Raw genomic sequence first — 113,991 nt, forward strand, 5'->3', positions numbered from 1 at the left:
GCCCCAGCCGATGTGCGAGCCCACATAGACATCCGCCGCGCTGAAGGCGTCACCGGCGATAAAGGGCTTGCCCGCCACGGCACCGGCTAGGGTATCCACCAGCGAGTAATAGTCGCCGCTGCCCAGGCGCATCGCCTGCTCCGGGGTGGGCATGACGCCCAGGTCGTTGAGAGCGATGGCGCTCTCCAGTGGACCGGCGGCAAGAAACAGCCAACGGTAGTAGTCACCCCGCGCGGCGGGCGGCGGGGCCAGTCCAGCCTCGGGGAAGGCATCGGCCAGATAGGCGCAGATCGCCGCGGCCTCGGTCACCACGGTGCCGCCGTGGCGGATGGCGGGTACCTTGCCAAGCGGATTGATGGCGAGGTACTCCAGCGACTTCATGGCGTTGCCGTACTCCAGCGTGACCGTGCGGTAGTTGATGCCGAGCTCTTCCAGCATCCAGTGCACGATGCCGCCACGCGACAGCGGGTTGGTATAGAAGATCAGCTCCGCGGCCTTCGCCTGGGGTGAGCCCCCTTCACCCTGTCCGACCCCTTGGGGTTCCTGCAGGGCCGGTGGTGGCAGCACGACCTCTGGGGGCAATAGATAGCCCTGGCCGGGTTCATTGACCACCTCGACCCCCACCGCGCGCAGCACGGCAACCTCCTGGTAGAGGGTGCGCAGCGAGATCCCCAGGGCCTCGGCAAGGGCGGAGCCAGGCATCGGCTCCTGGCGATGGCGCAGGAGCCGAATGAGCGCCTGCAGGCGGGTGGAACGGGTCATGCTGGCCTCCCGGCGCCCTGGGCGCGCGTCGATACGACGTGTATATCACGCATGATGCCTGCCCAGCCCCGCCGGCACCAGCAGTCCCATCAAGAAAGGTTCATCACAAGAAAGGCGGCGAGGTTGCCCTCGCCGCCCATCGATCGTTGTTGCCAGGGAAATCTGGCGTCAGATCTCGAAGCCGAGTCCGAAATCTTCGGCGCTGATGGCCATCAGCGGCTCGGCTCCAGCCTCGAGCGCGCCCTTGTGGGCACGGGTGCGCGGCAGCAGGCGCTGATAGAAGAAGCGCGCGGTATCCAGCTTGGCCCGGTAGAAGGCGGCCTCGTCGGTGCCCTCGGCAAGTGCGGCGCGAGCCTGCCGGGCGGCACGGGCGAACAGGTAGGCCAGGGTCACGTAACCTGAATACATCAGATAGTCGACGCTGGCCGCCCCCACCTCCTCTCGATCGGCCATCGCCTTCATGCCGATTGCCATGGTCATCTCGCCCCACTCCTGGTTGAGCTTGGCCAACGGGCGGACGAACTCGGCGAGCTCGCTGTTGCCCTCCTCGGCCTGGCAGAACTTGTGGATCTCCCTGGTAAAGGCCTTGAGGCTCTCGCCCTGGCTCATCAGCACCTTGCGACCCAGCAGGTCGAGGGCCTGGATACCGGTCGTGCCCTCATAGAGGCGAGTGATGCGCGCATCGCGCACCAGCTGCTCCATGCCCCACTCCTGAATGAAGCCGTGCCCACCGAAGACCTGCACGCCTTCGTTGGTCGCCTCGAAGCCCACCTCGGTAAGGAATGCCTTGACGATAGGCGTCAGCAGGCCCAGCAGGGTCTCGGCCCGCGCCTTCTCGTCGGCATCGGTGCCCTGCTCGACGATATCGATCATCTGGGCGGTATACAGCACCAGCATCCGGCCGCCCTCGGCGAAAGCCTTCTGGGTCAGCAGCATGCGCCGCACATCCGGATGAACGATGATCGGGTCGGCGACCTTCTCGGGCGCCTTGGCACCGGAGAGTGCACGCATCTGCAGGCGATCGCGAGCATAGGCCAGCGAGTTCTGGAAGCTGGCCTCGGTGAGGCCCAGCCCCTGGATGCCGACCCCGATGCGGGCAGCGTTCATCATGGTGAACATGCAGGCCAGGCCCTTGTTGGGTGCCCCGATCAGAAAGCCCTTCGCCGAGTCGAAGTTCATCACGCAGGTCGCGTTGCCATGGATACCCATCTTGTGTTCCAGGGAGCCGCAAGTGACGCCGTTGCGCTCACCGGGGTTGCCGTCGCTATCGGGCAGGTGCTCATTGGGTAAATACTTCGGCACCACAAACAGCGAGATGCCTTTGGAGCCTTCGGGCGCGTCGGGCAGCTTGGCCAGCACCAGATGGACGATATTCTCGGCCAGGTCATGTTCACCGGCGGAGATAAAGATCTTGGTGCCCGTCACCGCGTAGCTGCCATCGTCATTGGGCATCGCACGGGTCTTGATCAGGCCCAGATCGGTGCCACAGTGAGGCTCGGTCAGGCACATGGTGCCGGTCCAGGTGCCCTCCACCAGCTTGGTGAGATAGGTGGCCTGCTGCTCCTCGGTTCCGTGATGACGCAGCGCGTCGGCGGCGCCATGGGAGAGCCCCGGGTACATGCCCCAGGCCAGGTTGGTGGAGCAGACCATTTCGTTGAGCACCATGGCCAGCGAGTGAGGCAACCCCTGACCACCATGGGCGGGGTCGGCGGCCAGGCTCGGCCAGCCACCCTCGACATACTGGGCATAGGCCTCCTTGAACCCCCTGGGGGCCTTCACCTCGCCACCCTCCAGCAGGCAGCCCTCGCGATCGCCACTCTGATTCAGTGGCAACAACACCTCGCGTGAGAAGCGCGCCCCCTCCTCCAGGATGGCGGCGACCACGTCGGGCGTCGCCTCTTCCCCACCGGGCAGGCGAGCATAGTGGCCCGGGTAGTCCAGCATCTCATCCATCACGAAACGAAGGTCACGCAGGGGGGCCTGATAGTCGGGCATCTCGAACTCTCCAATGTCTCGGTGAACCACAAGAGTGGCGCCAGTTGTCAGTTGCAGGTAGGCAATGGCAACCGCTTTCAAACATGTGTTTGAAATTAGCTGTCACACGACCGAGAGTCAAGCGTTCGATTGAAAACTCGAACGACACGGGCTCTGCTGCCACTCCCCATGCCCCCCCCGAAAGAGCCCCACCTCGAAAGAGAAAACACCCCGAAAGAGAAAACACCCCGAAGGTTGGATAGAGTGTCCAGCCTTCGGGGTGCTATTCAACGGCACCGCGGGCATTTTCTAGAGCTGATAGCTTATGGCTTACAGCTCCAGGCGACGCCCGGTCACTGCATGCGAATCCCGCCGTCGAGGCGAATCACCTCGCCATTGAGCATGGTATTGGTGATGATCTGCTCGGCCATGCGGGCAAACTCCTCGGGCCGGCCGAGGCGCTTGGGGAAAGGCACGGCGGCCGCCAGGGCCTGGGCGGCCTCATCGGGAATTTCGCTCATCATGGGGGTCTCGAAGACCCCCGGGGCAATGGCCATGACCCTGACGCCGTGACGCGAGAGTTCGCGCGCTGCCGGCAGGCTCATGCCTACCACCCCAGCCTTGGAGGCGCTGTAGGCGCACTGCCCCACCTGACCGTCGAAGGCGGCGATGGAGGCGGTATTGATGATCACCCCACGCTCGCCATCCTCGCCCGGTGCATTCTTCGACATGGCGGCGGCGGCCAGGCGCATCACGTTGAAGGTTCCCACCAGGTTGATCTGGATCGCACGGTTATAGGCCTCCAGGTCGGCAGGGTTGCCCTCGCGGTCGACCAGCTTGCCCACACTGACGACACCGGCACAGTGCACAACTCCCGCAAGACCGCCCTCACCACCGAGTTCGACGGCGGCATCCACCGCGGCCTGGATCTCCTCTCCCGAGGTGACATCGCCACGCACCGCCCGGGCCGCTTCCCCCAGGCGCTCGGCATGGTCATGCACGGCATCGCTCAGGTCACAGAGCACCACGCGGCCACCCGCGGCCACCAGGCGTTCGGCGGTGGCCGCACCCAGCCCGGAGGCGGCCCCGGTAATCAGGAAGGTGCTGTCTTTGATCTGCATAGGAACTCCTCGAATTACTCGCTTGCGGCCTTGTCGACGGCATCGGCACGCAGCTTGAAGCGTTGGATCTTGCCACTCGGTGTCTTGGGCAGCTCATCCACAAACTCGACCACCCGCGGGAAGGCGTGGGTCGAGAGGCGCTCGCGGACCTGCTGACGGATCTCGTCGGCCAGGACATCGCTCGGTTCAAAGCCATCGCGCAGCACCACATAGGACTTGATGATCTCGCCGCGGATCTCATCAGGCTGGCCCACGGCGGCCGATTCGGCCACCGCCGGGTGCGTCATGACACTATTCTCGACATCGGTCGGCCCAACCCGATAGCCGGCGGTGGTGATGATATCGTCATCGCGGCCGGCGAACTGGAAGGTGCCATCCTCGTTGCGGACCACCACGTCACCGGTCAGGTAGTAGCCCTCGGCGAAGGGGTGCTTCTCCTGCCAGGTATAACCGGGGAAGAAGAAGGCCGGAGAGTTCTTGATATCCACCGCCAGCACCCCCGGCTCGCCCGGCGGCAGCTCGTTGTACTCGGCATCGAGGATCGCCAGGCGATAGCCGGGCATGGGTACCCCCATGCCACCGGCATGCTTGGGATGCTCGAGGGCCTGATGGTTGTTGCAGGTCATGCCGGTTTCGGTCTGACCATAGTGGTCCGTTACCGGGCACCCCAGGGAGCGCTCCACCCAGTTCACCACCTCGGTATTGAGCGGCTCGCCGGCAGAGCTGGCCGCGCGTAGCTCGAGAGTCTCATGGGCATCATCGAACAGGCCGGAAGCCTTCATCAGGCGATAGGCGGTGGGGGCAGCGGCGAAGTTGGTAAGCCGGTGACGGCGCATGAAGGCCAGGGCGCCTTCGGCCGTAAAGCCGGCCTCACAGAAATGCGTGGTCACACCCAGCAGCAGCGGTCCGGTGATGGCGTAGTAGAGGCCGTAGGCCCAGCCCGGATCGGCCATGTTCCAGAAACGGTCGCTGTCACGCAGCCCGACGGCCAGCTCCATGTAGAGCGCGAAGGCTGGCATCGCGGCGAGCGGGACGGCCACGCCCTTGGGCTTGCCCACGGTGCCGGAGGTAAACATCTGCAGGAAAGGCGCCTCGCGCTCCAGGCGCGGCGGCTGGGTCTCGACCGGTGCATTAGCCAGCGCCTGGTGCCAGTCTAGATCGTCGGCATGCTCGCTGCTGGGGCCTCCCACCGCCAGCACCGGAGGGCACTGGCTCAAGCCGTCGAACTTATAACGATTGGCATGATCGGTTATGACCAGCTTGGTATCGGCGCGCCCCAGGCGGTAGTCGACGGAGTCGGGGCCGAAGGCGGTGAAGAGTGGCTGATAGACAGCACCGATCCGCCAGGTGGCCAGTATGGCGACCAGTAGCTGAGGCGAGCGTGGCAGCATGCAGGCGATGCGGTCCCCCACGCCGAGGCCACGCTCGGCGAACCAGCCGGCGAGCCTGGCGCTTTCGGCCTCGAGCTCGGCGTAGGTCATCCGGTTGACGTTGCCCTGGGTGTCCTCATGGACCAGGGCCAGAACGTCGCCCCGCCCGGCTCGAAGGTGGCGACCACAGCAGGACTCGAAGGCGTTGAACTTGCCATCGTGATGGTCGTCCAGGCGGGCGATGACGTCATCGATGGAGAATCGCTCCAGGTAGTCACGGTAGTTGGGCAGGCTGGCTTGCGTGCTCATGGGCTGTCCTCATGGGTTGTTTTGTGATTGTTATGGTTAGCAGTTAACGTAAGCGTAAACCTAACAAGCGCTAGGTCTAACCTAGCGAGTCGGACCGCACAGAACAAGAGCAGGAGCAGAGAGAAGCGCCTAGACGATGGTCGAGGCGGCGCCGAACAGGCGCCGAATTCAACGAGTTGAGGCCGAGTGAGTGATCATGGCCACCAGCTCATCGGCCAGTTCGTCGGGGGTACGCGTGCCTTCCGGGTCATACCAGCGTACCGTCCAGTTGAGCGCCCCCATCACGAAACGGGAGACCAGGAAGCGATCACCGTGGACCAGGTCTTCTGCCAGCGCCTCGTCGATCACCTCTTCCCACAGCGCCTCGTAGGCGTCGCGCAGGTGGCTCAGATGGGCACGCGCCTCGGTGTCGAGTCGGCGCCACTCGTAGAGGGCAACCACATGGGCATTGCGATCGGTGAGCAGGGTCTCGAGGTGGGCACGCGCCATGGCATGCAAGCGTGCCGAGGCACTGCTGTCACAGCGGGCAAGCGCGTCTCGAGCGATGACCAGGGCATTCTCGGTGCCCTCTTCGATTACCGCGGCCAGGATCTCCTGCTTGTCGCGGAAATGGTGAAAGAGGCTACCGGACTTGATGCCCATCTCCTGGGCCAGCATACGCACCGTGGTACGATCGAAGCCCTCCTGGACGAACAACTGGGCGGCCAGGCGGGTCAACTCCTTGCGGCGTGGGGACGCATTCATTACATTCATCGGCATTCACACTAGCGCTTGCTTGGTTGAATGTGAGAGAACCACAGCCCCGCCAGTCGGTCAACGTGACACAGGGCAACCTACAACCATAACGACCATCACAGCCATAACGACCATTACAACGCGGCCCCATCGGGTACCGCTCTCCACATCGGGAGAACCATCATGAGCCACTCCAACGATATCGTCTTCCTCTCCGCCGCTCGCACCCCCATGGGCGGCATGCTTGGCAGCCTCTCCAGCCTCACCGCTCCCGAGCTCGGTGCCGTGGCCATCCGCGCCGCCATCGAACGCGCCGGCATCGACGCCGAGAGCATCGATGAGGGCATCATGGGGTGCGTGCTGCCGGCCGGCGTCAAGCAGGGGCCCGCGCGTCAGGCCATGCGCCAGGCGGGCATCCCCGATGCCATCGGTGCCACCACCATCAACAAGCTGTGTGGCTCGGGCATGAAGGCCACCATGCTGGCCCATGATCTGATTCGCGCGGGTAGCGCCGAGGTCGCCCTGGCCGGCGGCATGGAGTCCATGTCCAACGCCCCGCATGTGCTGCCCAAGGCCCGCGCCGGGTATCGCCTGGGGCATGGCGAACTGAAGGATCACATGTTCCTCGACGGCCTCGAGGATGCCGAGACCGGCAAGCTGATGGGCGTGTTCGCCCAGGATATCGCCACCCAGCGCGACTACAGCCGCGAGCGCCTCGACGACTTCGCCATCGCCTCGCTGGAGCGTGCCATGGAGGCGACCAACGCCGGCCACCTGGATGCCGAGATGGCACCGGTCACCGTCACCAGCCGCAAGGGCGAAAGCGTGGTCAGCCATGATGAGCAGCCCTTCCAGGCCAAGCTCGACAAGATCCGTTCACTGCGCCCCGCCTTCGCCAAGGAGGGCACCATCACGGCGGCCAACGCCAGTTCCATCTCCGATGGCGCATCGGCCTTGATCCTGGCAAGCGGTGCCGCCGCCGAGCGGCTTGCCGCCAAGCCTCTGGCACGCATGCTGGGCCACAGCACCCACTCCCAGCACCCCAGTGAGTTCACCATCGCCCCGGTGGGCGCCATCGACAAGCTGATGAAGAAGCTCGACTGGAGCGTGGACGACGTCGACCTGTTCGAGATCAACGAGGCCTTCGCCGTGGTCACCCTGCTGGCCATGGACGGACTCGATATCCCCCATGACAAGGTCAACGTCTTCGGCGGTGCCTGCGCCCAGGGCCACCCCATCGGCTCCACCGGCTCGCGTATCATCGCGACCCTGATCCACGCCCTGCGCACCAAGGGTGGCAAGCGCGGCATCGCCAGCCTTTGCATCGGCGGCGGTGAAGCCACGGCGGTGGCCGTCGAGCTGATCGATTAAGGACAAGCGGGCGACATTCATGTCGCCCGCTGGCTACCTTACCCTGACAGGGCCACTACCACACGCCCACGAACCCTTCCGGCCAGCAGGTCGTTGGCCGCCTCAATGGCGTCCTCCAGGGGTGATGGAGCGGGTGATGATATCAATCTGATGGGGGACCAACGGACACCCGACTTGAAAAGCTTCGCCAGTCACCAACGACCACGTAGCGATGACATGACAGCCTATGGGTTGCTGATTAAACTCAAAAAGTGACAGCCCAGGACTCATCTATCAGATAAGGCGAAGCTAATGACCAATATTGCGCTGCTAATTGCGGGTATTACGATCGTGCTGGTGACGCTATATGACCTGTGCAAGTCGACCCTTTCCCTGGCAGGTGCCGGTCCCATCACGAGAGGAGTTTCCGGAGGTGTATGGGGAGTAGCGAGACGGCTTGGCTATTCTCTTGACATGCCCCTGCTATTACGAGCACCAGGCCCCACCTTGGTCCTGCTACTGCTACTGAGCTGGGTTCTCTTGTTCTGGTCCGGCTGGTGGCTGATCTTCACCGGCAACCCTTATTCCGTCGTGAACAGTACCACTTACCAACCGGCCAGCCTGGCCGAGCGTGCCTACTTCGTCGGGTATACCCTGACTACGCTTGGGTATGGCGACTACACACCACTGCAGACGCCATGGAAACTGGCGTCTATCCTCTGTGCCATCAATGGATTCACATTGTTCACCCTGGCCATCACTTACTGGTTATCGATCGTTTCTTCTGTCGTCAAAAAGCGAAAATTAGCCCTCATGGTCAGCCGACTAGGAGAGACCCCAATAGAGATATTGGAGAATACTCGTGGCTCCGGAGATTTTTCCATTCTCGGCAACAAGCTGGAAAATATACTCGAAGATATTACCGAGATCGGGCAACAGCAACACGCCTACCCTATCCTTCATTACTACCATACTTCAAACGTAAAAGAAGCTCTTCCCGTCTCCCTCACCAAACTATATATTTCCCTACAGGTAGTGAACTTTGGGTGTTCCTCTCTATCTTGCATGACCCGATTTGAAGTCACTTCGGCCATCGCAACACTGGATGACTTTCTCGCCTCTTCCTCAGGAAAAGTAAGCACGAGGCGGAGTGCCAGAGTCACAACCCATGTCGACGACAAGCTGGGCTTTGTGGGCTTCGACAAATCCCATAGTGACATACTGGATCATCTTGAAACGTTGCCTCTTGTTCCCGCGCTCACTGCCTACCTAACAAAAGAGGGTTGGCAGTGGAAAGAGGTATGGCGGCGAAAGACCTGCACCAGCTGACGTCTATCAAAGACGGAATACCCAAAACTCTCGCCACGGACTACATACTGAACCCAGTGTCTTCACTATGATCGCATCGAGCCGCTCGATGACCAGCAGCCCATAGAGTGGCTATCCCCTGGGGCGAGACAGGCGATCCAGGCGCAGTCGCTGACGGTCATCGAATAACCGGCGACTTCCCGCTGCCACCGCGGCCAGGGTGCCGAAGCCGGTACCCAGCGTGATGGTGAACATCACCAGAATCTGGTACTTCACCGCCAGCGCCGGCGACGTGCCGGCCAGTATCTGACCAGTCATCATCCCCGGCAGGCTGACCACCCCGGCGGCGGCCATGGCGTTGATCATCGGCATCAGGCCGCTGCGCATCGCCTCGCGGCGAATATCGCCGACCGCCAGCTGCCAGGGCTCCCCGAGCATCAGACGGTTCTCGATCACGGCTCGCTGGCGCCAGGCAGTATCGGTGAGCCGGTCCAGTGCCAGTGCTACACCGGTCATGGTGTTGCCGAGCATCATGCCGAGCAGCGGGATGGCGTACTGGGGCCGGTACCAGGGCTCCGGACCGATGATCAGGGTCAGGGTAAGCACGGTGACCGTGAAGGAGGAGAGGAACATCGCCACGGTGCCAATACCGAAGGTCCAGCCGTTCAGCAGACGGCGCTGTTGGCGCGCCGTCACCTCGCGCCCGGCGATCAGGAGCATGGCGAGCGCCATCAACGCCACCCAGTGCAGACGTGCCGAGGCGAACAGCGCCTCCAGCACCAGGCCGACCAGTGCAAGCTGAATGATGGTACGTGTTGCGGCGATGATCAGGCTCTTGCCCATGCCCAGCCGGGCAATGGCCGTACAGCCGGCCAGCGCCACCACCAGCAGGGCCGCCAGGGCCAGCTGCCACCAGCCAAGCGCAATCACATCCATGCCGTCACCTCTATCAGCTCGCTGCCCGCGATGCGCCAGTGGCGTTGTGCCACCCGGGCGATCTGGTCAGGGTCGTGGGCGACCCAGATCACCGGCCAGCCCCGGTCCCGGATGCGCTGAATCAACCAGGTCTCAACCCGCCGGGTGGTGGCGTCGTCCAGGTTGGCGGTGGGCTCGTCGAGTAGCAGAGTTGCCGGCTCACGCCAGACCGCCCGCAGCAGCGCCAGGCGCTGCTTCTCCCCGGAGGAGAGCCGCGCCACCTGCCAGTCCAGCACTTCTGGGGTAAAGCCCAACGCCTCCAGGTCCGTGTCACTGGGCCGGAGCATATGCTCGCCCACCCGCTCCGCCCACCACTGGCTCTCTGCAGGCACCAGCATCACCCGCCCCCGCCACGCATGAGCCGGCAATGATGACTGGGCAATATCGCCAAGCCACACCTCACCGGCGTGGGGCTCAAGGTCAGCCACGGCACGCAGCAGGCGGCTCTTGCCGGAGCCGCTGGGGCCCGTGAGACAGTGGATCTCGCCAGGGGCGATGTCGAGGCTTGCCTCGATGAGGGTACCGACGCCGACACGCACCAGACTCAGTGAAGGGTATCCGACCAAGGCGACCTCCAGAGTAACAATATCGACGCCATCAAGGGCGGCTGATTACCCGCCGCATTGGGAATATATGAAATTCCATATATTATCAACGAGAGCAGAGCCAAAGCCAACGGGCTGCACTGAGTCACCGACTCCCGGTGCCCATGGCATTCAAAGAGACGCGCCGTCTGACAGGAGCCACGCCATGACCCAGCAACCACACGCCCCATCACCCAGCATCGCAGACGGCATGGGGCTATTCGAGCGCTTCCTATCCCTTTGGGTGGCGCTGGCCATCATCGTCGGGGTGCTGCTCGGCCAGCTCGTCCCGGCGGTGCCTGAGACGCTGTCACGCTTCGAAGTCGCCCAGGTATCGATCCCCGTAGCCATCCTGATCTGGGCGATGATCTTTCCGATGATGGCCCAAATCGACTTCTCGGCGGTGCTCGGTGTGCGCCGCCAGCCCAAGGGGCTGATCATCACCACCACAGTGAACTGGCTGATCAAGCCCTTCACCATGTTTGCCATCGCCTGGTTCTTTCTGATGGTGGTTTTCCGTCCTTTGATCCCGGAACCTCTGGCCAGCCAGTACCTGGCCGGGGCCATACTACTGGGGGCGGCCCCCTGCACCGCCATGGTCTTCGTGTGGAGCACCCTGACCCGGGGCGACGCCGCCTACACCCTGGTTCAGGTCGCCCTCAACGACCTGATCATGCTGTTCGCCTTCGCGCCCATCGTGGTCTTTCTGCTCGGGGTCTCCAATATCCAGGTACCCTGGGACACCGTAGCGCTGTCGGTGGTGCTCTATATCGTGATCCCGCTTACCGCGGGCGTCGTGACCCGGCGCGCCTTGATCGCCCGCCGCGGCGACGAGTGGTATGACAACGTCTTTATGAAACGTATCGGCCCGGTGACACCGATTGGCCTTATCGTGACCCTGGTGCTGCTGTTCGCCTTCCAGGGCGAGGTGATCCTCGGGGCGCCGCTGCATATCGTGCTGATCGCCATCCCGCTGATCCTTCAAACCTTCCTGATCTTCTTCATCGCCTACGGCTGGGCCAAGGCGTGGCGAGTGCCCCATAGCGTGGCTGCCCCAGGGGCGATGATCGGCGCCAGCAACTTCTTCGAGCTGGCCGTCGCCGCCGCCATCGCTCTGTTCGGCCTGCAGTCCGGCGCGGTCCTCGCCACGGTGGTCGGCGTGCTGGTGGAGGTGCCGCTAATGCTGGCCCTCGTGCGCATCGCCAACAAGACCCGGCACCACTTCCCCGAGGACGAGGCATAGGCCACTACCGTACCTGTGGGCGATGCCGAGAGACGCCAAGACTAATCAGCACAGTGCCGCTCGCCGCTCCGGGCGGTTGCCCATGCGCGCCAGGCGCTCCTGCAAGGTGGCAAGGGCGCCTGCGTGCCCTTCGGCGGCGGCCTCCAGTGCGGCCGCCGCCCACTGGGGCAGTGCCGGTGCCAGGCCGTAGTAGACCCACTGGCCCTCACGTCGGTCGTTGAGCAGTCCGCAGTGGCGCAACTGAGCGAGATGACGGGAGACCTTGGGTTGCGAGGCTTCCAGGGCATGGGTCATCTCGCAGACACACAGCTCCCCTTCGCGCAGGATCAGCAGGGTGAGCATCAGGCGCGTCTCATCACTCAGGCACTTGAACAGGCGCAGCGGGTCCAGCGTCATCGGGGGTTCCTTGTCGAGGCTCTCGACCATTCTACGCCAAGGCCCGAGCCAAGTTCAGGCTCGCGCTCCCCTGGGCAGGGCCAGGGCCATCAGGGCGCTGGCCACCACCAGGGCCGCCGAGATCCACAGGCAGGCGGCCAGGCCATAGGCTTGGTAGACCCAGCCGGAGAGCAGGGTGCCGGCGAGGCGCCCCATGGCATTGGCCATGTAGTAGAAGCCCACGTCCATGGAGACGCCATCGGCGCGCGCATAGTGGACGATCAAGTAGCTGTGCCAGCTGGAGTTCACGGCGAACAGCACGCCGAAGGCCAGCAGGCCCGCCACCAGCCAACCCACCTCGGCCAGTGGCAACAGCGCCAGCAGGGCCGGCAGTCCGGCCAGGGCGAGAGCCCAGAAGACCGTAACGCCTCGCGCCCCGCCCTTGACCAGGCCGGTCAGCCGTGGCGCCTGGGTCTGAACCCCGCCATAGCCGATGACCCATATCGCCAACAGCCCGCCCACCGTCCAGTGACTCCAGCCGTGTTGCTCGAAGAGAAACACCGGCAGGGCCACCACGAACCATACATCCCGGGAGGCAAAGAGGCAGAGCCGGGCCGCCGAGAGCACATTGACGGCCCTTGAGGAGGAGAACACCTCGCGGAACTTCGGCTTGCGAGTCTGACGGCCCAGATCGGCGGTAAGCCGCCAGAGTGACAACATCAGTACCCCGCAGAGCATCAACGCCATCACCAGCACCGCGGCTCGAAAACCGATCAGCGTCAGCAGTGCACCGCCCAGAAAGAAGCCGGCACCCTTCAGCGCATTCTTGGAGCCGGTAAGGATCGCCACCCAGCGGTAGAGGGCACTGCCGGCGCTGACGCTCTCCCCGGGCACCAGCACCTTGACCGCGCTCTTGGCGCTCATCTTGTTGAGATCCTTGGCGACTCCTGAGAGCGCCTGGGCCGTCATCACCCAGGGCACGCTTAGCGCCGTGGCAGGCACCATCAGCATGGTCAGGGCCAGGATCTGCAGGCCGAGCCCCAGGTTCATGATGCGATTGAGTCCCAGGCGCGCGCCCAGCCAGCCCCCCACCAGATTGGTGACCACCCCGAAGGCCTCGTAGAAGAGAAACAGCAGCGCCACTTCCAGCGGCGAGTAGCCCAGCTGGTGAAAATGAAGCACCACCAGCATGCGCAGCGCGCCGTCGGTGAGGGTGAAGGCCCAGTAGTTACCGGTGATCAACAGGTACTGACGCACCGCGAAGGGCAGTACCTTGACGCGAGAGGCGAGGGAATCAGCCACGTCCCACCCGCTGGGTGCCTACCCTGAGGACCAGCTCTGCGGTGCGGTTGGCGTAGCCCCACTCGTTGTCGTACCAGGCGTAGAGCTTGAGCTGGGTGCCGTTGATGACCATGGTCGAGAGCGCATCGATGATCGAGCTGCGGGGGTCGGTGCGGTAGTCGATGGAGACCAGCGGGCGCCTTTCAAAGCCCAGAATGCCGGCGAGCTCGCCCTCGGCGGCGGCCTCCAGCGCCGCATTGACCTCCTCCACCGTCACCTCACGAGCGAGCTCAAACACCATGTCGGTGAGCGAGGCATTGGCCAGCGGCACACGCACCGCATGGCCGTTCAGCTTGCCCTCGAGTTCGGGGAAGATGGCGGTGATCGCCTTGGCCGAACCGGTGGTGGTGGGAATCAGGCTCATGCCGCAGGCTCGCGAGCGGCGCAGGTCCGGGCTGCTCGGCGAGCTAGGGGTATCGAGGATGACCTGGGTATTAGTGATATCGTGCACCGTGGTCATCGAGCCGTGACGAATACCGAAGGTCTCGTGGACCACCTTGATCACCGGTGCCAGACAGTTGGTGGTGCAGCTCGCCGCGGTAACGATGCGATGCACACCGGGGTCGTACTGATGATCATTGACGCCCACCACCACATTGAGCACACCCTCCGCCTTGACCGGTGCGCTGACCACCACCCGCTCGACGCCCTGGTCGAGATAGGCCTGCAGGGCCTCCTTCGTCCTGAGCTTGCCGGAGCACTCGATGACCACCCGACAGCTCGACCAGTCGCTCTCTTCAGGCGCCTTGCTGGCACCGAAGGTAATCCGTCGGCCGTCGATCACCAGCGCCTCGGATTCCGCCTGAATCCCCTGCCCCGGCGACCACTGACCATGGACCGAGTCGAACTCCAGCAGATGAGCGAAGGTCGCGGCGTCACCGCCCGGGTCGTTGAGGTGGACAAGCTCCACCTCACCGGCCTCCACACGGGGCCAGAGACTGCGCAGCACCAGGCGACCGATGCGCCCGAAGCCGTTGATGCCGATTCGTAGGGTCATGATGCTCTCTCGCCGGAGGAAACTGATATCTGAAATTCCATATATAAACCGCCGCGATGTCAATCGCATGACACGCACTGACGACGACGGGAAGGCCAAAGCCTCCCCGTGATGCTGCTCAATCTCCGATATCCAGCCTCTGACGTCCCCTCAGCCATAGCGGCCGGTGATGTAGTCCTCGGCCTTCTTGGTGGCAGGGTTGGCAAACATCGTCCTGGTATCGTTGTACTCGATGATCTCGCCGAGGTGGAAGAAGGCCGTGTAGTCCGCCACGCGTGCCGCCTGCTGCATGTTGTGGGTCACCGTGATGATGGTGAACTGCTCCTTGAGGCGGTCCATCAGGTCCTCGATGGTGGCGGTGGAGATCGGGTCAAGCGCCGAGGTGGGCTCATCCATCAGGATCACGTCGGGCTGCACGGCGATGGCTCGAGCGATGCACAAGCGCTGCTGCTGGCCGCCGGAGAGCGAGGTGCCGGGCTGATGCAACTTGTCCTTGACCTCCTCCCACAGGCCGGCATCGCGCAGTGCCTTCTCCACCAGTTCGTCCTGCTCCGGCTTGCGGCTGACCAGGTCGTGCATGCGCGGGGCATAGGCGATGTTCTCATAGATCGACTTGGGGAAGGGATTGGGCTTCTGGAATACCATGCCCACCCGGCGGCGTAGCGCCACCTCGTCCATCTTCACCTGGTTGACGTCACGCCCATCCATCTCCACCAGACCCTCGATGCGCACACCGGGTATCAGGTCGTTCATGCGGTTGAGACAGCGCAGGAAAGTCGACTTGCCACAGCCGGAGGGGCCGATCAACGCGGTGATGTTCTTCTGGAACAGGTCGATATCGAGGCCCTTGAGCGCCTGACTCTCACCGTACCAGAGGTTGAGGTCACGCACGCGGATGCTGAGGTCATGGCAGGCGTCCTCGTTGCGGGTATGGGGCTGCCCCACCCGGGGTGTGGAACCGGCAAGGTGACGGGGATTGGCTTGGAAAGTCATATCGGTGGTCTCCATGGCGCGCCGGTTTACCAGCGACGCTCGAATTTCTTGCGCAGGATGACGGCGGTGGCATTCAGGAAGATCAGGATGGCCAGCAGTACCAGGATGCCCCCGGCGGTCTTCTCGACGAAGGCCTTCTCGGGCTCCCCTGCCCAGGTGAACACCTGTGCAGGCAGCACCGTGGCGGCCTCTGTAAAGGAGGCCGAGACATCGGGGATAAAGGCCACCATGCCGACGATGATCAACGGTGCGGTCTCTCCCATGGCCTGGGCCAGACCGATGATGGAGCCGGTCATGATGCCGGGCATGGCCAGCGGCAGCACATGGTCGCGGACCACCTGCCATCGCGAGCAGCCCACGCCGAAGGCCGCGTGACGGATGGCGTCCGGCACGCTGCGCAGCGCCGTGCGGGTGGCGATGATGATCACCGGCAGGGTCATCAGCGCCAGGGTCATGCCGCCCACCAGCGGCGAGGAGCGCGGCACTCCGAAGAAGTTGATGAAGATCGCCAGCCCCAGCAGCCCGAACAGGATCGAGGGGATTGCCGCCAGGTTATTGATATTGATCTCGATCAACTGGGTGAATCGGTTGTCGGGCGCGAACTCCTCGAGATAGACCGCCGTCATCACCCCGATCGGAAAGGCGATGGCCAGGGTCACCAGCATGGTCATGATGGTGCCGACCGCGGCGGAAAGGATGCCCGAGGCCTCCGGCATCTTGGAGTCGCCGGTGGTGAAGAAGGTGGTATTGAAGCGCAGCTCGACCCGTCCCTCGGCCTCCAGCTCGTCAACCAGGGCCCGCTGGGCGTCGTTGAGCTTGTGACGGTGCCCCTTGAGGTACTGGTCGACCTCGCTGTCGGCCAGCACCCAGCGCGTCTCCTTGCTGCCCAGCAGCTCGGGGTTCTCGCGCATCTGCACGGGTATCATGCGCTCGAAGGTGCGGCTCACCAGGCGTGACAGGTCACGGTCGAGGGCGGCCCGCCCCATGCGGGCGGCATCCTCGTTGTAGTCGATCTCCACCTGGATCTGCGCCTGCTGAAAGGCCGGCAGCCCCTTGCTCAGCATGTCGGAGAAGAACCACAGGAGGAACAGGCCGGCCAGCCCCAGGGCGCCCATGGAGACCCACTTGAGCCGCGCCGAGCGTCGATGGCGGCGGCGCAGCTGGGCGCTGATCTCGTCGAAGGTTTGACTCATCTCGGCGATTCCTCGGCGTTACAGGTTATTGACGCGATACTTCTCGCGGAAGCGACGGATCATCAGCACCGAGACCAGATTCAGGCTCAGGGTGACGGCGAACAGCACCAGTCCCAGGGCGAAAGCCGAGAGGGTCTCGGCGCTCTCGAACTCCAGGTCACCAGTCAGCGCGGCGACGATGCGTACCGTCACCGTGGTCATGTCCTCGAAGGGGTTGGCGGTAAGGTTGGGGCGCATGCCCGCCGCCATCACCACGATCATGGTCTCGCCCAGCGCCCGGGAGACCGCCAGCAGCGAGGCGGAGATGATCCCAGGCAGCGCCGCGGGGAGGACCACGTCGCGAATGGTCTCGCCCTTGGTCATGCCCAGCGCCAGTGCCCCCTGGCGCATGCTGTCGGGCACCGAATTGATCACGTCGTCGGAGAGCGATGAGATAAAGGGAATGATCATGATGCCCATCACGATCCCCGGCGCCACGGCGTTGTTGAAGGCGGCGTCCAGGCCGAAGGCATTGGCGATGGAGACGATGATCGGCGCCACGGTGATGGCAGCGAAGAAGCCGTAGACCACGGTGGGGATGCCGGCCAACACCTCCAGGGTCGGCTTGGCCAGGGTCCTCACCCCCCTGGGGGCGAACTCGGCCATGTAGATCGCCGCCAGCAGGCCAACGGGAATGGCGACCAGCATGGCGATGGCGGTAATCATGAAGGTGCCGGCGAATAGCGGCAGCGAGCCGAACTGGGCGGCGCTGGCGCCCTCCTCGGCACGCCCGGCGGCGGCCAGGAAACTCGCCCCGGGATTCCAGACCGTGCCGGTGATGAACTCCCAGAAGCTGTGCATCTGGAAGAAACGCAGGGCCTCGAAGACGATGGAGATCAGGATGCCGAAGGTGGTCAGGATGGAGATCAGCGCCGCGGTGAGCAGCGCACCACGAATCACCCGTTCGATCGCCTTGCGGGCATGGAAGTCGGGCCTTACCTGACGCATCCCCAACCCCAGCCCGATGGCGGCCACCGCCAGGCTGCCGGCCAGCAGGCCGAGTTCGGGAATCTCGACCTCCAGCAACAGCAACAGGAAGGCCCCCACCGCGCTTACCGCGATGGCCGGACCGGCGGTGGCGAGCACCGCAAACCAGGCATACTGGTCAGGCTGTGCATGCATGGTCGTGCCACCGGCGCGCACCCGCGCGGCCTTGGCACGCCCCAGGAAGAAGGCGATCAGACCCAGCAGCAGCAACACGCCGCCGAACAGGGAAAGAAGTTGATCGGTCTGCATAGGGATCTCTCGATGGCTTTCATCGACAGTCGGGCTGTCGGAAGGTGCAGCGGCCGGCAACCAGGGCTGCCGGCCGGGTCAGGCATCCTTGCCCGAGTACTGCTCCCTTACAGATCGGCGACCTGCAGTGCGGCGCGGTTGGCGACCTTCTCGCGGGTCTGCTCGCGCTCCCCCTCGGGCAGCGGGATCAGCCCCAGATCACCCAGATAACCACCCTCACCGATCATCATCTCGGAGACGAACATGTCGACGTACTCATACAGCGGGGGTACGGCGTCGGCGTGCTGGTTCTTGACGTAGAAGAACAGCGAGCGCGCGATGGGGTAGTCGCCGGCGCTGATCGCCTCGGGCTCGGCCTCGACACCGTCAATATCCGCGGCGATCAGGGCGTTGGGGTTCTCTACCAGGAAGGAGTAGCCGAAGATACCGAAGGCGACGGTGTCCTCGGTGAGGCGCTGAACGATCAGGTTGTCGTTCTCGCCGGCATCGATATAGGCGCCATCGGCACGGATATCGGTATAGCCTTCGCCGCCATAGACATCGATCTCTTCGGAGACGGCCTCCATGACCAGCTCCTCGAAGGCATCACGGGTACCGGAGGTGCTCGGCGGACCATAGATGGAGATCTCGCGCTCCGGCAGGGAGGCGTCGATATCGCTCCACTTCTGGTACGGGTTGTCGACCAGCTCGCCCTGTTTGTCACCCTGTCCGGGCACCTTGGCGGCGACGGCCAGGAACAGCTGCTCCAGGGTCAGGTCGACACCCTCGTTGGTACTGGACTGGGCGAAGACGATGCCGTCCGAGCCGATCTTGACCTCGGTCACATCGGTCACGCCATTGTCGATGCAGCGCTCGAGCTCGGCGGCCTTGATGCGACGCGAGGCATTGGAGATATCCGGCGTCCCCTCGCCCACCCCATTGCAGAACAGACGAATGCCGCCACCGGAACCGGTGGACTCGATGACCGGTGTCGGAAACTCGGTCACCGCGCCGAATTCTTCGGTCACGTAGCTGGCGAACGGATAAACGGTGCTGGAGCCGACGATGCGAATCTGGTCACGGGCATGGGCCACGGTGGCCATGCCCATGACGGCGGCGGCGATCGCCGTGGTCTTGAGTGTGCGGCTGGTGAGGATGCGATTCATGGAGCGATCTCCTGATGGGTACGGTGTGCAACCTTCGCGACACACACCTTGCCCCACACAGATGACAGCTTTATGACATCGCTGGGCCCATCAGAGAATCCACGCACCCCATGGTTCTCGCTAGACAGAACTATCGTGGAGGCAGGGCCGTTCAAGGCTATTCCGGCGACAGGCCCCGGCCCCCCTCTCCGACCTGTCCCCGGCGCCTCCCATTATCACCCTGTCGATAACTGCGATAGCCCTGCTTCGCTAGAGCAGCAGCCCCAGCGCCGCCAGAGTGCAGAGTGACAACGAGGCGCCCTGCAGCAGGCGGCGATCGACGCGGTGGGCGACGCGGTTGGCCAGCCAGGTGCCGAACAGCACCGCCGGGATAAAGCTGAGGGCCATGCCCAGCTGCCAGGCCGAGACCTGCCCGACCAGCGCCAGGGTGGCCAGGGTCATCAACGAGGTGACCACGAAGAAGGCCGAGAGGGTTCCACGCAGGCGATCGGGTGAAAACCCATGCAGCAGCAACACCATCGGTGGCCCACCGATGGCCGCCACCGTGCCGAAGAGGCCGGATACCACGCCGGCGCCGAACAGGGTGCCGCGGTTGACCGGCAGGCGCAGGCGGAACAGCGTCACCACGACGGTAAACAGCACGCTGGCGGCGATCAGCTTTTCCAGTACTGCCATCGGGGCGGCCAGCAGCAGCCAGGCGCCCAACCCATTGCCGGGCAATCGCCCCACCAGGGCCGCGCCTATCTCGCCAAGGCGTACCTCATGGTGGTAGTGACGCAGGGTCAACAGCGAGACGGTAAAGCCGAACAGCACCAGCACCACCGGCACCAGGCGTGGTTCCAGCAGCAACAGCAGAGGGGCCCCCACCACCGCCAGGCCGAAGCCTGTGGCACGCTGCACGAAGGCCCCGAGCGCCAGCACCAGGGCACAGCCCAGCCAGGTGGCGCCGCTCATATCGAAACTACCAGGCCAGAACTGCTCAGCCATGAGCCTGCGGCTCCGGCTCTGCCGTGCCTGCCAGCACACGAATACCCAGGTTCGCCAGCAGCGTCGCCCCGAGCATGGTGCCCACCATGGGCCAGGCACTGTCGATCTCGAAGGCTCCGACCAGGACCCCGGCCAGTGCACCGCAGGAGAACTGGATGCTGCCCTGCAGGGCAGCCGCCGTGGCACTCATGTGCGGGAAACGATCGAGCAGCGAGGTAATCGCATTGGGCGCCACCAGACCGATGGTGCCGGCAAACAGCATGATCAGCGGCACCATGGTGGCCAGCGACTCCAGTCCCGTGGCCACCACCAGCGCCAGCCCAAGACCCGCCACCAGTTGAATCCCGAGACCCAGGCGCAGGTTCTGCAGCGGCGTATACCACCTCAGCAGACGGATATTGAGGCGGTTGGCGGCCACCATGATCACCACGTTGACGCCAAATACCAACGGATAGAGAGAGGGCGTCAGGCCGAAGTGCTCCAGATAGAGAAACGGCGAGGCGGTGACGAAGGCAAACAGACCGGCGAATGTCATCGACGCGGCGGCAATAAAACCCATGGCACGGCGGTCGCGCAGCACCGACACGTAGTTGCCCAGCACCTGTCGTGGCGTGGTCGCGAAGCGACCGGGGGCCCGAGTCTCGGGAAGGCGCGTACCCAGCAGCCACATCAGGAAGCCCGCGTAAACGGCCAGGAACACGAAGATCAACCACCAGTCGCCCAGATAGAGCAATGCACTGCCGACCACCGGCGCCGCCAGCGGCGCCATCAGCATGATGATGGCCATGGTCGACATCACCTTGGCTGCCTCACGCCCCTGGAAGCAGTCGCGCACGATGGCCGCCGAGTTGACCACGGTAGCGCCACCGCCCAGGGCCTGGACGAAGCGCCACGCCAGCAGTTCAGGCAGCGATCCCACGGTGGTGATTACCAGGCTGGCGAGCAGGAACACCACCAGGCCACCGAGCAGCACCGGCTTGCGCCCCACCCGATCGGAGACGGGCCCGAAGATCAGCTGGCCCAGGGCAAAACCGGCCAGAAAGGCCGACAGCGACAGTTCGGTATGATGAATGCTGGCGCCGATATCCTCGGCCAGGGCGGCCATTGCCGGCAGGTAGGCATCGATGGCGAAGGGTGCAAGCGCGGTATTGGCCGCAACCAGCAATGCCAGGCGGCGGGCGTTGAGCGTCAAGGCGACTCCTCGCGGAAAGCATGAAAGGGTTAAATAGCCTGCAAATAATAACCGATAACGCCGCGGCCTGCCGGATCTGTTCGCTCCCCGGCTAGCTTGCTAGAGTGGGAATCTACTTCAAGGAGGAGCACCCAATGGCCGACGATCTTCTATCACAACTCAAGGAAATGACCACGGTAGTCGCCGACACCGGCGACATCGAGGCCATCCGCCGCTTCCAGCCCAGCGATGCCACCACCAACCCCTCGCTGATCCTGCAGGCGGCCCAGCAGGATGCGCGCCGCCAGCGCCTCGGCGAGATCGCTCGTTCGGCCATCGATCTCGATGACGCCCTGGACGCGGTGGCGGTAGAGATCGGCAGCGAGATCAGCGAACTGGTGCCTGGCTACGTGTCCACCGAGGTGAGCGCTCGCCTCTCCTTCGATACCGACGCCACCCTGGCGCGAGCCCACTCGCTAATCGAACGCTACGCGCGTCATGGCGTGGGTCCCGAACGCATCCTGATCAAGGTTGCCGCCACCTGGGAGGGCATCCGCGCTGCACGCCAACTGGAGCGAGAGGGCATCCACACCAACCTCACGCTGCTGTTCAGCTTCACCCAGGCGCAGGCCTGCGCCGACGCGGGCGTCACCCTGATCTCACCCTTCGTGGGGCGCATCCTGGACTGGCACAAGGCACAACAGCCCGAGGCCGACTTCAGCGGCGACAACGACCCCGGTGTTCGCTCGGTGAAACGCATCTATGAGCACTACAAGGGCCACGGCTATCAGACCATCGTGATGGGCGCCAGCTTCCGCAACAGCGGCGAGATTCTCGCCCTGGCGGGCTGCGACCGCCTGACCATCTCCCCGGCCCTGCTCGCCGAGCTTGCCGAGTCCCAGGGCCATCTCGAGCGTCGACTGACGCCCCAGGGCGCCGAGACCCGCCCCCCGGAACCACTGGACGAGGCCGAGTTTCGCTGGGCATTCAACGAGGATGCCATGGCCACCGAGAAGCTGGCCGAGGGAATTCGCAAGTTCATGGAGGACCAGCGAAAGCTCGAAAGCCTGCTAAGTGAGCTAAGAAGGGGCTAGCCTGCAGGCTTCTACTCGTTACGGTGCATGCGGGGCGCTGGGGGCAAGCCGAAGAGGAGGTCCGAGGACCAGGGACGGCCGAGGTAGCGTACAGGGAGGTATTGACAGCCCCTCCTCGTCGGTCCGGCGCTCCGGGGCTTGCCGCCAGATCAGCCCCGAGTAGAGCTATCTACCATTAGCACTGGTTTCTTCCCTCACTGATGGCGGGAGGCGTCTTCCTGAGCCTCGAGCATCTCCACGAGGGGCTGGAACTCCTCACGGTTGTGCTCGTTCATGCGCATCAGGATGCGATGCGCCTCGAGGATCCGTCGCCGGGTCTCCTCGACATCGGTGGGGATCTCGGGCAGATCGCAGAGTTCACAGACCTCGGTGATGGGCGACTCCACCATGGTGAAGAAACGCGAGAAACCCATCACATCCAGCATGCGCTGAACGTCGGGATTGTCGACCACGATGGTGGGTCGCTCCGCCAGCCGCCCCTGGACGGCCATGGCCACCTTGGCCAGAAAGCCCAGCGCGGTGGAGTCCACGTTGCTGGCGTCACGCAGGTCGATGATCAACGACTCGAGACCTGGGGTGCTCGCCAGCTGCTGGGCCTGACGGTCCAGGGTAGCGCAGAGTGTCAGCCGTACGTCACCGCACAGCTTGAGGACGAATACGCCGGCATCGAATGCCGCCTTGATGCGCCCTTCATGAATCAGCATGGCCAAATCCGCTCAACATCATGATCGTCAGGTCGTCGGGCAATGTCTCATCGCCCGGCGCGGGGTCAAGGGCCAGATTGGCCTTCAGATCCGCCAGCGTCGCGCTGGTCTGAACCTGCCGCTCGAGCTCCATCAGCCGCGAGTCGAGGGTATCGCCCGGCAGGCACTCCAGAACGCCATCCGAACAGAGCCACAGGTGAAAGCGTTCCGGTAGCGAACAACCCAGGGTCGGGTAGTCGGCGCCCGGAAAGAGTCCGACCGGCATGCCCTCGCCCGCCAGGCTGGTGACCTTGCCATCCACCACCAGCAGCGGCATGGGCAGCTGCGCGCCCAGCGAATAGTGCAGATAGCGACGCTCGAGGTCAATGATACCCACAAACAGGGTGGCGTGCTTGCCGATGCCGGTATCCAGCAATTCCTTGTTGAGGTCAGCCAGCCAGCGTGCCGGCAGCGCCTCAGGGTGCGCACCATCCCATTCGGTCTGCCATCGATTGGCCAGATACTTGAGCAGCACCGTGACGAAGGCCGATGACGCCCCATGCCCCGACACATCAGCGAAGTAGAACAGCAGATAGCGCTCGTCGAGAAGATGGAAGTCGAGGAAATCTCCCGAGAGGTAGAGATAGGGAGCAAACCAGTAGTCACAGGTGACGCCACCCAGGGACTGGGGCCTCGGCGGCAGCAGCTTGCGCTGGATCTGGCCGCCGGCCTGCTGGTCGAGACGCAACATCGCCAGATGGGTCTCGAGAGTCTCGTTGAGCTCCTCCAGACGCAGCTTGTCGCGGCGACGTGCCTCCTCTAGATCATGCAGCCGGATCGCCTTGCGGATCATGCGTCGCAGCAGCTGACCGTGGCGACGCGGCTCCACGATATAGTCCACCAGCCCCGCATCCACCGCCGAGAGCAGATCCGGGGCATCGCGGCTATCGCTGACCACCAGGGTCGGTAGGCTCTCGCATAGCGCTGGCCAGTCGGCGGCCGGCACGGCCCGCACATGGGCCACCGCCAGCGCCACCTCGGGCGGCAGTGCCTCGCTGTCGGCGACGGCCACCACCGCCAGGCCATCCCGGGCGATGGTCTCGGCCAGCGCATCACGTGCCGGGCCCGGCTCATCGATCACGCCGATCAGCTGCTTGGGACGTTCCATGATCAGGCCTCAGTCGGCAAAGGCGTCGTCGAAATCACCATCGTCGAAATTGAATTCGTCGCTGGCAAAGGGGTCGTCTCCCAACTCTCCATCACTGACCTCAAAACGACGCTGCTGCAGCCAGGCATCACGCACAAAGCTGTAGCGATCCCCCTGGATCAGCGCCTCCTGATCGAGCAGACCCGCACGCTTGTCGACGAGACGCAGCGCCGTCAGCCCCAGGCGTGTTTCGTCATCCTCGATATAGGTCGTCGGGTAGGAGTACATGTCCACGGGTCGGCCACCAGTATCACGCACGGTGCTCGGACCGAACAGCGGCAGTACCAGGTAGCGCGACTCCTCCCACCCCCAGACGCCGAGGGTCTGGCCGAAGTCCTCCTCCCTGCCGGTGACCTCCAGGCGACTGGCGACGTCCCACAGCCCCCCCACTCCCACCGTGGTGTTGATCAGAAAGCGCGCCGTGGCAACACTGGCGTTGCGTGGCTTGCCCTGCAGCAGGCTGTTGAGCACGGTACGCGGCTCACCCAGGTTGGAGAAGACATTACCCACGCCGGTCTCCACCGGGTCCGGCGTAACGAAGCGGTAGGCCCGTGCCACCGGCTTGAGCGCATAACGGTCCAGCACATCATTGAAGGCGAACACCTTGCGGTTGAAGCCTTCCCAGGGGTCATCGGGATGACGCTCCTGCTGCGTGCCAGCGCTCGCGCATCCGGCCAATAGCCCGGCAACAGCCAGCACCAGCACTCCACGCCATACCCGTTTTTCGTGCCCCTTGGCATCGCTCATCATCATCTCCCTGAATTTCTGGTATCAGACGCGCCGAACCACCACGCTGCCGGCACTGTAGCCGGCACCGAACGAGCAGATCACGCCATTGTCGCCGACGGTCAGATCATCCCGATGCAGATGGAAGGCGATGATCGAGCCTGCCGAACTCGTATTGGCATAGCGGTCGAGGATCACCGGCGCCTCATGCTCATCGGGGTCACGCCCCAGCACGCGGCGAGCGATCAGATCGTTCATATGCCGGTTGGCCTGGTGCAGCCACATGCGAGCCAGGTCATCGCCACCCAGACCAAGGCTCTGCAGATGATCACGGATCAGCGTCGCCACCATCGGGCACACCTCCTTGAAGACCCGCCGCCCCTCCTGCACGAAGAGCTTGTCCACGGCCAACGGATCGGCATCGGTCACGCGATTCAGGAAGCCGGCATTGTTGCGGATCGCATTGGAGAAGCGTGTCACCAGACGGGTGCCGAGGATCTCGAAGCGCTCCGTGGCAGTGGCCAGGTCGTCACGCTCCAGCACGATCGCCGTGCAGGCATCACCGAAGATGAAGTGACTGTCGCGATCCCGGAAGTTGAGGTGCGCCGAGCAGATCTCGGGGTTGATCACCAGGGCACGACTGGCACTGCCGGCGCGGATGGCGTTGGCTGCCGTCTCGATGGCGAAGGTAGCCGAGGAACAGGCAACGTTCATGTCGAACGCATAACCACCGGCCCCCAGCTCGGCCTGCAGCTCCACGGCCAGCGCCGGATAGGGACGCTCCAGATTGGAGCAGCCGACGATGACCAGATCGATTGCATCAGCCGAAAGGCCGGCGCGCTCCAGGGCCTCGCGGGCGGCCCTGGCGCCCATCTCGCACTGGATCGAGGGCTCCTCGTTGTCACGCTCACGAAGCCTGGGGCGCATGCGCTCGGGATCGAGGATGCCCTCGGCATCGAGCACATGGCGGCTGTGGATGCCCGACGCCTTGACGATAAATTCACTGCTCGAGTGCGCCAGGCGCTCCTCGTCGCCGGCCCGTTCACGGCGCGTATTCTCGGCATCTACCCAGGCATTGAACGAGGCCACCAGGGCGTCGTTGTCGATGCTGTGCTCGGGCGTATAGAGTCCCGTGCCGGTTATCACCACTTGATTCATGCATTCTCCTTGCGGCGGCCGCGACCGCCAGGGTCACCGCGACAACCATTGTGACGGGGCGCTCATCCGCGCCCGGTAATCTCTGCCCAGCGCTTCTCGAGCCGCTTCGCGGATACGGGGAAGGCGGTGCCTAGCTGCTGGGCGAAGAGTGAGACGCGCAGCTCCTCGATCCACCAGCGAAATTCATCAAGCTCGGGCGGCACCATGCCGCCGCGGCGCTCGCTCTCGAGCCGCGCGGCTAACCGCGCCTCGAGCTCCTGAACCTGTTGCATATGCATCTGGTCACGATTGCGCTCCCGTGCGGCCTTCTCCAGACGAATCAGTGCCGCCTCCATATAGCGAGGGTACGCTTCCAGCCACTCGCCTGCCTCACTGATAAAACCGGGGTGCACCAGACGAGTCATCTGTGCCTTTAGATCAGAGTAGACCAGGGCCAGGGCCAGATTCAGGTTGCCTTTCAGCGCCTTGGTCACGGCCAGATGGCCCTTCAGGGCATCCTCGACGATAGCCAGGCGCCGCCTGGCCTCGGGCAGCAGCGCTTCCCGATGTTGTGCCAGGCGCGCCTCGAAGTCGGCGCTGGAGCGCGGCAGCGGCTCCACCGCCAGCGTGCTGGCGAACACCGCTCGCACCAGATCATCGGCGAACTGACGACGGCTGCCCACCTTGGCAAACAGCAGCGCACAGGTCTCCATCCCCTTGAGCCGCTCGATCTCGCGCACGACCTGGGGCAGCTCGCGCATGGCCAGCGTCACGATGCCACCGCGATGCGCCTGGCGTGCCTTGTCGGGATGATCGAAGAGCTCCACCCTGAAGGCATCCCCCCTGGGCACCAGCGCCGGGAAGGCCTCGACGCGAATGCCCGCCTGAGTGGTCACCCGAGACTCGGGAAGCCCCTCAGCGGGCAGGCCTTCCAGGTCATCGGCCACACTGGCCTGTCGTGCCAGGGCCCGGGCGCCCTCACCCGCGGCCGCCTCGAAGCGCCGCTCCAGTTCACGAGCATCGCGCCCCTGCCCCAGGAGCTCACCGGCGTGATCCACCACCCGCAGGTTCATCACCAGGTGAGGGTCGAGTTGATCCAGGCGCCAATCATCGGGATGCACCCGCACGCCGGTTCTGCGGCGCAGGAACTCGCCCAGCGCCTCAGTCAGCGGCGTATCATCGGGAACCATGGCCTCCAGGGCGGCATCGACCCAGTCGGGGATCGGCACCACCTGGCGGCGCACCGACTTGGGCAGCGACTTCATCAGGGCGATGCACTTCTCGCGCAGCAGGCCCGGCACCAGCCACTCCAGCCGTGCCAGCGGCAGCTGTGGCAGCATCGCCGCGGGCACGGTAAGGGTGACCCCGTCGTCCACCGCTCCAGGTTCGAAGTGGTAGTCGAGAGGGTAGCGCACCCCATTGAGCGAGAGCGCATCCGGATAGTCGCTGGCGGTGACCTCGCTGGCCTCCCGCGCCAGCAGGGCATCCCGGTCGAACTTGAGGATGCCGGGATCATCGCGCTCGGCCTTGCTGCGCCAGGCCTCGAAGCCCTTGCCGTGATGGATCTCGGCGGGGATGCGCTCATCGTAGAAGGCAAACAGGCTCTCCTCGTCGACCAGGATATCGCGCTTGCGCGCACGATCCTCGAGATCCTCGACCTCCTCGATCAGCGCCCGGTTGTGGGTAAAGAACTCCCCACGGGTCCTGAACTCTCCCTCCACCAGAGCCCGGCGGATAAACAGCTCCCGGGCCTCGGCCGGTGCGATGGGCCCATAGTGCACTCGCCTGCCACTGACGATGGGCAGGCCGAAGAGGGTGACCTGCTCGCTGGCGACCACCTGGGCCCGCTTCATTTCCCAGTGCGGGTCGGCGTAGCTGCGCTTGACCAGATGGCCGGCCACGGGTTCGATCCAGCGTGGGTCGATCTTCGCCACGGTGCGGGCAAAGAGCCGCGTGGTCTCCACCAGCTCGAAGGCCATCAGCCACTTGGGCGACTTCTTGGCCAATCCCGACCCCGGGTGGATAACGAACTTGCGATTGCGCGCCCCCAGATAGTCGCGATTCTCGGTAAGCAGTCCCAGGTGGGAGAGCAGCCCCGGCAGCAGCGCGCGATGCAGCGCCACGCTGCTCTGACGCCGCGCCTCACGGGTGGCCTCGCTGGGCTCACCCTCCTCGGCCACGGGGAGCGGCGCCGGCGGCGGCACCTCGATCTGCATGTCGCGCAGCAGCTGGCGCAGCTGACGGAAGGTATCCTGCCACTCGCGCATGCGCAGGTAGTTGATGTAGCGCTCCTTGCACCAGCGCCGGAGACGGTTGCCGGAGAGCTCTTCCCGAGCGGCCTCGAAACCGTGCCAGAGATTGAGCAGCGCCATGAAGTCGGACTCGGGATCCTGCCAGCGACGGTGAGCCTGGTCCGCGGCCTGGCGCTTGTCCGCCGGGCGGTCACGGGGGTCCTGCACCGCCAGACCCGCCACCACGATCAGCACATCACGCAGCCCGCCCTGCTCGGCACCGGCCAGCACCATGCGCGCCAGACGCGGGTCGATGGGCAGTCGGGCCAGCTTGCGCCCGATGGGGGTCAGGCGGCTTTCCTGGTCGACCGCGCCCAGCTCGAACAGCAGCTTGAAACCGTCGGTGATGAAGCGCGCATCCGGCGGGTCGACGAAGGGGAACGCCTCGATACTGCCAAGCTTGAGCGACAGCATCGAGAGGATCACCGAGGCCAGATTGGTACGCCGGATCTCGGGATCGGTAAACTCGGGACGAGCAAGGAAGTCCTCCTCGTCATAGAGGCGAATGCATACACCCTCGGCAATACGCCCGCAGCGCCCCTTGCGCTGATTGGCGCTGGCCTGACTGACCGGCTCCACCGGCAGGCGCTGGATCTTGGAACGGTAGCTGTAGCGGCTGATGCGCACCAGGCCGGGATCGATCACATAACGGATGCCCGGCACGGTCAGCGAGGTCTCGGCGACGTTGGTGGAGAGCACGATTCGTCGACCGGCATGGGGGGCGAAGACCCGATTCTGTTCGGCATTGGAGAGCCGCGCATAGAGCGGCAGGACCTCGGTGCCACGCAGATCGGCACGGCGCAGGGTGTCAGCGGTTTCACGGATTTCGCGCTCACCGGGCAGAAACACCAGCACATCACGGGGGCCATGACGCCACCCCTTCTCGCGCTCGATATGCTCGATCTCCTCCACGGCGTGGAGGATCCCCTCCTGCAGGGTGCGGTCCTCTTCGTCATCGGCCTCGCGCACCAGCGGTCGGTAGCGCACCTCGACCGGGTAGGTGCGCCCCGAGACCTCCACCACCGGCGCGGGTGTCGCCTCTCCCTCGGCACCTGGCAGGGCGAAGTGTGCGGCGAAGCGCTCCACATCGATGGTCGCCGAGGTGATGATCACCTTGAGGTCGGGACGCCGCGGCAGCAGCCGGCGCAGATAGCCGAGCAGAAAGTCGATATTGAGGCTGCGCTCGTGGGCCTCGTCGATGATGATCGCCTCGTAACGGCGCAGGTCCGGGTCGTGTCGTGTCTCGGCCAGCAGGATACCGTCGGTCATCAGCTTGACCAGGGTGTCATCGCCGCTCTGGTCGGTGAAGCGCACCTGGTAGCCCACCTGCTCGCCGAGCGGTGTCTCGAGCTCCTCGGCCAGGCGTGTGGCGACCGAGCGGGCGGCCAGCCGGCGTGGCTGGGTATGGCCAACCAGTCCGCGTCGTCCCAGCCCAAGCTCCAGGCAGAGCTTGGGCAGCTGGGTGGTCTTGCCGGAGCCGGTCTCGCCGGCCACCACTACCACCTGATGGTCGCGAAGCGCCGCCAGGATATCCTCGCGACGCTCTACCACCGGCAGCTCGGGCGGGTAGTTGAGCGTGACCGGCCGGGCCGTACGGCGCTCCACCAGGCCGCGAGAACGCGCCATGGCCTTTTCCACCTCGGCCAGGCCGCGATCCACCGGCTTGCCCTCCTTCAGGCGACGCGACAGCCCCTTGAGGCGCTTTTCCAGGTTCGGGTGGTCGCGCAACAGCACGCTATCCAGTCCGAGGCGCAACTGGCGCAGTCGCTCGGCATCGGACAGGCTTTGTAAGGTGATGGCAGGGGTCTCGTCGGGCACGGCGACTCCGGTAAGGACTGGCAACTAGGGGCTGGTACCAAGGGATGACAACAAAGCCCGCGCCGGAGACTCCGACGCGGGCGCCCTATTGTAACGCCGCGGCCGCAGCGGCGGCCAATCGATGAGTGTGGCTCACCAGGGCGATCGCAGATGCCCACACCGCTCAAGGCTTTCCCGGCGACAGGCCTTCGAGGGGGCGCTGTAAATACCTCCTTGTACGCTACCTCGGCCTTCCCTGGTCCTCGGACCCCCTCTCAGACCTATCCCCGGCGCCTTTCGCTATCGCCGCATGCTAATTACGACGCCCTTCCAAGTGGCACTAGCCGGCCGTGCCGGCCTTCTCCCGCTCCTCGTCCCGGAGCTGGCGGCGCAGCACCTTGCCCACATTGGTCTTTGGCAGCTCGTCGCGCACCTCGACGACCCGCGGCACCTTGTAGCCGGTGAGCTGCTTCTTGCACCAGGCGCGCAACGCCTCCGGGTCGATCTCGGCGCTGCCACGGGGCACCACGAACAGCTTGATCGTCTCGCCGCTGGCAGCATCGGGCACCCCCACCGCCGCCGCCTCCAGCACATCGGGATGCTGCGCCACCACGTCCTCGATCTCGTTGGGATAGACGTTGAAGCCCGAGACCAGAATCATGTCCTTCTTGCGGTCGACGATGCGGATATAGCCATCTTCCTGTAGCACGGCAATATCCCCGGTATGGAACCAGCCCTGTGCATCGATCACCTGAGCGGTCTCGTCATCACGGTTCCAGTATCCCTTCATGACCTGAGGACCCTGAACACAGAGCTCACCCGGCTCGCCGAAGGCCAGGTCATTGCCATCGGCATCCACCACCTTGACCCGAGTACCCGCAACCGGTTTGCCGATGGTCCCCAGCTGTATCGCGTCGACGGGGTTGAAGCTGACCACCGGTGAGGTCTCGGTAAGCCCATAGCCTTCGGCAATCTCGCAGCCGGTAACCTCCTTCCAGCGTTCGGCCACCGACCTGGTCAGGGCCATGCCCCCGGAGATGGTCAAACGCAGGCGGGAGAAGTCCAGAGAGCGGAAATCCTCGCGGTTGCACAGGGCATTGAACAGGGTGTTGAGACCGATAAAGGCGGTAAAGGGTACCTTGCGCAGCTCCTTCACGAAGCCCGGCAGATCCCTCGGGTTGGTGATCAACAGTGAGTGATTGCCGGTCTCCATCAGAAACAGGCAGTTCACCGTAAAGGTATAGATGTGATAGACCGGCAGCGGCGCGATCACCACCTCCTTGCCATGTTCGAGACCCGGGCCGATGGCCTGACCGGCCTGGATCATGTTCGCCACCAGATTGCGATGGGTCAGCATGGTGCCCTTGGCCAGGCCCGTGGTCCCCCCGGTATACTGCAGTGCCGCCACATCATCGAGCTCGCGCTCCACTTCGCGATGCTGTTGGGCGCTTCCCACCTTTAGGGCCTGGCGCAGTGGCGTGTGGCCGGGAAGCCGATAGGCCGGCACCAGCTTCTTGAGGTGCTTGACCGCCAGGTTGATCAGCGGTCGCTTGGGAAAGCCATGCAGATCCGCAAGTTCGGTCACCACCACGTGCTGGATATCGGTACGATCGAGGATATTCTCGAGCTTGCTTGCCATGTTGGCGAGTATCACGATCGCCTTGGCGCCTGAGTCCTTGAACTGGTGGGCCATCTCGCGTTCGGTATAGAGCGGATTGGTGTTGACCACCACCAGGCCGGCACGCATGGCACCGAACACCGCCACCGGAAACTGCAGCAGGTTGGGAAGCTGAATGGCGATGCGATCACCTGGCTGCAGGGTGGTCTCATGCTGCAGCCAGGCCGCGAAGTCACCGGAGAGACGCTCCAGGTCGGCGAAGCTCAGCGTCTGCCCCATGCAACTAAAGGCGGGCTTTTCGGCATATTTGCCCACCGCCGCGTGGAAGATGTCGGTGACCGACCGGTACGCCTCCATGCCGCTGAGCTCGGGGCCTTCGAGAATGGGGGCGTGGGCATGTTCACTCATCACGTGTCTCCGCAGTATCGACGATATGACATCGACGCTTCTTGTTGTCCCGAGGCTACCTTACTACCGTGCCTGCCGCGCTGTAAAACGATTGATTAAAACCCTTGTTTAGATTCTTGACCTGGCGCGTCCCGTGCCTCCTCGCGTTGGCCAAAACGGGCTTGTATCTGACCATCTCGCCACACCAGCAGCTCACCGGGCGCCATCCGCTCCCAGGCCTCGTTATCGGTCAGCGGCTCGGTGGCAATCACCGAGACAATATCGCGGCTGGTGGTATGTTCGGCGAAATTCACCGTCAGTTCGGCATCCGAGAGGCTCGCACTGCCAAAGGGGGCGCGCCGGGTGATATGGGCCAGCTTGGTGGAGCAGTAGGTGTACAGATAGTCACCATCGGCCAGCAGCAGATTGAATACCCCCAACCCCCGGAGCCGTTCGCAGAGCTCATGGAGCAAGCGCCACAAGGCCTGGCGCTGCTCTGCGGTCTCGGGACGCCGCGGGAAGTCGCGGCGCAGCTCGCCCAGCAACCAGCAGAAGGCGTGCTCGCTGTCGGTCCCTCCTACCGGGCTATAGAAGGAGAGAGGCAGAGACTGCCACCCCTCGAGCTGACCGTTATGGGCGTAGCACCATGGCTGTCCCCACATCTCGCGGACGAACGGGTGGGTATTGGCGAGCCGTACCTGCCCCACATTGGCCTGGCGAATATGGCTGATCACGATATGAGACTTGATCGGATAGTCACAGATCAGGCGTGCGATGGGCGAGCGCACCGAGGGGTGCGGGTCGCGAAAGTCGCGGTAGCCGCCCTCTTCGTAAAAGGCGATCCCCCAGCCGTCGCGATGCGGCCCGGTGCCCCCACCCCGGTGCAGGAAACCGGTAAAGCTGAAGCAGATATCGGTCGGCACATTGGCACTCATGCCCAACAATTCACACATGGGGATCCTCCCGATGGGCAGGACGCCGCCGCTGGCGACGACCGCGTAACAAGAACAGCAGTATCACTATCAGAACAGCACCGGCGACCAGCGCCCAGACCAACGGCCTGGCGGCCAGCCCCGATAGCCGCGGCTGCCAGCTGGTGCGCCAATGTTCTACCCCGGACGCAACCCCCTGATTGATAGCCCCGATAAATCGCTCGACGACACCACCAGGGTCAGGGTCTTTACCACGACCGGCGGCCAGATCCTGGTGGAAACGCTCGGCCGAGAACTCGCCGCGCCCGCTGGCCAGGTCGAGGCCGGTGGCAGACTCGGCAAACAGCATCAGGGGGGGCAGACGCAGCTCATGGGTCTGGGCCTGAAGGCGCACCTCGGCGCCCAGCTTCAGGGGGCGACTGACGCTGTCATCCAGTTCGGGCAGGGCGATCATCCAGCGGCGCTCGCCCCGGGGCTCGATCTCGAGGTGCTCACCCGCCAGCTCCGCCCAGGGGCGCGTATTATGATGAGCCAGCTCGGGATGGCGAGCGGTCAGCACTACGCGCCGCGATTCGGGCTGATGGCTCGCCTCGAGTGGGGCCAGCAGGTTGATCGCCTGGCTGCGCTGACGGACCATCCCCTCGGCCTCGGCCGTGATCACCAGACGCGCACTCCCCGGCAGGGTAGGGGCTGGCAGCTCGCCACGAAAGCGTTCACCGTCGCGGGCGAGTCGCGTCGTGCCCCGCACCTCACCATCGGCAGCGGCGAGGTCGGCACGCAACGAGAGCCCTTCGAGCTCGTCTGTGTAGGGCACGCCATTCCGCTCGAGCCAGGCCTCTACCGGCAATGGAAAGCCCAGGAAGGCCGTGGCCGGCAGCACTCCGGTACGCAGGGCCAGCGCCGACGTGACGCCGATGCGACTCTGCTCGGCAACCTCACCCTCGACACGCCACTCGCCGGGTGTGGGGTCGGGCACCCTCAGCAGGTCGAAGCGCGGCTCCACCTTCCAGCGCCCCCCTGGTGGCGGTGTGGTGGCGCGATACTCGCGGCCTTGCGGCCCCACCAGCACCAGCGGCTCGGCATCGGGGGCGTGGAAGAGCAGCGCCGAGAAGGTCTCGATGCCCGGCTCTATATGAAAGCGCCCCCCCTCCAGAGGAATACGGTCGGTGGGGAAGATGCGCTCGACGATATCCAGAAAGGCGACGAGCAGACTCTCGGGAGAGGCGACCGGAGCAGGCAGACCACCGGTGGTACGGGAAAGCGACTCCACCAGGGCCATATCGGCCTGATCGGAGAAGGCGATGGCGTGCACGACCACCCCGGAATCGGCAAGCTCCACCGCCAGCTCGTCGAGAAGTTCTCGACGCGAGGCCGCATCCACCTCGGGCTTGGAGCCTCGCGCTGGGGGCAGATCGATGACACCATCGGTCAGCAGGACCAGGTGGCGCCAGCCATCGGCAGCAGGCGCCGCGGCGCGGCGCACCGCGGCTTCGATATCGGTATAGGGTTGCACACCCGCCAGCGCAGGACCCAGCGCCTGAGCCCGTCGGCGCCAGTCGACATTCACCTCACCCGACGGCAATGGGTTGGCCACCGTCTCGCCGAAGGTCCAGACACCGGCAGAGGTGCCTTCCGGCATCAACGACACCAGCAGTTCGAGGGCGCTGACCCTGAGACGATCCGGATCGTTGGCGCGCATGCTGCCCGACACGTCGATGATCACTCGTACCTCGGGGCGGTCCTCGACCGGCTGTGCCAGCACGGCGGGAGCCAGTGCGCACAGGAAGGTGAGCACCAGCCGGGTGCCCATGCGCCCTGCCCTGTCCCGGACTCTGCTGGCCATCCCGGCCTCCTTATTAGATCACCCTGGTTCGACGATCACCCCTGGCCGACAACCGGCTCCCGCCGCACGGCACCACGCGGCCCATCAGCCGCCTTGTTCTCATTCTTGTTCCGGTTGACCGGCTTGCTGGTGCGCCTGCCACGCCACCACAGCAGCAGCCCGAAGACCACCCCCAGCCCGGCACCCAGAAGCGTCAGGACAAGGGCCGGCATCAGCGCCTCGCTGTTACGCTCGAGAAAGGCCACCGTCGCCACGACCACCGCCGGTGCAAAGCCGGTGTAGACATCCCCCTCCTCGAGCAGCGGGAGCTGAAAACGCGCTGGCATCCACATCACACCGGCCACCAGCCAGGTGATCGGCAGCCTCAGCAGTCTTGGCAGGAAGGCCAGCCCCAGGTAGCCGGTGAGCAGTATCACCAGCGACAAGACGCCGTAGCTCAGCCATAGTAGGCTCATCGATTCGGTAATAGGCATTGCCACCTCACTTTTCACTTATCCGAGTATGGTACATCCCGCGCCATGAAAGCACAGCCGCCACAGCGCCTTGAGCACTCCACTGCTTCCCCGGTCTCCCACTTCCGCCGTCCAGAAGACCCCGAGTGGCACTGGCTGGAGCAGCGCGAGGACTCGGGGGTCACCGACTTCCTTGAGGCCGCCAATGCCGAGTGCGATGCCTGGTTCAGTCCCCTGGAGTCGCTGGTCGAACGGCTCTACCACGGCCACCTCGCGCGTCGCGAGCTTGCCGTGCATGGCCTGCGCACCCCGCTGGACCACCACACCTACTGGAGCGAAACCGCGGCCGACGCCGACTACCCGGTGTGGTGGCGACACCCCAACGGCGAGCCCGACCGCGCCGCCCCCTTCCTTGACCTGGAAGCGCGTGCCGCGGCCCACGACTTCCTCGAACTCGGCGACATGGCCCTGTCACCGGACGAGGGCTGGCTGGCGTGGACCGAGGACACCACCGGTGACGAGAGATTCGACCTCTTCCTGGCCCGGCTGCCCGATGGAGCACCCGTACGCCTGCTGGAGGATATCGGTGCCGAGCTGAGCTGGGCCGAGGACAACGCCACCCTGCTGTTCACCCGCCATGATGCGACCCAGCGCCCCGAGAGCATATGGCGCCTGGGATTGCGCGAGGGTGTTGCGGACGAACCAGCTCTGGTCCTGCGCGAGGAGGACCCCGAGTTCTGGCTGGGACTGGGCAAGACACGCTCCCGGGAGTGGTTGGTACTGGAGAGCGCCTCCAAGGATACCAGCGAGTGCCACTTGATACCGGCCCGGGCACCGGCCACCCCCCCGCGCTGCTTCCGCCCCCGCGAGAGCGGCGTGGAACTCGCGCTGGAGCACCGCCCCGGCCACTTCTACCTGCTGCACAACCGTGGCGCCCCCCATTTTCGACTCGACCGGCTGGCCGAGTCATCTCTAGAGGTAGCCGCCGATGCTCAGCGCTGGCAGCCGCTGATTCCCCATCGCGACCACCACACCCTGGAGGGGGTTGATGCCTTCAGTTGGGGAGTCGTGGTCACCGAGCGCGACCATGACGAGGCCCAGGTACACCTGCGGGTCCTGGAGTTCAACTCCGAACATCTCACTACCCGGGACGAGCGCCTGCCACTACCGGAGACACCCTGCAGCCTGGCACTGGGTGATGCCCCCCACTTCGATGGTCGTCGCCTGCGCCTGTGCGAGGAGTCCTTCATATTGCCGGTAAGCTGGGTGGAGCACGACCTGGACAGCGGAGAGCGTCGCCTGCTCAAGCAGCAGCCCGTGCACGGCGACCTCAGGCCCGAGCACCTCGCGTGTGAACGGCTGTGGGCCACCTCCCACGACGGGGAACGCATCCCTGTTTCGGTGGTCATGCCGGCCGACCGTGTCGGTCATCCACTTCCGACCCTGCTCTACGGTTACGGCGCCTACGGAGAGGTACTCGACCCCTGGTTCTCGGTAGCCCGACTGGAGCTGCTCTCCCGGGGCGTGGCCTTCGCCGTGGCCCATGTCCGGGGCGGCGGTGACCGCGGCGAACCCTGGTACCTGGCCGGCAAGCTGGCACACAAGGCCAACAGCTTCCACGATTTCCTGGCGGCACGTGACGCCCTGGTGGAGCATGGCATCAGCGACGGCGAGCGTATCGCCGCCTATGGGGCCAGCGCCGGCGGCCTGCTGGTGGGCGCCAGTCTCAACCTGGCGCCGCAGGCATTCTGTGCGGCAGTGCTCGACGTACCCTTCGTGGACGTGCTGCGCACCATGGAGAACCCGGACCTGCCACTGACCACCGCCGAATATACCGAGTGGGGCAACCCGGCGGACGCCGCTGTCCGTCGCCGCATCGCCGACTATTCACCACTGGACAACCTCGCCGCGGCCCCCTACCCCGCACTGTTCCTGCAGGGCAGCTGGCACGACACCCGAGTCCCCTACTGGGAGCCGGCCAAGCTCTATGCCCGACTCACCGAGCTGGGCAGCGCTCGCGGACCGGTGCTGCTGCGTTCCGATATGACCGCCGGCCACGGTGGCGCCTCCGGGCGCTTCAAGGCGTGGCATGATGGCGCCCGCCAGGACGCCTTTATTCTCTGGGCGCTGCGACTGGCAGATCAGGAGGCATGATGCCTTGCTGCTTGATGCTTGATGACAGTGCCGTGACGGCGAGGACCCGGCCGAGGCCGGGTCCCTGTAACAGGCTTGTGAGGTAAGTGGCGCGCAATCAACCGCCACGCGATCCACCGCCGGGGCCACCACCCGAGCCGCCGCCGGAACCGCCACCCGAGCCGCCACCCGAGCCGCCGCCGGAACCGCCACCCGAGCCGCCACCCGAGCCGCCGCCGGAACCGCCACCCGAGCCACCGCCGGAACCGCCACCCGAGCCGCCGCCGGAACCGCCACCCGAGCCGCCGCCGGAACCGCCACCCGAGCCACCGCCGGAACCACCACCCGAGCCGCCGCCGGAACCGCCACCCGAGCCGCCGCCGGAACCGCCACCCGAGCCACCGCCGGAACCACCACCCGAGCCGCCGCCGGAACCGCCACCCGAGCCGCCGCCAGAACCACCACCTGAGCCACCGCCGGGACCACCACCTCCGCCCCCACCATCGGTGCCGCCATCGGACCCATCATCGGAGCCGTCGTCCGATCCATCATCGGAGCCGTCGTCCGTTCCATCATCAGAGCCGTCGTCCGACCCATCGTCGGAGCCGTCGTCCGTTCCATCGTCGGAGCCGTCGTCCGTTCCATCGTCGGAGCCGTCATCCGATCCATCGTCGGAGCCGTCATCCGATCCATCATCGGAGCCGTCATCCGTTCCGTCATCGCTGCCGTCGTTGCTGGCAACCAACACGCCCTCACCTCCGTCGCGAGCGCCAGACATATCCGTTTCCTGGTCTCCAGCGCTCGGCGGGTAGAGCAGCAACAACTGCTCGGGGCTTAACCGCGTCGGCAGCCACGACTGCAGCTGCGCCATCTCCTGATTGTCGAGCACGCGGCCCTCGTTCATGAGGTCATTGAACATCTCCGCCATCTCATCATCACTGAGCGGATCGCCGCTCCACGAAGAGGATTGCGCCGCAACGCCGGACGAGGCCAGGGCACCCACCGCCATGACCAACGCTAGTTTCCTGAAACCTTTCATGTTCGATCCCCCCGACCCCGCACCTCTCAATAAGCGGCGTCATGCGTTGGGCAAATATGCCCATGCCTAAAACAAACTGTTACACATATCAAGGATAGTTCCCGGCGGTGGTCGCCGCCATATAACGAGCGCATAAATCGAGGGTGCAAGGTGACGGGGCCTGAACGCCCATCGGCGAGGCGTCGCAAGCATGCAATGAAGGCAGCATCCTCGCTGAAGGGAGGGGTGGGCTGGCGATGTCAGCCGTCGATGGGCAGAATCGCGATGATATGGTCCTCGTAGTACTCCTCGGAGACACCTCTGCTGCTGACCGCAAAGCTGCGTACGCTGACGCCCTTGCGATGAACGCGTTCCGGGTCACCGCTGAGCAGCGGGTGCCAGGCGGCCAGTTTGCGGCCCTCGGCGACCCGACGATAGGCGCAGGAGCGCGGTAACCAGCGAAATTCGTCCACTCGCTCCGGTGTCAGCCGGGTGCACTCCGGCACCCGCTCCAGGCGGTTGGGATAGTCGCTGCAGCGACAGCTCTGGATATCCAGCAGCTCACAGGCCAGGTTGAGTACCGCCAACTCGCCGGTCTCGTCATCCTGGAACTTTAGCAGGCAGCACTGACCGCACCCGTCGCAGAGCGCCTCCCACTCCTCGGCGGTCAGCTCTTCGAGGGGGTAGTGCTCCCAGAAACGTTCTCGCATGGCATCTTCCAGTCACCCTGCTGAACAGCAGGCATCTCGGGGCTGAACCGGCGGCTGGCCTGGGAGGAGACGCTGTGAATACCTCCCTGTACGCTACCAAAGCCTTTCCTGGCGTAGGACCTCCTCTTCGGCCTGCCCCCGGCTCCCCTGGGTTGAACGGAGTTCGTGCGTCGTCGGGCGCGATACTGTTTGTCGCGCCCGATGCCGGGCACATTGGGTCAGTAACGCGCCTGAGTTGGAGTGCGATAAAGATCCAGAAGATACTCCTCCTTGGCTGGGGGCATCTGCAGATAGAAGCCGTTGTCACGGATCGCCTGCATCACCTCCACAGCACTGGCGCGCCCCAACCGTTTCTCGGGGCTGAGGATCAGCGTCATGGCCGGTACCGGCTTGCCGAAACGCTCGAGCAGGGGGCCAGGAACGCGCTCCGTACCCTCGCGCTTGTCGACATAGAGATACATTTCGTCCTTGCGCGAACTCTTGAATACCTGGCACAGCAGGCGGTCGCCGGACATCCGGTCATCACTCATCTCGGTAGTTCCTCCAGGGCCTTTATCAGCCCCGTGTTCAGGCGTTCACCGCGCCACCCCGTCGGCAGCGGCGGGTCACTCTTTTCCAGGTGGGCCACCAGCAGGGCCTCCAGGTCACGGCGACGCATCAGTACCTCAGGGGCCACACCCAGCGCCTCGGCCTCGGCATTCACCACCTTCTTCAACGTCTTGATGCCACGCTTGAACTCAGGCTCCATGGGCGATGGCAGCTCGCCCGGGAGCTCGCTAGCATCGAGCTGCTGCGCCTCGGCCACCAGTGCCAGCAGGGTGTCGCCGTCGCGCTTGACCAGACTCGGCTTGACACCTTCGATCCGCGCCAGCTCATGGCGATTCCGGGGCATCACCTCGGCGATCGCGAACAACACTCGGTCATGCACCAGCCAGCCCCTGGGCAGGTTGCGAGCGCGGGCTTCGCCTTCGCGCCAGATGGTCATCCGCCGGTAGGCCTCGATCTGGCGCGGCGCCAGGCGCCACAGCTGACGCTGACGCAGATACCACTGCCCATCGGCCTCGACGCTGCGCTCGGCCTGGGCCAGCATCGCCTCACCATCGGCCTGAAGCCACTCGCTACGCCCCAGCCGCTCGAGCTCGAGGCGCTGCTGCTCCCATACCTGCACCAGATAGACCACATCAAGGGCGGCATACTGCAGCTGGGTCTCCGAGAGCGGACGCACCAGCCAATCGGAGCGGGTCTCATCCTTGGGCAGGATCTCGCCGACCCAGTGCTCCACCAGCTTCTGATAACCCATGCCGGGATTGTCGCCCAACAGCCCCTGGGCGACCTGGGTATCCACCAGCGGGCGCGGCGTCACACCGGCCCAGCACGTGAAGACCTCCAGGTCCTCGCTGGCGGCGTGCAGCAGCTTGAGCGGCCCTTCGGCCAGCAGACGTCGGAAGGCGGCGGTACATGTCACGGCCTGGGGATCCACCAGCCAGGCCACGCCGCCGGCGGAAAATTGAATCAGAGCCGGTACCGGGTAGAAGGTGTTCTCGCGAAAGAACTCGGTATCCAGGGCGATGACATCGTCATTACTCACCGCCTCACAGGCGGCATCCAGCGCCTCGGGGGTATCGATCCAGTGTATCTCGGGGGTCAGGGGCATCAGGGTTCCGGCAGTGTTGAATGGGGTGGAGCAACCGAGCGCAGGCTCACTCGCTCCGGAACGGCAGGCGACCATTGAAGGCGCGACTCAGGGTGCCACCGTCGACATACTCCAGCTCGCCGCCCATCGGCACGCCGTACGCGAGGCGCGACAGGCGAACCCCGTGGGCGGTGAGCTGCGCGGCGATATAGTGGGCCGTGGCCTCCCCCTCGACCGTGGGGTTGGTGGCCAGGATGACCTCCTCGACTCCCTCCTCGCCGACTCTGGCCTCGAGCCGGTCGAGCCCCAGATCCTCGGGACCGATGCCGTCCAGGGGCGAAAGGTGGCCATGCAGCACGAAGTAGCGGCCGCGATAGCCGCCGGCTTCCTCGATGGCGAGCTGGTCGGCGGGCGACTCCACCACGCAGAGCAGGTCGTCGTCACGTCGTGGACTCTCGCACAGCTGGCACACATCGTCCTCGGTGAGCGTTCGACAGCGCCGGCAGTAGCCGACTCTTGCCAGGGCGTCGTCGAGCACCGTGGAGAGCCGCCGGCCGCCGTCACGATCGCGTTCCAGCAGGTGCATGGCCATGCGCTGGGCGGTCTTGGGCCCCACGCCGGGCAGCACCCGCAGCGACTCCATCAGTTGCTCGATGAGGGGGGAGAAGCTCATCAGAACGGCATCTTGAAACCGGCCGGCAGATTCATGCCATCGGTAACTTCGGACATCTTGGCCTTGGAGTTGGCCTCGACCTTGCGAACGGCATCATTCACCGCAGCAGCCAGCAGATCCTCCAGCAGCTCCTTGTCCTCTTCCATGACGCTGGGATCGATATCCACCTTGCTGACGTCATGGCGGCCGTTCATGGTGACCTTGACCATGCCTGCCCCCGCCTCGCCCAGCACCTCGGCACGAGCGATCTCCTCCTGGACCCGCTGCATCTTCTCCTGCATCTCCTGGGCCTGCTTCATGATATTGCCCATTCCACCCTTGTTGAACATGGTGTGTCCTCTCTTGTCATCTAATGATGTAAATAGTCGTCTAGTGTAGGTCGCCGGCGGGTTTCACCGTGGACTCGATCAGGCGGGCTCCGAAGGCCCGCTGAAGTTGCTGTACATGGGGGTCACTCCCCAGCGCCTCAACCGCCCTGGCGTGACGCTGCGCGGCCAGACGCTCGGCCTGCTGACGAGGAGTCTCGACACTCGCCGGGATCTCGCCCTCCTCGACCTCCAGCCGCCGCGTGATGCCATGCTCGGCCAGGGCCTGCTGCATGCGCTCGATATGGATCTCGGCGCGCATGGCGGAGAGCGTCGGGTCGAGGCGCAACCGCAGACGCTCGCCATCATCCTCTTCCACCACACAGCCAGCGGCCAGATTGCGCGTCAGCCCACCCAGACCCAGCGTCTCGAAGCACGCCAGCCAGGCCGAGTGGCTGAAATGACCATTCGTCTCGTCTGACACCGCTGCCGGGGCGGGTTCATCGTTTGACACCGCTGCCGAGTCGGGTTCCTCGGCAACGGGAACCGAGACCGGCTCCGGCTCCGGTTCCGCATCGCCTGATGGGGTCGCCTCCTGTTCCATCGAGTGAGACTCGGCCGGCCGCGTGACCGCAGATGGCCTTTCCTCCCCGAAAGAGGAAGATGACACTGGGGGCCCTGCCGGTGACGGCGCCTCCGATGCCGCAGAGGGGTTCGGTGCAGACGCAGGCTCTGCCTCGACCCATGGCGGCGGTGGTGCCGACGACTCGGCAGGGGGCTCACTCGATGGCGAAGGATGGCGAGGCGCCTCGGGAGCCGGGGCTGTGGAGGGCGCGGATGACGGTGTCGCGCCCTCGGACTTGCTCCCCGACTCCTGACTACCGGCAGGCGGGGCGTCGCCCCCGTGGGGCGTGCCACCCTCGGAGTTGCCGCGCAGCGGCAGTGGCGTCGACGCCGGCTTCGGCACACCCTGGGGACGGAAGGCCAGCATGCGCAGCAGGGTCATCTCGAGCGCGGTACGTAGATCCGGCGCACTGGCCATGTCGCCACGCCCCTGGATGCCGATCTGGTAATAGAGCTGCACATCCTCGGCGGTAAATCGCGAGGCGAGAGCCAGCAGCGCCTCGCGATCGCCCTGGGCGTTGTCCAGGGCCTCGGGCACCATCTGGGCGATGGCCAGCCGATGCAGCACGCCGGTCACCTCGTCGAGCACGCCGGCGAAGTCCGGGGCATGCTCGGCCAGGTTGCCCACTTCGGTGAGCAGCCGAGCGGCATCCACATCGGCCAGCGCCTCGACCAGGGCCAGCACATGATGCTGATCCAGGGTACCCAGCATGGCTGCCACGTCGGCATGCTCGACCCGGCCCTGGCCGAAGGCGATGGCCTGGTCGGTCAGGCTCATGGCATCACGCATGGACCCCTCGGCGGCCCGCCCGAGCAACCACAGGGCGCTCTCCTCGAAGGGCACCGACTCGGCCGCGAGCACCTTGCCGAGGTGGTCGACGATGCGCTCCAGGGGCATATGCTTGAGGGTGAACTGCAGGCAGCGTGACAGCACCGTAGGAGGCAGCTTCTGCGGATCGGTGGTGGCCAGCAGGAACTTCACATGGGGCGGTGGCTCCTCCAGCGTCTTGAGCAGTGCGTTGAAGCTGCTGGTGGAGAGCATGTGTACCTCATCGATCAGGTACACCTTGTAGCGTCCCTGAGTCGGCGCATACTGCACGTTATCGAGCAGCTCGCGGGTATCCTCCACCTTGGTACGCGAGGCGGCATCCACCTCAATCAGGTCGACAAAGCGCCCCTCGTCGATGGCCAGACAGCTGTCACACTCGCCACAGGGAGTGGACGTCACCCCCTCGTCACCTCGGCCGCCGGCGGTACAGTTGAGACACTTGGCGAGTATTCGCGCCAGGGTGGTCTTGCCCACACCGCGGGTGCCGGTAAACAGGTAGGCGTGGTGCAGCCGCCCCTGATCCAGCGCATTGACCAGCGCACGCTGGACATGTTCCTGACCGACCAGTTCATGGAAGGTGCGCGGTCGCCACTTGCGGGCCAGAACCTGATAGCTCATGCGGCGCGATATCCTTGCGGGAAAACGGAGGCCGGCAACGCCGGCATGAAGCGCTCATTCTAGCGTCCAGGGGGCGCCGCGGAAAGCGAGCCGCGCTGCCCGAAGCCGTGGGGCTGTGCTAGTGTGGCCCTAATGGATCATTACAGGGACGACGATGCCATGAACCCATCTCGCGATAGCGTACACACCACCTCATCGCTTACCTACGAGCAGGTCGCCGCCGCGGCGGAAAACCTCGAGCATCGCGGCGCCGAACCCACCCTGAAACGGGTGCTGGAACTGCTCGGCACCGGCTCGCCCAATATCGTCCAGCGCCACCTCAGCGCCTGGCGTGATACCCGCAGCGTGCCCGAGCCCTCGGCTCCGCGTCTTCCCGCAGCTTTGATCGACGCCCTGGAGCGCGAGTTGGCGACCCATGCCAACACGGGGCTGAACGAGGGTCGACGCCTGGCCGATGAGTCGCGCGCCGACGCCACGACCCTGGCCGAGGCCGGCGAGGCCCTCGAAAGGCGTAACCACGAACTGGCACAACGGCTCGAGGCCACCGAACGCGCCGGGCAGATGGCCGATGAGCGCGCCAGTACCCTGCTGGCCGAGCGAGACCGCCTGCGCGACAAGCTGGAGCGTGAACGGCAGCTGGCCCATAAGGCCCAGCAGACACTCGCCGAGCAGCGCCAGCAGCTGGCCCTGCTGCGCGAACAACTGGAGGAGGCACAGCAGGCGCGCCTGACCGCCGAACGCGGGGCCCGCGCCAGCGAGGAGGAGCGCATCAAGGCCGAGCGCGCCCAGGCGGTGGCCGAAAGCCAGCGCGATGGCGCCCTCGAGCAGGCACATGAGAAGATCGAGCAAATCACCCTGCTCAAGAAGGAGGTGCAGGAGGAGCGTGCCCGCCAGCGCCAGGAGATCACCGAGATGCGCGCCGAGCAGAAGGCGCGCCTGGATACCGCAGAACGTGCCAGACAGGAGGCCCAGAATCACGCCCAGGAGGCCCTGCAACGCGCCACCAAGGCGGAAATACGGGCCGAGGCGCTGCAGGCCACCCAGAGCGCCCTCAAGTCACGCATGGACGCCATGCAGGTCCAGCAGCGCCAGCACGGCCGGCAGGCACAGACCGAGCGGGCTTAACCCCGCTCGACAGCCCCAGACGTCATGCCACTCAGCACATTGGCCACGTTGACACCGATCTCCTCCACCGCATAACCGCCCTCCATCAACAACAGGGTCGGCAGGCCCAGGGCCCCCAGGCGGCGTCCCATCTCGGTGAAGTCGTCGCTGCTCAGCTTGAAGGCGCTGATCGGGTCGTTCTCGAAGGTGTCCACCCCGAGCGACACGATCAGCAGCTCACAGCCCGTTTCACGGATGCGCTCCTTGGCGGCCTCGAGCACATGGAACCATACCTCGGCACCCGTGCCCTCCGGCAGAGGATAATTGACGGTATAGCCCGCCCCCTCACCCTCCCCCACTTCGTCGGCGTGCCCCATGAAGTAGGGGAAGCAGGTCATGGGGTCGCCGTGAATCGACACGAACAGCACATCGCTACGCTGCTCGAAGATCTGCTGGGTGCCGTTGCCGTGGTGGAAGTCCACATCGAGAATGGCGACTCGCGACAACCCCGCATCCAGCGCCCGTTGAGCGGCCACCGCAGCATTGTTGAAGAAGCAGTAGCCGCCGAACTGATCGACGGCGGCATGATGCCCCGGCGGACGACACAGGCCGAAGGCCGGCTCGCCTGTGGCCAGCACATGGTCCAGAGCCGAGAGCGCCACATCCTTGCTGGCCTGTGCCGCCTCGAAGGTGCCACCGCAGATCGAAGTGTCCGCCCCCAGGGCATAGTGACCCAGGCGCCCGTCGACACAGCTGGGGATTCGCCGCCCCGGCATGGTGCGAGTCGGCCAGATCCAGGCGATCGCCTCCCCTTCGCGCCCCAGCGCCTGCCAGTCGTCCCAGCAGGTCGCCAGAAAGTCGACGTAGTCGGCATCGTGAACCGCCAGCACCGGTGCCAGGCCGTGCTCGGCTGGCTCGACTACCTCGGTGAATCCCGCCTTGCGCAGGCCCTCAAGGATCATGTCGACCCGCTCCGGGCACTCCCAGGGCGGCACCAGCTGGCCGCCATCGAGCTCGGTCCGGGCGCGACGCGCCTTGCTCATTTCAGAGTGATAGATACGCATGACACCTCCCCTTCACCCCAGCAGCAGCGAATCGTCGTCGACCTGCTCACCGCGGGCACGCTCGAATAGTTTGAGCAGGTCGGGCACCTGAAGCCCGGCCCGCTGTTCGCCCTTGACATCGAATGCCACCTCGCCCTGATCCATCATGATGGTACGGTGACCCACATCCAGCGCCTGGCGCATGCTGTGGGTGACCATCAGCGCGGTGAGGCGCTGCTCGCGGATGATGTCGGCAGAGAGCTCCAGCACGAAGCTGGCGATTCTCGGGTCCAGGGCCGCGGTATGCTCGTCGAGAAGCAGAATCTCCATGGGCTGCAGTGCCGCCATCAGCAGGCTGACCGCCTGGCGCTGCCCGCCGGAGAGCAGGCCGATGCTGTCGTGGAGGCGATCCTCCAGCCCCAGTCCCAGACGCGCCAGGTTGTCGCGCAGGCGGCTGCGCAGGCCTCCATCCAGGGCACGCCCCAGTCGCCGGCGCCGCCCACGAGCGAAGGCCAGCGCCATGTTCTCCTCGAGGGTCAGAGTGCCGCAGGTGCCGGCCAGCGGATCCTGGTAGACGCGCGCCACCAGGTCGGCACGCTTGAAAGCCGACAACCGAGTGACGTCGCGCCCGCCGATCAGTACCCGCCCCGGCTGGGCGATGACCTCCCCGGCCAGCACATTGAGCAGCGTCGACTTGCCGGCGCCATTGCCACCGATCACGGTGACGAACTCCCCCTCATCGATGACCAGGTCGATCCCCTTGAGCACGTGATTCTCAAGCGGCGTGCCGGGGTTGAAGGTGACGTGGATATCCTGAAGTTCGATCATGCGACACGCCTCTTGCGTTTGAACCGCGGCAGCACCAGCGCGAAGCCGACCAGCAGAGCCGTCACCAGGTTGAGATCCTGAGCCTTGAGGCCGATGAAGTCGGCATTGAGTGCCACCGCCACCATCAGGCGATAGAGGATGGAGCCGAAGATGCACGCCAGGGTAGCCATCAGGATGGTGCGCCCGGGGATCAGCGACTGACCGCCGATGACCGCCGCCAGGCCCACCACGATGGTACCCACCCCCATGGTCACGTCGGCGCTGCCTTGGCTCTGAGCGAAGAGCGCACCTCCCAGCGCCACCAGGGCGTTTGAGAGTGCCATGCCGGAGAGCACCATCACCGAAGTGTTGATGCCGTTGCCCGAGGCCATGCGCGCGTTCTCACCAGTGGCACGCATGGCCAGCCCCACCTCGCTGTTGAGGAAGCGGTTGAGCAGGACCGTCACCACCGCCAGGCCGGCGAGGATCGCCAGCGGAAAGACGACATAGCGGCTGAACGGCAGCGACTCCAGCGGCGTGAAGATGGTGTCATCGGTCAGCAGCGCGATATTGGGTCTCCCCATCACCCGCAGGTTGATCGAGTAGAGCGCGATCATCGACAGGATCGAGGCCAGCAGATTGAGGATCTTGAGCTTCACCGCCATCCAGGCGGTCACCGTGCCGGCCATGGCACCGGCGACCACCGCCAGGGCGGTTCCCACCCAGGGGTTGCCGCCGCCCACGATCCATACCGCCGCCACGGCAGCCCCCAGGGGGAAGCTGCCGTCGACGGTCAGGTCGGGAAAGTCCAGAACGCGGAAGGAGAGGTAGACACCAAGCGCCACGAAACCGAAGATCAGGCCAAGTTCGATGGCCCCCAGAAAGGCTATTAGACTCATTACTCGAAGATCTCGACCGCCTGCTCCTCGAACTCGGCCGGGATCTCGTAGCCGATCTGCTCGGCGGCATCTCGGTTCAGGATCAGCTCGAGCTTCTCGACGGTGCCCACCGGCAGATCACCGGCCTTCTCGCCACCCAGGATGTCGGCGATCATCGCGCCGGTCTGGCGCCCCATGTCGTAGTAGCTGAAGCCCAGCGAAGCCAGGGCGCCACGCTCGACGGAGGAGTTGTCGCCGGTGAATACCGGAATATCGGCGTCGTAGCCGACCTTGAGCACGCTCTCCAGGGCCGAGACCACGGTGTTGTCCACCGGCACGTAGATGGCATCGGCGCGACCGGCCAGGCTGCGGGCGGCACCCATCACCTCGGAGGTGCGTGAGGCGGTCACCTCGACCAGCTCGAAACCCAGCTCCGGCGCCATCGCATTGAGCTTCTCGGCCTGGGAGACGGAGTTTGCCTCACCGGGGTTATAGACCACTCCCAGCCGCTTGGCCTCGGGGAACATGTCGCGGATCAGCTGCAACTGCGCCTGCAGGGGGGGCGCATCCACCACCCCGGTGATATTGGCGCCGGGCGCCTCCATGTCGTTTACCAGCTTGGCGATCAGCGGGTCGGTGACGGCGGTGAAGACGATGGGGGTATCATCTTGCAGTGCCGAGGCCGCGGCCTGGGCCGAAGGCGTGCTGATCGCCAGCACCAGGTCCGGGCGATCACCGGCGAACTTGCGCGCGATCTGAGCAGCGATGGAGGTGTCGCCCTGGGCGTTCTGGAAGTCGACCTCGAGGTTATCGCCCTCCACATAGCCGCGCTCGGCGAGCTCATCCAGCGCTCCCTGGCGGCTGGCATCCAGGGCCGGATGCTCGACGATCTGGGTGATGCCCAGGTTGACGGTCTCTGCCTGGGCCACCCCGGCCACCAGCATGGAGCCCAGCACCGCGGAGAGAATTCGACGCCGCATCATGATGTTCCCTCTTCTTCGTATTGATGAGTTATTCGTATTGATGAATTGTTGCGATAGAGAAGCGAATGAACGGCCTCGGAAAGGCCGAGGCTGCACCTTAGCGCGCTTCGCGGCCGCGGCCAATACGACCTTCCAACGAACGACCGTTCATCAGCTCCGCCGGGGATGGCAGCCAAACGACAGGCAGCGTTGAAGAGACCGGATAATCGAAGAAAAGAAGGGAAGACAAGGGGGATGGAAAACAGGCAGGCGGCCAGGGGGGCCAAAGCACCATGCCGAGGCGGTTCGGACGCCCGAAATGGAGGCGGCCCCGACAGCCACATCCCGGCACACGCGTCCACCACTACCGTTGCTCCCTTCCGGGCCTGGCGGGGTTTGCGGTTTAGCGTTGCGGGAGGACCGACGGGGCCACCACAGCACGACATCATGGCGATGCCAACTCGACCTGTTTGACGTTATCGATCAACGTCTTGCCGAGTGGATGCGCACTATAACAGCCACACCTGGCGCAGGCAAGGATGCGTGACGGCCGCGTTCGGGATGTTGGCCAACGCTGCATGCTGTAGCATGAAGACTACCCTTACTTAGTGAATGCCGTAATTATCACTATACGGCATGACAGGTAGGAGTCACCATCGCGAATAACAGGAGGCGCCACATGAAGAAGGATCCGAACAAGGGGCATATCGCTCTGCTGGGCTGGAGCCTGAACGCTATCGAAGCCGCAGAGAACTTCGACCGACGCTACGTCGTGGTGGCGCCCGACTGGGCGGAGGAGTACTGCCAGAAGCATGACATTCCTTACGTGCCATGGAACTTCGAGCGCCTGAACGATCGCTCCATGGAGATCGCCGAGACGCTCAAGGAGATGGGCGTTAACGTGGCCATCCCGCTCTTCGAGGAGACCGTAGAGTGGGCCGGGGCGATCAATTCGGTACTGCTCGACAACCCACGTCTCTACGGGCAGTCGCTGCTGCTACGCGACAAGGCGTTGATGAAGCGCCGTGCCCAGCTCGGCGGCATCCGCGTCGGCATCTTCGAGGAGGCACATGACAAGGAGGACGTCATCCGCTTCCTCAAGCGGGTCAACCAGACCCTGCTCAAGCTCGACGGCGACCCCAATGACCCCATTCACCTCAAGGCGTTCGACAAGGCGGGTTGCCTGGGTCATCGCGTGATACGCACCCCTGACGAGGTCGATACCATCCCCGAGGAGGAGTTCCCGGTGCTGATGGAGTCGCACCTGGATGGATGGGAGTTTGCCGTCGAGGCGTGGATCCATGACGGCAAGATCGTCTTCCTCAATATCTCCGAGTACGTGACCCTGGGCTATTCGGTATTTGTGCCGGCCTCGCCGGAACTGGAGAAGTACCGCCCCCAGATCACCGCTCAGATCGAAAAGTTGATCAAGGCCTTCGATATCGAATTTGGCCTGATCCACCCAGAGTACTTCGTCACCAACGACGGCGAGATGTACTTCGGCGAGGTGGCCTACCGTCCGCCGGGCTTCAAGGTCTTCGAGCTGCTCGAGCGCGTCTACGGCTTCAATGCCTACCAGGCCTCGATGCTGGTGTTCGATCCCAAGAGCACGTCGGAAGAGGTCGCCGAGTTCTTCCCCAGAGAGGTCGAGGATGCCGATGGTTACGCCGGCTGCTTCGGGGTATACCCGCGGCTTCGCGTGGTCAGCAAGCTGGAGATTCCCGAAGAGGTCGAGGACGACCCCTACTTCGAATCCCACGAGCTCACGCCGCCGCTGGAGGAAACGGTCACCAAGCGCACCGCCTTCGGCACGCACTGGGGGCTGGTCTACTTCAAGGGCGACGAAGCGGCACGCATGAAGGAGCTGCTCAAGAGCCTGGAGGAGCTCGATTTCTATGTATGAGCTGAGGTCTCCATCAGGGCGTTGGCTTGATTTCTTCGCACGATCTAGGCGTCATGGTAAGCCATGACGACCTGACGACAAGGAGTCAGCGTGACAACGCATGACGACACCCAAGCGGGTGGCGACACCACGCCACCCGATGATACCAAGCTTCAGCTTCTGCTGGAGAAGCTCGACGCGGCAACCACCCTACTGGAAGAAGCGCGCGACTTCGCCAAGCCAGGCAAGCTGCCCCGGGTGCTCGATACCGCGCGCCGCGTGCTGCTTCAGGAGGGCGGTGCCGCCGCCGTCGAGGCACGCGCCCAGAGGCTGGAGCAGGCCGGCGTCTTCGACGGCTCCGACTGGGAGACCCCTCAGTATCTGATTCCTACCCTCACCACTCATGCATTGAAGAGTGCCGATCCCAACGTGGTGGTGATCGAGACACTCAGTGAGCTGCGCCTGCTGGCGGTAGCCAAGGGCGAGTATCTTCATCCCGTGGTCTCCGCGGAACAGGCGCACCACTACCTGACCCAGACGATGGCCATCAATCTGTGGCTGCTGTTCGGCGCCCCCAGCGAAGCCGAACGCGAGACCCAGGGCCGACTCGCCCAGGTGCCCCGCCACCTGTTTCGCCATCTTGCCGAGCGTATCGGCTATGAACATATCATCGATCGCCTGATCGCCGAGATCTGGCGGATCCTCGAGCAGCGCCCGATCCAGGTCGAGCCGGTCAAGCAGATGATCACCCAGATCGCCATCTGCCAGGCCGACCCGACAATCGATCTGGGCGCCAGCGGCCAGGGAGCCGACCGTCTGGTCAGCTCGCTGTTTGGCCCTACCCGCGCCTGTCGCGAGGACCCCGGCCTGGAGGTGTACCGTGAGCGACTGGCCAGCATGGATGCGACGGCGCTTCAGGGTGAAGCCACTGGGTTCGCTCGGGCCATGCATGACACGGGCCTGGTCTCCGCTTATCACCCCGTGCTGCTGCGCCATCTGCTGGACCATAACGATCATCTGCTGGCGGAAGCACTGGGGCTTTCCTCCACCGGGCGGGACTGCCTGCTCTGCTATCGTGAGCTTGTTTCGGCGTTGATTCGCGGTGGTGTGCACTCCGCCACCCCCCAGGCCGCCTACGGCCTGGCCTTGATGCTCGAGCGCGGCATTCTCTATCAACCCCCGGTCGCACCAGCCATGTGGCGACAGCTGAGCCTGTCGCTCTCGGAGTGGTCCAAGGCCCGACTCAACCTGGCCTTCGGCGAGGCCGTCTCGCCGCGGGCTAGGCTGCTCGAGGGTGTGCTGTGCATGCTCGGCCAGCCGCTGGGCATCGGCCAGGGCAACAACCCGACCTGCCAATCGGCCCGCGCCCTCTCGATCTGGGCCTACAACGATCCCGACTACCTGCTGCAGATGGTGGCCTGGGCGGCCCGCGACGACGAGATCATCATTCACTTCGAGGGCATGCCGCTCTCCTCGATGGCCAGCATGTCAGGCGTTGCCCAGACACTGCCCCTAGACCTCGATCCGGTGTCGTTGATCGTGGTGCCGCATCTGGACCGCATCTATGCCGAGATGGGGCGACGCTGCATCGGCCGCGAGGGTGACCCCCACCGCTGGGTCAACCCCGAGTTCCACGGCTGGTGGTCGGGACGTGGTTTTCGCATCAATGTCGATGTGGCCACCGGCCAGATTCAGGACCTGGACTCCTTCCTGCGGCACTTCTATGCCAGCTATCACCCCTACTACAACGGTAACCAGCCGCTGATTCACCCTCAGCCAGCCGGCATTGCGGTCACCGATAGCGCGGCCCGCTTCATCGGCTGGCATGCCATCACCATATTGCGGGTCAACCTCGACCCCTCCGAGGTGATGCGGGTCTACTTCTTCAACCCCAACAATGACAGCGGACAGGACTGGGGTGACGGCATCCAGGTCAGCACCGCCGACCACGGCGAGCGCTTTGGCGAGTCCTCCCTGCCCTTCGATCAGTTCGCCTCGCGGCTTTATATCTTCCATTACGATCCGCTGGAGCGCGGCGAACTGGCCGAGGTCAGCCAGAGTGAACTGGACCGGGTCGCCGACTACCTCTATCGCAGCTGGGGGGCCGACCGCATCCCACCGACCGATCTGCAAGCCGCCGAGGGACCGGGCAGCTCGCCGTGATGCCGGCATGGTCAATGGAGAAGCCGCTCACCCAGCACTCGCCTAAAGAACGGCGGCTCTCCCGTCGCTACAACGGAAACTCTCCGCTGGCTATAATGGCGCCCTTTTCCCGCCAGGAGCCCCCATGCCTCGCCTCGACCTGCTGCTCGTCACTCAGGGCCTGGCCCGTTCACGCACCCGCGCCCAGCGACTGATTCGCCATGGCCGGGTGAGCCTGGCCGACTCCGACCGAGTGCTGACCAAACCGGGGGAGAAGCTGGCGGATGATACCCGGCTGTCGGTGACGGATGATCCGGAGGAGCGCTATGTGTCCCGGGCAGGGCTCAAGTTGGAAGCGGTCCTTCAGGCGCTGGAGCTCCAACTGGAGGGACAGCTGGTGCTGGATGTGGGGCAGTCCACCGGCGGGTTCACCGACTGCGCCCTGGTCCATGGTGCGCGACACGTGATCGGCATCGAGGTGGGGCATGACCAGCTCGACCCCAGCTTGCGCGATGACCCCAGGGTCACCTGCCTGGAAGGGCTGAATGCCCGCGCCATGGCCAAGGATGCGCGACTGGCGAAAACCCTGGCCGCCCAGGGAGGCGGTGCACCGGACCTGGCCGTGATGGATGTCTCCTTTATCTCCCAGACACTGATCCTGACCGAGCTCGCCACTCTGCTGGCCACGGGTGGCCGCCTGGTCAGCCTGGTCAAGCCCCAGTTCGAAGTAGGCCCCGGCGGTGTCGATTCCCAGGGGCTGGTTCGCGACACCGCACGCTATGCCGAGGTCGAGGCACGCATCCGCCAGTGCTGTCGCGATGCCAACCTGGTCATCCAGCACTGGCAGGAGAGCCCGATACGGGGCGGTGACGGCAACCGCGAGTTCCTGCTTTACGCCATACGCGGCTGAGTACCGCTATCAGGAAGTTCAGCGGCCACCATCCCCCTCCCCATCCAGGCCACCCTCGCCCGCACCATCGGCATCCCCCGTCTCGATGTCCCCCGGATCACCGTAGGTCCCGGGGGCCGGATGGCCTTCGGCCGGCCCGGCGGCGTCTCGGCGCTCGACCCTGCGCTCCACGCCATCGACGGCACGATGCAGTCGAACATCGAGCTGATTGAAGGCGATCTCGATATCGTGTTCGGCAAACAGCTCGCCCACCCGCGAATTGATTTCGTCGGTGGCGAATAGACGATCCCCCAGGGCGTTGACGAAGATACGCAGTTCGAAGTCGAGGGTGCTCGCACCATAGGCCATGAAGAAGACCTGGGGCTCCGGGTCGGCCAGCACGCGTGCGCTCTCCTGGGCGGCCTGACGCAGCAGGCGGTGCACCAGGCGAGGCTTTGAGCCGTAGGCCACGCCGTAGGTCAGCACCACACGAGTGACGGTATCCGAGAGCGACCAGTTGATCAGCTGGTCGGTGACGAAGGTCTTGTTGGGGATGATGATCTCCTTGTTGTCGAAGTCGGTCACCGTGGTGGCGCGAATGCGGATACGACTCACCGTCCCGGTAAGGTTGCCCAGGGTCACGGTATCGCCGATGCGCACGGGTCGCTCGAAGAGAATGATCAACCCCGAGACGAAGTTGGCGAAGATCTCCTGCAGCCCGAAACCGAGCCCCACGCCCAGCGCCGCCACCAGCCACTGCAGCTTGTCCCAGGAGACCCCCAGGGTCCCCAGAAACGACACCAGACCGGTCCCGATGATGGTGTAGGAGAGCAGCGAGGTGATGGCGTAGGCGCTACCCTGCTTGAGCTCAAGACGCGACAGCACACTGACCTCCAGCAACCCCGGCAGGTTGCGTGCCAGCATCATGGTCAGCGCCACGATAAGCAAAGCGGTGAAGACGTCCGCAACCGTCAAGGCGTCGGTAACCAGGTCGTCGCCTTCCCCGCCCCAGATCGCCACCTTCTCCAGATAACCCAGCACGGTCAGCAGGTCGGCCCACACCAGGTAGAACAGCAACACGAAGCCGATCAACAGGATCAACTTGGAGAGTCGCAGCGATTGCTGATTGATCTGCTCCATGTCCAGGGGCGGCTCCTCGACAACCTCGGGGCCGCCCTCTGCCCCCTCCTTTCCCTCGGCACGGCGGCGGGCCAGGGCGCGACGAAACGCCAGGCGGCGCGCCGCCACCGCCAGCCCTCGCACCACCGAGGCTTCGACCAGAACCCATAGCCCGAGCAGATAGAGCGTGACCACGAAGCGTCCAATCAGGCTAAGCGCGGTATACTCGAACCCGCCCAACACCAGCCCGATCAGGATCAGTGGCACCCCCGCCATCGCCAGTCCCAGCACCAGGCGAAACAGCTTGACCCCGAAGAACGGCGCATGGGCCATGATCAGCTGCGTCAGCTTCACACTCATTACCAGCAGTCCCAGCAACAGCAGTCCCAGCGCCACCGGACGATTGCTCAGGCCAAACTCCGACTCACGGGCCAGGGTGGCGATCCCCAGCACCGGCACCAGGGTGAGTCCCAGCCAGCCCATCTGACGATAGAGGCGCAAGGCGTAGTCCGCCGGCCAGTGGAAGTGGGTCGTGGCCACACCATCGGATACCAGCAGGCGACGCGACCAGGCCACTACCCCCCAGGCCAGGGAGATCTCCAGCCCGGCCTTGCCCAGTGCCTGGGCGGTATCATCCCCACCCAGCAGCAGTGCCAGGCTGGCCGCCGCCAACAGCAACGGTCCCGGTGCGGCCATCAGCGCATTGAGCAATATCGCCAGCGGCGTATGCAGTTGGGTATCGCTGCGCAGTCGCCCGATCTGCTCATGCAGCTCGGCCAGGCGCGCCTGGATGCGCCGGCGCCTCCATAGCAGGGCAGCCGCCAGCAGCAGGGGCAGCAGGCCCGTCAGGGCGCCCACCGTGGGGAGACTCCAGGTGGTGGGCAGGGCCTGCCGCCATTCGCCATCTCGCCACTCCAGGGCAAGATTGTCGGGCAGCTGGCGCAGCCAGGCGAGCCCCAGCGGGCGCGTGCTGGCGACCCAGAACAGCTGTTCGTCGATGGTGGCACGCAGCCCTTGGGTCGTCTCTCGGAGCTGTTGCTGGTTCAACTGCAGCTCGATGGCCGAACTCAGCAGGCTGCCGTAGGTCTGTTCGAGACGATCGACCAGCTCCCGACGCGACTGATACAGCCGTTTCAGGGAGTCGATCAGAGCTTCACTGCTCGCCACCCCGGCCTCCTCCAGGCGCTGCCGAGCCAGGCGCTCCCCCTCGCGCAGCTGGTCGCGCTGATTCGCCAGATCGAACTGACGCAGACGCAGGTCAGCGATCTCATCCTGCAGGTCGCGCCGCGTGGTGACCTGAGGCAGGGCTCGACGCTGTTCACGCAGGATTCGCGCCAGCAGGGTCGAGCCGCGGATCGCCTCGATCTGCTCGGTGAGGCTGCGCTCGAGCTGGCGCACCTGGTCAAGCTGACTGCGCAGCGTAAGGTTATCGCGCACCAGCACGCTGCTGCGATCATTGGCTCGCAACAGTTCCTGACTGAGGGCACGGTTCACCTGCTGGGCGCTCACCAGTACCGGGTGCCCCTCCTCCAGCAGCGGGTCGTCTCTTACCGCATCGGCGATGGCCTGCTCGGATGCCATGCGCCGCTTGCGCTCGATGACATTCTGCAATACCGCAAGCTGCGCCTCACGACGCGACTGCTGACGCGTCAGGAGCTCCTGGCGCTGCTGATCCAGGTCGCGCAGGCGGCTGTTGGTACCCAGCTCGCGCTGATGATAGAGCAGCCGCGCCTCGGCCAGGGCACGAGCCACCTGGCGTCGCCAGCGCCTGGGGTCATCTGCGGGAATATCATTGACATCCAGCTCGTCGAGATCGCGTCTCGCCTGCTCGACCCGACGCATGGCCTCGGCGATGGCTTGCTGAGCACGCTCAGGCAGGGTCTGGGCCGTCAGCAGCTGAGCGTTGACCTCGGCGAGGCGATCCTGAAGGCGCTGCAGCTCCACGACCGCCCGCTGCTGACGCGCTTCCAGTTCCTCGAGAGAGAGCTCATCCAGCTCGGCGGCGGTGGTTCGGCCGGTCGCGGCCTCATCTTCCAGCTCACGTTCCAGGCGCAACAGAACCTCGGGCGCTTGATCCACTCGCGTCTCTAGTGCTTCACGGCGCTTCTCGACCTCGTCCAGGGCATCGAGGTCGGCGAGTGTGGCGTTGAGAAGCTCGATCGTGGCCTGTTCTTCACCCGAAGGGGCAGCCTCGCCGGCACCCTCTTCCAAAGCCGTCAGCTGCTCCTCCACGGCGGCACGCTCGGGCAGTGGCTTCTGCTGAGCCAGTGCCGGCCACGTCATGGCCAGCAGCATGCACCCCAGCAGAATCCATCCCAGTAACCTGCAGACCGCTGGATATCCTCTGCCCCGCCTGGCACTTCCCGCTGTTGCCGTTCTCACGCCCCTCTCCCGTTGCGTTTTCCTGGCTGTCGATTCTGTGCCCCCACCCTCGGCAAGGCAATCGCGATTCTCCAGTGCGGTTGACTTGTCTTCCGGGCGTGGTAGAACAATCATCCAGCCCCTTTTACCCTGGATAACCACCATGCGCCCGCCGATTCGCACCGCCGCCCTTGCCTGTCAGGCTCTATTGATCGTCGGCACGGCCCAGGCGGCACCGGACGCGACCAGCCGCGCCGAGCTGGAGGCTCGCCTGGCCGAGCTTCACACCGAGGCCGCTGCAGTGCAGGCCAGGCTCGACGCCATGGATGCCCAGCCAGTCGATGCCATACCGGACGCACGGGAGTTCGTCTGGCCCCAGGAGCAGCTAGCCCCGGCCGATGTTGCCGTGGCCGAGGCCGCCGGCCGTCGTCAGCTGGAGCAGGCCTCGAACCGCAACCCCTATGCCATCACCGCTTACCGGCGCAACTACCTGTTTCCGCTCACCTACAATCGAAAGCCCAATCACGACTCCTATGCGAACCTTACGGGCGAGGACGGCATGGAGCGCAGCGAGCTGAAGTTTCAGTTCAGCGCCAAGGTCGCCCTTTCCGAAGGACTGTTCGGTAAAACCGGTGATCTCTACTTCGCCTATACCCAGCGCAGCTGGTGGCAGGCCTATAACACCGACGACTCCTCGCCGTTCCGCGAGACCAACTATGAGCCCGAGGTGTTTCTCAGCTTCGACAACGACTGGCAGATGCTTGGCTGGGCAAATATACGCAACCGTGTGGCCATCAATCATCAGTCCAACGGCCGCTCCAACGAGCTGTCGCGCAGCTGGAATCGCCTCTATCTGGAGACGGTCTTTCAGCGTGGCAACTGGGCGGTAAGCCTGGCACCGCACTACCGCCTGCCGGAAACTACCGGGGATGATGACAACCCCGATATCGAGCGCTACATGGGCTATGGCGACATCACTATCGCCCGCCGTTTCGATGAGGACGAGCTCAGCCTGCTGCTGCGCGGCAACCCCGGAGCCGGCCATATGGGGGGGCAGCTCGACTACTCCTGGCCGCTCTTCGACAGCAGAGTCCGTGCCCATGTACAGTACTACCATGGCTACGGCGAGAGCCTGATCGACTATGATCAGGACACTCAACGCCTCAGCCTGGGGTTCAGCCTCAATCCGCTGTTCTCTCCCAATAGCGGCATGCTGCGCTAGCCCTGCAGGCCTTACGGGCCGGGAGACTGCCAAGCCTCATGCCGGCTGCTATGCTGGACCTGTCACCCACCGTCACAGGAAGACTCGAATGGCAAATCGTAATCAGGTAACCAACGCGCAACTCAAGGAAGATCTGCAGCACCTCACCCAGACCATCGAGGAGATGGTCAGTGCCACCGCCGATGATTCGCGCGGCAATATCAAGGAGCTGCGCGAACGTGCGGAGAAGCGGCTCAAGGAGACCCGCGATCGACTCGAGGCTCGCGGCGAACGCCTCTACGGTGATGCCCGGGAGACCCTCGACCATCAGGTCGATGCCTGTGACCGTTATGTCCGCGAGAACCCCTGGACCAGCATCGGCATCGGCGCCGGCGTAGGCCTCGTGATCGGCATGCTGCTCGGGCGGCGCTGATGGCATCCAGCCAAGGACCGGCTCAGCGTATCTTTACTGCCGGCAGGCGCCTGCTGGGCAGCCTGCTGGCCAGCGGCGAGACGCGCCTGCGTCTCGCCGTGCTGGAGCTGGAAGAGGAGCGCGCCCGCCTGGTCGGCATGCTGCTGCTCGCGGGACTGGCACTGATCCTGTTGCTGCTCGGCATCGCGGTACTCACCACCCTGGTGATCGTGTTCTTCTGGGACAGCTACCGCTTGACCGCCATCGCCGTCAGCGCGGGGGTCTTGCTCTCCAGCGGCCTGCTGCTATGCCTGCGAGTCATGCAGCTGGCGCGCAGGCGCACCCTGCTGGCCAGCACCCTCAAGCACCTCGCCACTGACCGTGAGCTGCTGGAGCAGGAACGCAAGGAGGGCTGACGATGACAGCTGACAACGAGGCGCCGCTCAGCCGAGCTCAACGCAAGGCCGAGCTGGAGGCACGCATCGAACAGCAGCGGGTGGACATTCTGGTCGCGGCCAACCGCTGGCACACCGCCGCCGAGTCGATCGACAGCGGCTGGCATGCGCTGATGCGCTTCAAGGTCCCCCTCTATGCCATCGGGGGAGTGCTGATGCTGGGGATCGGCAAGAATCATAGTCGACTAATACGCTATGGTCGCCGTGCGACCGCCAGCGCCCTGCTGATCAACCGCCTGCGTCGACTGCTGAGCTAGCGCGTCGCAGTCATTACCCTCGATGATTCACTTCGCGCCTGGCCCCAGTGGCCATTCCGACACTGTCTGTAGCGCGGCTGAGACCGGCGTCTCGCCGACAATCACCGTAACCAGCGCATGACCGCGGGCTGCCCAGTGCTCGGCGGCATCCTGCATCAACTCGACGAAGGCCGCCATGGCGGCCTCATCGGCGGGTGCCGCGGGCACCAACACCACCAAGGCCCGCTCCTCGCCCCAGCCAAGCTCCGTCAGGCAGTCCCAGGCGGCATCCCAGTTACGCCCGAAGTGGTCGGGAAAGGCCAGGCTCGCCGCCAGGCCATCGAGCAGCGCCTCGCGACTCCAGTAGGGTGCCGCCGGAAGCCGGCGCCACTCGACCCCTGCAACAGCCCCTCTCTTCTCGTTCACTGACTCGACAGGCGCCTCGATCCGCGCCGCTTCCAGACGATACACCCCGGCGTGGGCGGGATCGCTCAGATAGCGTGCCAGGGTCTCGCTCTCGCTCGTTGTGCTCAACGTCGATCCTCCAGTACCCGAAACGAGTCATAGTGGTCATCGGTGTAGTAGAAGACCTCGGGAGGCTTGCCGCCGGTCACGATACGCCGCGCTCCACGGTGGGAGAGGCCCGGCGTGTCCACGGTGTATTCGCGATAGTAGCCCCGCGGCTCCTTCGGCAGCCTGCCCTCGCGATTGAAGAAGGTCGTGCCATCCTGGTCGTGGGGAAAGGGACCGCCACGCTCGATCAACCTTAGCGTCGCCTCGATCTGCGCCTGCCCCGGCAGGCGCTGTTCCACGGCAGGGAGCTCTGCACTGCCGCGCCACTCCAGCTGCCCCTCGAGCCAGGTGAGGCCCGCCAAGGCCAGCAGGGCCACCAACAGCACTTTCTTCATCGTCCAGGTCTCCGTTCAGACTAACGGTTTCATGATGCCGCGAGATGCCGAAGGCGGCCAGCGGCTGGGTAATCCCGGGGGTGATCGCTTACGCCAGCCCCCTTTTAAGCTGCTCTATGCCTGCTATGCTGGAGCTGAACTCACCGTCACAGGGAAGAGCTCGATGGCACAACAACCCAATACTCGATCCCGGGGCACGCGCGAACAGGGAGAGCAGAAATCGCGCTCCCGCAGCACCGCCAAGTCGACCGGCCAGTCGCGTACCCAAGAGTCCAACGCCCAGTCGCGTACCCAAGAGTCCACCGCCCAGCTCAGGGAGGACCTGCATCAGCTGACGCAGACCATCGAGGAGCTGATCGGTGCCACCGCCGACGACTCCCGCAGCAATATCAAGGCGCTTCGCGATCGCGCCGAGAAGCGTCTCAAGGAGACCCGCGAGCGCCTGGAGTCCCGCGGTGAGCGCCTCTACGGGGAGGCCCGCGACACCGTGGAGCACCGCCTCGATGTCAGCGACCGCTACGTTCACGATAACCCCTGGACCAGCCTCGGCATCGGTGCCGCTTTCGGGGTCATCATCGGCATGCTGATAGGAAGGCGCTAACCATGCAAGACACCGACCTCGGCCTGATGACGGCCGACCAGCTGATCGAACTCTACCGCACCGGCAAGGCCTCCCCACTGGAGGCCACACGTGCCGCCCTGGAGCGCATCCAGCGCTTCAATGATCAGGTCAACGCCTTCACCCATGTCGACAGCGAGGGCGCCGAGCGTGCCGCCAAGGCCTCGGCAAGACGCTGGGGCCAGGGTCGGCCCCTGGGCAAGCTGGATGGCATACCGGTCACGCTGAAGGATCTCACCGACGTGGCTGGCATGCCGTCGCGCGAAGGCTCGCTCACCACCTCCGACGCTCCCTGTGAGCACGACGCACCGCCGACAGCGCGACTGCGCGAAGCCGGGGCGGTGCTGCTGGGCAAGACCAACACCCCCGAGTTCGGCTGGAAGGCGGTGACCGACAATCGCGTCTTTGGCGCCACCTGTAACCCCTGGGATACTCGGCTCACCCCCGGGGGCTCCTCGGGCGGTGCGGCGGTCGCCGCCGCTCTCAACATGGGAGTGCTGCACCAGGGGGGCGACTCCGGGGGCTCCATCCGCATCCCGGCGGCCTTCACCGGGGTCTTCGGCTTCAAGCCTACCTTCGGCTGGACGCCCCAGTGGCCACCCGCCAAGGAGCCGACCCTGTCGCATATCGGGCCGCTCACCCGTACCGTGCGGGATGCCGTGCATATGCTCAACGCGATTGGTCGTTACGATTACCGCGACCCCTACGCCACACGTGGTCAGCCCGAGGACTGGGGGGTGGACCTCGACAAGAGCCTCAAGGGGTTGCGAATCGCTTATTCGCCCGATCTCGGCTATGCCAAGGTCGATCCGCAGATCGCTCAGCGGGTGCGCGAGGCCGCCGAGAAGCTCGAGGCGCTGGGGGCCGAGGTCACTGAAATCCACCCCGGTTTCGAATCGCCAATCGATATCTTTCGCCGCCTGTGGTTCACGGCATCGCTGGAGCTGTGGTCTCAGTGCGACGAAACACAGCGTCAGCAGCTGGACCCGGGATTGGTCGAGAACGCGCGCCGTGCCGAGGAGTGGTCGGCGGTGGACCTGTTCCGCGCCCTGGCCGACCGTGCGCGTCTCACCGAGCAGCTGGAGCACTTCAATCAGCGCTACCACCTGCTGATGACGCCCTCGGTGGCCATCCCGCCCTTCGAGGTGAACCATCAGGTCCCTCCCGGCAGCGACATGCGCGACTGGGAGGAGTGGGCCCCCTTCTCCTACCCTTTCAATCTCAGCCAGCAGCCGGCGGCGTCGATCCCCTGCGGCTTCACCGACGCCGGACTGCCGGTAGGTTTCCAGCTGGCCGGCGGCAAGTTCGACGATATCCGTGTGCTGCGCGCCAGCCATGCCTTCATGGAAGCCCATCCACCACGCTTCCCTTCGATTCCCGACCCCTCTCAGGAGGTCTGAATCGCTCGCAGGAAGTCCCGGCTACCACCGCCCAGCATCGTCACAGGAGGCGCACCATGATCATTCGTACCCATAAGGATGCCGAAGACAACGCCATCGACGAGGAGAAATTCATCAGCCGACGCTACACCCTGCGCAAGGATGGCATGGGGCATTCGCTCCACGAGACCACCATCAAGCCCGGCCAGGCTCTTCACATGTGGTATCGCAACCACAAGGAGAGCGTGATCTGCATCGAGGGTCGTGGCCAGATAGAAGATCTGACCGAGGGCGGAAAATGGGACCTGGAGCCCGGCGTGATGTATGCGCTGGACAAGAATCAGCAGCATATTCTCAGCAGCGAGAAGGGCATGACGGTGCTGTGCGTGTTCACGCCGGCGCTGGTCGGCCCCGAGGACCACGACGAGCAGGGCAGCTACCCCCTGCTAGATGACGACGGCAGCGTTCTGCAGCGCTAGAGGCTTGATCCGCAGGCCACACCGCTGGCCCAGGCCCATTGGAAGTTGTGGCCTCCCAGCTCGCCGGTCACATCCAGCACTTCCCCGATGAAGCGCAGCTGAGGCAACCCCGCCACCGCAAAGTCCCGTGAGGATACCGCACTGGTATCCACCCCACCCAGGGTCACCTCGGCGGTGCGCCACCCTTCGGTGCCGGCGGGCTTGAGGCGCCAGCGATTAAGCGCCTCGGCCCACCCCTGCAGTCGCGCATTGCCACACTCGGCCAGCACGCCATCATCGTTCTGCCACTCGACCAGCGCCTGGGCGAGACGCCTGGGCAGGCGCTCGCCCAGCCAGGTAGAGAGGCGCCGCTTCGGCGTCTCCTGGCGCGCCGCACACAGCGCGGCGAAGGCGTCTTCGCCGGGCAGCAGATCGATCACGATCTCGTCACCAGGCTGCCAGTGACTGGAGACCTGCAGCATGGCCGGTCCCGACAGGCCGCGGTGGGTAAACAGCATGGGCTCGCGATAGCGCCCTTCACGGCAACGGGTCTCCACCTCGCAGCTCACCCCCGCCAGCGCCTCCGCTCGCGCCTTCCAGTGTGATGTCAGGGTGAAGGGCACCAGCGCGGGGCGGGTGTCGGTCACCTCCAGCCCGAACTGGCGGGCGATCTCGTAGCCGAAGCCGCTGGCCCCCATGGTGGGAATCGAGAGACCACCGCTGGCCACCACCAGCGCCCCGGCATCGAACGTGCCGGCGGAGGTCGCCAGGCGAACGCCCTCCCCCAGGCGCTCCACCGAGTCGATACTCGTCTTCAGGCGGATCTCCACTCCCGCCCAGTCGCACTCGGTCAGCAGCACGCGCAGGATCTCCTTGGCGGAATCGGCGCAGAACAGCTGCCCCGGGGCCTTCTCGACATACTCGACCCCGTGGCGCTCGACCAGCTCCAGAAAGTGCTCGGGCCGATAACGCTTGAGCGCCGAGATGCAGAAGTGGGGATTGCCCGAAAAGAAGTTGGCCGGTGTGGAGTTGAGGTTGGTGAAGTTGCAACGCCCCCCACCGGACATCAGGATCTTCTTGCCGGCCTTGTTGGCATGGTCCACCACCAGCACCCGCCGCCCCGCATAACCGGCATTCAGGGCACACATCAGCCCAGCGGCGCCGGCGCCGATCACCACTACATCGTATGTCACCCTGCTCTCCTCTCGGCCATTGCCCGTACCGCCTGCGGCGAGGCGCGCATTCTAGCAGCCCCATCGCCGGGCGCCGAGAGTGGCCAGTGGTGTACAAGCCTTGTACATTTGACTCCCTTGGGCGACACGCTGGCTTGTGAATAGCGGGTTGTGAAAAGCGAGTTGTGAAAAGTTGCCACACTCTCATGGCCACGCCCGAGTAAGCTATTCGATAACGCCGTTGACCGTTGCCCGACCACCGCCTACCGACAAGATTGCCTCCATGCCGCTACGCTCCCTCCTTCGTTTACTGCCCCTGCTGTCGGGTCTGCTGCTGATGGTGGCCTCACCGCTACAGGCGCAGCAGCCCACGGCGGTGATCGCCGCCGAAGCGCACCTGGACGCCTGGTCCGACCCACTGGCGTCGCTGGGAACCCTGCGCGCCGATGAGAGCGTCACGCTCTCGGCCACGGTGACCGACACCGTGGCACAGCTCAACTTCCGCGATGGCGAGGAGGTCGAGGCGGGTCAGCTGCTGGTTCGCCTGGCCGATGACGAGGCCCAGGCCGACCTGCGCGCCGCCCAGGCGTTACGGGAGGAGCGTCGCAATGCGGTCAATCGCCTGACCCAGCTGCAGCAGCGCAATCTGGCCCCACGGGGAGACCTGGAGGATGCCCGCTCGCGCCTGCGCCAGGTCGAGGCCGAGATCCAGGCCCTGGAGGCACGACTCAGCGACTACCGTCTGCGGGCTCCCTTCAGCGGTCGTGTGGGCTTTCGCAACGTCAGCGTGGGTACCCTGGTCTCCCCGGGTACCGAGCTTGTGACCCTGGACAAGCTCGACGTGATGAAGCTCGACTTCACCCTGCCGGAGCTGACGCTGGGCGAGATCTCTCCGGGGCTGACCCTGAGCGCCACCAGCGCCGCCTATCCGGACACCGTCTTCGGCGCCGAGATCGCCAGCATCGGCACCCGGGTCGACCCGGTGAGCCGCAGTGTGACCGTGCGGGCGTTGATCGACAATCCCGAGGGCAAGCTGCGCCCCGGGATGTTGATGAACGTGGTGGTACAGCGTAAGGCACGCCAGGCTCTGGTGATCCCCGAGTCGGCGCTGATCCCCGAGGGGCGCCGCCAGTTCGTGATGACCCTGACCCCGGATGACGAGCATCGCGTGACGCGTCGCGAGGTCACCATCGGTGCCCGCCGCAAGGGGGAGGTCGAAATTCTCGCCGGCCTGAAGGCGGGGCAGCTGGTGGTGGCCCACGGAACCGAACGAGTGCGCGACGGCCAGCCGACCCGCCTGCTGGGCATTCTCGATGACACCACCAGCGTGTCCGAGCTGTTGCGTCGAGACCGTGATGCGGCGGGGGCCAGCGGCTGATGCGCCTCTCCGATCTCTCCGTTCAGCGGCCGGTGCTGGCCACGGTGCTGGCCGCCCTGATCGTGGCCTTCGGCCTGCTCGCTCTTCAGCGTTTGCCGCTGCAGGAGTACCCCACCATCGATCCACCCATCGTCAGCGTCAACACCGGCTACCCCGGCGCCTCGGCCAGCGTGGTGGAGGCACGTATCACCCAGGTGCTGGAGGATCGCATCGCCGGGGTCTCCGGTATCGAGGTGATATCCTCCTCGAGCCGGGATGGGCGTTCCAGCATCAATATCGAGTTCGGCCTCGACCGGGATATCGACTCGGCTGCCAACGATATCCGCGACCGCATCTCCGACGCCGCCGGCAATCTGCCCGACGAGGCCGACCCACCCGAGGTGGAGAAGGCCGACTCCAGCTCCCAGGTCGTGATCTGGCTGTCGCTCTCCGGTGAGGGCTACACCATGGCCGAGCTCACCGATTACGCCAACCGCTACCTGGTGGACCGCTTCTCCATCCAGCCGGGGGTCTCGCGCGTCATCATCGGCGGCGGCCGCGAGTACGCCATGCGGGTGTGGCTGGATGCGGATGCCATGGCCGCCCGGGGCCTCACCGCCGGTGACATCGAGGATGCGCTGCGTGCCGATAACGTCGAGCTCCCCGGCGGCTCCCTCGAGTCCAGCGAGCGACAGTTCATCGTTCGTCTGCCACGCGGCTTCGCGACCCCGGAGGACTTCCGTAGCCTGGTGCTGGACAAGGCCGACAACGGCTATCTGGTGCGCCTGGGTGACGTGGCCCGGGTGGAGATCGGCGCCGTGGAGGAACGCACCATCTTCCGCGGTAACGGCACGCCACTGGTGGGACTGGGCATGGTCAAGCAGTCCACCGCCAACGTGCTGGAGATCTCCCGCGAGGTACAGGCCGAGGTGGCGCGCCAGCAGCCGAAACTGCCCGAGGGCATGACCCTGGCGCTCAACTTCGACGCCTCGGTGTTCGTCGAGGGGGCCATCTCCCAGGTGGTGCAGACCCTGTTTATCGCCATGGGCCTGGTAGTGGTGGCGATCTTCCTGTTCCTGGGCAATCTGCGCACCACCCTGATCCCCGCGGTGACCGTACCCATCGCCCTGATCGGCACCTTCGGTGCCCTGGCCATGATGGGCTTCACCATCAATCTGCTCACCCTGCTGGCCCTGGTGCTGGCCATCGGCCTGATCGTCGATGACGCCATCGTGGTGCTGGAGAACATCCATCGGCGCATGCATGATCATGGCGAGACCCCGCTGGTGGCGGCGTTTCGCGGTACCCGCCAGATTGCCTTCGCGGTGATCGCCACCACCCTGGTACTGATCGCTGTCTTCGTGCCGCTGAGCTTTCTGCAGGGCGATATCGGCCGGCTCTTCTCGGAGTTCGCCCTGACCCTTGCCGCCGCGGTGGCCATCTCCAGCCTGCTGGCGTTGACCCTGACGCCGATGATGGCATCCAAGCTCCTCACGACCAGCCTGCACGAGGGCCGCCTCGCCCGGGGCGTGCAGTGGGCGCTGGAGCACTCCCGCTGCATCTATCGCCGCCTGCTCGAGCGCGCCCTCAAGCTACGCCTGCTGGTGATGGCACTGCTCGTCGCGGTGATCGGCGGCATGCTCTGGCTCAATGCCAAGTTGCCCAACGAGTACACCCCCAAGGAGGACCGCGGCAACTTCTGGGTACTGGTCAATGGTCCACCCGGTGCCACCTACGACTACATGCTCGACTACATGAACGAGATCGAGGCGCGACTGCTGCCGATGATCGAGGATGGCGAGGTCGATCGCGTGCTGGTGCGCGCGCCACTCGGCTGGGGCAATATCGAGAATTTCAACAGCGGCTTCGTCATCATCAACCTGGCCGACTGGGACAGCCGCCGTTCCGCCTGGACGATCATGGCCGAGGTTCGTGGCAAGTTGGCCGACCTGCCCGGCGTGCGTGCCTTCCCGGTGATGCGTCAGGGCTTCGGGGTCAGCGTCGAGAAGCCCGTGCAGTTCGTGCTCGGTGGCGGCAGCTACGAGGAGCTCGAGGCCTGGCGCGACACCCTCTTCGCCCATATCCGCGAGGACAACCCCCGCCTCACCGGGCTGGACAGCGACTATGAAGAGACCCAGCCCCAGCTCCAGGTCGATATCGACTACCAGCGGGCCGCCGAGCTCGGGGTCACCGTCACCGAGATCGGGCGCACCCTGGAGACCCTGCTGGGGGGGCGCACCGCCACTCGCTATATCGATGACGGCGAGGAGTACGACGTCATTCTCGAGGGTGAGCCCGGCGCACGGCCCAGTCCGCAAAGCCTGGAGAGCCTGCGGGTGCGCTCACAGCGCAGCGGCGAGCTGATCCCCCTGGCCAGCCTGGTGAGCCTGAGCGACTTCGCCGGTCCCAGCACCCTGAATCGCTTCAACCGGCTGCGTGCCATCACCCTCGAGGCGGACCTCGCCGACGGCTATCCGCTGGGGGAGGCGCTGAGCTATCTGGAGGAGACGGTTCGCGAGCTGCTGCCCCCCGAGGCCCAGACCGACGTCAAGGGCGCCTCTCGCGACTTCCAGGAGGCGAGTGACGCCACCGGCTTCCTGCTGGGACTGGGCATTCTAGTGGTCTTCCTGGTGCTCGCCGGACAGTTCGAGAGCTTCGTGCACCCCTTCGTGATCATGCTCAGCGTGCCCCTGGCCATCTGCGGCGCTCTACTGGGGCTCTACGTCACCGGCCAGTCACTGAACATCTACAGCCAGGTGGGGCTGGTGATGCTGGTGGGGCTCGCCGCCAAGAACGGCATCCTGATCGTGGAGTTCGCCAACCAGCTGCGCGATCAGGGCTGGGCCTTCCACGAGGCGCTGGTGGAGGCCTCGGTGACCCGCCTGCGCCCCATCGTGATGACCGCCGTTACCACCATGGCCGGCGCCATACCGCTGATCATCTCCAGCGGTGCCGGTGCCGAGACGCGCCTGGTGATCGGCATCGTCATCCTCTGTGGCCTGGCAGCCGCCACCCTGTTCACCCTGTTCGTGGTACCGGTGGCCTACGACCTGCTGGCGCGGCGTACCGGTTCGCCCGGCGACGTTACCAAACGCCTGGAGCGAGAAATGGAGGCCGCCCCGGAAGGACCGTGAACCCGCGCAAGGCAAGACGGCCACCCCAGGGTGGCCGTCTTGCGTTCAGGCGTAGTAAGGCAACGGAATCAGCAGTCGCCGACCCGCCGACCCTCGACCTCGGTGACCATCTCCATCTCGCCCACCTGCGGCGACTGAACGGTCACTTCGACGCGGCCCTCGGTGGTCTCACCCAGAAAATCCATATGGCCGACGATATCCGCCTGGCCACCCTCGGCCTGGCAGACCATGCGGTAGTCCATGCCATCGACGCCCACATTGTGTTCGATCAGCTCGCAGTTCTCCTCCTCCTCGATCATCTGGAAGTCGGGATCATTGAGATCGCCCTGGGCGATGCACTCGCGGGACGTCTCGGTCTGGTCAGGGAACGGCAGATCACCGGAGACCGAGGTGGTACTGGTGAACTCCCACTCCCCCGGCACGATATTGGGCGTCTCGGCCAGGGCGGACAAAGGCAGTGCCAGCAGCAGGCCGGCGAGCACGGGGCGTAAGGTCATGGGACTTTCCTGTCATGGATTCGCCCCCAGCATAACGAAGCCTCGCCCTCAGGCGTACCCCGGGGGCAGCACACAGACCCATCACCGGAGGGGGTTCAGGCAAATCACAGGAAACCGCTTGCATTCGCGCACTTAGGTCGATACTATGTGCGCCGTTCTGACGCGAAAGGGCCAACCGCCCCGGCGTGAGAACCACAATACGGAGGGGTGTCCGAGTGGTCGAAGGAGCACGCCTGGAAAGTGTGTAAGTCGAAAGGCTTCGAGGGTTCGAATCCCTCCCCCTCCGCCACCGAATATAGATAAGCCGCTGATTTCAGCGGCTTTTTCTTTTTCTATACCCTCACAGCCCATACTCCAGCCCATACTTTGTGCCTGGCTTCCACTGGCCTTCTCAGGATACTGTTGGACAGTGTGTCCCTCTTCTACCCCCCACGCCTTCCTTTTTCTCAAGGTTGCTGTCACCCACCTTGGTCGGTCACCTCCTAATTCAGGCATGATAGGCAGTACCTCTCTCAGGTAGTGTCGACCTAAGTGTTATGAGCAACACTAGGCCTAAGATTGGTATGCCAGCTTTCTGTTCGAATGTATTCACGACACGTGCAGGCAAGCACTGGTGTCGGCACCCAGGAGCGTCGATGGCGTACCTTGAACGTGTTCCTGCTGCTCGTACACGGCGAGCGGCGCATCAAGGGCGTGCAGCGCGTGGCCGGTGGCGCCTGGCTGCTGATCAGCGACAACCCGCGCTATGAGAAGGAATTGATCAAGCCGCAGGACATGAAGGACGTGGAGATCTTGGGGCGGTTGAGATTCGGATTGGCAAGCTTTCTAGGTTATAACAATTAGTTACGTCAGGGAGCGGTTATGTTTGAGCTTGTTCATGCTGTTATTCATAGCTTTTCAAAAGAGCCTCAGACAAATGTAATTAACGATGAAGTTAAGAAGGAAGAGTTGCTTGACTCACAAATGGATTCAGTTATTTCCCTCGTGGAAACTTTGAATAGTTTGTTAGGAAAGCCTGGAAATAATGTTGTCTGGGGGCAGTTTGCCGAAGATGGAAGGCAAGGGCGGTTTCCTGAAGCCACGGTTCAGTATCTTGATAACTTAGAGGATTCAAATGAATTTTTGTCTCTCTCTCATTTGGCTTTGGATGAGCTCGCTAGGCAGGCAAGGGAGGAGTTCTTGGCTACAGGGGGACATGTCTTAGTCTCCCTGTATAAGCAAAACAATATTCCTTTTATTCTTATTGCAAGCATCAAGCAGAGAGATGGTCTTAGGCTAGATGATAACTTGGTGCCTATTGGTGTTTCAGAGATAGATCTAAGCAAGATACATCAAGCTGCGAATATCAATCTTAATAAACTTCACCAAGTTAAGGGTGAGGAACATCAGGATGATGGTGAAGTAGAGGTTGATAGGACCTACCTATGCTTTATTAGTAAGGGTGATAAAGAGGCCTCAGGTTATTTTGTTGTAGCTCTTGGATGCACAAAGGGGATTGCATCGGCTCGGGCCACCAGAAGTGCCATTGATTTAGTGGATTCGTACTTTCGTGCTAATGCAGACTTGCGGCCTCATAGGCAAAGAGCTAAAGAAAATGTGGTTGCTTATCTTAAAAGAAAGTTAGGTGAAGGTGAGCCTGCTGTATTAGACGAGATATGTCGTGGTGCTGTGCAAGCTATACCTGCTGATAATGCCCAAGATGTTCAAAGGCATCATGAAGATCTGCTAGGGAGTTTGAACGATGAAGAGAATAAAGTTCCTGATGAGTTCACTGTTAATGCTCCGGCATTAAATCAGAGGGTTCGTATTAAGGGCAAGGCCACAAGGTGGGATGTTCAATTTGAAAAAGCAGCGCTGGGGGATACACCCGCTGCTGATGTATGGTACGATGAAGAAAATGGTAAGTTAGTTCTTTCTAATGTTCCTGAGGGTCTTGTGAGAAAGATAAATAAAGAGATCAGGGAAAGAGATTAGCATGTATGTTTGACATTGTAGTTGAGCTATACAGGTGTGTTGGGCGGCCTCCCATAAATCACGGAGTGTTCGAGTACTCCGGCACAGTTGATGACCATGCAATCAGCATGATTGATCGAGCTGAACGATTGCCGGAACAGTATGGGTATATTGATATCCATACCAAGAATGCTTCCTTTGTGGATTTTGAGTTTTCTCTTCCTGGAGGTGGGCAAGCTGCGTTTTATAATAATATTGGCGAGCTTGTTGAAAGGTTTAGCGGAGTTAGTAAAGGAGTTTTGCCTGATAGTTTTTATTTGATTGAAGAGAATTGGTCACCTTTTGATGATGATTCCAATGAAAGCTTTGAAAGGCTTCGGGATATTTGCTGTTTGATTAATTGGCTTGCTGAACTTTCTGTTAGCGTAGATGATGAATCTTCGCCCTATTACAACAACCTTTTCTTTGCAATCCCATCTACTGAAGGAAGGGCTCCTAAAACCTTTGTCGTTAAGACAAAGCTCACTTCTGAAGTGATTGGTTACCATTTGAGGCATGTGAAGCTGGTTGAAGCGCTTGTTGATCCCAAGCATGAAGGCAAGCTCCACATTGAAGAAAGGAGGATGATATTTCAGCTTTCTCTTGCGGATGTGTTGAGTCAGCATGGTCTTGAATCTGATTCACTGCTTTCGGTCGTAAAACACTGGGATCAGATTATTCTTGGCTATTGGAAAAATCTTCAATCTTATGTTCACGGATTTTCGTTTGATAAGATCCGCGTTGAAGTTGCTAATGCAGAGGTGGAGTACTCCACAAAGCTGAGTTCATCGCTTGGTGATATAGCTGGAAAGCTTTTGGCTTTGCCAGTTTCGTTGGCTGCGCTTCCTTACCTTTCTAAGTCTGAAGATAAATTTCAGTTTTCCGTTATTTCACTTGGCCTTTTCATGGTCTCAACAATCATATTGTGTATGGTTGTTAATCAGTGGATCATTGTTTCAAGGTTGAGGGCGAGTTTTGATGTTGTTTTTGAGCAGTTGAAAGAAAAGCTTTTAGGCTATCCTAAGAGTTTGAGGCTTGTTTTGTCTAAAACTTTGAAAAATGTCGATAGGCAAAGCAATCTTTTGTTTGTAACTTTTGTCTTGTTTATTGTTATATCTTTCGTCCCCATTGGTGGGGTTATATACTTGGCGGATGAAAGGTATGCTGTGCTAAGCGTGATTTATAGTAAAATCTTAACCTTCTTAGATTTCTTGTAATTGCTCAATTGATTTTCAATGTGTGGACGATTTGCTGTCTATAGCACATACCCCAAGCTCTCGCAGGCCTTGCGCCTACCGCTGGAGCCGGGTGAACTGACGCCGCGCTACAATGTGGCGCCGGGCACCTGGATCACTGTGGTGCGTCATCCCTTTGATGACGCGAAGCTGGTGATGGACGATGTGTGGTGGGGCTACCGGCCGCACTGGGCGAAGGAGAAGACGCCCGAGCCCATCAACGCCACCGTCGAGAAGGTGGCCACCTCCAACCACTTCCGCGGGGCATTCGCCGATCATCGCTGCCTGGTGCCGGCGGATGGCTGGTACGAGTGGCTGCCTCTGGATGGCAGGAAGTAGCCGCACTTCCAGTGCCGCGAGGGTCGCGAGCCGATCTGATAGGCGAGAAGATCAGGCTCCCAATTGCCCCTTCCCATGGACACTGGGTCCTTCCGAGTTGCGTTGGTCTCCAGCCGATCATCATGCAGTCTCAGATATCAGTGTCACAGAGCAAGAAAGTTGCACAGGACGCCGGACAGCCACCCTCACTCCCCCTCCTCCGGCTGGGCAGAAGCGATTGGTAGCGGTGAGCCAGGCTTGAACACCAACGTGCGGTAGGGAAATGGGATCTCGATGCCGTGCTCGTCGAGAGCACGCTTGATCGCGGCGACCACCTGGTCTCGAGAGGAGCGAATATCCACCGGCTTGGAGCCGGTCCACCAGGTCACCTCGAAGTCGACCGAGCTCTCGCCAAAGGCCTTGGCGAAGACCTGGATATCGCGCACATCATCACGCACCGAGTCGACATGGCGCACCGCGTCCCCGATCACCTCCCGGGCGGTATCGACGTCCTCATCGTAGGCGATGCCGACGATGATCGAGGTGCGCCTCACATCGCGGTCGGTGCGCACGATGACCGGGTTCTCGAACAGCAGGGCATTGGGCACCACGATGCGCTGGCCATCGGTGCGCCGAATATGGCTGTCGCGCACGGTGATCAGCTCAACCAGCCCCTCGACCTCATGCTCCTCCACGGCGATGTGATCGCCGATCTTGAACGGTTCGCGCCACAGGATCAGCAGACCGGCCAGGAAGTTCTCGAAGATATCCTTGAAGGCGAAGCCCACGGCCAGGGAGCCCAGGCCCAGCGTGGTTAACGCCTTGGCCGGGGTGACCGTGGGAAAGACGAGAGTGATCGCAACCAGCAGCCCGATCAGCCAGACCGCCAGATGGGTCAGCATGGCCAGCACATCGATCAGGTTGCGTCTCAGGCGCGCCCTTCGCGCCAGTCGACTCACCAGAGCGCCAAGCAGCCGCGCCATCCCCCAGGTCACCAGAATCAGCACCACGGCGGCCAACAGCCGCGGGCCGGCCTCGACCAGCCCACGAAGGTACTGTTCGACCTCCCCCATCAGCAGCGGCACGAACTGAATCTGCTCCATGGCCCGGACACCCTCTTATGGCTTGGCGACTCGCCGCGGGGACGATGCCGTACCTCCAGAGTAGCCGGGAATTGGTCCTGCCGGCGTCTCACCGGCGGCCACGGGGCTGGGTGACAGCTCGGCTGCCGCTTCGGCCAGCCTCAGGAAGCGTAGGCCCCGGCGGAGTAGGTCAGCTCATAGCTGTGGCTATAGATCTCGAGAATATTGCCGAAGGGGTCTTCCATATAGACCATGCGGAACGGCTTCTCGCCGGGGAAGTACTCCCTGACCGGCATGCGCTGCTTGCCACCGGCCGCGACAATGCGTTCGGCGAGCCCTTCCACGTCGGGGTCCTGGATACAGAAGTGGAAGATGCCGGTCTTCCAGTACTCGAAGTTGTTCTCGGGAGCTTGCTGATCCTTGAACTCGAACAGCTCGACGCCGACCCGGTCGCCGGTCGACAGGTGAGCGATGCGGAACGACTCCCAGCCCGGCCCGAAGACATCACTGCACATCGTGCCGATGGCGGAGTCGTCCTCGACGATGGTGGTGGGCTCCATGATCACGTACCAGCCGAGAACCTCGGTGTAGAACGCGACGGCCGCCTCGACATCGGGTACCGAAATGCCGATATGCGAGAAGGTGCGGGGATAGGGCTGACTCATGACGAAGACTCCTGTTGGTCGTCCGGAATATGACGTTGGCCATGCTAGGTGGCGCAGGTCATAATAAAAACCACCACCCTCTTATCCTCGCGATAAAAGATACTTATGCTTCAACCTCAGTGGCTTCGCACCTTCGAAACCGTGGTCGAGCTTGGCAACTTCACCCGAGCGGCCGAGCGCCTGGACCTGACCCAGGCCGCGGTCAGCCAACATATCAAGCACCTGGAAACGCGACTCGGGCCGCTACTGCTGCGCCAGCCGAGGCAGCTGGAGCTGACCCCCGCGGGCCATGCCCTGCTCGACTATCAGCGAGAGATGCACGCCGCCGACCAGCGCCTGCAACAGCGCCTGGCCGGTGATGACGCCACCCAGGGCGATCTCAGCCTTATCACGCCCGGCAGCATCGGCCTGGCGATCTACCCCCATCTACTGGCCCTGCAGGGCGAAGCGCCCGGCCTTACCATTCGCCATCGCTTCGGTCCGACCGGCGAGGTCATCGCGAGCGTGCTCGACAAGCGTGCCGAGTTCGGGCTCGCCACCCAGCAGCCCGAGGACTCTCGCCTGTCGGTGTCGCTCTTCGCGCGGGAAGCCCTCGAGCTGGTGGTCCCGGCCGGGGAGCGAGTCGAGGGCTGGGCGGATCTGGTGCGGCTTGGCTTCATCGATCACCCCGACGGACACGACATGGCCACTCGGCTCCTGAGTCGCTGCTTCCCGGGTAACCCGGGAATCGGCCAACTGCCCTGCCGGGGGTTTACCAATCAGATCGGGCTGATTCTCGACCCGGTCGCCGCAGGGCTAGGATTCAGCGTCCTGCCTCGCTTCGCGCGTCAGGCATTCGCGCGCCCCGAGGCGATCCGGGTCGTCGAGGACCTGCCCAGGGTGGTGGATTCGCTATGGCTTCTGCATCGCGCCGAATGGCCGCTCACGGCTCGCGCCACTCACGCCATCGACTGGCTCAAGGCGCGTCTGTAGGTCCTCTTTCCTACATGGCCGGCGTCGGCTCACACCGCGGGCAGCCGGCGGCGAAGCGTGTGATAACGGGTCTCGAGACCTTCGAACAGGGTCTGTCGCAGCCAGGCGTGGCCGGCATCCCCATGGTGGCGCTCGTGCCATACCAGCCAGTAGGAGAAGGAAGCCACCTCGAGGGGCAGCCGCCGCAGTGTCAGCGGCCAATGCTCGAGCACGCTGGCGGCGAGGCAGCCCGGCACGCACAGCAGCAGGTCACTGTGTTGGGTGGCCGAGAAGCTCGCCAGGAAGTGCGGCTGACGCAGGCTCACTCGACGGCTCAGGCCTTGCCGGGCCAGCGCCAGATCCACCGCCCCACGATCATCGCCGCCCATGCTGATCAGTTGGTGATCCGCTTCCAGAAACGCCTCAAGCGTAAAGGCTGCTTCCGGCTCACGGGCCAGTGGATGCGCCTCGCGCATCACGCAGACGAAATGGTCGCGACCAAGCTCACGGCCATGCACATTGGCCGGCACCTGGTCACCGAGCACGCAGAGCGCAAGCTCGGGGCCGCCCTCGTCGAGCCGCTGCTCGATGCTGCCGCTATAGGCCTGGATATCCAGCCGCAGATGGGGCGCCTGCCGCTTCAGGGCCTGCCACTGAGGCGCCAGGAAGGCGTGCATGCCATAGTCGGTGGTCGCCAGCTGAAAGCGTCGAGTGGTGCTGGCCGGGTCGAACTCCGGTGGCGCCAGCAGGGCCCCCAGCTCTTCCAGCAAACGCGCCAGGGGCGGCCCCAGCGCCTCGGCCCTCGCCGTGGGGCGCAGCCCGCGGTGAGTGCGCACGAACAGTGGGTCATCGAAGGCCAGGCGCAGCCGCGACAGGGTCCGCGAGACCGCAGGCTGGCTCAGGTTGAGACGCTGGGCGGCCCGGGTGACACTGCGGGAGTCCAGCAGCGCATGAAGGGTCACCAGGGCATTCAGGTCGTGACGAGCGAGATCGGCGAGGTGCATGGGAGCGCATGCCTTGGTGATGGAAGCCAGATTTTCAATGGCAATGATATCAGCTTAACGCATATTGCATTTAAGCAACTTGCATTGGCGTGATATCACTCGGATGGCGTAGCCTAGGCTCACCGTTGACAACCAAACGCATCGCTGCCAGGCGACGGGCGTCGAACCGAACGCTCCGATGCCTGCAGAGATCACTGAACTCGAAGGAGGCTCCATGCACAGCCGCTATTTCACCATTCACGAACACCCCGAGGGCATGCCCGACCGCGAGCTGTTCCAGCTCGAGGCGGCGGAGCTACCCGCCCTGCAGGAGGGTGAGGTGCGCATTCGCAACACCTGGCTCTCCGTCGATCCCTACATGCGTGGCCGCATGGATGGCATCACCACCTATATCGAACCCTTCACGCTCGGCAAGCCGCTGGAAGGCGCCGCCGTGGGCGAGGTCATCGAGTCCCGGGATTCGCGCTTCAAGGAGGGCGACAGGGTTCGCCATATGGGCGGCTGGCGCGATATCGCCCAGCTACCCGGTGACCAGGTCGAGCCGCTGCCGACCTTCGATGTGCCCCCCCAGGCCTACCTGGGTGTGCTGGGCATGCCGGGCACTACCGCCTGGGTCGGACTCAACGTAATCGCCGACATGCAGGAGGGAGACAACGTCCTGGTCAGCGCCGCCGGCGGCGCGGTGGGCTCTCTCGCGGTGCAGCTGGCCAAGGCCAAGGGCGGCACCGTGGTCGGCATCGCCGGGGATCCCAAGAAGCTGGAGTGGCTCGAATCCCACGGTATCAAGGCGATCAGCTACCGTGGCAAGGATGCTCGCCAGCTGAGCGAGGCGCTCAAGGACGCCTGCCCGGAGGGCTTCGACGTCTACTACGAGAACGTCGGTGGAGACTGCCTGGAAGCGGCGCTGGATAACCTCAGGGTCGGCGCCCGCATCGCCATCTGCGGCATGATCTCACGCTACAACGCCGAAGGCCCCGCCGCCGGACCGGCCAACCTGGCGATGCTGCTGATTCGCCGCGCGCGCATGCAGGGCTTTATCGTCTTCGATCACTGGGAGCATCACGGCGACTTCCTGAGCGAGTTCGCCCCCCGGGTCGCCAGCGGCGAGATCGACTACCAGGAAACCGTCATGGATGGCCTGGAGAGCACCCCGGATGCCTTCCTGGCCCTGTTCACCGGGCGCAACCAGGGCAAGATGCTGGTCAAGCTCTAGGTCTTCGGCTACCTGGGAGGTGAATTAACCGTCGCCAGGGGAAAAAAGATCGGCCTTCGTTACGAAGGCCGATCATGTCGTTCTCGCCGTGCGCTGTCTCAGGCGCGTTCGGCCAGCACCGCATAGTCGCCGCGTGCCTCAAGGCACAGGGTCTCACCACACCAGAGTCGCTGCACCAGGGCGATACGCCCGCGCCCCTTCTCATCGAGCCTTGCGGCGAGGTGCTCGGGCCCCTCCTCCGCCTCGGGCAGACACTCCAGACGATAATCGCCGGTCACCGGTGCCAGGAAACGCTGGGTGGCCTCGGCCACCACCACATCCCTGGCGAGGCCGCGACGTCGCAGCCAGAGGGTGGTCCAGCACCAGCCCAGCAGGGTGGTCTGGGCGGCGAGGGAGCCACCGAAACCGGTGCCCTTGTCATTGAGGTTGGGAATAAGCGCCAGCTCCCAGTCGAGCCGGTCGCCCTCGCGGCGCATCTCGCGGATGCCCAGCTGTCGAACCAGCGGAATCGCCTCGCCTAGCCAGGCGAGGAATTCGCCAAGGTCATCCTCGCCGCCCTGGGGCGGCAGGGGGAGTCGCGGGTGGGGAACGCCGATGTCACGCATCTCAGCGCCAGTGCTCGACGAAGTCGTCGATATCATGCTGGGCGATGGGCTTGTGGCGGCCACCCAGGGTGCCGAGATAGATAAAGGCCACCACCTCGTCGTCCTCGTTCAGCCCCAGCCCCTTGCGTACCACAGGGTCGAAGGCGTACTTGCCGCTGCGCCACATGGCGCCAAGGCCCTGGGCATGGGCGGCAAGCAGGATGGCGTGGGCGGCACAGCCGGCCGAGATCACCTGCTCCACCTTGGGTACCTTGGGCACCTCCGGGGTGACCTTGGCGATCACCGCAATCACCATGGGAGCACGCAGCGGCTTCTTGCGGGCGGCGTTCAGGGCGGTATCTCCGACATGGGGGTCCTCACGATACTCCGCCTCGGCGAACAGCTCGCCCAGCCGCTCCAGGCCCTCGCCGGAAAACTCGATAAAGCGCCAGGGACGCAGCTCCTTGTGGTCCGGTGCCCGCAGGGCCGCTCGATAGATGGCCTCGAGCTGTTCGGCGTTGGGCGGTGGTCCCATCAGCTTGCCCATGGAGCTGCGTTCATGCAGCAGCGATATCGCGTCCATCATTAACTCTCCCTTGGCAATCTTGATACGAGAACAGTTCCCGCTACTCTAAATGGTTCTCGCCACTCTAGCAGCGCCCCGCTCGCCTGTCGTGCGAGTGGGGCGGCGGCACCTATTGACGCGCGAGCCTAAGCGGTTCCGGGGGGCGCTCCCCCGGTGTCGCCCGCCAGGGGCTGATATCGAGCCCACCACGGCGTACATAGCGTGCCAATACCAGCAGCCGCTCGGGACGTGCGCGGGCCATCAGATCGGTGAAGATGTGCTCCACGCAGTGCTCGTGGAAGTCCTGATGCTGGCGATAGCCGATCAGGTAGCGCAACAGCTCCTCGCGGTCGAGCCTGGGGCCGCGGTAGCGAATCAGCACACTGCCCCAGTCGGGCTGGCCGGTAACCGGGCAGTTGGACTTGAGCAGGTGCGAGTGCAGGGTCTCCTCGACGATCTCCTCCCCCACCACCAGGTGCTCGGCGCTGGGCGTATAGTCGTCGATCTCGATATCCAGCTCGTCCAGGCACTCGCCGGGAAGGCGGCGCGGCATCAGCGCCTCGTCGTCGACGCCGAACAGCTCGACGGAGACCGCGGCCCCGGCGACATGCGCCAGGTCGCGCTCCAGCGTCTCGATGACCGCCTCACGACTCTCGAAGCGGCTCTGGTTGAAGCCGTTAAGGTAGAGCTTCCAGGACTTGGACTCGATCAGATGGGGTGAGTCCGCAGGCAGACGAAAACGTGCCACGGCCACCACCGGCTTGCCGCGCGCGTTCAGCCAGCTGACCTCGAAAGCGTGCCACTCGTCCTCGCCGACGAAGGGCAGAGCCCCCTCCTCGATCCCCAGTGGCGCCCGGTTGGCGGCACGCGGTATGGCATAGAGCAGCGAGGCATCGTAGTGCTCGGGATAGGCGGACTCACGCCCCAGCGGGGCATCCGCGAGGGTTTCGGGACGATGGTTCATGAACGGATCCCCTTGCCACGCTCCAGCATCCACAGGGCCACGCCGAACAGCACCACGATAAAGGTGAAGATCGCGGCCAGGGCCCAGCCCACCGGGATATCCGAGACACCGAGGAAGCCGTAGCGGAAGACGTTGACCATGTAGAGGATGGGATTGAGCATCGACACGCCCTGCCAGAACTCCGGCAGCAGCGAGATGGAGTAGAAGACCCCGCCCAGATAGGTCAGCGGTGTCAGGATAAAGGTCGGCACGATGGAGATATCATCGAACTTCTTGCCCAGCAGGGCGTTGATAAAGCCGCCGATGGCGAACAGCGCCGCGGTCAGCACCACCACCAGCACGGTCAGCACCGGGTGCGCCACGCTCAGGCGGGTGAAGAACAGTGACACGACCGTGACGATCAGGCCGACCCCAAGGCCCCGGGTCATGCCGCCGAGCACGAAGCCGGAGAGAATCACCCAGTTGGGCATCGGCGACACCATCATCTCCTCCACGCTGCGCTGAAACTTGTTGGAGAAGAAGGAGGAGGCGACGTTGGAGTAGCTGTTGGTGATCACCGCCATCATGATCAGCCCGGGGACGATGAAGTCCATGTAGCTGTAGCCATCCATCTCGCCGATGCGCGAACCGATCAGGTTGCCGAAGATGATGAAGTACATGGTCATGGTGATCGAGGGCGGCAACAGGGTCTGCGGCCAGATACGCGTGAAACGCTTGATCTCCTTGATCACCAGAGTCCACAGGGCGATCGCGATCTGATAGGGATTCATGCGCTGGCCTCCTTGTCCTTGGCGGCAGCTTTCTGGTCCAGGGCCTCGTTGCCCTGCTCCACCATGGAGACGAACATCTCCTCCAGGCGGTTGGCGCGGTTGCGCATGGAGACCACCTCAATGCCACGCTCGGAGAGCGCCCCGAAGATGTCATTGAGGCGCTGGCCACGATGGACCGCCACGGCGAGCTGGGCGGGCTCCGACTGGCTGACCTCGAAGCCGGGCACCTCCGGCACCTCATCCATCGCATGGGCCAGATCGAACAGGAAGGTCTCGGTATCCAGCTCCATCAGCAGGTCGCGCACGCTGGTATTGCGAATGATCTCACCGTGGTTGATGATCGCCACGTTGCGACACAGGCTCTCGGCCTCCTCCAGGTAGTGGGTCGTGAGGATGATGGTGGTGCCCTCCTCACGATTGATGCGGCGCATGTACTCCCACATGCTGCGGCGCAGCTCGATATCCACGCCGGCGGTAGGCTCATCGAGGATCAACAGCCTGGGGCGATGCATCAGGGCACGGGCGATCATCAGGCGCCGCTTCATGCCGCCGGAGAGCATGCGGGCATTGCCGTTGCGCTTGTCCCACAGGCCCAGGTCACGCAGCAGCTCCTCGGCCCGCGGCAGGGCCTCGCGCCGCGACATGCCGTAGTAGCCGGCCTGGGCCAGCACGATATCGATGACCTTCTCGAACTGGTTGAAGTTGAACTCCTGGGGCACCACGCCCAGGTGGTACTTGGCGCGAGCGAAGTCACGGTCGATATCGATGCCGAAGATCGACACCTTGCCGTCGCTCTTCTGCACCAGCGAGCAGACCACGCCCAGTGTGGTGGACTTGCCGGCCCCATTGGGTCCGAGCAGCGCGAAGAAGTCCCCTTCCGCGACATCGAGGTCGATGCCCTTCAGGGCCTGGAAGCCATTGCCGTAAACCTTGGTCAGGCCACGGATGGACAGAGCCGGTTCGGCCATGTGCAATCCTTGAAACGATTCGGTGTTCGATAGCGGGGCTTCCGCAACGACTAGCGCAACGACGGATTCCGCAACAACTATGCTGCTAACGATATGAGGGCGATACCTTACCGATTCAAGCGGGTATTCGCGCCATGTTGACCCCGTGACACCGGCCCCCTAAGCTGGGTCGCATTCCTGGGGGAGTCCTTGTGGACTGAGATTCCGGCAGCGTACGCAGATGACACGCCCGGTGACCCTTCGAACCTGATCCGGATAATGCCGGCGAAGGGAAGGAAGTGCCATCCGGCCATGCTTCTCACCCAACGCAACTGCGTCCTCTCGTAGCGACGCTCGGCATCGTACCGGGCCTATCCACGCTAGGGAGTACGTCATGCTGTCGACCGCCCACGCCTTCTGGTGGCTCATCGCCTTCTCCGTGCTGTTCGCCGTGCCGGGCCTGCTCTATGCACGCCGCCACAACGAGAGCCTCGAAGACTTCATCATCGCCCGCAACAGCCAGGGGGCCACCGCCACGGTGCTGACCCTGATGGCCTCGACGCTGGGCACCTGGATCCTGTTCGGCCCCGCCCAGGCGGCCACCTGGGGCGGCCTGGGTGCCATTGCCGGCTATGCGCTGGGCTCGCTGGCGCCCCGGCTGGTGATGATTCCCCTGGGGCGGCGCCTGCGCGAGCTCTCGCCGGGCGGCCACTCGCTGACCGAGTTCGTGATGAGCCGCTACGGGCGCCCCATGTACGCCTTCACCCTGGTCATCATGCTGTTCTACCTGTTCATCTCCCTGGCCGCGGGAATCACCGCCATCGCCAAGATGGTCGCGCTGCTGGCGCCGGTCCCGCTGTGGGCGACCAGCTCGGTGGTAATGGCGGCCACCCTGCTCTACACCCTGTATGGCGGACTGCGTGCCTCGATCTTTACCGACAAGGTGCAAATGATCGTGATCATGCCGCTGCTCGCCGTGCTGCTGATCGTCGGCTGGCAGGCCGCCGGCGGCGTCGGCCCCACCCTCGCCGGACTCGAGTCGGCGGCGCCGCAACTGCTGGATATCACCGACCTGGGGGGGCTCAAGGCCGGCCTTACCTTCTTCCTGGCCGTGATGCTGACCGGACTCTTCTATCAAGGCAACTGGCAGCGGGTCTACGCGGCGCAGAGCAACCGCGCCGTGGGCCTTGGCTTTCTGCTCGGCGGCCTGTTGAGCGCCCCGATGATCTTCGTGATGGGGCTGTTTGGCCTGGCGTTCGTGGGGCTGGGTCTGCCCGGTGACGGCTCGGTCGCGCTGTTCAGCGTGCTGCTCGCCGATATTCCCGGCTGGTTCGCCGTGGGCCTGATCTTCCTGGGCCTGGCGCTGGTCATGAGCAGCGCCGACACCACCATCAGCGCCGCCTCGAGCATGATCGCCGTGGATGGCGGACGGCTGCTGCCTGACGCCAGCGGCCAGCGGCTGATGCGGCTGTCGCGCTGGCTGATCCTGCTGCTGGCGCTGCCGGTGACCTTCGTGGCCGCCCAGGGCTACAGCGTGCTCTACCTGTTCCTGCTGGCCGACCTGCTCTGCTGCGCGGCGGCCTTCCCGGTATTCTTCGGGCTGTTCAATCGCCGCTTCGACGGCCGCGCCGCGGTACTGGCCACGCTCAGCGGCCTGGTCGCCGGACTCACCCTCTTCCCGGTTCCGGGCGACGCCTTGAACACCCTGATGGAGTCCTTCCTGCTCGCCACCTTCGTGCCGGTCGTGGCGGGCCTGGCACTCCTGGCGCTGCTGCCGGCGAAGCAACGCTTCGACTTTGCGGCACTGAGCGCCGGCACCCGACGCTTCGAGGGGTAAGCGCCTTTCGCACCAGAACGCACAACGCCCCTCGAAAGGGGCGTTGTTTATTGTGGGGAACCGCCAACGTGAACGGATCACCAGGAGCTTCAGCCCGCCGGCCTCTCGAGGCCGAAATGCCCCCGCAGCGTCGCCGCTTCGTACTCTTCCCGGAAGAGTCCGCGACGCTGCAGTTCCGGCACCACCTGATCCACGAAGTCCTCGATCCCGGAGGGCAGCGACGGCGGCATCAGGTTGAAGCCGTCCGCGCCGCGGCCGTGGAACCAGCGCTCCATCTCGTCGGCGATGCTCTCCGGGGTACCGATCATGGTGCAGTGGCCGCCGCCGGCGGCGAGCCGCCCCAGCAGCTCGCGCAGGGTGGGCTGCTCGGTCTCGATGATGCGCAGGATGGTGGCATAGCGCCCCTGGGGACCACGAAACTCGGCCAGCGGCGGTAGTGACGGCACCGGGGCATCCAGCTCCCAGTCACTGCAGTCCTGCTCGATAAACAATCCCAGCTGGCGCAGCGAGGCCTCCACCGGCAGACAGTCGTCCAGCTCCCGCTGCTTGGCACGAGCCTCCTCCATGGTAGCGCCTACATAGGTGACGAGCCCCGGCAGGATAGGCACCGGCGCGGTGCGCCCGGCCGCCGCCACCCGCGACTTGATATCCCGATAATAAGCCTGGGCGGCCTCCAGGTCGTAGGCGACCGCATAGATCGCCTCGGCGTAGCGCGCCGCCAGATCGCGCCCCTGGGAAGAAGCACCCGCCTGCACCAGTACCGGGTTGCCCTGGGGAGGACGCGGCAGGTTGAGGGGCCCATCGACCAGGAAGTGCTCACCGTGATGGTCAATCTGGCGCACCTTGTCGGGATCGGCATAGCGGCCCTTACGATCGCGCTCGATGGCATCGTCGGACCAGCTGTCCCACAGCGCCAGCACCGTCTGCACAAACTCCTCGGCACGCGCATAGCGCTCGGCATGCGGTGGCATGGCCGTATAGCCGTGGTTGCGCGCCTCGCTGTCGAACATCGAGGTCACCACATTCCAGCCCACTCGCCCGCCGGAGATATGATCCAGCGAGCCCACCAGCCTGGCGGCGTGGAAGGGCGTGTAGAAGGTGCTCGAGATCGTGCTGATCAGCCCGACCCGCCGAGTGGCACGGCTCATGGCGGAGAGTGCGGTCAGCGGCTCGAGGTGCCAGTGGAAGCCATCTTCCACGCTACCGACACTCATGCCGTCGGCGAAGAACAGCGCATCCAGCTTGCCGCGCTCGGCGATGCGGGCCAGGGATTCATAGTAGGCGATATCGCCAAGGCGCTCGGCGCAGGAGTCGGGATGGCGCCATGCCGCGCGATGGTGGCCATTGCCCATCACGAACAGATTGAGGTGCAGCTTCTCGCCGGGATTGCGTGCCTTCATCACCCTTTCACCAGTCCACCGTCGACGATCAGATTCTGACCGGTGACCGCCCTGGACCAGGGTGAGGCGAAGAACAGCGCCGCGTCGGCAAACTCCTCCGGGGTGGTCACACGCCGCAGGGGGGTGTTCTGCGCGATCAGGTCGAAGACCGCCTCCGGGGTCGCGCTGGACGCATCGGTGGTGCGCAGCAGCCCGCCGGAGATCATGTTCACGGTGATGTTGTCGGGCCCCAGGTCGTTGGCGAGCGTGCGGGTCAGCGAGAGCAGCGCGGCCTTGCCGGCGGTATAGTCGTGGTACGGCACGACGGGGTTCTGGAACAGATTGGTGCCGATATTGACGATGCGCCCACCTCCCTGCTCGCGCATGCCGGCCAGCGCCGCCTGGATGGTGTTCAGCGCTCCCCGGTTGACACCCTCAAGCTGCTGCTGAAGCTGCGACCAGTCCAGGGCATCGGCGTCGGGACGCGCGTCGCCGTTAAAGGAGAACGCGGGCAGGGCATTATTGACCACGGTGGTAATCGGCGTGCCGAAATGCTCACGAGCCTGCTCGAACAGCGACTCGATCGCCTCGGCGTCACGCACGTCGGCCTGGACGGCCAGCACCCGCTGCGGCGCCTCCTTCACCAGTGCCTCGGCGGCATCGCGACTCTGGAAATAGTTCACCACCACCCGGGCGCCCTGCCCGAGAAAGGCTCGGGTCAGATGAGCGCCGAGCCCACGAGCACCGCCGGTGACAAGCACGACCTGCTGGTCGATGGCCTGCTGGTCGATGGAGAGAGAGGAAACGGCCATGACGACTCCTTGGTACGCGGCAAAGGGCGCCGCGCTGGAGCCGGCCGACATCCCTTCGCCAGTGTGAACTGGATCAGGTTCGACGGGTATTTTCTCAGCGGCCACGACCGCACCCCGTGTCTAGTGAAGCACCATAGCGCATTCGTAAGGACAGCAACAGCCGGGCCGGCATTCCGGCTCATGACGTGAGCCCTGGCCTGACCGGGGAAACAAGGGAGTCTTCTGGAGTGAAATACGAAAAACGACAAGCATCATCAGCCAGGCTGGCGCCTTAGCTTATGCTCAGAAGCTTAGAATCAGAATTAAGGGGGGGGGGGGAACCGATTGGAGCGGGAAAGGAGATTCGAACTCCCGACCCTCGCCTTGGCAAGGCGATGCTCTACCACTGAGCTATTCCCGCTTGATATCGGTACTACTGTCGGTGCAACGAGAGCGAGTTGGCGTCCCATAGGGGGTTCGAACCCCTGTTCCCGCCGTGAAAGGGCGGTGTCCTGGACCACTAGACGAATGGGACGCATGGAGCGGGAAAGGAGATTCGAACTCCCGACCCTCGCCTTGGCAAGGCGATGCTCTACCACTGAGCTATTCCCGCCTGTCTCGCACTTCTCGTTCTACTTCTACCTCGACGACTCACTGTTGCAGTCGAAGAAGTGGCGTCCCATAGGGGGTTCGAACCCCTGTTCCCGCCGTGAAAGGGCGGTGTCCTAGACCACTAGACGAATGGGACGCTGTATCTTCTTTTCAGAAGTTGGAGCGGGAAAGAGATTCGACGGGGCTGCCGTCAGCCGGGCTGGCGTACCAGATCCTGACCCGAGCCTTGGCTCTCTTACCGCACCGTTGGAGCGGGAAAGGAGATTCGAACTCCCGACCCTCGCCTTGGCAAGGCGATGCTCTACCACTGAGCTATTCCCGCATTCCGGTTATCTGACGAGTCGAGTGGCGTCCCATAGGGGGTTCGAACCCCTGTTCCCGCCGTGAAAGGGCGGTGTCCTGGACCACTAGACGAATGGGACGCAATGTCTCGTCTCGTCGAGATGGCGCGCATATTATAGGCCACACGGCCAAGTGTCAAGCCTTGGCACGCCTTCCATATCAGACAGTTGACAGAGGGGACAACGCTGGATAGAGTACGCGCCGCTGGCTACGTAGCTCAGTTGGTTAGAGCACATCACTCATAATGATGGGGTCCCCTGTTCGAGTCAGGGCGTAGCCACCAGAATCACGCAACCCGGCGCCATCGGCGCCGGGTTTTTTGTGTGCTCAGGCCAGCTCGGGGCGGTTGCAGAAGGCAGCCAGCACCCGGGTCAGATGGGCCACATCTTCGCTTCCCGCGGTCTCACGGATCGAGTGCATGGCCCACTGCGGCACCCCCACATCGAGGGTCGGCACACCGAGCTCGGTGGCGGTGATCGGCCCGATGGTGCTGCCACACCCCATGTCGGCACGCGTCACGAAGCTCTGAACGGGCACCTCGGCCTCGCGACAGAGGTCGCGAAACAGCGCCGCCGTCGCACTGTTGGTGGCGTAGCGCTGACTGGCATTGACCTTGATCACCGGTCCGCCGTTGAGTGCGGGACCATGGGCCGCATCGTGCTTGTCCTGGAAATTGGGATGCAGAGCATGCGCGTTGTCGCAGGAGATCATCCGCGAAGCCTGGATCAGCCGAATGAAGCCCTCCTCGCTGCCGTCGCCGAGCCGCTCGTGAACCCGGCGCAGCACATCTCCCAGAAAAGGCCCCTGGGCGCCACAGGCGCTGGCGCTACCGACCTCCTCATGGTCGTTGGCTACCAGCACGACACCCTGCTTGCCGTCACTGGCCAGCAGCGCCTCCAGGCCGATAAAGCAGGAGAGCAGGTTGTCGAGCCGAGCACTGGCAATCAGCTCGCCCTTGACCCCCACCCGCGCAGGCGGCTGCATGTCATGAAAGCCCAGCTCGAAGTCGAGCAGCTCGAATGCCTCGATGGCATGCTGCTCTGAGATCCACTCCTTGAGCAGCCGCGGCAGGTCGCCCTCCTCACCGCCCTGCAACAGCACCGGCGCCATCTGGGTCTGAGCGTTCAGCGCACGACCGCTGTTGGCCTCGCGATCGAGATGGATGGCCAGACTGGGAATGATCGCCACTGGTCGGTCGACATGCAGCAGGCGCCCCTCGAGACGGCCATCGGGATAGCGAACATGCACCCGGCCGGCGAGCCCCAGTTCACGGTCGAACCAGGGCGCCAACAGGGCTCCCCCATAGACCTCGACGCCGAGCTGCAGCCAGCCGGCGGCGGTCTGGGCGGCATTGGGCTTGAGTCGCAACCCGGGGCTATCGGTATGGGCTCCGATCATGCGCAGCGCCTCGAGCCGCGTCTCGGGCAACTGCAGGGCAATGATGGAGGAGTCGTTGCGCGTTACATAGACCCGTTCGCCCGGCGTCAACGACCAGGCCTCGCGCTCGTCCAGGCGGCGGAAACCGGCGGATTCGAGGCGAGCCGCCATATTGGCGGTGGCATGCCAGGGGGTGGGCGAGCGGTGCAGGAAGTCGAGAAGCCGCGTAAGCAGATCATCCTGAGAGAGCATGAGTTCCTCTAGGGCTGGGCAAAAGTGTAGATGATGGGCACAGCGGGTAAGCTGCTACAATGGACTGCCGTCCCGCGCAACTCGCGAGCCGGATAACGGTCAAGGAATTGAGTGTACATCAAACCGGGAGTGCTTCATTGATGAGCCCGCTTGCCCATATGGGACGATCCATGGCCTTGTTGGCAGCCCTGCTGCTGGCCACCGGCGTCGCCCTGGCACAGCCAGAACCCACCGACGCCCAGCGCCGGGCCGCCACCGAGATGGCCGAAGCGCTGCGTTATGGTCACTACGCCGACGTGAGCCTGGACGACAGCTGGTCACGCCGAGCCTTCGAGCGCTATCTCGATGTGCTCGACAGTCAGCGCGCCTTCCTGACCGAGCAGGACGTGGCGGAATTTCGCCCTCTGGAAGAGCAGCTCGATGACGCCCTGCTCGATGGCGAGCTGGCCCCCTTCTTCGCACTCTATCAGCGCTACCATGAGCGCGCCGAAGCACGCTTCGAGTGGCTACTCGAGCACCTCGACCAGGGCCTCGACTTTACCTATGAAGGAGATCAGCGCCTGGAGCTGGACCGCGAGGATGTCCCCTGGGCGGAGAGCCCCCAGGCTCTGGATGAACTGTGGACGCGCCGCCTCAAGAACGCCGCCCTGACCCTGGTAATCAGTGGCCAGGACGACGAACAGGTTGAGAGCAACCTTCGCCAGCGCTATGAGGGCCAGCTCAATCGCCTGCGGCAGACCAACGAGGAGGATATCTTCGGCCTGCTGATGGCCGCGGTCACCGGCAGCATCGACCCCCACACCGACTACCTCTCCCCCCGCCAGGGTGAGTCCTTCGATATCCAGATGCGCCTCTCGCTGGAGGGCATCGGCGCACTGCTCCAGGCCGACGGCGAATACGTCAAGGTCGCAAGCCTGGTGCCCGGCGGCCCGGCGGAGCGCGCCGGTGTGCTTGAGCCCGCCGACCGCATCGTGGGAGTCGGCCAGGAAGATGGTGACATGGTCAACGTAGTGGGCATGCGCCTCGACTCGGTGGTGGAGCTGATCCGCGGCCCCAAGGGCTCGGTGGTGCGCCTCGACGTGGTACCCGCCCAGGCGGTGGACATGACACGCTCCAGGGAAGTCCGGATCACCCGGGATACCGTGAAGCTCGAGGACCAGGCGGCCCAGAGCGAAGTGCTGGAGCTTGAGCGTGATGATGGCGTGCATCGCGTTGGCGTGATCACCGTGCCTACCTTCTATGTCGACTTCGACGCCTGGCAGGCTGGCGAAGATAACTATCGCAGCACCACCCGCGACGTGGCCAAGGAGATCGAGACACTGCAGAACCAGGGCGTCGAAGGTATCGTCCTCGACCTGCGCAACAATGGTGGCGGCGCCCTGCAGGAGGCCAACTCCCTGATCGGGCTATTTATCGATCGCGGCCCGACCGTTCAGGTACGGGATGCACGCGGACGCATCAGTCTCTACGGCGATACCGAAACCGGTGCCGTCTACGATGGGCCCCTGACGGTGCTGGTCAACCGGCTATCGGCCTCCGCCTCGGAGATCTTCGCCGGCGCCATCCAGGACTATGGGCGCGGCCTGGTCGTCGGCACCCCCACCTTCGGCAAGGGCACGGTACAGACCCTCAATGAGCTCAGTCATGGCGAGATCAAGCTGACCCGTGCCAAGTTCTATCGCATCTCCGGCGAGAGCACCCAGCACCGCGGCGTAGAACCCGATATCATCTTCCCGAGCCTGGTCGACCCCGAGTTGATCGGCGAGAGCAGCCTCGACAACGCCCTGGACTGGGATACCGTCCGCTCGGTGCAGTACCGCGAATACGGCGAGCCATGGCGCTTCCTGGAGACGCTGCGGGCCCGCCATCGCGAGCGCGCCGACACCCACCCCAACTTCGTCTACCTCGAGCAGCAGGCCGAACTGAACCGCCGGATGCGCGAGGAGACGACCAGCGTCAGCCTCAACCGCGAACTCCGCCAGGCAGAGACCGAGGCACTCGAGGCCGAGCAGCTCGCCCTGGAGAATCAGCGTCGCGAGGCACTCGGCCTGGAGCCCCTGGAGGAGTGGATCGACGCCCGCGGCGAAGAGGACGACAGCGACCAGGAAAAGGAAGAGGAAGAGCCGGTGGAGCAGGTTCAAGTGCTGGAGGCCGCGCACATCCTGCTCGACCATTCCCAGCTCGAGAGCAACTACCGCTTCGCCCACCGAGAGTGAGCCTTTCCCCACCATGAAAGAGGCCGTCGCCCCGGGGCGACGGCTTCTTTCATTGCATGCGACCCGCCGTGACAACCCCCATGATGAGCGCCGTACAGGCGCACGTAAACTCACTCAGTAACTCACCCAGAAACTCACCCAGAAACTGGCACAGAGACTTATAGACATGCAGAAGCACCGGTATAAAACTCGGTGATCATTACCGTACGCAGAAATCAGGTAAAGCTAGAGAAAACGAAGCTAGAGAGGGTGAAGCTAGAGAGGGCGAAATTGAAAAGGGTGACGCTGGAGAGGATGACGCTGGAGATACGAGATGGCTCCCGGAGCAGGACTCGAACCTGCGACCCAGTGATTAACAGTCACTTGCTCTACCAACTGAGCTATCCGGGAATAACCTGAGGTGGCGATGCCGAGCGATTGGCTCCTCGAGCAGGACTCGAACCTGCGACCCAGTGATTAACAGTCACTTGCTCTACCAACTGAGCTATCGAGGAATCGTGTCGCATCGCTGTGTTGCCGTGTTGGCTCCCCGAGCAGGACTCGAACCTGCGACCCAATGATTAACAGTCATTTGCTCTACCAACTGAGCTATCGGGGAACGGCGTCGAACACGGTGCGTAGTATACGGATTCCCCCAGCAAGGTCAAGGACCTCCGCGAGGATTCCTGTGGCAACCCGTTCTAACGCACAGCGCCCGCCCGACGAATGTCGGGCGGGCGCTGAAATGTCCTGGTGGCTACGCCCTGATTCGAACAGGGGACCCCATCATTATGAGTGATGTGCTCTAACCAGCTGAGCTACGTAGCCTTTCCACTAGATTGCGCGACCTCGGCCGCGCAATGGAGACGCATTATGCACATGGACTCGCCGTTTGGCAAGTCCAGCGGCGACATTTCAGGACTCGATCTCGAGCGCTTCGCGAACGGCGGCCAGGCCGTCCTCGCCGTCGCGGGTCTCGACACCCTCGAGCCAGGCGTCGAGCACTTCCGGGTTGGCCTGCAGATAGTCACGGGCGGCGTCACGGGGGTCCTTGCCCTCCTCCATGATCTCCCCCATCAGCTGGCTCTCCATCTCGAGGGTGAACACGAGATTGTCCAGCAGGGTCGCCACATTGCCACACTCCTCGACGAGACCATCACGAGTGTTGGTATAGATCGTGGCCCCTCCCAGGTCGGGACCGAAGTAATCGTCGGCTCCCTCCAGGTAGGCCATATCAAAGTTGGTGTTCATCGGGTGCGGCTCCCAGCCCAGGAACACCATCCAGTTCTCGTCCGGCACCCGGGCGCCCAACTCGGAGAGCATGCCCGCCTCGCTGGAATCGATAAGTTGCCAGTCACCCAGGCCAAAGGCGTCGTCATCGATCATCTGCTGGATCATCTGATTGCCGTCGTTGCCGGCCTCGATGCCATGGATGCTGCTGTCGAACTTGTCGGCATGCTGGTCCAGGTCGGCCAGCGAGGTGACGCCGGCATCGTACACATACTGCGGCACCGCCAGGGTGTACTTGGCGCCTTCGAGGTTGGCACGCAGACGGTCGACGCTACCCTCCTCGACATAGGGGTTGCTGATCGATGCCATGGAGGGCATCCAGTTGCCCAGGAAGATATCGAAGTCACCATTCTTCATGCCCTGATAGGCGATGGGCACGGAAACGGTGTCGATACGGGTCTCATAGTCCAGCGCTTCGAACACCTCGGTGGCCAGAGCGGTGGTAGCGGTAATGTCGGTCCAGCCCACTTCGGCGAAGCGCAGCGTCTCGCAGCTTTCGGATTCCTGAGCAAGCACCGGGGTGGCGCCCATCACCAGCGCGGCGGCACCCAGACCAAGGCTCATATGGCGACTGGAACGGCGGGAAATGCGAGATACGTTCATGAAATTACCTCCGTGAAGGGACTTGAGTATAGTCGGCGTCTGCCAACCCTTTATTGATTGAACGTTCAATAAAAAACTGGCAAGCTGGCACTATCCTAACCGCACATACCGGTGTGGTGGCAAGTCATCCGGACAAGGGAGGGCTCGAGAATGCCCAAGGTCGGAATGGAACCCATCCGCCGCCAGCAGCTGATCAAGGCAACCATGGCGGCCATCGATGAGGTCGGCCTTGCCGACGCCACCGTGGCGCGTATTGCGCGACACGCCGGGGTATCGGCCGGCATCATCAGCCATTACTTCGGTGGCAAGGATGGCCTGCTCGAGGCCACCATGCGACAGATCCTCAGTGACCTGGGCGAGGCCGTGGCCGCCTGCCGGCGCAAGCTGCGCAACGACACCCCTCGAGCCCGACTGGAAGCCATCATCGAGGGCAATTTCGACCGCAGCCAGGTGACCGACCCGGTGGCCAAGACCTGGCTGGCCTTCTGGGCCAGCAGCATGCACAAGCCACGCCTTGCGCGCCTGCAGCAGGTCAACGACCGACGCCTATACTCGAACCTGTGCGCCCAGTTCCGCCGTCTGATGCCGCTCGACGAGGCGCGTCTGGCATCGCGTACCCTGGCGGCGGTGATCGACGGCCTCTGGCTGCGCGGGGCACTCACACCGGAGGGCCTGGATGCCGAAGGCGCCCGCCGTGCGGCACTCGCCACCCTCGACAGGCTACTTGCCGCTTCCGACTCAGTTGCCGCTTCCGACTCTGCCACCGCCATCGACGCTCGCTGAGGAGAGACTCATGACCGATTCAACTGCCCTGCCCCTCTATATCGACGGGCATACCGCCGATGCCACCTCAGGCGCCAGCTTCGAGGTGCACAACCCCTTCGATGGCAGCCTGCTGGCCCGAGTGCAGCAGGCCGCCAGCGCCGATGTGGATGCCGCCGTGGCCGCCGCCAAACGCGGTCAGCGCGAGTGGGCGGCGATGAGCGGCATGCAGCGAGGCCGCATCCTGCAGCGCGCCGTGGCGCTGTTAAGGGAGCGGAATGATGAGCTCGCCGAGCTCGAGACCCGCAATACCGGCAAGCCGATCAGCGAAACCGCGGCGGTGGACATCGTCACCGGTGCCGACGCCCTGGAGTACTACGCCGGCCTGGCCGCCGCCATCGAGGGCACCCAGATCCCGCTGCGCGAGGACTCCTTCGTCTATACCCGCCGCGAGCCGCTGGGGGTGATCGGCGCCATCGGTGCCTGGAACTACCCCATCCAGATCGCCTGCTGGAAGGCCGCACCGGCCCTGGCCGCCGGCAATGCCGTGGTCTTCAAGCCCAGCGAGGTGACCCCACTCACCGCCATGAAGCTGGCCGAGATCCTGACCGAGGCCGGGCTGCCCGACGGAGTCTTCAATGTGGTGCACGGCGACGGCCGGGTGGGCGCCATGCTCACCGAGCATCCGGAGATCGCCAAGGTCTCCTTTACCGGCGAGGTGGGCACCGGCAAGAAGGTGATGGCGGCCGCCGGTGGCTCGACCCTCAAGGAGGTGACCATGGAGCTGGGCGGCAAGTCGCCGCTGATCGTGTTCGCCGATGCCGACCTCGACCGCGCCGCCGATGCCGCCATGATGGCCAACTTCTACTCCAGCGGTCAGGTCTGCACCAACGGTACCCGGGTCTTCGTCGAGCGCTCGGTGAAGGCCGACTTCGAGGCGAGGCTCAAGGCACGGGTGGCACGCATCAAGGCCGGCGACCCGCTGGACCCAAGCATCAACTTCGGCCCGCTGGTGAGCTTCGAGCACCAGGCCAAGGTGCTCTCCTATATCGAGCTGGGTCAGCAGGAGGGTGCCACCCTGCTGGCCGGCGGGGAGCGCTGGGACAAGGATGAGCAGGCCGGTGTCGCGTGGTCCAGGGGGGCCTGGGCGGCTCCCACGGTATTCACCGACTGCACCGACGAGATGCGCCTCGTGCGTGAGGAGATCTTCGGCCCGGTGATGGCGCTCCTCACCTTCGATGACGAGGAGGAGGTCATTCGCCGCGCCAACGATACCCACTACGGGCTGGCAGCCGGTCTCTTCACCGAGAGCCTTAACCGTGCCCATCGGGTGATCCATCGCCTGGAGGCGGGCATCTGCTGGATCAACACCTGGGGCGACTCCCCCGCCGAGATGCCGGTGGGCGGCTACAAGCAGTCCGGCGTGGGCCGCGAGAACGGCCTCGAGACCCTGGCCCACTACACCCAGACCAAGTCGGTGCAGGTGGAGATGGGCCCCTTCGAGTCGGTGTTCTAAGGAGACCCCATGACCCAGATCCGCGAATTCGACTACGTCATCATCGGCGCCGGTTCCGCCGGCAATGTGCTGGCCACCCGCCTGACCGAGGACGCCGACGTCTCGGTGCTGCTGCTCGAGGCCGGCGGCCCCGACTATCGCCTCGACTTCCGTACCCAGATGCCGGCGGCCCTGGCCTACCCTCTCCAGGGCACGCTCAACAACTGGGCCTTCGAGACCGACCCCGAGCCCCATATGGACGGCCGGCGCATGGAGTGCGGCCGTGGCAAGGGTCTGGGAGGCTCATCACTGATCAATGGCATGTGCTATATCCGTGGCAACGCCCTGGACTACGACCATTGGGCCAAGACGCCGGGACTCGATGACTGGACCTATGCGGACTGCCTGCCCTACTTCCGCAAGTCCGAGAGTCGCGATATCGGCCCCAATGACTACCATGGCGGCGACGGGCCGGTGAGTGTCACGACCCCGAAAGCGGACAACAACCCGCTCTATCGCACCTTTATCGAGGCGGGCAAGCAGGCCGGCTACCCCGAGACCGACGACGTCAACGGCTACCAGCAGGAGGGCTTCGGCCCCATGGACCGCTTCGTCACGCCCAGGGGGCGACGTGCCTCCACCGCCCGGGGCTATCTTGACCAGGCCAAGGGACGCTCGAACCTGACCATCGAGACCCGCGCCATGACCGACATCATCGAATTCGAGAGCAAGCGTGCGGTCGGCGTGCGCTACCGCAGGCGTGGCCAGGAACAGCGGGTGCGCGCCCGCCGCGAGGTATTGCTGTGTGGCGGCGCCATCGCCTCGCCACAGATCCTGCAGCGCTCGGGCGTCGGCCCCGCCGATGTTCTGGAGGAGTTCGGCATTGCCCCGGTGCATATCAACGACAATGTCGGCGCCCATCTCCAGGATCATCTGGAGATGTATATCCAGTACGAGTGCACTCAGCCAATCTCTCTCTACCCGGCCCTGAAGTGGTGGAACCAGCCGAAGATCGGCGCCGAGTGGCTGTTCCTCGGCCGCGGGGTCGGCGCCAGCAACCAGTTCGAGGCCGCCGGCTTCATCCGCAGCAATGACCAGCAGGCCTGGCCCAACCTGCAGTACCACTTCCTGCCGATTGCCATCAGCTATAACGGCAAGAGCGCGGTGCAGGCCCACGGCTTCCAGGCCCATGTGGGCTCCATGCGCTCCAAGAGCCGCGGACGCATCCGCCTGACCTCCCGTGACCCCAAGGCCGCGCCGAGCATCCTGTTCAACTACATGTCGAAGGAGGAGGACTGGCAGGAGTTTCGCGACGCCATTCGCCTGACCCGCGAGATCATCGCTCAGCCCGCCTTCGACGCCTATCGTGGCCGCGAGATCTCACCCGGCCCCGAGGTGCAGAGCGATGCCGAGCTGGATGCCTTCGTGCGCGCCAATGCCGAGACCGCCTACCACCCCTGCGGCAGCTGCCGCATGGGCGATGGCGACGACGCCGTGGTGGACGGCCAGGGCCGGGTGCATGGGGTCGAGGGCCTACGCGTCGTGGATGCCTCGCTCTTCCCGCAGATCCCGACCGGCAACCTCAATGCGCCGACCATCATGCTCGCCGAGAAGATCGCCGATCGCATCCGCGGCCGCGAGCCGTTGCCGCGCAGCGATGCCCCCTACTACGTGGCGGGCGACACCCCAGCACGCGGCGAGCCCCAGCGCCGACTCGACTGAGGATACCGCTGCCGCACCACTGCGCCCCGCCCTGCAACTGCAGCGCGGGGCGCTTTTTTGGATGCACACAGTCCCGGATGGCTGCCACGTTCGAAGCTTGTCCGGCGACGGTCCCTCTCGCGCCTCTTCAAGGCCCTGGCCAAGAGTCGTGCCGCTGGCCGGTTGCACACATCTAAGCTAATCTGGAAGAATTCAAACGTCTGTTCGATCTTTCATCGCCTACCCTCATCGGAGTCACTCTATGCTCACCCTGATCCTGCTGATCGTGGCCATCGTCGGCCTGCTGGCGGTGATGCGCCGCGAGGCGGGCGCCCTGCCCGCCCTGGCGGTACTCGCCATCACCGGCCTGGCCAGCCTGCTCGTCGCCTCCCCCGTGCTCGGCATCCTGCTGCTGCTTGGCGCCGCAGGCGTGGCCGCCGCCGGGCTGCCGGCCCTGCGCGGCAAGTGGTTGACCCCTCGCCTGTTTACCATGTTCAAGAAGGTCTCGCCCAGGGTCTCCGAGACCGAGCGCGTGGCGCTGGAGGCCGGCAGCGTCGCCTGGGACGGCGAGCTCTTCACCGGCAAGCCGAACTGGCAGGCCCTGCTCGACTACACCGACGAGGGGCTGAGCGAGGAGGAGCAGGCCTTCCTCGACAAGCAGTGCTCGGTGGCGGCCGGCATGTGCAATGCCTGGGATATCGCCAAGGAGCGGGCCGACCTGCCCCAGGAGCTGTGGGATCACCTCAAGCAGGAGCGCTACTTCGGGATGATCATTCCCAAGGAGTACGGCGGCCTCGGCTTCTCGGCCAAGGCCCAGTCGTTGGTGCTGCAGAAGCTGTCGATCAACGAGACCCTGATGGTCACCGTTGGCGTGCCCAACTCCCTGGGGCCGGGTGAGCTGCTGCTGAAGTACGGCACCGACGAGCAGAAGAACCACTACCTGCCCCGCCTGGCCGACGGCCGTGAGATACCCTGCTTCGGCCTGACCGGCCCTCGCGCCGGCAGTGATGCGACCTCGCTGCCCGATACCGGCGTGGTCTGCAAGCAGGTGATCGATGGCGAGGAGGTGATCGGCCTGCGCCTCAACTTCGAGAAGCGCTGGATCACCCTGGCACCCATCGCCACCGTGGTGGGCCTGGCCTTCCGCCTCTTCGACCCGGACCATCTGCTTGGCGAGGAAGAGGATCGCGGCATCACCCTGGCACTGATCCCTCGCGATACCGAGGGCATGGAGATCGGCCGCCGGCACCACCCCATCGGCAGCCCCTTCCTGAATGGTCCGATCCGCGGCAAGGATGTCTTCGTGCCCCTGGATACCATCATCGGCGGCGAGGCGATGATCGGCCAGGGCTGGCGCATGCTGGTGGAGTGCCTCTCGGTGGGTCGCTGTATCACCCTGCCCTCCGGTGCCACCGGCACCGCACGTTACGCCATCGGCTGGAGCGGTGGCTTCGCCCGCATCCGTCGTCAGTTCAATGTGCCCGTGGCCGAGATGGAGGGCGTTCAGGAGCCGCTGGCCCGCATGACGGCACTGGGCTATATCGCCCAGGCCGCGGTCTACCAGACCGCCAACACCATCGATCGTGGCGAGAAGCCGGCGGTCCCCTCGGCGATCCTCAAGAGCCAGCTCACCGAGTTTCAGCGGGTGATCCTCGGCGATGCCATGGATATCCATGGCGGCAAGGCGGTGACCCTGGGCCCGCGCAACTATCTGGGGATCGGCTATAGCGCCAACCCGGTGGCGATCACCGTGGAGGGCGCCAATATCATGACCCGCAACCTGATGATCTTCGGCCAGGGCGCCATCCGCTGCCATCCTTATGTCCTCGAGGAGCTGGCCGCCAAGGATGCCGATGATATCCAGGCCTTCGATCGCGCCTTCTTCGGCCATGCCGGCCTGATCTTCGGCAACGCCGCCCGCGCCTTCACCCAGGGGCTGGGCATCGGCAAGCCGGTGGTGCCCTTCGATGGCGAAGCCGCCCGCTACGCCCAGGAGATCGCCCGACTCTCCGCCGGCTTCGGACTCTGCGCCGATGCCGCCATGGCCAGCCTCGGTGCAACCCTCAAGCTGCGTGAAATGCTCTCCGCACGACTGGGCGATGTGCTCTCCAACCTCTACCTCGCCTCCATGGTGATCAAGCAGTGGCACGAGGGTGACAGGGTCGAGGGCGAGGAGGCCCTGCTTCACTATAGCTGTCAGCTACTGTTGGGCCGTGCTGAGCAGGCCCTGGATGAGCTGTTCGACAACCTGCCCAACCGTGCCCTCGCCGGTGTACTGCGGCGGGTGGTGATGCCACGGGGCAAGCGCTTCAAGCGCCCCCACGATGACCTGGCACGCCGCATCGCCCAGGCGGTTTCCCACGACAGCGCCCTGCGCACGAAACTGCTGGCCAATACCTGGAGCAGCGACGATGGTCCCGAGGCCAACTTCCTGGCCCGCTACAACGCCCTGCTGGCCACCCAGGAGCGCGCCGAGGATCTCTACCGCACGCTCAACAAGGCCTACGCCAAGGGCGAGCTTGCCGCCGATGCCCTGCATCCGGAGCAGCGGGTCGAGGCCGGCCTGGCCCAGGGGATCATTTCACAGGAGGATGGCGCCTTTATGCGCGAGCGCGAGGCCCGGGTACTGGAGCTGCTGACCGTGGACGACTTCGAGTACGACGCCTTCGTGACCGACAAGTCCAAGGTACTGCGCCATAACACCGCCTGACGCTCATCTACCTCTCCGTCGCATGCCCCGGCCAATGCCGGGGCATTTTCGTTCGGCCTCGGGCAGCGGTCCGTCTCTCCTTGGTTGTTCGCCTACCGCTGCCTGTACCACGCCCCCGGCTTCCTGTTTCCCACCCACTCCTTGCTTCTCTCGCACCTCGCCCCTCGTTCCTTGCACCCCGTTCCTACAAGGGCCAGACCAGCAGGATCATCGGCACGGTCACGGCCATCACCACCAGCGAAAGCGGCAACCCCAGCCGCCAGTAGTCACTGAAGCGATAACCACCGGGTCCCATCACCAGGGTATTGGACTGGTGGCCGATGGGGGTCAGGAAGGCACAGGAGGCGCTTACCGCCACCACCATCAGGAAGGGGTCCACCGAGGTTCCGAAGCCCGACGCCAGACTCGCGGCGATCGGCGCCATCAACAGCGCCGCGGCGGCATTGTTGACGATATTGGAAAGCACCATGGCGAGCAGGAAGAGCGCCACCAGCGTGACCACCACCGGCCAGTCGCTGCCCCAGGCGAGCATCGCCTCGGCGATGAGGGTCGCCCCGCCGCTGGTCTCCAGCGCTTCGCCCACCGGAATCATCGCCCCGAGCAGCACGATCACCGGTCCATCGATCGCCTGATAGCCCTCGCGCAGCGGCAGCACGCCGACCAGCAGCGAGACCAGAGCCGCCGTGGAGAGCGCCACCGCCGCCGGCAGAAGATCGAGCAGCATGGCCAGGATGGCGGCGGCGAAGATGGCGAGCGATACCAGCAGCATGCGCGGCTGCCCCAGGGTCAGATTGCGGCTAGCCAGCGGCAGGCAGCCCAGGGTCGACAGACTCTCGGCCAGCTCGCTCTCATCGCCCTGCAGCAACAGCACATCCCCGGCACGAAAGCGGATCTCGTGCAGGCGCTGCCTGAGGCGACCGCCATCCCGAGCAACGGCGACCAGATGCAGGCTGAACTGGTTCTGCAGTCGCAGCTGTGCCACCGTGCGGTTGATCATCTTCGAGTCGTTGCGCACGACGGCCTCGACCAGCTGCAACCCTTCGGTATCAACCCCCTTGTACTCCCTGTCCGATTTTCCGCTGGTCTTCCTGTCCACACTGTTGCGCTTGCTGTCATCCTCCAAGACAGCAGGGGCATGCTCCGGCGCGGCCTCCCCAGTGCCCTTCTCCTCTGCTTCCTCGCTATCGTGTCCCTCTTCTTTCTCCTGCCCCTCTTCGGCCTCCTTGCCCAGACGCAGCCCCGCCTTGTCCTCCAGCAGCTTCATCTCCTCGGGCCCCGCCTCCATCAGCAGGATATCCCCCTCTCTCAACACCCCGAAGAAGGCATGGCCGGCGCGGCGCTTCTCGTCGCGCACCACCGCCAGCACCGGCACCGCCTCCTTCAGCTTCTGCTGCAGCTCACGCAGGGTCAGCCCCCTGGCCTGGGAGTCTTCACCGACACGCAATTCGACCAGATAGTTGGCGGTGTCGAACATGGCCTCCGTGGAGGCCTTGCCCGCGCGCTGGGGCACCAGGCGCCAGCCGACCAGGAGAATGAAGATCAATCCCGCCAGGGCCACCGCCACGCCTACCGGCGAGAAGGAGAACATGCCGAAGCTCTCGCCGGTCACGCCGCCACGGTAGCTGGCGATAATGATATTGGGCGGGGTGCCGATCAGGGTGGTCAGTCCGCCCAGCAGCGACCCGAACGCCAGGGGCATCAGCAACAGCGAGGGGGAAATATCGTGTTCGCGCGCCATGCGCATGGCCACCGGCAGCAGCAGTGCGAGCGCTCCCACGTTGTTCATGACGCCGGAAAGCACCACGACCGTGCCCACCAGCACCAGCAACTGCAGGAAGAGGCGCTCGCCCACCTTGAGGAGCTGCTTGGCAATCAGGTCCACCACGCCAGAGCGTTCGAACCCCCGGCTGAGGACGAGGACAGCGGCAACCGTAATCACCGCCGGATGGCCGAAGCCCTGGAAGGCCTGATCGCCGGGAACCAGGCCCAGCACCACCGAGCCCAGCAGCGCGGCCATCGCCACCAGATCATAGCGAAAGCGCCCCCAGACAAAGGCTGCCAGGGTCGCGCCGAGGACGAGGAAGATCAGGGTGCTGTCGGCCATCGGTGCACCTCCCTGTGAGATCGGATGTCCACAGCATCGCCAGTCAGGCGCCCTGGCGACAAGTGTTTTCTACCGTTCGAGGCCGCCCCATCGCCTCTCGCCTGGCTACCAGGGGCAGACGGGCATCAGTCGGTGCGGGCAGGGTCGGATTCTTGTCCTTGTTCTTGCGAAGGATCACGTCCTCCGGGATGACGGTCGCCCATTACGGCTCGGCGAACGGCAGAGGCTCACTGCCCCGGCGCACCTCGAAGACGTTGAGGGTCATGGCTACCAGGGCGTAGTAGCCGAAGACCCCCACCAGCTCGACCACCGCCGGCTCGCCGAAGGCGGCCACCGCCTCGGCGTAGAGCGCCTCGTCGACGCGCCGAGTGGTGTAGAGGGTCGTGCCGAGGCGATACACCAGCGCCTCGTCGTCGCGCTCGAAGGCGGGCTCGCGGCCCGCCCGCAGGGCCTCGATCACCGCCTCATCGAGCCCCGCGTCGCGGGCGATGGGCGCGTGGATCTGCCACTCGGCCTGGGACCGCCACCAGGCCGCGGTGACGAGGATCGCGAGCTCGGTGAGCCGCAGCTCCAGGCGCGTGCCGTAGCGGCAGAAGGCGCCGAGGCGCTGGGCGTGGTCGGCCAGCTCCGGGCTGTGGATCCAGGCCAGGAAGGGGCCATCCAGATTGCCGCGCGGGCCGCTCAGGATGGCGTCCAGAACGCGGCGCTGCTCGGGGGCCATGGCGGCCTCGTCCAGGGGAGAGAGGCGGGAGTCGATCGACATCGGGCGGGGCTCCATTACGAGTGGGTGAGGACGCGCGTTAGCGAGGCGTCGAGCTTGTCGACGATCTCGTCCAGGTGGGCGTCGTCGAGGATGAAGGGCGGGGCCAGCAGGATATGATCGCCCCGGCGGCCGTCCAGGGTGCCGCCCATCGGGTAGCACATCAGGCCCTCGTCCATGGCGGCGCGCTTGACCGCCGCGTGCAGCTTGCGCTCGGGGTCGAAGGGCATCTTGGCGTCACGCTCGGCGACCAGCTCAAGGCCGCGGAAGAGCCCCCGGCCGCGGATATCGCCGACGTGGGGATGGTCGCCGAAGCGCGCCTCGAGGCGCTGCTGGAGCCCCTCGCCCAGACTCACGACCCGCTCGAGCAGGCCGCGCGCCTCGATGGTGCGCTGCACCGCCAGGGCGGCGGCGCAGGCGGTGGCGTGGCCGATGTAGGTGTGGCCGTGCTGGAAGAAGCCCGAGCCCTCGGCGATGGCCGCGCGGATCCGCTCGCTGACCAGGGTAGCGCCGATCGGCTGGTAGCCGGCCCCGAGGCCCTTGGCGATGGTCACCAGGTCCGCCGTCACGCCCTCCTGCTCGGCGGCGAAGAGGGTGCCGGTGCGGCCCATGCCGCACATCACCTCGTCGAGGATCAGCAGGATGCCGTGACGATCGCAGATCTCACGCACCCGCCTGAAGTAGCCCGGCACCGCGGGCACCGCGCCCAGGGTCGCACCGACCACCGGCTCGGCGACGAAGGCCATCACGTTCTCCGGCCCCAGGCGCTGGACCTCGGCCTCGAGTTCCGTGGCAAGGCGCTCGCCGTAGGCCGCCGGGGTCTCACCGGGGGCCTGGTCGCGATAGGCGTAGCAGGGGCTGACGTGGCTCACCTCCACCAGCAGCGGCTCGAACTGCTGCCGGCGCCAGGCGTTGCCGCCGGTGGCGAGCGCGCCCAGGGTGTTGCCGTGATAGCTCTGGCGCCGGGCGATCAGGTGCTTGCGCTGGGGCTCGCCGCGCTCGATGAAGTACTGGCGGGCAAGCTTCAGGGCCGCTTCCACCGCCTCGGAGCCGCCGGAGACGAAGTATACCGAGGAGAGGCCCGCCGGCGCCCGCTCGACCAGGAAGTCGGCCAACTCCTCCATCGGCTCGGTGGTGAAGAAGGAGCTGTGGGCATAGGCGAGTCGGCCCACCTGGTCCCGCACCGCCTCGATCACCTCGGCCTCGCTGTGGCCCAGGCAGGAGACCGCGGCGCCGCCGCAGGCGTCCAGGTAGCGCTTGCCTTGGGCGTCGATCAGGTAGGGACCCTCGCCGCCCACGGCGGTCGGGTAGGCCTGCTTCAGGTGACGGTGGAAGACGTGGCTCATGCGATCCTCTCGTAGGATGTGCAAATTCAAGAGCCATTCTGATTAAACGGAAATATATTTGCAAACAGATTCGACCCCATACTGACGCCAAGAACGACGATGGCTACAATGCGCGCTTCAGTCACTACAAGCCGATGCCCTTCATGAGCTCCCCCTCCTCCCAACGACCGGACACCCTCGATGATCTCGAGCAGCTGCTTGCCACCCTCGAGCAGGGCGAGGGGGCGGTGCGGCTGGGCAAGCGCTCGCGTCGGGTACTCGCGGCGATGGTCACAGCACCCCAGCAGGCCGCGGTCTCGTCGATCAGCGAACTGGCCGAACGGCTGGGCGTCAGCCCCTCGACCCTGTCGCGACTGGCCCAGCGGCTGGGATTCGACGGCTTCGCCGGCCTGCAGGCGGTGTTTCGCCGCCACATCACCGAGGGCAAGAGCTTCTATAGCGATCAGGTCTCGCGCCTGCTGGACAGCGAGGGAGATGACGATGCCCTCGCCCGGCTGGCCCGCCTGGGCCGCCAGGAGAGCGCCAATATCGCCGACACGGTGGCGGGGATCGATGGTGAGGCCTTCACCGAGGCGGCAGGGCTGCTGGTGGAAGCGAAGCGCGTGCGGGTTCACGGCATGCGCCAGTTCGCCTCGCTGGCCTCCTTCCTGGCCTATGGCCTGGGCATGCTGCGCGCCGATGCCGCACCGCTGGACGCCGTTCGCCACGGTGTGGCGGACGCCCTGGCCCAGCTCGAGGCGGGGGACGTGCTGGTGGTGGCAAGCTGCTTTCCCTACACCCCCAGCGTGCTGGCAACGGCGGAGGTAGCGGCGCGCCAGGGCGTGCGCGTCATCGCCCTGACCGACTCTCGGGGCTCACCGCTCGCCCGGGTGGCGCACCACGTCTTTCCGGTGCCCGACCACAGCCTCTTCTTCAGCAACAGCATGTGCGCCTTCATGCTGCTGGCCGAGGGGCTGCTCTGCGAGGTGGCGAACCGACTCGGCGATGCGGGGCTCGCCTCGCTGAAGCGGCGCGAGCAGTTGATCGGCGAGCTCAGCGAGTCGCTGTAGGTGCAGCTCGCGCCTTAGGCAGGAAGCCGTTCAGGGAATCAGGATGGTGGAACCGGTGGTCTGGCGCCCCTGCAGGGCGTCCTGGGCCTTGCCGGCCTCGGCCAGCGGGTAGCGCTGGGCGATATCGACCTTGACCTTGCCGCTCTTGAGCATCTCGAACAGCTCGGCGGCCATCATCTCGAGACGCTCGCGGGTATCGGCGTAGCCGTTGAGGCTGGGTCGGGTGGTGAAGAGCGACCCCTTCTGGTTGAGGATGCCGAGATTGACGCCCTCCACGGCCCCCGAGGCGTTGCCGAAGCTGACCATCAGCGAGCGCGGCTTGAGGCAGTCCAGCGATATCTCCCAGGTGTCCTTGCCCACCGAGTCGTAGACCACATCACACATGGCACCATCGGTGAGTTCGCGCACCCGTTCGACCACGTTCTCCCGGGTGTAATCGATGGTCGCCCAGGCACCATTCTGCTCGGCGAGTGCCGCCTTCTCCGGCGAGCTCACCGTGCCGATCAGCTTCACCCCCAGCGCCCTGGCCCACTGACAGGCGATGGAGCCCACGCCGCCGGCGGCGGCGTGCCAGAGGATGGTCTCACCGGCCTCGAGGCGGTGGGTCTGACGCATCAGGTACTGCACGGTCAGTCCCTTCAGCATGCTGGCCGCGGCGGTTTCGAAGTCGATGCCCTCGGGCAACACCACCACCTTGTCGGCAGGCAGGGTATGCAGCTCGGCATAGGCGCCCAGGGGTCCCTGGGCGTAGGCGACGCGATCGCCCTCCCGAAGGTGCGTCACGCCCTCGCCCACCGCGTCAACCACCCCGGCCGCCTCGGTGCCGAGGCCGGTGGGTAGCGCGGGTGCCGGATAGAGGCCGGTACGGAAGTAGATGTCGATGAAGTTCAGGCCGACGGCCCGGTTGGCGACCCTTACCTCGCCGGGACCGGGGTCCGCCGGGGCGACGTCGACAAGCTCGAGGACCTCGGAGCCGCCGGTACGAGACAACTGGATACGCTTGGCCATGTCGCTGTTTTCCTTTGCTGGCTACTGGATGAACCCACCAGTCAAGCGCCAAGGCCTCCTGCGGTCAAGTCGTGCCCCTTCAAAGGGTGGCGGGAAAGGCTTCCAGGCCGCGGATAAAGCGCGCCTTGTAGTCATCGAACTGTTGACGGTCCTGTTTGAAGGACTGGATCACCGAGGCCTCGTCGAAGGCCAGCGCCTGTGGCAGGTCCTCCAGCGAGGTGGCGGGATGCTTGGGTCCCAGGCCGATATGCACACCGGCCCCGCCGTCCAGCCAGCGTGAGATCCCCGCTTCGCTGAAGCGTCTCTTCTGCTCATCGTCCTGGGTATCGACGCGCAGGGGCGCCTTGAGCGCCAGCTCGGCGACCAGGCGTTCGGCCGGCCGCGTCACGCTCTGTTGGTCGAGCTCGGCCAGCAGCATCACGGTCATGCTGCTGCCATGCTCGTCAAGTACCAGCAGGGCCAGCGCGACGGGGCGCGCCTGATCATCCACCAGCGCCAGCACCCTGGCCGCCTCCTGTTCGACCAGCACCGCCAGGGTGCCGGCAAAGGTGGCCAGGGGGCGAAGGCCAGCCTCATGGCCATAGGCCTCGGCGCAGAGCCGCGCCAGGCACGCCTCGCGCTGGTGGGGGTTGTTGATATTCACGACTCTCATCTCACTCTCCTGCACCGGCGGCGGCGCTCTGGCTGCATCGAATCTGGCTGCATCGAAAGTGGCGCAGCCTACCATATCCCGACCAGACCCTATCCAGACCAAACCCTATCCAGACCATATATCCAGAACAGGAGGATGACGATACGCTAGGGCGGCTATTTCACCGCCGGTGACGGCGCTTCGCTGACCAGGACGATGGCTGATGCTCCACCCCGATATCTCACTTCCCCGCCTGATAGCCCACCGCGGCCTCTCTTCTCGAGCCCCCGAGAATACGCTAGTCGCCGTGCGCGCCGCCCATAACGCCGGCTGTAGCTGGGTCGAGCTTGACGTTCAGTTGCTGGGCGATGGCACCCCGGTGATCTGGCATGACGCCGGGATCCGGCGCTGCTCCGATGCCCGCGGCAGGCTTGCCGATCTTGACCTGCCCGCCGCTCGGCGGCTCGACGTGGGGGGCTGGTTCTCCGATGCCTTCCGTGGCGAGCGTATCGCCACCCTGGACGAGATGCTGACACTGATCGACGAGCTGGGGATGGGCCTCAACCTGGAGCTCAAGGTCAACCGTGGGCGCAATGCCGAAGCGCTGGTCAAGGCGTCGCTTCCGGCCACCCTCGAGGCCCTGCCCCCGGAACGGCTGATCGTCTCCTCCTTCAATGACCAGGCCCTGAGCCAAGCGCGCCGGCTGGCGCCCGCTTCGCGGCTGGCGCTGGGTGTCCTCTTCGAGGGGGTCGGTCGCGGCTGGCAGAAGCGCTGCGCCGGGCTCGAGGCCTACAGCATCCATGCCGACTGGCGTCGGCTGAGTCGTCGAGCGGCCGAAGCGATCAAGGGGGATGGCTACGCCCTGCTCTGCTATACCCCCAACGACCCGACCGCCTTCACCCATCAATGGCAGTGGGGGGTCGATGCGGCGATCAGCGATGTCCCTGATCGCTTTATCGATCACCTGCCCTGACCCGCCGGTCGCCGCTCCTCAACGACCACGGGCCGCTCAGAGGCGGCCCGTGGTCGTTGTGCATGACGCCCCTGCCGTCAGCGCTCGACGGGATCGACCCCGTCGCTTTCTACCGCCATGTCCTCTTCTACATGGATCGGCTCCTGCTCCTCGACCTCACGGGCGCCGCGCAGGCGATGCTCGACCAGGAAGTAGAGCACCAGGCCCACGCCCAGTCCCCAGGCGGCACCATGAGTAGCCAACACCACCCCCATGATGCCGGCCACTCCCATGGCAGTAGCGTTCTTGATCTGCTCCACCGCCACGGCGATACACAGATAGCCGGTAATCAGCAGGGTAATGGACAATGCGATGGGCAACACTGGCCGGAACAGGGTGATCAGAGGCAGCATGAACAGGGCCAGGAAGCCGACGATCCAGAACACCGAAGCCCCGCCATAGATGGTATCCATCGCCTTGCGGCCATAACGGTAACGCTCGGCCACGGTGGCCATGGCCCCGGTGAACAGCGGGCCGGCCAGGCCCGGGTAGGGTGCCAGCAGCGAATGCATCAGATTGCGCAAACCGGTGATCAGGTGAACACGGTCGACATTGACCTCGATCTTCTCGTCGGGTCGCAGGTGATCGACACGCTTGATCAGGCTCTGGCCGACGATGATGTCACCGAAGGCGATGATATAGGCAATGATCGCGGTGGGCACGGCGGCCAGCAGCAGCTCGACGCCGGGCAGGCCAACCGTGAAGGGCAGATAGGCCCAGATGCCACTGAAGTCCGGTACGGCCACGCCCCACTCCACCGCCGGCAACGGATATTCCGCCACCCCCCAGCCGATGGCCATGGTCACCAGCATGCCGGGTACCATGCCGTACGAAGCGATGTTACGCGCCCAGCGATACTTCTCGGTCAGGTCACGAAAGGAGAGCGAAAACAGCACATAGAGGGTCACCAGCCCACCGATTCCCAGCGAGATGGGCGTGCTGTAGAGCCGCCCTCCTTCGCTGATCTCCCCGCTGATGGCCGCAATGCCGGCACCCAGCAGGATGCCCGCCTTGATGGAGTCCGGCACGTTATTGACCAGCTTCGAGCCGAGCCGGGTAACCGCCATGATCAGGAAGATGGCAGTCACCACCAGCTGCAGCGCGACCATGGCGCGAATCGCCTCTGGCCCGGGAGTGAAGTCGCTGAGAAATAGCAGAACCACCGGAATCGCGGGAGTAATCCAGCCGGCTATAAAGGGCACGCCCAGCAGAGGTGGCAACATGAAGCCAACCCCGCACACTACCACGTAAGCCAGTGCCACCTCATAGGGCAGCCCCAGATACTGCTCGAGCAGCGGAATCATGCCCATGGCGATGACAAACATCACCAGCGCCTGAATGGTCTCGGGAATTTCCCAGCGGAAGTGGATGAAGGGCAAGCGGAGCTTGAAGGGGCCCAGCGGCCAGTAGGGGTGTTCGTCACCGTGTTCGCGTTTCAGCAGCACCGAGGTATCCTCATGAATTCTGGTTATATCGCGTTGAGTCCTTGTATCGTTGTTGTTATGCCCAAGAGGTTTTACGTGCATGCTGCAGTTGCGAACATACGACTTTGGGTCAGCACCGCCCTTGCCGACAACGGCCATGTTGTCGACAGGAAAACACAAAACCCGACCATTCCATCAAGATGAGGTAGTTTTAGACGCAAATGGGCGCCGTTACTGTCAACAATAACGGCGCCCATTAGTGTAAAAAACGTTAGTGTAAACTTTAGTCCTGTTCGACCTTCGCTACCTCTTCTTCACCTTGCTGATGATCCATAGCAGGATCAGCGCGCCGACCACGGCACTGAACAGCGACCCCAGAAACCCGCCGGTACCCATGCCGAGGATCTGCTTGAAGATAAAGCCGCCGATCACCGCGCCGACCACACCGACGCCAATGTTCCCGAGAAGACCGAAGCCCCCTCCCCGCATGATATGACCGGCGATCCAGCCGGCCAGGCCACCGATAATCAACCAGGCGATAATTCCCATGATGCCTCCCGTATCTGTCGTGATGAATAATGAGTGGTGAGTGTGATGTGGCGCCAGTGTAAAGACGCTAGAAGGAAGAGCCCGGTTGCGCCAGAAACTCCAGCTCCTCGGGGGTAGAGTCGCGGCCCAGGATGGCATTGCGGTGGGGATAACGCCCGAAGCGCAGAATGATCTCGCGATGACGATGCTCGACACCCAAGTGCCTCTCGAGGCCCGGCTGATCGAACAGCCATGCTGCCTGCTCGTGGATCACCGCCGACTCGCTATGCATGAAGGGCATATACAGGAACGCTCGCCTCTTGGGCGGCAGCTCGGCATCGTCGCCGCAAGCCACCGCTTCCTGCGCGAGTACCAGCGCCATGGGATCGGCAGCGAAAGCCGCCGGGGTGTCGCGATGAATATTGCGCGAGAACTGGTCGAGCACGATGATCTCGCCGAGTCGACCCGCCGGCGTCTCTCGCCAGCGCCACAGCTCGCCACGACAGGCCGCGGCCAGACAGGCACCGAAGCGCCTGGCGATCTCGGCATCCAGACGCGAATCCTTGCGGAACCACTGAGCCGGCTTGAGTTCATCGAACCAGAACGTCAGCACCTCATCTTGGGTCGTCTTCATAAGCCATCCTTGATTGCTGCGCTGCCGCTTGCCCGACTCTCCTGATACCATCCCCGACGTGACACCACAAGCGAGGAGCGTTATCGCATGAATCCCGACCCTCTCTGGTCGATGATCACCTATCTGTTCAATATCCTCGGCATGCTGATCTGCCTGGGGGGCCTGAGCCTGGCTCATTACAGCCGCCACCTGTGGCCGGGACGCATCATCGCCGGCGCGGGATTCCTGCTGGCCGCTTCACCGACCCTCTACGGCCTTGTTGCCGGCTGACGGAGCCCCCGCATGCGCCAGCCCTTCACCCGTGAGCTACAGGACCTGCTGGAACGCGGCCGCGACCGCCAGCTGCGGCTGGCCGTCACCGGCCTCTCCCGCGCCGGCAAGACCGCCTTTCTCACCTCCCTGGTCAACCAGCTGCGTCATGCCGGCCTGGAGGCACGCCTGGACCTGCTGCCCGCCGCCAGGGAGGGCCGCCTGCTGGGGGCCCGGCGTGTCAGCCAGCAGGACCTGGGAGTGCCACGCTTTCCCTACGACCAGGCCATGGCGGCACTCTCGGCGACCCCGCCACGCTGGCCGGAGCCGACCCGCGGCATCAGCGAACTGCGCCTAACCATCCGCTACCGTCCGGCACGCCCCGGCCTGCTGGGGGGCGACTCCCGCCAGCTGACCCTGGACCTCTTCGACTACCCGGGCGAATGGCTCCTCGACCTGCCGCTGCTGGGCCTGGACTATCCGGGCTGGTGTGCGCGACAACACACCCTGGAAGGCAACCAGCGAGCTGCCCACTTCGCTGACTGGCAGGCCGCGGTCGCCAGACTCGACCTCGCCGCCGAAGCCGACGAGGCGCAGCTGGCCGAGATCAGTGAGCTCTTCGCCGCCGGACTGCGCAGCGCCCGGGAGGCGGGCTTCGCCGATCTGCAACCCGGTCGCTTCCTGCTTCCCGGGGACCTGTCCGGTGCGCCGGTCCTGCAGTTCTTCCCGCTGCCCGGGGTTTGCGACACGGATCCCGCGCTGCTGGCCAGCCTGCCCGAGTCGAGCAACTACGCCACCCTGGCGCAGCGCTTCCGCTACTATCAGCAGCATGTGGTGCGCCCCTTCTATCGCGAACATTTCCGGCGTTTCGATCGTCAGATCGTGCTGGTCGATCTGCTGGGAGCGCTGAATGCCGGTCCCGAGCGTTTCCAGGACCTCTCCCGGGCACTCGCCAACCTGATGCAGAGCTTCGATTACGGCCAGCGCAGCCTGCTCTCGCGGCTGTTCGCCCCGCGCATCGACCGTCTGGCCATCGCCGCAACCAAGGCGGATCATGTGACGCCCGAACAGCACCCTCGCCTGGTGGCACTGCTCGAGGCCCTGCTGGCCGAGCCCCTCAAGGATCTGCGCTATGCCGATGTCCCCGTACGCGCCCTGTCACTGGCGGCGGTTCGTGCCAGCGAGTCGCGCGAGGTCGAGAGCCAGGGGCGGCACACCCCGGCGCTGCGCGGCACCGGTCTCGATGGCGGACCGCTGCTGATCTACCCCGGCGAGGTGCCGGAGCGACTTCCCGACGACGCCTTCTGGGCGCGTCAGGGCTTCGACTTCCCGGCCTTCCGCCCGTTGCCCATGGAAGATGGTGCCCTGCCTCATATCCGCATGGATGCCGCCCTCGACTGGCTGATCGGAGACAAGCTGACGTGAGCACGCCCCATGACCCCCGCCCCGGACGGCGTTTCTCCCTCGAGGAGCCGGCCCCATCCTCCACACCAAGGGATCCGCGCCCACCCGAGGCCTATGCCCACGACCTGCCGAGCCAGGCGCTGACAACGAGCCATGAGCCAGCCGGGCCGGTGCTGGAAGCCAGCCTCGGGCGCCCCCGCAAGCGCCGCTGGGGGCTGCTGGTGCTGCTTGGCGGCACCCTGGGGCTGGGGGCCGTCGAGGCCGGCACCACCTTGTATGCCGCCGGCATCGGCGGGGACTGGCTGGCCAGCGCCTGGAGCCTGCTGCTGCTGATCGCCCTGGGCCTCGGCGCAAGCGCCCTCGGCCGCGAGCTATGGCGATTGCGCCGCCTGCGGCGTCATGACCGGCTGCGCAAGCGCCTGGGCGGCCTCGACACGGCCACCCGCGGCGAGGCCGATGCGACCGCCGATGCCCTGCGCCGCGCACTGAACCTGGATACCGACCACCCGCACTGGCAGGCCTTCCAGACGGCGCGACAACCCCATCACGGCGCGACCGAACTGCATACCCTGCTCGACCATCACCTGCTGGCACCACGCGACCGGGCGGCCCGCCGCTTGGTTTCGCGCATGTCCGGCGAGACCGCGGTCATGGTGGCGGTCAGCCCGCTCACCCTGGTGGACATGTCGCTGGTGGCCTGGCGCAGCCTGGCGATGGTCGACCGCCTGTGTCGCCTCTACGGCCTGGAGCTGGGTTATGCCGCCCGCCTGCGCCTGCTGCGTGATGTGCTGCGCCAGATGGCCTTCGCCGGCGCCACCGAGATGGCCGGTGAGGCCGGCATGGAGATGCTCTCGATGAACCTGGCCGGGCGCCTCTCCACACGGGCTGCCCAGGGGCTTGGCATCGGCCTGACCAGTGCGCGCCTAGGGCTGCGCACCCAGCGCCTGGTTCGTCCGCTGCCCTTCGACGATGAGCAGGCCCCGCGCCTGGCGGATCTGCGCCGAGAGCTATGGCAGCAGCTGCGTCGCCTCGAAGCGGAGGGAGAGCGTGCCGGACCTGATACAGGTCAAGGTTAAGCCCACCGCGCACCATCGCACATGACCCCGGCAGGGAAAGCGACTAGGCTCGAGATAGCCCCTGACCAATAAGGAGTCTCACCGTGTACACCTCCATCCTGGTTCCCGTCGATGGCTCCAAGCACGCCCAGCAGGCGCTCGCCGTGGCCTGCCAGCTGGCACAGCAGAGTGAGGCCAAGCTAGTCCTGCTGCATATCCCCGAAAAGCTCGCCCACGATACGTTGCTGGTGTGGGGCATCGGCGCCGTCGACCTCAAGGCCACCGACGAGGAGCTCGAGGCAGCCGGTCGCAAGATCGTGGAGCGCGCCGAGCAGGCCGCCCGCGATGCCGGCATCTCCAACGTCGAGACGATGATCACCCAGGGCGACCCGGCCCGCGCCATCCTCAGCGAGTCACACAAGCGAGGCGTCGACGCCATTGTGATGGGCAGCCGCGGCCTCAGTGACCTCAAGGGCTTCGTGGTCGGCAGCGTCTCCCACAAGGTGGCTCACGCCGCCGAGTGCTCGGTGATCACGGTAAGTTGAGCCCCCTGGACGAGCCAGATGACGGCGCCAGCAGGCGCCGTCCTGCGTTATCGGCACCCGTGAAGTGCGCCAAGCCACTGATTCATGGCGCGCCCTCGCGCCACGTTTGGCGCGGCGATCGGGAATCCGTATAGTGGCCAGCCTACCCCCGCCACACGTTCGTGATCATGCTGCAGAACAACGCCTTGCTTGCCCAGCTCAAGCAACAGATTCGCTCCACCACCCCTCGTGTCGAGGGCGTGATCAAGGCCACCGAGAAGGGCTTCGGCTTTCTCGAAACCGATGAGGGCGACTCCTACTTCGTACCGCCCCCCGCCATGAAGCAGGTGCTGCATGGCGATCGCGTGGCAGCGGTGCTTCATGAGGAGGGCGAGAAGAAGAGCGTCGAGCCCGACACCCTCATCGAACAGGGACTGGAGCGCTTTATCGCCCGGGTCCAGAAGCGCGATGGCCGGCTGGCCGTGGTGCCGGACCACCCCTCCATCAAGAATGTCCTCAAGGCCCGCATCAAGCGCAGCCTCGATGAGAGCACCATCGGCGATGCCGACTGGGTGGTGGCACGTCTGGTACGCCACCCCCTTAAGGCCGACGACCGCGGCTTCTTCACCCAGATCGACGAACTGGTGGCCAAGGCCGATGACCCGGCCGTGCCGTGGCGCGTGACCCTCGCCCGCCACGCCCTGGAGCAGGAGTGCCCGGACGCCGGTGACGACTGGCCGCTGCGGGACGAGGGCCTCGAGCGAGTGGACCTGACCGCCGAGCCGTTCTTCACCATCGACGGCGAGAAGACCCGCGACATGGACGATGCGCTGCGCATCGTGCCACGTGCGGAGGGCGGCTGGGACCTCAGCGTGGCCATCGCCGACCCCACCGCCTACGTCGAGGAGGGGCATGCCGCCGACCTCGAGGCACGCACCCGTGCCTTCACCGTCTACCTGCCGGGCCAGAACGTCACCATGCTGCCCGAACAGCTGGCCGACGACCTCTGCTCGTTGTGGGAGGACAAGGAGCGCCCCGTGCTGGCCTGCACGCTGACCGTGCACGCCGATGGCAGCCTGGGCGACTACCGTTTCTTCGCCGCCACCGCGATGTCGCATGCCCGACTGGCCTACGACCGGGTATCCGACTGGCTCGAGGGCCAGGGCGAGTGGGCGCCGGCAGACGCGATCGGCGAGCAGCTCAAGGCGCTGCGCGACCTCACCGAGGCACGCAGTGCCTGGCGTGCCGAGCACGCCCTGGTGTTCAAGGATCGCCCCGACTTCGTCTTCGATCTGGACAGTGCCGGCAATGTGCTGGATATCCGCACCGAGGAACGGCGTATCGCCAATCGCATGATCGAAGAGTCGATGATCGCCGCCAACGCCTGCTGTGCCGATCTGCTGTCGGAGCATATCGGCCACGGTATCTTCAACGTGCACCGCGCCTTCGAGGATGACAAGGCCGAGGCCGCCCAGGAGTTCCTGGCCAGCCAGGAAATCGCCGTGGAGCGCGAGGCGCTTACCGAGCTGCCCCGCTACAGGGAGCTCAAGCGTGAGCTGGAAGGCCGCGATGACGCCTGGCTCGACGCCCGCCTGCGCCGCTTCCAGGGCTTCACCAGCATGTCGGCCAAGCCCGGTCCGCACTTCGGCCTGGGCCTCCCCGCCTACGCCACCTGGACCTCTCCGATCCGCAAG

General features: G+C 64.6%; 97 protein-coding genes, 12 tRNA genes, 1 other RNA gene, 1 pseudogene and 2 riboswitches (2 of these 113 cut by a window edge). Of the genes and pseudogenes, 39 read left to right on the forward strand and 72 right to left on the reverse strand.

Annotated features, from left to right (window positions below; genetic code table 11):
• From Q0894_RS01540 to Q0894_RS01560, 5 genes are all read right to left on the reverse strand, one after another.
• Positions 1-762 carry the 5' portion of a glutathione S-transferase N-terminal domain-containing protein gene (locus Q0894_RS01540; protein WP_299230870.1) on the reverse strand. It extends 123 nt beyond the left edge of the window, so 762 of the gene's 885 nt are visible here — the first part of the coding sequence; its start codon is at positions 760-762; its stop codon lies off the left edge, out of view.
• A gap of 168 nt (positions 763-930) precedes the next feature.
• Entirely contained in the window at positions 931-2,757 is a 1,827-nt protein-coding gene (locus Q0894_RS01545; RefSeq protein WP_299230872.1) for an acyl-CoA dehydrogenase C-terminal domain-containing protein, read from the reverse strand.
• A gap of 332 nt (positions 2,758-3,089) precedes the next feature.
• Entirely contained in the window at positions 3,090-3,857 is a 768-nt protein-coding gene (locus Q0894_RS01550) for an SDR family NAD(P)-dependent oxidoreductase (protein ID WP_299230874.1), read from the reverse strand.
• 14 nt (positions 3,858-3,871) lie between these two features.
• Positions 3,872-5,536, reverse strand: a complete 1,665-nt coding sequence (locus Q0894_RS01555; protein ID WP_299230876.1) for an AMP-binding protein — start codon at positions 5,534-5,536, stop codon at positions 3,872-3,874.
• Positions 5,537-5,704: 168 nt separating this feature from the next.
• Entirely contained in the window at positions 5,705-6,280 is a 576-nt protein-coding gene (locus tag Q0894_RS01560) for a TetR/AcrR family transcriptional regulator (protein ID WP_299230878.1), read from the reverse strand.
• A gap of 174 nt (positions 6,281-6,454) precedes the next feature.
• Here Q0894_RS01560 and Q0894_RS01565 point away from each other — a divergent pair, with 174 nt between their 5' ends.
• Together Q0894_RS01565 and Q0894_RS01570 are read left to right on the forward strand one after the other, a co-directional pair.
• The gene (locus Q0894_RS01565; protein ID WP_299230880.1) at positions 6,455-7,642 is read left to right on the forward strand and encodes an acetyl-CoA C-acyltransferase; all 1,188 of its coding nucleotides are present in this window, start codon (positions 6,455-6,457) and stop codon (positions 7,640-7,642) included.
• 291 nt (positions 7,643-7,933) lie between these two features.
• A complete protein-coding gene (locus Q0894_RS01570; protein ID WP_299230882.1) occupies positions 7,934-8,950 on the forward strand; it encodes a potassium channel family protein in 1,017 nt (338 codons plus the stop codon).
• Positions 8,951-9,061: 111 nt separating this feature from the next.
• Here the strand turns inward: Q0894_RS01570 and fetB are convergent, their stop codons facing one another.
• Both fetB and Q0894_RS01580 read right to left on the reverse strand, forming a co-directional pair.
• Positions 9,062-9,865, reverse strand: coding sequence for an iron export ABC transporter permease subunit FetB (gene fetB, locus Q0894_RS01575; protein WP_299230884.1), 804 nt, complete (start codon positions 9,863-9,865; stop codon positions 9,062-9,064).
• Positions 9,856-10,470 carry an ATP-binding cassette domain-containing protein gene (locus Q0894_RS01580; RefSeq protein WP_299230886.1) on the reverse strand — a complete coding sequence of 205 codons (615 nt, stop codon included), beginning with the start codon at positions 10,468-10,470 and terminating at the stop codon, positions 9,856-9,858. The genes fetB and Q0894_RS01580 overlap by 10 nt, the downstream gene beginning before the upstream one ends.
• A gap of 184 nt (positions 10,471-10,654) precedes the next feature.
• Here Q0894_RS01580 and arsB point away from each other — a divergent pair, with 184 nt between their 5' ends.
• Positions 10,655-11,731, forward strand: coding sequence for an ACR3 family arsenite efflux transporter (gene arsB, locus Q0894_RS01585; protein WP_299230888.1), 1,077 nt, complete (start codon positions 10,655-10,657; stop codon positions 11,729-11,731).
• A 45-nt stretch (positions 11,732-11,776) separates the two neighbouring features.
• Here arsB and Q0894_RS01590 read toward each other — a convergent pair whose 3' ends face one another.
• The 9 genes from Q0894_RS01590 to Q0894_RS01630 all read right to left on the reverse strand — a co-directional run bounded on the left by Q0894_RS01590 (position 11,777) and on the right by Q0894_RS01630 (position 21,229).
• Entirely contained in the window at positions 11,777-12,127 is a 351-nt protein-coding gene (locus Q0894_RS01590; RefSeq protein WP_299230889.1) for a metalloregulator ArsR/SmtB family transcription factor, read from the reverse strand.
• Positions 12,128-12,181: 54 nt separating this feature from the next.
• Entirely contained in the window at positions 12,182-13,408 is a 1,227-nt protein-coding gene (arsJ, locus tag Q0894_RS01595) for an organoarsenical effux MFS transporter ArsJ (RefSeq protein WP_299230890.1), read from the reverse strand.
• Positions 13,401-14,444 carry an ArsJ-associated glyceraldehyde-3-phosphate dehydrogenase gene (locus tag Q0894_RS01600; RefSeq protein ID WP_299230891.1) on the reverse strand — a complete coding sequence of 348 codons (1,044 nt, stop codon included), beginning with the start codon at positions 14,442-14,444 and terminating at the stop codon, positions 13,401-13,403. The genes arsJ and Q0894_RS01600 overlap by 8 nt, the downstream gene beginning before the upstream one ends.
• 150 nt (positions 14,445-14,594) lie before the next feature.
• Entirely contained in the window at positions 14,595-15,437 is an 843-nt protein-coding gene (gene pstB / locus Q0894_RS01605; RefSeq protein WP_299230892.1) for a phosphate ABC transporter ATP-binding protein PstB, read from the reverse strand.
• A gap of 26 nt (positions 15,438-15,463) precedes the next feature.
• Positions 15,464-16,630, reverse strand: coding sequence for a phosphate ABC transporter permease PstA (gene pstA, locus Q0894_RS01610; protein WP_299230893.1), 1,167 nt, complete (start codon positions 16,628-16,630; stop codon positions 15,464-15,466).
• Between the two features lie 18 nt (positions 16,631-16,648).
• Entirely contained in the window at positions 16,649-17,905 is a 1,257-nt protein-coding gene (pstC, locus tag Q0894_RS01615; RefSeq protein WP_195688463.1) for a phosphate ABC transporter permease subunit PstC, read from the reverse strand.
• Positions 17,906-18,012: 107 nt separating this feature from the next.
• On the reverse strand, positions 18,013-19,050 hold the full coding sequence (locus tag Q0894_RS01620) for a substrate-binding domain-containing protein (protein WP_299230898.1): 1,038 nt from the start codon (positions 19,048-19,050) through the stop codon (positions 18,013-18,015).
• Between the two features lie 249 nt (positions 19,051-19,299).
• Positions 19,300-20,037, reverse strand: a complete 738-nt coding sequence (locus Q0894_RS01625) for a sulfite exporter TauE/SafE family protein (protein WP_299230900.1) — start codon at positions 20,035-20,037, stop codon at positions 19,300-19,302.
• Positions 20,030-21,229, reverse strand: a complete 1,200-nt coding sequence (locus tag Q0894_RS01630; protein ID WP_299230902.1) for a Bcr/CflA family multidrug efflux MFS transporter — start codon at positions 21,227-21,229, stop codon at positions 20,030-20,032. The genes Q0894_RS01625 and Q0894_RS01630 overlap by 8 nt, the downstream gene beginning before the upstream one ends.
• A 134-nt stretch (positions 21,230-21,363) precedes the next feature.
• On the opposite strand from Q0894_RS01630, the gene tal reads away from it, so the two are divergent.
• Positions 21,364-22,302 (forward strand): transaldolase, encoded by a 939-nt coding sequence (tal, locus tag Q0894_RS01635; RefSeq protein ID WP_299230904.1) that lies wholly within the window; start codon positions 21,364-21,366, stop codon positions 22,300-22,302.
• A gap of 194 nt (positions 22,303-22,496) precedes the next feature.
• On the opposite strand, the gene Q0894_RS01640 is transcribed toward tal, so the two are convergent.
• The 9 genes from Q0894_RS01640 to Q0894_RS01680 form a co-directional block, all read right to left on the reverse strand.
• Positions 22,497-23,006, reverse strand: coding sequence for an STAS domain-containing protein (locus tag Q0894_RS01640; RefSeq protein WP_299230906.1), 510 nt, complete (start codon positions 23,004-23,006; stop codon positions 22,497-22,499).
• Positions 22,993-24,153, reverse strand: a complete 1,161-nt coding sequence (locus tag Q0894_RS01645) for a response regulator (RefSeq protein ID WP_299230908.1) — start codon at positions 24,151-24,153, stop codon at positions 22,993-22,995. Before Q0894_RS01645 ends, Q0894_RS01640 begins: the two co-directional genes overlap by 14 nt.
• Positions 24,154-24,162: 9 nt before the next feature.
• Entirely contained in the window at positions 24,163-24,939 is a 777-nt protein-coding gene (locus Q0894_RS01650) for a VacJ family lipoprotein (protein ID WP_299230910.1), read from the reverse strand.
• A gap of 24 nt (positions 24,940-24,963) precedes the next feature.
• Positions 24,964-26,076, reverse strand: a complete 1,113-nt coding sequence (locus Q0894_RS01655) for a beta-ketoacyl-ACP synthase III (protein ID WP_299230912.1) — start codon at positions 26,074-26,076, stop codon at positions 24,964-24,966.
• Between the two features lie 62 nt (positions 26,077-26,138).
• Positions 26,139-30,128, reverse strand: a complete 3,990-nt coding sequence (gene hrpA / locus Q0894_RS01660) for an ATP-dependent RNA helicase HrpA (RefSeq protein ID WP_299231207.1) — start codon at positions 30,126-30,128, stop codon at positions 26,139-26,141.
• A gap of 355 nt (positions 30,129-30,483) precedes the next feature.
• Positions 30,484-32,169: an AMP-binding protein gene (locus tag Q0894_RS01665; RefSeq protein ID WP_299230914.1), complete on the reverse strand. Its 1,686-nt coding sequence runs from the start codon at positions 32,167-32,169 to the stop codon at positions 30,484-30,486.
• A gap of 95 nt (positions 32,170-32,264) precedes the next feature.
• On the reverse strand, positions 32,265-33,101 hold the full coding sequence (locus Q0894_RS01670) for a class II glutamine amidotransferase (protein ID WP_299230916.1): 837 nt from the start codon (positions 33,099-33,101) through the stop codon (positions 32,265-32,267).
• A complete protein-coding gene (locus tag Q0894_RS01675; RefSeq protein ID WP_299230918.1) occupies positions 33,094-34,923 on the reverse strand; it encodes a vWA domain-containing protein in 1,830 nt (609 codons plus the stop codon). The genes Q0894_RS01670 and Q0894_RS01675 overlap by 8 nt, the downstream gene beginning before the upstream one ends.
• A gap of 35 nt (positions 34,924-34,958) precedes the next feature.
• Positions 34,959-35,396 carry a hypothetical protein gene (locus Q0894_RS01680; RefSeq protein WP_299230920.1) on the reverse strand — a complete coding sequence of 146 codons (438 nt, stop codon included), beginning with the start codon at positions 35,394-35,396 and terminating at the stop codon, positions 34,959-34,961.
• Positions 35,397-35,441: 45 nt separating this feature from the next.
• On the opposite strand from Q0894_RS01680, the gene Q0894_RS01685 reads away from it, so the two are divergent.
• A complete protein-coding gene (locus Q0894_RS01685) occupies positions 35,442-37,529 on the forward strand; it encodes a prolyl oligopeptidase family serine peptidase (protein WP_299230922.1) in 2,088 nt (695 codons plus the stop codon).
• 97 nt (positions 37,530-37,626) lie between these two features.
• On the opposite strand, the gene Q0894_RS01690 is transcribed toward Q0894_RS01685, so the two are convergent.
• From Q0894_RS01690 to dnaX, 7 genes are all read right to left on the reverse strand, one after another.
• Positions 37,627-38,286 carry a hypothetical protein gene (locus tag Q0894_RS01690; RefSeq protein ID WP_299230924.1) on the reverse strand — a complete coding sequence of 220 codons (660 nt, stop codon included), beginning with the start codon at positions 38,284-38,286 and terminating at the stop codon, positions 37,627-37,629.
• Positions 38,287-38,786: 500 nt separating this feature from the next.
• On the reverse strand, positions 38,787-39,236 hold the full coding sequence (locus Q0894_RS01695; RefSeq protein ID WP_299230926.1) for a YcgN family cysteine cluster protein: 450 nt from the start codon (positions 39,234-39,236) through the stop codon (positions 38,787-38,789).
• Positions 39,237-39,454: 218 nt separating this feature from the next.
• Entirely contained in the window at positions 39,455-39,766 is a 312-nt protein-coding gene (locus tag Q0894_RS01700) for a YcgL domain-containing protein (RefSeq protein WP_195686948.1), read from the reverse strand.
• A complete protein-coding gene (rnd, locus tag Q0894_RS01705; RefSeq protein WP_299230932.1) occupies positions 39,763-40,890 on the reverse strand; it encodes a ribonuclease D in 1,128 nt (375 codons plus the stop codon). The genes Q0894_RS01700 and rnd overlap by 4 nt, the downstream gene beginning before the upstream one ends.
• 46 nt (positions 40,891-40,936) lie before the next feature.
• Entirely contained in the window at positions 40,937-41,542 is a 606-nt protein-coding gene (gene recR, locus Q0894_RS01710; protein ID WP_299230934.1) for a recombination mediator RecR, read from the reverse strand.
• Positions 41,542-41,871, reverse strand: a complete 330-nt coding sequence (locus Q0894_RS01715) for a YbaB/EbfC family nucleoid-associated protein (RefSeq protein WP_132041440.1) — start codon at positions 41,869-41,871, stop codon at positions 41,542-41,544. Before Q0894_RS01715 ends, recR begins: the two co-directional genes overlap by 1 nt.
• A gap of 40 nt (positions 41,872-41,911) precedes the next feature.
• Entirely contained in the window at positions 41,912-43,918 is a 2,007-nt protein-coding gene (dnaX, locus tag Q0894_RS01720) for a DNA polymerase III subunit gamma/tau (protein WP_299230936.1), read from the reverse strand.
• Between the two features lie 159 nt (positions 43,919-44,077).
• On the opposite strand from dnaX, the gene Q0894_RS01725 reads away from it, so the two are divergent.
• Positions 44,078-45,043: a DNA-binding protein gene (locus tag Q0894_RS01725; RefSeq protein ID WP_299230937.1), complete on the forward strand. Its 966-nt coding sequence runs from the start codon at positions 44,078-44,080 to the stop codon at positions 45,041-45,043.
• Here the strand turns inward: Q0894_RS01725 and Q0894_RS01730 are convergent.
• The 5 genes from Q0894_RS01730 to ffs all read right to left on the reverse strand — a co-directional run bounded on the left by Q0894_RS01730 (position 45,040) and on the right by ffs (position 49,138).
• Complete coding sequence (locus tag Q0894_RS01730; protein WP_299230939.1) at positions 45,040-46,086, reverse strand: histone deacetylase family protein; 1,047 nt, start codon at positions 46,084-46,086, stop codon at positions 45,040-45,042. The genes Q0894_RS01725 and Q0894_RS01730 overlap by 4 nt on opposite strands.
• A gap of 12 nt (positions 46,087-46,098) precedes the next feature.
• Positions 46,099-46,893 carry an ATP-binding cassette domain-containing protein gene (locus Q0894_RS01735; RefSeq protein ID WP_132041436.1) on the reverse strand — a complete coding sequence of 265 codons (795 nt, stop codon included), beginning with the start codon at positions 46,891-46,893 and terminating at the stop codon, positions 46,099-46,101.
• Positions 46,890-47,771 carry an ABC transporter permease gene (locus tag Q0894_RS01740; RefSeq protein WP_299230943.1) on the reverse strand — a complete coding sequence of 294 codons (882 nt, stop codon included), beginning with the start codon at positions 47,769-47,771 and terminating at the stop codon, positions 46,890-46,892. Before Q0894_RS01740 ends, Q0894_RS01735 begins: the two co-directional genes overlap by 4 nt.
• A complete protein-coding gene (locus Q0894_RS01745; protein WP_299230945.1) occupies positions 47,771-48,733 on the reverse strand; it encodes an ABC transporter substrate-binding protein in 963 nt (320 codons plus the stop codon). The genes Q0894_RS01740 and Q0894_RS01745 overlap by 1 nt, the downstream gene beginning before the upstream one ends.
• Before the next feature lie 308 nt (positions 48,734-49,041).
• Positions 49,042-49,138: signal recognition particle sRNA small type (gene ffs, locus Q0894_RS01750), an RNA gene on the reverse strand.
• Between the two features lie 253 nt (positions 49,139-49,391).
• On the opposite strand from ffs, the gene Q0894_RS01755 reads away from it, so the two are divergent.
• The 3 genes from Q0894_RS01755 to Q0894_RS01765 all read left to right on the forward strand — a co-directional run bounded on the left by Q0894_RS01755 (position 49,392) and on the right by Q0894_RS01765 (position 53,646).
• Positions 49,392-50,615, forward strand: a complete 1,224-nt coding sequence (locus Q0894_RS01755) for an ATP-grasp domain-containing protein (protein ID WP_299230946.1) — start codon at positions 49,392-49,394, stop codon at positions 50,613-50,615.
• Positions 50,616-50,705: 90 nt separating this feature from the next.
• Positions 50,706-52,757 carry a hypothetical protein gene (locus Q0894_RS01760; protein ID WP_299230948.1) on the forward strand — a complete coding sequence of 684 codons (2,052 nt, stop codon included), beginning with the start codon at positions 50,706-50,708 and terminating at the stop codon, positions 52,755-52,757.
• Positions 52,758-52,881: 124 nt separating this feature from the next.
• The gene (locus Q0894_RS01765) at positions 52,882-53,646 is read left to right on the forward strand and encodes a TlyA family RNA methyltransferase (protein ID WP_299230950.1); all 765 of its coding nucleotides are present in this window, start codon (positions 52,882-52,884) and stop codon (positions 53,644-53,646) included.
• An 18-nt stretch (positions 53,647-53,664) separates the two neighbouring features.
• Here the strand turns inward: Q0894_RS01765 and mscK are convergent, their stop codons facing one another.
• The gene (gene mscK / locus Q0894_RS01770; RefSeq protein WP_299230952.1) at positions 53,665-57,039 is read right to left on the reverse strand and encodes a mechanosensitive channel MscK; all 3,375 of its coding nucleotides are present in this window, start codon (positions 57,037-57,039) and stop codon (positions 53,665-53,667) included.
• 229 nt (positions 57,040-57,268) lie between these two features.
• On the opposite strand from mscK, the gene Q0894_RS01775 reads away from it, so the two are divergent.
• The 4 genes from Q0894_RS01775 (at position 57,269) to Q0894_RS01790 (ending at position 59,430) form a co-directional block, all read left to right on the forward strand.
• Positions 57,269-58,327 carry a phospholipase A gene (locus Q0894_RS01775; protein ID WP_299230954.1) on the forward strand — a complete coding sequence of 353 codons (1,059 nt, stop codon included), beginning with the start codon at positions 57,269-57,271 and terminating at the stop codon, positions 58,325-58,327.
• An 88-nt stretch (positions 58,328-58,415) separates the two neighbouring features.
• Positions 58,416-58,739 carry a DUF883 family protein gene (locus Q0894_RS01780; protein ID WP_299230956.1) on the forward strand — a complete coding sequence of 108 codons (324 nt, stop codon included), beginning with the start codon at positions 58,416-58,418 and terminating at the stop codon, positions 58,737-58,739.
• The gene (locus Q0894_RS01785; RefSeq protein ID WP_299230958.1) at positions 58,739-59,134 is read left to right on the forward strand and encodes a phage holin family protein; all 396 of its coding nucleotides are present in this window, start codon (positions 58,739-58,741) and stop codon (positions 59,132-59,134) included. The genes Q0894_RS01780 and Q0894_RS01785 overlap by 1 nt, the downstream gene beginning before the upstream one ends.
• Positions 59,135-59,136: 2 nt before the next feature.
• The gene (locus tag Q0894_RS01790; RefSeq protein ID WP_299230960.1) at positions 59,137-59,430 is read left to right on the forward strand and encodes a YqjK family protein; all 294 of its coding nucleotides are present in this window, start codon (positions 59,137-59,139) and stop codon (positions 59,428-59,430) included.
• Positions 59,431-59,457: 27 nt separating this feature from the next.
• Here the strand turns inward: Q0894_RS01790 and Q0894_RS01795 are convergent, their stop codons facing one another.
• Both Q0894_RS01795 and Q0894_RS01800 read right to left on the reverse strand, forming a co-directional pair.
• Positions 59,458-59,943 carry a barstar family protein gene (locus Q0894_RS01795; protein ID WP_299230962.1) on the reverse strand — a complete coding sequence of 162 codons (486 nt, stop codon included), beginning with the start codon at positions 59,941-59,943 and terminating at the stop codon, positions 59,458-59,460.
• Positions 59,940-60,317, reverse strand: a complete 378-nt coding sequence (locus tag Q0894_RS01800) for a ribonuclease domain-containing protein (RefSeq protein WP_299230964.1) — start codon at positions 60,315-60,317, stop codon at positions 59,940-59,942. The genes Q0894_RS01795 and Q0894_RS01800 overlap by 4 nt, the downstream gene beginning before the upstream one ends.
• Before the next feature lie 298 nt (positions 60,318-60,615).
• On the opposite strand from Q0894_RS01800, the pseudogene Q0894_RS01805 reads away from it, so the two are divergent.
• The 3 genes and pseudogenes from Q0894_RS01805 to Q0894_RS01815 form a co-directional block, all read left to right on the forward strand.
• Positions 60,616-60,918: pseudogene (locus Q0894_RS01805) on the forward strand (DUF883 family protein); the annotation flags it as partial.
• A gap of 2 nt (positions 60,919-60,920) precedes the next feature.
• A complete protein-coding gene (locus Q0894_RS01810) occupies positions 60,921-62,336 on the forward strand; it encodes an amidase (protein ID WP_299230966.1) in 1,416 nt (471 codons plus the stop codon).
• 56 nt (positions 62,337-62,392) lie between these two features.
• Positions 62,393-62,794: an ectoine synthase gene (locus Q0894_RS01815; RefSeq protein ID WP_299230968.1), complete on the forward strand. Its 402-nt coding sequence runs from the start codon at positions 62,393-62,395 to the stop codon at positions 62,792-62,794.
• Here the strand turns inward: Q0894_RS01815 and Q0894_RS01820 are convergent.
• Positions 62,791-63,966: an NAD(P)/FAD-dependent oxidoreductase gene (locus Q0894_RS01820; RefSeq protein WP_299230970.1), complete on the reverse strand. Its 1,176-nt coding sequence runs from the start codon at positions 63,964-63,966 to the stop codon at positions 62,791-62,793. The genes Q0894_RS01815 and Q0894_RS01820 overlap by 4 nt on opposite strands.
• A 262-nt stretch (positions 63,967-64,228) precedes the next feature.
• Between Q0894_RS01820 and Q0894_RS01825 the strand changes: the two genes are divergently transcribed.
• On the forward strand, positions 64,229-65,323 hold the full coding sequence (locus Q0894_RS01825; RefSeq protein ID WP_299230972.1) for an efflux RND transporter periplasmic adaptor subunit: 1,095 nt from the start codon (positions 64,229-64,231) through the stop codon (positions 65,321-65,323).
• Positions 65,323-68,436 (forward strand): efflux RND transporter permease subunit, encoded by a 3,114-nt coding sequence (locus Q0894_RS01830; RefSeq protein WP_299230974.1) that lies wholly within the window; start codon positions 65,323-65,325, stop codon positions 68,434-68,436. The genes Q0894_RS01825 and Q0894_RS01830 overlap by 1 nt, the downstream gene beginning before the upstream one ends.
• Before the next feature lie 68 nt (positions 68,437-68,504).
• Here the strand turns inward: Q0894_RS01830 and Q0894_RS01835 are convergent, their stop codons facing one another.
• Positions 68,505-68,933 (reverse strand): DUF3617 family protein, encoded by a 429-nt coding sequence (locus tag Q0894_RS01835; RefSeq protein ID WP_299230976.1) that lies wholly within the window; start codon positions 68,931-68,933, stop codon positions 68,505-68,507.
• 201 nt (positions 68,934-69,134) lie between these two features.
• On the opposite strand from Q0894_RS01835, the gene Q0894_RS01840 reads away from it, so the two are divergent.
• The 5 genes from Q0894_RS01840 (at position 69,135) to Q0894_RS01860 (ending at position 72,499) form a co-directional block, all read left to right on the forward strand.
• Positions 69,135-69,222: transfer RNA gene (locus Q0894_RS01840), tRNA-Ser, on the forward strand.
• Between the two features lie 362 nt (positions 69,223-69,584).
• Positions 69,585-69,776, forward strand: coding sequence for a S24 family peptidase (locus Q0894_RS01845; protein ID WP_299231210.1), 192 nt, complete (start codon positions 69,585-69,587; stop codon positions 69,774-69,776).
• A gap of 18 nt (positions 69,777-69,794) precedes the next feature.
• Entirely contained in the window at positions 69,795-70,907 is a 1,113-nt protein-coding gene (locus Q0894_RS01850) for a nucleoid-associated protein (protein ID WP_299230978.1), read from the forward strand.
• Positions 70,908-71,014: 107 nt separating this feature from the next.
• Positions 71,015-72,142: a hypothetical protein gene (locus Q0894_RS01855; protein WP_299230981.1), complete on the forward strand. Its 1,128-nt coding sequence runs from the start codon at positions 71,015-71,017 to the stop codon at positions 72,140-72,142.
• A gap of 18 nt (positions 72,143-72,160) precedes the next feature.
• Positions 72,161-72,499, forward strand: a complete 339-nt coding sequence (locus Q0894_RS01860; RefSeq protein WP_299230983.1) for an SOS response-associated peptidase family protein — start codon at positions 72,161-72,163, stop codon at positions 72,497-72,499.
• A 185-nt stretch (positions 72,500-72,684) separates the two neighbouring features.
• Here the strand turns inward: Q0894_RS01860 and Q0894_RS01865 are convergent, their stop codons facing one another.
• Together Q0894_RS01865 and Q0894_RS01870 are read right to left on the reverse strand one after the other, a co-directional pair.
• Positions 72,685-73,581, reverse strand: a complete 897-nt coding sequence (locus Q0894_RS01865; protein ID WP_299230985.1) for a mechanosensitive ion channel family protein — start codon at positions 73,579-73,581, stop codon at positions 72,685-72,687.
• A 140-nt stretch (positions 73,582-73,721) separates the two neighbouring features.
• Positions 73,722-74,225 carry a lactoylglutathione lyase family protein gene (locus Q0894_RS01870; RefSeq protein WP_299230987.1) on the reverse strand — a complete coding sequence of 168 codons (504 nt, stop codon included), beginning with the start codon at positions 74,223-74,225 and terminating at the stop codon, positions 73,722-73,724.
• Positions 74,226-74,330: 105 nt separating this feature from the next.
• Here Q0894_RS01870 and Q0894_RS01875 point away from each other — a divergent pair, with 105 nt between their 5' ends.
• On the forward strand, positions 74,331-75,197 hold the full coding sequence (locus tag Q0894_RS01875; protein WP_299230989.1) for a LysR family transcriptional regulator: 867 nt from the start codon (positions 74,331-74,333) through the stop codon (positions 75,195-75,197).
• A gap of 29 nt (positions 75,198-75,226) precedes the next feature.
• Here the strand turns inward: Q0894_RS01875 and Q0894_RS01880 are convergent, their stop codons facing one another.
• Complete coding sequence (locus tag Q0894_RS01880; RefSeq protein WP_299230991.1) at positions 75,227-76,180, reverse strand: LysR family transcriptional regulator; 954 nt, start codon at positions 76,178-76,180, stop codon at positions 75,227-75,229.
• Positions 76,181-76,394: 214 nt separating this feature from the next.
• On the opposite strand from Q0894_RS01880, the gene Q0894_RS01885 reads away from it, so the two are divergent.
• Positions 76,395-77,393: an NADP-dependent oxidoreductase gene (locus Q0894_RS01885; RefSeq protein ID WP_299230993.1), complete on the forward strand. Its 999-nt coding sequence runs from the start codon at positions 76,395-76,397 to the stop codon at positions 77,391-77,393.
• Positions 77,394-77,491: 98 nt separating this feature from the next.
• Here Q0894_RS01885 and Q0894_RS01890 read toward each other — a convergent pair whose 3' ends face one another.
• The 5 genes from Q0894_RS01890 to Q0894_RS01910 form a co-directional block, all read right to left on the reverse strand.
• Positions 77,492-77,998 carry a YiiD C-terminal domain-containing protein gene (locus Q0894_RS01890; protein ID WP_299230995.1) on the reverse strand — a complete coding sequence of 169 codons (507 nt, stop codon included), beginning with the start codon at positions 77,996-77,998 and terminating at the stop codon, positions 77,492-77,494.
• Between the two features lies 1 nt (position 77,999).
• Positions 78,000-78,560, reverse strand: coding sequence for a nitroreductase family protein (locus Q0894_RS01895; RefSeq protein ID WP_132041544.1), 561 nt, complete (start codon positions 78,558-78,560; stop codon positions 78,000-78,002).
• A gap of 112 nt (positions 78,561-78,672) precedes the next feature.
• Positions 78,673-79,506 carry an NADPH-dependent 7-cyano-7-deazaguanine reductase QueF gene (queF, locus tag Q0894_RS01900; RefSeq protein ID WP_299230997.1) on the reverse strand — a complete coding sequence of 278 codons (834 nt, stop codon included), beginning with the start codon at positions 79,504-79,506 and terminating at the stop codon, positions 78,673-78,675.
• Positions 79,503-80,276 (reverse strand): ABC transporter permease, encoded by a 774-nt coding sequence (locus Q0894_RS01905; RefSeq protein WP_161422201.1) that lies wholly within the window; start codon positions 80,274-80,276, stop codon positions 79,503-79,505. The genes queF and Q0894_RS01905 overlap by 4 nt, the downstream gene beginning before the upstream one ends.
• Positions 80,273-81,244 carry an ABC transporter ATP-binding protein gene (locus tag Q0894_RS01910; protein ID WP_299231000.1) on the reverse strand — a complete coding sequence of 324 codons (972 nt, stop codon included), beginning with the start codon at positions 81,242-81,244 and terminating at the stop codon, positions 80,273-80,275. Before Q0894_RS01910 ends, Q0894_RS01905 begins: the two co-directional genes overlap by 4 nt.
• Before the next feature lie 169 nt (positions 81,245-81,413).
• A riboswitch (TPP riboswitch) is annotated at positions 81,414-81,534 on the forward strand.
• 83 nt (positions 81,535-81,617) lie between these two features.
• On the opposite strand from Q0894_RS01910, the gene Q0894_RS01915 reads away from it, so the two are divergent.
• A complete protein-coding gene (locus Q0894_RS01915; protein WP_299231002.1) occupies positions 81,618-83,060 on the forward strand; it encodes a sodium:solute symporter in 1,443 nt (480 codons plus the stop codon).
• 89 nt (positions 83,061-83,149) lie between these two features.
• Here the strand turns inward: Q0894_RS01915 and Q0894_RS01920 are convergent, their stop codons facing one another.
• From Q0894_RS01920 to Q0894_RS01955, 8 genes are all read right to left on the reverse strand, one after another.
• Entirely contained in the window at positions 83,150-84,460 is a 1,311-nt protein-coding gene (locus tag Q0894_RS01920) for an LLM class flavin-dependent oxidoreductase (RefSeq protein WP_299231004.1), read from the reverse strand.
• Positions 84,460-85,251, reverse strand: coding sequence for a 3-oxoacyl-ACP reductase (locus Q0894_RS01925; RefSeq protein ID WP_299231006.1), 792 nt, complete (start codon positions 85,249-85,251; stop codon positions 84,460-84,462). The genes Q0894_RS01920 and Q0894_RS01925 overlap by 1 nt, the downstream gene beginning before the upstream one ends.
• Before the next feature lie 33 nt (positions 85,252-85,284).
• Positions 85,285-85,378: riboswitch (TPP riboswitch) on the reverse strand.
• 198 nt (positions 85,379-85,576) lie between these two features.
• Positions 85,577-85,651, reverse strand: a tRNA-Gly gene (locus tag Q0894_RS01930).
• A gap of 38 nt (positions 85,652-85,689) precedes the next feature.
• Positions 85,690-85,765 (reverse strand) — tRNA-Glu (locus Q0894_RS01935).
• A 3-nt stretch (positions 85,766-85,768) separates the two neighbouring features.
• A tRNA-Gly gene (locus Q0894_RS01940) sits at positions 85,769-85,843 on the reverse strand.
• 59 nt (positions 85,844-85,902) lie between these two features.
• Positions 85,903-85,978: transfer RNA gene (locus Q0894_RS01945), tRNA-Glu, on the reverse strand.
• Positions 85,979-86,089: 111 nt separating this feature from the next.
• Positions 86,090-86,164, reverse strand: a tRNA-Gly gene (locus Q0894_RS01950).
• Positions 86,165-86,188: 24 nt separating this feature from the next.
• A tRNA-Glu gene (locus Q0894_RS01955) sits at positions 86,189-86,264 on the reverse strand.
• Between the two features lie 126 nt (positions 86,265-86,390).
• Here Q0894_RS01955 and Q0894_RS01960 point away from each other — a divergent pair.
• Positions 86,391-86,467, forward strand: a tRNA-Met gene (locus tag Q0894_RS01960).
• A gap of 44 nt (positions 86,468-86,511) precedes the next feature.
• Here Q0894_RS01960 and Q0894_RS01965 read toward each other — a convergent pair.
• Complete coding sequence (locus Q0894_RS01965) at positions 86,512-87,813, reverse strand: M18 family aminopeptidase (RefSeq protein ID WP_299231008.1); 1,302 nt, start codon at positions 87,811-87,813, stop codon at positions 86,512-86,514.
• Between the two features lie 140 nt (positions 87,814-87,953).
• Between Q0894_RS01965 and Q0894_RS01970 the strand changes: the two genes are divergently transcribed.
• Positions 87,954-90,029: a carboxy terminal-processing peptidase gene (locus Q0894_RS01970; protein ID WP_299231010.1), complete on the forward strand. Its 2,076-nt coding sequence runs from the start codon at positions 87,954-87,956 to the stop codon at positions 90,027-90,029.
• Positions 90,030-90,343: 314 nt separating this feature from the next.
• On the opposite strand, the gene Q0894_RS01975 is transcribed toward Q0894_RS01970, so the two are convergent.
• The 5 genes from Q0894_RS01975 to Q0894_RS01995 all read right to left on the reverse strand — a co-directional run bounded on the left by Q0894_RS01975 (position 90,344) and on the right by Q0894_RS01995 (position 91,829).
• Positions 90,344-90,419: transfer RNA gene (locus tag Q0894_RS01975), tRNA-Asn, on the reverse strand.
• A gap of 28 nt (positions 90,420-90,447) precedes the next feature.
• Positions 90,448-90,523: transfer RNA gene (locus Q0894_RS01980), tRNA-Asn, on the reverse strand.
• A 28-nt stretch (positions 90,524-90,551) separates the two neighbouring features.
• Positions 90,552-90,627: transfer RNA gene (locus Q0894_RS01985), tRNA-Asn, on the reverse strand.
• Positions 90,628-90,759: 132 nt separating this feature from the next.
• Positions 90,760-90,836: transfer RNA gene (locus Q0894_RS01990), tRNA-Met, on the reverse strand.
• A gap of 87 nt (positions 90,837-90,923) precedes the next feature.
• Positions 90,924-91,829, reverse strand: coding sequence for a choline ABC transporter substrate-binding protein (locus Q0894_RS01995; protein WP_240721658.1), 906 nt, complete (start codon positions 91,827-91,829; stop codon positions 90,924-90,926).
• A gap of 222 nt (positions 91,830-92,051) precedes the next feature.
• On the opposite strand from Q0894_RS01995, the gene betI reads away from it, so the two are divergent.
• The 4 genes from betI (at position 92,052) to Q0894_RS02015 (ending at position 98,569) form a co-directional block, all read left to right on the forward strand.
• The gene (betI, locus tag Q0894_RS02000; protein ID WP_205741863.1) at positions 92,052-92,684 is read left to right on the forward strand and encodes a transcriptional regulator BetI; all 633 of its coding nucleotides are present in this window, start codon (positions 92,052-92,054) and stop codon (positions 92,682-92,684) included.
• A gap of 10 nt (positions 92,685-92,694) precedes the next feature.
• Positions 92,695-94,179, forward strand: coding sequence for a betaine-aldehyde dehydrogenase (gene betB, locus Q0894_RS02005; RefSeq protein WP_299231013.1), 1,485 nt, complete (start codon positions 92,695-92,697; stop codon positions 94,177-94,179).
• A 9-nt stretch (positions 94,180-94,188) separates the two neighbouring features.
• Positions 94,189-95,880 carry a choline dehydrogenase gene (gene betA, locus Q0894_RS02010; RefSeq protein ID WP_132041396.1) on the forward strand — a complete coding sequence of 564 codons (1,692 nt, stop codon included), beginning with the start codon at positions 94,189-94,191 and terminating at the stop codon, positions 95,878-95,880.
• A 241-nt stretch (positions 95,881-96,121) separates the two neighbouring features.
• Complete coding sequence (locus Q0894_RS02015; protein ID WP_299231014.1) at positions 96,122-98,569, forward strand: acyl-CoA dehydrogenase; 2,448 nt, start codon at positions 96,122-96,124, stop codon at positions 98,567-98,569.
• A gap of 184 nt (positions 98,570-98,753) precedes the next feature.
• Here Q0894_RS02015 and Q0894_RS02020 read toward each other — a convergent pair whose 3' ends face one another.
• The 3 genes from Q0894_RS02020 to Q0894_RS02030 all read right to left on the reverse strand — a co-directional run bounded on the left by Q0894_RS02020 (position 98,754) and on the right by Q0894_RS02030 (position 102,779).
• On the reverse strand, positions 98,754-100,673 hold the full coding sequence (locus Q0894_RS02020; RefSeq protein ID WP_299231015.1) for an SLC13 family permease: 1,920 nt from the start codon (positions 100,671-100,673) through the stop codon (positions 98,754-98,756).
• Positions 100,674-100,875: 202 nt separating this feature from the next.
• Positions 100,876-101,436 carry a carboxymuconolactone decarboxylase family protein gene (locus Q0894_RS02025; RefSeq protein ID WP_132041393.1) on the reverse strand — a complete coding sequence of 187 codons (561 nt, stop codon included), beginning with the start codon at positions 101,434-101,436 and terminating at the stop codon, positions 100,876-100,878.
• Positions 101,437-101,450: 14 nt separating this feature from the next.
• Positions 101,451-102,779: an aspartate aminotransferase family protein gene (locus Q0894_RS02030; protein ID WP_299231016.1), complete on the reverse strand. Its 1,329-nt coding sequence runs from the start codon at positions 102,777-102,779 to the stop codon at positions 101,451-101,453.
• Between the two features lie 143 nt (positions 102,780-102,922).
• On the opposite strand from Q0894_RS02030, the gene Q0894_RS02035 reads away from it, so the two are divergent.
• Positions 102,923-103,828 carry a MurR/RpiR family transcriptional regulator gene (locus tag Q0894_RS02035; protein WP_299231017.1) on the forward strand — a complete coding sequence of 302 codons (906 nt, stop codon included), beginning with the start codon at positions 102,923-102,925 and terminating at the stop codon, positions 103,826-103,828.
• 30 nt (positions 103,829-103,858) lie between these two features.
• Here Q0894_RS02035 and Q0894_RS02040 read toward each other — a convergent pair whose 3' ends face one another.
• On the reverse strand, positions 103,859-104,836 hold the full coding sequence (locus Q0894_RS02040) for an NADPH:quinone reductase (protein WP_299231018.1): 978 nt from the start codon (positions 104,834-104,836) through the stop codon (positions 103,859-103,861).
• A 79-nt stretch (positions 104,837-104,915) separates the two neighbouring features.
• Entirely contained in the window at positions 104,916-105,488 is a 573-nt protein-coding gene (locus tag Q0894_RS02045) for a hypothetical protein (protein WP_299231019.1), read from the reverse strand.
• A 202-nt stretch (positions 105,489-105,690) separates the two neighbouring features.
• Here Q0894_RS02045 and Q0894_RS02050 point away from each other — a divergent pair, with 202 nt between their 5' ends.
• On the forward strand, positions 105,691-106,440 hold the full coding sequence (locus Q0894_RS02050) for a glycerophosphodiester phosphodiesterase family protein (RefSeq protein ID WP_299231021.1): 750 nt from the start codon (positions 105,691-105,693) through the stop codon (positions 106,438-106,440).
• Positions 106,441-106,517: 77 nt separating this feature from the next.
• Here Q0894_RS02050 and Q0894_RS02055 read toward each other — a convergent pair whose 3' ends face one another.
• The 3 genes from Q0894_RS02055 to Q0894_RS02065 form a co-directional block, all read right to left on the reverse strand.
• A complete protein-coding gene (locus tag Q0894_RS02055; protein ID WP_299231023.1) occupies positions 106,518-107,924 on the reverse strand; it encodes a xanthine/uracil/vitamin C permease in 1,407 nt (468 codons plus the stop codon).
• A 282-nt stretch (positions 107,925-108,206) separates the two neighbouring features.
• Positions 108,207-108,452 (reverse strand): GlsB/YeaQ/YmgE family stress response membrane protein, encoded by a 246-nt coding sequence (locus Q0894_RS02060; protein ID WP_299231025.1) that lies wholly within the window; start codon positions 108,450-108,452, stop codon positions 108,207-108,209.
• 67 nt (positions 108,453-108,519) lie between these two features.
• Positions 108,520-109,065, reverse strand: coding sequence for a DUF924 family protein (locus Q0894_RS02065; RefSeq protein WP_299231027.1), 546 nt, complete (start codon positions 109,063-109,065; stop codon positions 108,520-108,522).
• Positions 109,066-109,152: 87 nt separating this feature from the next.
• Between Q0894_RS02065 and Q0894_RS02070 the strand changes: the two genes are divergently transcribed.
• From Q0894_RS02070 to Q0894_RS02090, 5 genes are all read left to right on the forward strand, one after another.
• Positions 109,153-109,335, forward strand: coding sequence for a hypothetical protein (locus Q0894_RS02070; protein ID WP_161422179.1), 183 nt, complete (start codon positions 109,153-109,155; stop codon positions 109,333-109,335).
• A 12-nt stretch (positions 109,336-109,347) separates the two neighbouring features.
• Positions 109,348-110,739: a YcjX family protein gene (locus Q0894_RS02075; protein WP_299231029.1), complete on the forward strand. Its 1,392-nt coding sequence runs from the start codon at positions 109,348-109,350 to the stop codon at positions 110,737-110,739.
• Positions 110,736-111,794 carry a YcjF family protein gene (locus Q0894_RS02080; protein WP_299231030.1) on the forward strand — a complete coding sequence of 353 codons (1,059 nt, stop codon included), beginning with the start codon at positions 110,736-110,738 and terminating at the stop codon, positions 111,792-111,794. The genes Q0894_RS02075 and Q0894_RS02080 overlap by 4 nt, the downstream gene beginning before the upstream one ends.
• Before the next feature lie 83 nt (positions 111,795-111,877).
• Positions 111,878-112,318 (forward strand): universal stress protein, encoded by a 441-nt coding sequence (locus Q0894_RS02085; protein WP_299231032.1) that lies wholly within the window; start codon positions 111,878-111,880, stop codon positions 112,316-112,318.
• A 167-nt stretch (positions 112,319-112,485) separates the two neighbouring features.
• A protein-coding gene (locus tag Q0894_RS02090) for an exoribonuclease II (RefSeq protein ID WP_299231034.1) crosses the window boundary here: on the forward strand, positions 112,486-113,991 show its 5' portion. Its footprint extends 435 nt past the window's final position; 1,506 of the gene's 1,941 nt are visible here — the first part of the coding sequence; it begins with the start codon at positions 112,486-112,488; the stop codon falls past the right edge of the window.

It is taken from the genome of uncultured Halomonas sp. (assembly GCF_947501415.1).
In the GTDB taxonomy this organism is placed as follows: Bacteria; Pseudomonadota; Gammaproteobacteria; order Pseudomonadales; family Halomonadaceae; genus Halomonas.

What these genes read in the sequence shown, in the direction of transcription:
- arsB (WP_299230888.1), top strand. Translation starts at nt 10,655, where the DNA reads ATGACCCAGCAACCACACGCCCCATCACCCAGCATCGCAGACGGCATG.
- Q0894_RS01855 (WP_299230981.1), top strand. Translation starts at nt 71,015, where the DNA reads ATGATTGATCGAGCTGAACGATTGCCGGAACAGTATGGGTATATTGAT.
- dnaX (WP_299230936.1), bottom strand. Translation starts at nt 43,918, where the DNA reads ATGAGCTATCAGGTTCTGGCCCGCAAGTGGCGACCGCGCACCTTCCAT.
- queF (WP_299230997.1), bottom strand. Translation starts at nt 79,506, where the DNA reads ATGAACCATCGTCCCGAAACCCTCGCGGATGCCCCGCTGGGGCGTGAG.
- Q0894_RS01825 (WP_299230972.1), top strand. Translation starts at nt 64,229, where the DNA reads ATGCCGCTACGCTCCCTCCTTCGTTTACTGCCCCTGCTGTCGGGTCTG.
- Q0894_RS01875 (WP_299230989.1), top strand. Translation starts at nt 74,331, where the DNA reads ATGCTTCAACCTCAGTGGCTTCGCACCTTCGAAACCGTGGTCGAGCTT.
- Q0894_RS01785 (WP_299230958.1), top strand. Translation starts at nt 58,739, where the DNA reads ATGGCATCCAGCCAAGGACCGGCTCAGCGTATCTTTACTGCCGGCAGG.
- Q0894_RS02075 (WP_299231029.1), top strand. Translation starts at nt 109,348, where the DNA reads ATGCGCCAGCCCTTCACCCGTGAGCTACAGGACCTGCTGGAACGCGGC.
- Q0894_RS01830 (WP_299230974.1), top strand. Translation starts at nt 65,323, where the DNA reads ATGCGCCTCTCCGATCTCTCCGTTCAGCGGCCGGTGCTGGCCACGGTG.
- Q0894_RS01880 (WP_299230991.1), bottom strand. Translation starts at nt 76,180, where the DNA reads ATGCACCTCGCCGATCTCGCTCGTCACGACCTGAATGCCCTGGTGACC.
- Q0894_RS02060 (WP_299231025.1), bottom strand. Translation starts at nt 108,452, where the DNA reads ATGGGAATTATCGCCTGGTTGATTATCGGTGGCCTGGCCGGCTGGATC.
- pstB (WP_299230892.1), bottom strand. Translation starts at nt 15,437, where the DNA reads ATGACTTTCCAAGCCAATCCCCGTCACCTTGCCGGTTCCACACCCCGG.
- Q0894_RS01965 (WP_299231008.1), bottom strand. Translation starts at nt 87,813, where the DNA reads ATGCTCTCTCAGGATGATCTGCTTACGCGGCTTCTCGACTTCCTGCAC.
- Q0894_RS01555 (WP_299230876.1), bottom strand. Translation starts at nt 5,536, where the DNA reads ATGAGCACGCAAGCCAGCCTGCCCAACTACCGTGACTACCTGGAGCGA.
- Q0894_RS01695 (WP_299230926.1), bottom strand. Translation starts at nt 39,236, where the DNA reads ATGCGAGAACGTTTCTGGGAGCACTACCCCCTCGAAGAGCTGACCGCC.
- Q0894_RS01625 (WP_299230900.1), bottom strand. Translation starts at nt 20,037, where the DNA reads ATGGCTGAGCAGTTCTGGCCTGGTAGTTTCGATATGAGCGGCGCCACC.
- fetB (WP_299230884.1), bottom strand. Translation starts at nt 9,865, where the DNA reads ATGGATGTGATTGCGCTTGGCTGGTGGCAGCTGGCCCTGGCGGCCCTG.
- Q0894_RS01885 (WP_299230993.1), top strand. Translation starts at nt 76,395, where the DNA reads ATGCACAGCCGCTATTTCACCATTCACGAACACCCCGAGGGCATGCCC.
- Q0894_RS02045 (WP_299231019.1), bottom strand. Translation starts at nt 105,488, where the DNA reads ATGAGAGTCGTGAATATCAACAACCCCCACCAGCGCGAGGCGTGCCTG.
- Q0894_RS01860 (WP_299230983.1), top strand. Translation starts at nt 72,161, where the DNA reads ATGTGTGGACGATTTGCTGTCTATAGCACATACCCCAAGCTCTCGCAG.
- Q0894_RS01715 (WP_132041440.1), bottom strand. Translation starts at nt 41,871, where the DNA reads ATGTTCAACAAGGGTGGAATGGGCAATATCATGAAGCAGGCCCAGGAG.
- Q0894_RS02020 (WP_299231015.1), bottom strand. Translation starts at nt 100,673, where the DNA reads ATGGCCGACAGCACCCTGATCTTCCTCGTCCTCGGCGCGACCCTGGCA.
- Q0894_RS02070 (WP_161422179.1), top strand. Translation starts at nt 109,153, where the DNA reads ATGAATCCCGACCCTCTCTGGTCGATGATCACCTATCTGTTCAATATC.
- Q0894_RS01910 (WP_299231000.1), bottom strand. Translation starts at nt 81,244, where the DNA reads ATGGCCGAACCGGCTCTGTCCATCCGTGGCCTGACCAAGGTTTACGGC.
- Q0894_RS01790 (WP_299230960.1), top strand. Translation starts at nt 59,137, where the DNA reads ATGACAGCTGACAACGAGGCGCCGCTCAGCCGAGCTCAACGCAAGGCC.
- Q0894_RS01850 (WP_299230978.1), top strand. Translation starts at nt 69,795, where the DNA reads ATGTTTGAGCTTGTTCATGCTGTTATTCATAGCTTTTCAAAAGAGCCT.
- Q0894_RS01650 (WP_299230910.1), bottom strand. Translation starts at nt 24,939, where the DNA reads ATGAGCGATGCCAAGGGGCACGAAAAACGGGTATGGCGTGGAGTGCTG.
- Q0894_RS01725 (WP_299230937.1), top strand. Translation starts at nt 44,078, where the DNA reads ATGAACCCATCTCGCGATAGCGTACACACCACCTCATCGCTTACCTAC.
- Q0894_RS01570 (WP_299230882.1), top strand. Translation starts at nt 7,934, where the DNA reads ATGACCAATATTGCGCTGCTAATTGCGGGTATTACGATCGTGCTGGTG.
- Q0894_RS01915 (WP_299231002.1), top strand. Translation starts at nt 81,618, where the DNA reads ATGCTGTCGACCGCCCACGCCTTCTGGTGGCTCATCGCCTTCTCCGTG.
- betA (WP_132041396.1), top strand. Translation starts at nt 94,189, where the DNA reads ATGACCCAGATCCGCGAATTCGACTACGTCATCATCGGCGCCGGTTCC.
- Q0894_RS01995 (WP_240721658.1), bottom strand. Translation starts at nt 91,829, where the DNA reads ATGGGCGCCACCCCGGTGCTTGCTCAGGAATCCGAAAGCTGCGAGACG.
- pstC (WP_195688463.1), bottom strand. Translation starts at nt 17,905, where the DNA reads ATGCAGACCGATCAACTTCTTTCCCTGTTCGGCGGCGTGTTGCTGCTG.
- Q0894_RS01680 (WP_299230920.1), bottom strand. Translation starts at nt 35,396, where the DNA reads ATGCCTATTACCGAATCGATGAGCCTACTATGGCTGAGCTACGGCGTC.
- Q0894_RS01730 (WP_299230939.1), bottom strand. Translation starts at nt 46,086, where the DNA reads ATGCGTATCTATCACTCTGAAATGAGCAAGGCGCGTCGCGCCCGGACC.
- mscK (WP_299230952.1), bottom strand. Translation starts at nt 57,039, where the DNA reads ATGCTGCTGGCCATGACGTGGCCGGCACTGGCTCAGCAGAAGCCACTG.
- Q0894_RS01865 (WP_299230985.1), bottom strand. Translation starts at nt 73,581, where the DNA reads ATGGAGCAGATTCAGTTCGTGCCGCTGCTGATGGGGGAGGTCGAACAG.
- Q0894_RS01800 (WP_299230964.1), bottom strand. Translation starts at nt 60,317, where the DNA reads ATGAAGAAAGTGCTGTTGGTGGCCCTGCTGGCCTTGGCGGGCCTCACC.
- betB (WP_299231013.1), top strand. Translation starts at nt 92,695, where the DNA reads ATGACCGATTCAACTGCCCTGCCCCTCTATATCGACGGGCATACCGCC.
- Q0894_RS01545 (WP_299230872.1), bottom strand. Translation starts at nt 2,757, where the DNA reads ATGCCCGACTATCAGGCCCCCCTGCGTGACCTTCGTTTCGTGATGGAT.
- Q0894_RS01920 (WP_299231004.1), bottom strand. Translation starts at nt 84,460, where the DNA reads ATGAAGGCACGCAATCCCGGCGAGAAGCTGCACCTCAATCTGTTCGTG.
- Q0894_RS01620 (WP_299230898.1), bottom strand. Translation starts at nt 19,050, where the DNA reads ATGAATCGCATCCTCACCAGCCGCACACTCAAGACCACGGCGATCGCC.
- Q0894_RS01815 (WP_299230968.1), top strand. Translation starts at nt 62,393, where the DNA reads ATGATCATTCGTACCCATAAGGATGCCGAAGACAACGCCATCGACGAG.
- Q0894_RS01550 (WP_299230874.1), bottom strand. Translation starts at nt 3,857, where the DNA reads ATGCAGATCAAAGACAGCACCTTCCTGATTACCGGGGCCGCCTCCGGG.
- Q0894_RS01645 (WP_299230908.1), bottom strand. Translation starts at nt 24,153, where the DNA reads ATGGAACGTCCCAAGCAGCTGATCGGCGTGATCGATGAGCCGGGCCCG.
- Q0894_RS02065 (WP_299231027.1), bottom strand. Translation starts at nt 109,065, where the DNA reads ATGAAGACGACCCAAGATGAGGTGCTGACGTTCTGGTTCGATGAACTC.
- Q0894_RS01640 (WP_299230906.1), bottom strand. Translation starts at nt 23,006, where the DNA reads ATGCTGATTCATGAAGGGCGCATCAAGGCGGCATTCGATGCCGGCGTA.
- Q0894_RS01755 (WP_299230946.1), top strand. Translation starts at nt 49,392, where the DNA reads ATGAAGAAGGATCCGAACAAGGGGCATATCGCTCTGCTGGGCTGGAGC.
- pstA (WP_299230893.1), bottom strand. Translation starts at nt 16,630, where the DNA reads ATGAGTCAAACCTTCGACGAGATCAGCGCCCAGCTGCGCCGCCGCCAT.
- Q0894_RS01735 (WP_132041436.1), bottom strand. Translation starts at nt 46,893, where the DNA reads ATGATCGAACTTCAGGATATCCACGTCACCTTCAACCCCGGCACGCCG.
- Q0894_RS02040 (WP_299231018.1), bottom strand. Translation starts at nt 104,836, where the DNA reads ATGGCCAAGCGTATCCAGTTGTCTCGTACCGGCGGCTCCGAGGTCCTC.
- Q0894_RS01560 (WP_299230878.1), bottom strand. Translation starts at nt 6,280, where the DNA reads ATGAATGCGTCCCCACGCCGCAAGGAGTTGACCCGCCTGGCCGCCCAG.
- recR (WP_299230934.1), bottom strand. Translation starts at nt 41,542, where the DNA reads ATGAGCTTCTCCCCCCTCATCGAGCAACTGATGGAGTCGCTGCGGGTG.
- Q0894_RS01970 (WP_299231010.1), top strand. Translation starts at nt 87,954, where the DNA reads ATGAGCCCGCTTGCCCATATGGGACGATCCATGGCCTTGTTGGCAGCC.
- Q0894_RS01870 (WP_299230987.1), bottom strand. Translation starts at nt 74,225, where the DNA reads ATGAGTCAGCCCTATCCCCGCACCTTCTCGCATATCGGCATTTCGGTA.
- Q0894_RS01925 (WP_299231006.1), bottom strand. Translation starts at nt 85,251, where the DNA reads ATGGCCGTTTCCTCTCTCTCCATCGACCAGCAGGCCATCGACCAGCAG.
- Q0894_RS01690 (WP_299230924.1), bottom strand. Translation starts at nt 38,286, where the DNA reads ATGTCTGGCGCTCGCGACGGAGGTGAGGGCGTGTTGGTTGCCAGCAAC.
- Q0894_RS01775 (WP_299230954.1), top strand. Translation starts at nt 57,269, where the DNA reads ATGCGCCCGCCGATTCGCACCGCCGCCCTTGCCTGTCAGGCTCTATTG.
- Q0894_RS01745 (WP_299230945.1), bottom strand. Translation starts at nt 48,733, where the DNA reads ATGATGCGGCGTCGAATTCTCTCCGCGGTGCTGGGCTCCATGCTGGTG.
- Q0894_RS01890 (WP_299230995.1), bottom strand. Translation starts at nt 77,998, where the DNA reads ATGCGTGACATCGGCGTTCCCCACCCGCGACTCCCCCTGCCGCCCCAG.
- Q0894_RS01835 (WP_299230976.1), bottom strand. Translation starts at nt 68,933, where the DNA reads ATGACCTTACGCCCCGTGCTCGCCGGCCTGCTGCTGGCACTGCCTTTG.
- Q0894_RS01600 (WP_299230891.1), bottom strand. Translation starts at nt 14,444, where the DNA reads ATGACCCTACGAATCGGCATCAACGGCTTCGGGCGCATCGGTCGCCTG.
- Q0894_RS01675 (WP_299230918.1), bottom strand. Translation starts at nt 34,923, where the DNA reads ATGGCCAGCAGAGTCCGGGACAGGGCAGGGCGCATGGGCACCCGGCTG.
- Q0894_RS01810 (WP_299230966.1), top strand. Translation starts at nt 60,921, where the DNA reads ATGCAAGACACCGACCTCGGCCTGATGACGGCCGACCAGCTGATCGAA.
- betI (WP_205741863.1), top strand. Translation starts at nt 92,052, where the DNA reads ATGCCCAAGGTCGGAATGGAACCCATCCGCCGCCAGCAGCTGATCAAG.
- Q0894_RS02015 (WP_299231014.1), top strand. Translation starts at nt 96,122, where the DNA reads ATGCTCACCCTGATCCTGCTGATCGTGGCCATCGTCGGCCTGCTGGCG.
- Q0894_RS01685 (WP_299230922.1), top strand. Translation starts at nt 35,442, where the DNA reads ATGAAAGCACAGCCGCCACAGCGCCTTGAGCACTCCACTGCTTCCCCG.
- Q0894_RS01655 (WP_299230912.1), bottom strand. Translation starts at nt 26,076, where the DNA reads ATGAATCAAGTGGTGATAACCGGCACGGGACTCTATACGCCCGAGCAC.
- Q0894_RS02025 (WP_132041393.1), bottom strand. Translation starts at nt 101,436, where the DNA reads ATGTCGATCGACTCCCGCCTCTCTCCCCTGGACGAGGCCGCCATGGCC.
- Q0894_RS02035 (WP_299231017.1), top strand. Translation starts at nt 102,923, where the DNA reads ATGAGCTCCCCCTCCTCCCAACGACCGGACACCCTCGATGATCTCGAG.
- Q0894_RS01590 (WP_299230889.1), bottom strand. Translation starts at nt 12,127, where the DNA reads ATGACGCTGGACCCGCTGCGCCTGTTCAAGTGCCTGAGTGATGAGACG.
- Q0894_RS01780 (WP_299230956.1), top strand. Translation starts at nt 58,416, where the DNA reads ATGGCAAATCGTAATCAGGTAACCAACGCGCAACTCAAGGAAGATCTG.
- Q0894_RS01565 (WP_299230880.1), top strand. Translation starts at nt 6,455, where the DNA reads ATGAGCCACTCCAACGATATCGTCTTCCTCTCCGCCGCTCGCACCCCC.
- Q0894_RS01665 (WP_299230914.1), bottom strand. Translation starts at nt 32,169, where the DNA reads ATGAGTGAACATGCCCACGCCCCCATTCTCGAAGGCCCCGAGCTCAGC.
- Q0894_RS01740 (WP_299230943.1), bottom strand. Translation starts at nt 47,771, where the DNA reads ATGAGTCTAATAGCCTTTCTGGGGGCCATCGAACTTGGCCTGATCTTC.
- Q0894_RS02030 (WP_299231016.1), bottom strand. Translation starts at nt 102,779, where the DNA reads ATGAGCCACGTCTTCCACCGTCACCTGAAGCAGGCCTACCCGACCGCC.
- Q0894_RS01700 (WP_195686948.1), bottom strand. Translation starts at nt 39,766, where the DNA reads ATGAGTGATGACCGGATGTCCGGCGACCGCCTGCTGTGCCAGGTATTC.
- Q0894_RS02050 (WP_299231021.1), top strand. Translation starts at nt 105,691, where the DNA reads ATGCTCCACCCCGATATCTCACTTCCCCGCCTGATAGCCCACCGCGGC.
- Q0894_RS01895 (WP_132041544.1), bottom strand. Translation starts at nt 78,560, where the DNA reads ATGGACGCGATATCGCTGCTGCATGAACGCAGCTCCATGGGCAAGCTG.
- Q0894_RS01670 (WP_299230916.1), bottom strand. Translation starts at nt 33,101, where the DNA reads ATGTGTGAATTGTTGGGCATGAGTGCCAATGTGCCGACCGATATCTGC.
- Q0894_RS01765 (WP_299230950.1), top strand. Translation starts at nt 52,882, where the DNA reads ATGCCTCGCCTCGACCTGCTGCTCGTCACTCAGGGCCTGGCCCGTTCA.
- rnd (WP_299230932.1), bottom strand. Translation starts at nt 40,890, where the DNA reads ATGCCCCTGACCCCCGAGATACACTGGATCGATACCCCCGAGGCGCTG.
- Q0894_RS01905 (WP_161422201.1), bottom strand. Translation starts at nt 80,276, where the DNA reads ATGAATCCCTATCAGATCGCGATCGCCCTGTGGACTCTGGTGATCAAG.
- tal (WP_299230904.1), top strand. Translation starts at nt 21,364, where the DNA reads ATGGCCGACGATCTTCTATCACAACTCAAGGAAATGACCACGGTAGTC.